Consider the following 112,436-nt stretch of genomic DNA (forward strand, 5'->3'; position numbering starts at 1 on the left):
GGTCCTCCAGGTCGGTGAGGTCGCTCAGCCGCTCGACACCGATGACGAGCACGTACTCCGCCGAGCCCTCGATGATCATGCCCTTGGCGAGCGTCAGGCCGTAGCCGAAGCCCGCGCAGCCGGCGGAGATGTCGAAGGCGGCGGGCCTGCCCGCGCCGATCTTGTGGGCGATCTCGGTCGCGACGGCCGGGGTCTGCTTGAAGTGCGAGACGGTGGAGACGATCACTCCGCCGATCTGCTCGGGAGTGATCCCGGCGTCGGCGATCGCCTTGCCCGCCGCCTCGACGGACATCGCGGACACGGTCTCCTCGTCGGAGGCCCAGTGGCGGGTGGCGATGCCGGAGCGCGAACGAATCCACTCGTCGGACGAGTCGATCGTCTCGAGGATCACCTCGTTGGGCACGACACGGGTGGGGCGGTAGCCGCCGACACCCATGATGCGTGCGTACGGGGCGCCCTTGCTGGGCTTGATCTTCGACATGCTCTCGGGCTCCTTAGGCGCCTGCGTGCTCAAGCATGAGCGCGCGGGCCGCGTCGAGGTCGTCGGGGGTCTTGAGCGCCAGGGTCGCCACGCCGGGCAGCGCACGCTTGGCGAGACCGGTGAGGGTTCCGCCGGGGCAGACCTCGATCAGTGCCGTGACACCGAGCTGCTGGAACGTTTCCATGCACAGGTCCCAGCGGACCGGGTTGGCGACCTGGCCGACCAGCCGCCTGATGACCTCGGTGCCGGTGGCGACGGTCTTGCCGTCGGCGTTCGACACGTACGTCACGGTGGGGTCGGCGACGGTCAGGTCCACGGCGGCCGCCCGCAGCTTCTCCACGGCCGGAGCCATGTGGTGCGTGTGGAACGCGCCGGCCACCTTGAGCGGCACGACCCGCCGTACGCCTTCGGGCTTGTCCTCGGCCAGCGCGGCGATCTGCGCGGCGGTGCCCGCGGCGACGATCTGGCCGCCACCGTTGACGTTGGCCGGGGTCAGCCCCAGCTTCTCCAGGTGCGGGACCGTTACGGCAGGGTCGCCGCCCAGGAGCGCGGCCATGCCCGTCTCGGTCACCGCGGCGGCCTCGGCCATGCCGAGCCCGCGGGTGCGTACGAAACGGAGCGCGGCCTCGTCGCCGATGACACCGGCGAGGGCGGCGGCGGTGATCTCACCGACGCTGTGACCGGCGACGACACCGGGCGAGGCGTCGAGTGCCGCGGCCGACAGGAGACCCGCGGCGACCAGCAGCGGCTGAGCCACCGCCGTGTCACGGATCTCGTCCGCGTCGGCCTTCGTGCCGTAGTGGGCAAGGTCGAGCCCGATGGCGTCGGACCAGGCCGCGATGCGGTCGGTGGCACCGGGGAGGTCGAGCCAGGGAGTCAGGAAGCCGGGCGTCTGAGCGCCTTGGCCGGGAGCGACGAGTACGAGCACCCTCACACTCTCTCTTGTGGACGGTCCCGGGCGCCCGTGGGGACAGGGACGAAGAACCGTCGGGGGAATTGTTGAAGTCCGACAAAAGTCTAGGACTGGAGATCTCCGGCGGCCAAGCGCCCCAGGATCAGGGCGATCCGCAGCGTGAACGCCGACCGCACGTCGGACGGTGACCAGCCGGTGACGTCGGTCACACGTCGCAGCCGGTAGCGCACGGTGTTGGGGTGCACGAACAGCATCCGGGCGGCGCCTTCGAGGCTGCTCGCCTGTTCCAGATACACACTCAGCGTCTCCAGGAGGGCCGAACCCGCTTCTTCGAGCGGTCTGTAGATCTCCTCCACCAGCTGGTCCCGCGCGGCAGGGTCTCCCGCCATGGCGCGTTCCGGAAGAAGATCGTCCGAGAGTACGGGACGCGGCGCGTCCTGCCAGGCTGAACACGCCTTGAGTCCCGCTGCCGCCGCCTGGGCGGACCTGGTGGCTGCCAGCAGGTCCGGCACCACGGGCCCGGCGACGACGGGACCGGCCGCGTAGGGGCCGATCAGCGCCTTGGCGACGTGCAGCGGGTTGTCGCTGCCGCCCGCGATGACGACCAGGCGGTTGCCGAGCACCCCGGTGAGGACCTGGAGCTTCGCGTGCCGGGCGGCCCGGCGGATCGCCTCGACCGTCAGCTCGCTGTCCCCGTCGGGCGCGGTGCCCAGCACCACGCAGACGTGTTCGGGGGAACTCCAGCCCAGCGCGGCGGCCCGGGACACGGCGCCCTCGTCGGCCTCGCCGGACAGCACCGCGTTGACCACCAGCGATTCCAGCCGGGCGTCCCACGCGCCCCGCGCCTCCGCGGCCTGCGCGTACACCTGGGCGGTCGCGAAGGCGATCTCCCGGGCGTAGACGAGCAGGGCCTCGCGCAGGACCGATTCGTCGCCGGGGGCCGCAACCTCCTCGATCGCGGTCTCCATGACCTCGATCGTCGTCCGCACCATCTCGACGGTCTGCCGCAGGGTGATCGCCCTGGTCAGCTCGCGCGGGGCCGTGCCGAACACATCGGTGGAGATGGCCTGCGGGGTCTCCGGGTGCCGGAACCACTCGGTGAAGGCCGCGATACCCGCCTGGGCGACCAGGCCGATCCAGGACCGGTTCTCCGGTGGCATCGCCCGGTACCACGGCAGCGTCTCGTCCATGCGGGCGATCGCGTTCGCGGCCAGCCGGCCGGAGGACTGCTCCAGCCGCTTCAGGGTCGCGGCGTGCAGATGGGCTTTGTTCGCAGCGGGCTGCTCAGGATCGGGTCGGGGCACGGACACAAGACTGCCTTATCAGGGCGGCGGGACGGAGGGGCGGGCTAACGTGAGCACGTGATGGACGTACGCCGCTCCGGCGACCGCTTCCGCGGCGGGGACCCGGCCCCGGGAGTCTCCGCGGGGATCGAGACCCTGCACGCCTTCTCCTTCGGGCGTTTCTACGACCCCGGCAATCTGCGCTTCGGGCCGGTCCTGGCCTGCAACGAGGAGCGCCTCGCGCCCGGTGCGGGCTTCGGCGAGCATCCGCACAGCCACACCGAGATCGTCACCTGGGTGGTGGAGGGCGAGCTGACCCACCGCGACACGGCGGGCCACGCCACCGTCGTCAGGGCCGGTGACCTCCAGCACCTCAGCGCGGCGGCAGGCGTCCGCCACATCGAACGCAACGACTCCGAACACCCGCTGACGTTCATTCAGATGTGGCTGGCGCCCCTGTCCCCGGGCGGTGAACCCTCGTACGCGATCGTCCCCGGCATCGCCGACTCCACTCCCTACGCACTCCCCGCGGCCGGCGCGATGCTCCACGTCCGCAGGCTGGCCGAGGGGGAGCGCACCGCCGTGCCGGACGCGGTGGGGGTGTACGTGCACGTGGTGAAGGGTGATGTACGGATCGGGGGCGAGGAGCTGGGGCCGGGGGACTCCGCGCGGATCACCGGCTCGGAGGGCCTGGACGTGCTCGCCGCCACGCCGGCCCAGCTGCTCCTCTGGGAGCTCAGCGCCGCCTGACGGCCCGGGGCGGCCACCGGGGCGCCCGGCTCACCGCCCCGCGGTCTCCGCGAGCACCGCGTCCGTGAACGCGGGCCACACCTCGGCCGCCCACGGCCCGAAGGCCCGGTCGGTGAGCGCGACGCAGGCCACGCCGGCCACCGGGTCGATCCACAGGAACGTACCGGCCTGCCCGAAGTGCCCGAAGGTCCCCGGGGACGAGGAGGCGCCCGTCCAGTGGGGCGACTTGGAGTCACGGATCTCGAAGCCGAGGCCCCAGTCGTTGGGGTTCTGGTGGCCGTAGCCCGGCAGGACGCCCTTCAGGCCGGGGTGGACGACCGTCTGCGCGGCCAGCACCGTGCGCGGGTCCAGCAGCCGGGGCGCCTGCACCTCCGCGGCGAACCGCACCAGATCCTCGGCGGTCGAGACGCCGTCCCGGGCGGGCGAGCCGTCCAGGGTGGTCGACGTCATGCCCAGCGGCTCCAGGACGGCCTGGCGCACGTACTCCGGGAACGGGATGTCGGTGGCCTTCGCGATGTGGTCCCCGAGCACCTCGAAGCCCGCGTTGGAGTACAGCCGGCGGGTGCCGGGCGCGGCTGTCACCCGGTGCTCGTCGAAGGCGAGGCCGCTGGTGTGCGCGAGCAGGTGCCGCACGGTGGAGCCCTCGGGTCCGGCCGGTTCGTCCAGCTCGACGGCCCCCTCCTCGTACGCCACCAGCGCCGCGTACGCCGCGATCGGCTTGGTGACGGAGGCGAGCGGGAAGCGGTGTGCGACCGGACCGCGCGTACCGAGTACGGTGCCGTCCGCCCGTACGACGGCTGCCGCCGCGGTGGGGACGGGCCAGTTGTCGATCATCTCCAGGCTCTGCATGGTGGTGAGCCTAATCCGAAACTCGTGACCGATTGTGCTTGCTTCGAGTGCACTCCAAGGTTCTAGCGTGGAGGGCATGACGGTGACGATGGAGAGCACTTCCGAACGGACGGCTGTCTGCGCTGCGCCCCCCAAGGCGTATCCGCGACCCGAGGGTCAGGACCGCTACACGATCAGCGAGGTCGCCGCCTTCACCGGCCTCACGGCACACACCCTGAGGTGGTACGAGCGGATCGGGCTGATGTCGCACGTCGACCGCTCGCACACCGGTCAGCGCCGGTTCACCAACCGGGACCTGGACTGGCTGGGCTTCGTCGGCAAGCTCAGGATGACCGGGATGCCGGTCGCCGACATGGTCCGGTACGCGGAACTGCTGCGCGAGGGCGAGCACACGTTCGAGGCCCGGCAGGAGCTGTTGGAGGCGACCCGCCGCGACGTACGGACGCGGATCGCGGAGCTCCAGGACACGCTCGCCGTACTCGACTTCAAGATCGACTTCTATGCGGGCGCCCGCCGGGCGCCGGAAAGGCCCAGTGCCTGATGACGGACAACAAGATCGCCACGGTACGGCTCGGCAGCGACGGCCCGCAGGTCGGCGTGCAGGGACTCGGCTGCATGGGCATGAGCGAGTTCTACGGCGAGACCGACGAGGCCGCCGCCCGCGACACCCTGGAAGCGGCGCTGGAGGCGGGGGTCACCCTCTTCGACACCGCCGACGTCTACGGGCGCGGCGCCAACGAGGAGTTCCTCGCCCCCTTCGTCGGGGCGCACCGGGACGAGATCACGCTGGCCACGAAGTACGCCATCGAGCGGACCGACGACCCGCACTACCGCGGCGTGCGCAACGACCCCGCGTACATCAGGCAGTCCGTCGAGGCCAGCCTGCGCCGGCTGAACACCGAGGTCATCGACCTGTACTACATGCACAGGCGCGACCCGGCCGTGCCGCTGGCCGAGTCGGTCGGCGCCATGGCCGAACTGGTCCGGCAGGGCAAGGTCAAGCAGCTCGGCCTGAGCGAGGTGACCGGCGCCGAGCTCCGCGAGGCACACGCCGTGCACCCGATCGCCGCCCTCCAGTCGGAGTGGTCGCTGTTCAGCCGGGACGTGGAGCGCAGCGCGGTCGGCGCGGCGGTCGAGCTCGGGGTCACGGTCGTGCCGTACTCGCCGCTCGGCCGCGGCTTCCTGACCGGGGCGTTCGCGGACGCGGGCAAGGATCTGGCGGAGGGCGACTTCCGGAAGTTCCAGCCCCGCTTCACCGGTGAGAACGCGAAGACGAACGCGGCGCTCCTGGAACCGGTGCACAAGATCGCGGCGGCGCACGGGGCGACGGCCGCGCAGGTCGCCCTCGCGTGGGTGCAGCAGCGGGCGCAGGTGCACGGGCTGACCGTGGTGCCGATCCCGGGGACCCGTAAGCGGAGCCGGCTGCTGGAGAACGCCGGGGCGACGCGGCTGACGCTGACGGGGGAGGAACTGGCTCTGCTGGAGCCGATCGCGGAGCAGGTGGCGGGGCATCGCTACCTGGACATGAGCAGCACGTCCGCGGCGCGCGAGTAGGGACTGCGGCTCGCTCGTCCTCGATCGCCGGAGATCAAGCCCGTCCGGCGATCGAGGACCGGGGTCCGGGGCGGAGTCCCAGGGATGCCGGGGATGCCCCGGTCTCCCGGTCACGCCAGTCGTAGCGCGAACACCGCGAACCCCGCCGCCAGCGCCCCCGCGGCCACCCGCCGTGCACCCGCGGCGCCCGTGCCCGTCTCCCACGGCGCCTCGAACCGCCGCGCGTACCGCGCGATCAGCACCAGCAGCCCCGCGAACACCGGCATCCAGGCCAGCCGGGCCAGAATCCAGCCGACCGTGTCCGGACCGGTCGTCAGCCCCGGCAGCGCACCGGCGAACGAGGCCGGCACGGCCGCGGCCAGCATCGCCGTCTGGTGCCAGCACAGGATCGTCATCGCGGAGAGGTTGATGACGACCACCGGCGCCCACGCCAGCGGCTTGCGCAGGAACCGCGCGATCCGGTCCCGCAGCAGGATCGCCGCCCCGCTCTGCGCCGCCGCCAGGGCGAGGACCAGCAGGGACGGCGGATGCGAGTTGGTGCGCGCCTCGCCCGGTACGCCGACCATCGAGGCCGGGTAGTGGAAGGCGAACAGCAGCACGGCGAACAGGACGCTTCCGCCGACGAGCAGCAGCCGGCCGCCCCGCTTACCGATCCGTCCCTCGCCCCAGGACACCCCCAGCTGATAGGCGAAGAGCCAGCCCGGCAGGATGTTCAGCAGGCTCAGCCAGGACGGCACGGCGTCCGCGTACGGCCCGTACCGCAGGAAGTCCACGACGGCGACGGAGGCGAGCAGCGGCGCCGCCGCCCAGCCGCCGAGTCTCTTCGCCACGCGTACGCAGTACGGGGTGAGGGCCGTGACCACGGTGTACACCCCGACGAACCAGAGCGGCTGGATCACCAGCGTCGACGCCGTGTGCAGGGTGTCGCCGGGCACCCCGAGCCCGTACAGAACGGGGATCATCGCCGCCCAGACGGCGGTCACCCCGAGCACCGGCCGGCCGAGCCGGGCCAGCCGCCCGCGCAGCCAGTCACCGGTGGTGGACTTCCGGCGGCGGTACGAGAGCACGGAGGCGTACCCGCCGACCAGGAAGAAGATGCCGAGCATCTGGAGCACCCAGCTGAGCGGGGCGAAGAAGCCGAACGTGGCGAGCGGGCTCGCGTTGTGCAGGGCGCCCCCGCTGTCGAGCGTGAGGCCGCCGAGCAGCCAGTGCCCGGCGGGGACGGCGAGCAGGGCCAGGGCGCGCAGACCGTCGATCGCGCGGTCGCGGTGGGAGGGGGTGCGGGCGTCGATCCGCGCCGCGAGCTGCTCGACGCTCATCGGGTCACCCCTTCGGCGATGGCGGCGAAGGAGCTGAGCGAGTCCGTCCCCGGGGCGAAGTAGCCGGTGTGCCCCTCGGCGTCCTTCGTGGGTACGGGCCGGGCGCCGAACTCGGGAGCGGCGGGATCGGTGCCGTGCCCCAGACCGGCGATCTCGACGTTCGGTACGTCGTCGATCCAGTCGGTGGCGTCCTTGGCCGCCCAGACCCGGGCATCGGTGTGCAGCTCGGCGACGCTGTCGGCGCGCATTCCGGGGGACCCGACGGCGACCAGGTCGCTGGCCCGCAGCCGCGGCGCGGCCAGGCCGCACACCACGGAGCCGTAGCTGTGGCAGAACACGGCCGGCGCGGGCACGGAGTCGGCCGCGAGCCCGTCGGCGAACCGGGTCAGCCGCCCGGCCCCGGCCTCGGCGAGCCTGCCGCTCGCGGCGTCGACGCCCACACCGACGGGGGTCGTGTAGCCGGCCCAGGCGATCACCGCACTGCCCGGCCCGGTCTCGGCGTACAGCGACTTCGCCATGCCCGACGGAGTGCCGTACACATCATGCGTACGGTCGAAGGTCCCCGCGTCGATGTCCGAACCCGGCACCACCACGGACACCCGCCGCGCCGACCTCAAGTCCCCGAACACCTCGGCGACTTGACCGCGGCCCCGGGGATCGAAGGCGAGGATCTGCCGGCCTTCGCCCTGGAGATGCGTGTACCGCGGGTCGTGACCGGCCTTCAGCGCGAGGGAGTTGGCCCGGTAGCGCAGCTCCACCGGAGCGCCGTCCAGGTTGCCGACCACCAGCGGATGCCGGTTCACCAGCTGCTGCTGCTCCGCTCCGGTCAACCCCCGGAAGAACCGCCCGACTTCGGCCGGCGTCGCCCGCGCCGGATCGGGCAGCTCCCGCCCCAGAACGCCGTCCGCACTCCAGGCCGCGCTTCCCGGCGGCGGCCCGGTCAGGGCGTGCTGGGCGTCCCCCGACACCCAGCCCGCGCTTCCGGCGACCACGGTGGTCGCCAGTGCGACCGCGACCAGGGTCCTCGCGTAACGGCGCATCTCGCCCTCCCTCTCCGGCTGTCGCACGCCGCTCGGCGTGCCGGAGAGGAAGGTAGGAAGAGAGTGGGTGCGGTGGCGTCACACCACGGAGCCATGTGCGAAGTGATACCGGGGTAGGGGGTGTACGGGTCCCTACGCCCCCGGAGCCACCAGCCCCGATTCGTACGCGAAGATCACGGCCTGGGCCCGGTCCCGCAGGTCCAGCTTGGCCAGCACCCGCCCGATGTGCGTCTTCACCGTCTGCTCGGCCAGCACCAGCCGTTCCGCGATCTCCTGGTTGGAGAGGCCCCGGGCGATCAGCTCCAGTACCTCGGTCTCACGCGGCGTCAGCCCGTTCAGCCGGAGCGCGGGGCCGCTGCGGGTGGTACCGGACGGCCGCTGGAGCGCGAAGTCGGCGATCAGCCGCCGGGTCACGGACGGGGCGAGCAGCGCGTCCCCCGCCGCCACCACCCGTACCGCCGCGATCAGGTCGGCGGGCGGCGCGTCCTTCAGCAGGAAGCCGGACGCGCCGGCGCGCAGCGCCTCGTACACGTAGTCGTCCACGTCGAAGGTGGTGAGCATCAGCACCTTCGGACGGTGGATCACGCCCACGGGCGGGTTCAGCAGCTCCCGGGCCGCCGCCAGCCCGTCCATCTCGGGCATCCGGACATCCATGAGCACCACGTCAGGATGCTGGTTCCGGCTGACCTCGACGCCCTGGCGCCCGTCCGCCGCCTCACCCACCACGTCGATGTCGCTCTGTGCCGCGAGCAGCGCCGCGAAGCCCGCGCGCACCATGGCCTGGTCGTCGACGATGATCACGCGGATGGTCACGAGTCCTCCGAGGTCAGGGGCGCGTCCAGGGGGAGCCGTGCGGCCACCCGGAACCCGCCGTCCGGCAGCGGACCGGTGTCCAGCGTGCCGCCGGTCAACCGTACGCGCTCGCGCATACCGACCAGCCCGTGTCCCGTCCCGCCCGTCTCCAGGGGCGAACCTGGCTGCTCCGCACGGTCGTTGACGACCACCACCGTCAGATGACCGTCCCCCGATGTGATCGACACCCGGGCCCGCGCCCCCGGCGCGTGGCGCACCACGTTCGCCAGCGCCTCCTGCACGATGCGGTACGCCGAAAGCTCCACCGCCTGCGGTACGTCCCCGCGCCCCGCCGCCTCCACCACCTCGGTGGCCAGCGACAGTTCGGCGGGCAGCCCCGCCCGTACCGTCGCCTCCACCAGCGCCTGCACCCGGCCGAGCCCGGGCTGCGGCGCCCGCTCGCCCTGCGTACCGTCGCTGCGCAGCACCGACAGCAGCCGCCGCATCTCGGTCAGCGACTCCCGGGCGCTCGCCGCGATGGAGCCGAACTCCTCGCGCGCCTCCTCGGAGAGCCCGCTGATCCGGTACGGGGCGGAGTCCGCCTGGACCGTGATCACCGACATGTGGTGCGCGACCACGTCGTGCAGCTCACGCGCGATCCGGGTCCGCTCCTCCAGGAGCGTGCGCTGAGCCCGCTCGGCCTCGCTGATGGTCTCCTGCTCGACGAGCCGCCGCTGGGCCTCGCTCCGTTCCCGTACGGCCGTCCCGATCACCAGCACCACCGCGCCGAGGGTGAACAGGAGCAGCGCGCTGCCGTCGCTGCGCCCCGGGTCGACCGTGTGCAGGGCCAGCCCGGCGGCGCCCGTCGCCAGCCACACGCAGAACACGGTCCCGCGGGTCTCGCGCAGGCCCAGCGCCAGCAGGACGAAGAGGTAGCCGATGATGACCGGCGGCGTCCATGGCCAGACGTCGTACTTCTCGACCGGATGGGCCAGCAGGACGCAGGCGCCCACGATGTCGGCGGGGAAGATGATCCACCAGGCCTGCAGGGGCCGGTGCGCCAGCATCAGCAGCGGCGCGGCCTGTGCGACGGCGAGCGCACCCGCCACACCGCCGCCCACCCCGTACTGCGTGGTCAGGACGTTGATGGTGACGGGGACGAAGGTGGCGGCCAGGGCGATGACGACACCGTACGGAAGCAGCCGTTGCCACAGTCTCGGGGCGTCGGCGAGGAGCGGGGTGGGCGGATGGGACGCGTGGGACAGCCCGTGGGCGAGCTCGCGCAGATTGCGGCGGGCGGCGCTCAGCAGGCCGTCGGCGGGCGGCGGCGGCCCGGCGGGTGCAGTGGACATGGCCTGCCCACCCTAGGCAGCCAACCCGTCCGGCCACGTCATACCGGAGTGCCGATCCGCTGCCGCGCGGGTCGTACCGGGGTACGGGGTGCCGCATCCGGCACCTCCGTACCGCTACAGCTCCGCGAGCAGCTGCGCCTTCTTCGCGCCGTACTCGTCATCGGTGACCAGGCCGGCCTGGTGCAGTTCTCCCAGGTGCCTGATCCGCTCGGCGATGTCCGCCGGATCGCGCCGCCCCGCGCCGACCAGGGCGACGGGCGCCGTCGCGGGCGACGCCTGACGGCGGCGTACGGACTCCAGTACGGCGGCGGCGAACGGCAGCGACTCGTGCACCGGGCCGTAGCCGAGACCGAAGACGACCGCCGCCGGGTCCTGGTCCGCCTGCGTGGGACGGACGGCAGACCGGAGACCCTGCGCACCGCCCGCCCCGCCGTACGCCGCACCGGGCGCGTCCACCGCTACGGAGTCCGCCGCCGTGCGCGGCACGAGCCGCAGGTAGCCGTCGAAGGCCTCGGGCGAGCGCCACTCGACGCCGCTCAGCTCCCCGACCGGAAAGGTCTGATCGCCCGCCTTCCACTTGGCGCTGGACGCACCGGTCCAGAACCACCGGAAGGAGATCCGGTCACCGTCGAAGCTCGCGCGGCCGTCGTACGCCTTGAAGTTCATGGGGGCCTCGGGCGCCGCGACCATGAACCGGTCGGCGGGCCGTGCCGCGTCCGGCCCCAGCAGGGCGCGCAGCTCGTCCGCGTAGTACTCGGCGAGCACCTCGCGTTCGGCGGGAAGCACCAGCCGGTACGGATCGCAGCCGTCCTTCAGCTGTCCGGCCGCGGCCTCCAGCAGTGGATCGGCACCGGGCCTCGGCACCGCGCGCAGAACCACCGTGCCCCGCTTGCCGGGGTTCAGCGTCACCGAAGACAACGCCGCGTGCGGTACGCGACGTTCACGCAGGCTCTGGAAGAGCTTCGGCGTGCGGATACCCCGTTCGAAGCGGATGAGCACGGAGTCGGTGTCGAACTCCCAGGTGGCATGAATTCCGGCCAGCACATCACCCATGTGCCTCATCGTATGCGGCACCGGCTCCCACGTCCCCCCTCGATGCGAGCCGCAATGCGGCCGAGGTACCGCGCTCTACGCGCGTCAGGTGTTCGTCTCGCCGGAAATCCCGCTGTGGCAGGCGCCGTCGCCGCTCGCGCAGCTGACCGAGTCGTAGGCGCCCACGCCGATCGCCGCGAAGTTGCTGAGGCTCTCCGTGCCCGGCGTGAAATAGCCGCTGTGCCCGATCGCGCCCCGCGCCGACATGATCCGCGCACCGAACTCCGGATCGACCGGATCGGCGCCGTGACCGATGCCGCCCACCGCCAGATACGGCACGTCCTGAATCCAGTCGTCGCGGTCCCGCGTCGCCCACACCCTGGCCCCGGTGTCCAGCTGCTCCGCACGCTCCACCCGCATGCCGGGACTGCCCGCGACCGCGATGTCCGTCACCCGTGACGGCAGTTCGTCCGCGGCGACCCCGCACAGCACGGAGCCGTAACTGTGGCAGAACAACGAGACGCGCGAGGTGCCCGGCAACACGTCGACGAGGGCGTTCAGCCGCACCGCCCCGGCCTTCGCCAGCCTGCCCAGCGCCGCGTCCACACCGATCCCGGCGGGGGAGGTGTAGTCGGCCCACGCGATGACCGCGGTACGGGTGCCGGGGTCGGCGGCGCGCTCGGCCGCGTAGAGCGACTGCGCCATGCCGACGGGGGCCGCGTACTTCCGGCCCGAACGCTCCAGGGTCAGCAGATTCGTGTCGACGCCGGGGACCACGACCGAGACGCGGCTCGCCCGCTCGAGATCACCGAAGACCTCCGCGGCGTGCCCCTTGCCCGACGGATCGAACGCCAGGATGTGACGGTCCTTCGCGAGCATCGAACGGAAGCGGTCCATCCGGCGCCGCGCCTCGTGCCGGCCGCCGGAGGAGAGTCTCGCGTCGTGCATCCGCCGCTGCTCCACCGCTCTCGCCTGCTTCAGAGCCACCCGGTTGGCGTGGTAGCGCAGAGTGACGGGAGCGCCGTTCAGATTTCCCACGACGAACGGGTGCGTGTTGGCGAGCGCGGTCTGCTGCCGGTCGGTCAGCGTGGCGAAGAAATGGGCCAGCCGGTACGGCGGCGAACCGATGTCCGGCAGCGCGTGACCGGCTATCCGCCCGTGGGCCCAGGAGGTCAGCGCGACCTCGCGTGGCTCGTCGGAGCGTTGCTGACGCACGGCGGTCCACCCGGTGGTCGCCAGCATCACGAACACGACCGCGACGGCGAGCAGCGCGCGCCATGCGGTGAGCGTGGGAGAGGAGTCGAAGGAAGTCACTGCGCCTCACCCTAGGAGACGTGCGCCCGAGCTCGTGAAGGGGGTGACGCACATCACCCGAGGGCGAGGAATTCGGCCGCCGTTCCTCACGCTGCGTGTGCGCCGAGCGTACGCTCCGGTGCGCCTGACGCCCTGTCCGGGCGGGATGCGGGACCCCTGGCCGGCCGGGTGTGAGGTCGGCCATGCGCAGGCCCTGAGATGTGCGGCACACCCCCTCGGACCTACGGCGCGGTGGCCCCGGTCCGCCAGTTCCCGGCGAGCGCGGGACCGAGGTGATCCAGGTACTCCTCGGTCTGGGCCCGCAGCGATTCCACACTGATGTCCTGTCCGTGCCCCCACTGCTGACCGGCCACCCGCATCACCCCGGAGAACGCGGCGACGGCGATCCGCGGGCGCGGGTCGGTCTCCCCGTCGAGCCCCTCGCGCCGGGCGATCAGCCGGGCGATCTCGTCCTCCAGGGCGACCCCGCGGCGCATATGGGCGGCGAGCAGCGAGGGGGTCGACTCGATCATCCGGTACGTCCGCATATGGAGCTCGATCGGGATGAGCGCCTCGATGGCCTCACCGATGCTGTTCCAGGCACACAGGACGGCCTGGCGCATCGCCTCGAAAGGGGCTTCGGCCGCGGGGCGCCGACGCAGCTCCGCGAGGAAGCGGGACTCGACCATCGTCTGCACGGCGAAGGCGGCCTCCTCCTTGTTCGCGAAGTAGCGGAAGAACGTCCGCTGGGAGACCTCGACCGCCTCGGCGATCTCGTCGACGGTCGTCCGTTCGTACCCCTGGGTGGTGAAGAGCTCCAGGGCGACGTGCAGCAGGGCGTCACGGGTGCGCTGTTTCCTGCGTTCGCGCAGTCCGGCCGGAGGTTCGGATTGCTGCCCTTCTGGCACCTTGTGGCTCTCTTTCTGCTGCTTCGACCGGCTCGTGTCACCTGTGAGCTACGTGACAGTTACCGAGTTGTGAATTGGTTTGTCAACTGTCAGTCGCTGACACTAATCTCCAGCGCATGACTAGTCAGACCACCGTTGAGAAGGCGGCGCGGGAACCGGGCAAGACCGTTCCCCCAGCCCCGGCCAAGGGGCTTCGCGGCCACCCCTGGCTGACGCTGTTCGCCGTCGCCATCGGCGTGATGATGGTCGCGCTCGACGGCACGATCGTCGCGATCGCCAATCCCGCCATCCAGAAGGATCTCGGTGCCTCGCTGGCCGACGTCCAGTGGATCACCAATGGCTACATGCTCGCACTCGCGGTGTCGCTGATCACCGCGGGCAAGCTCGGTGACCGCTTCGGTCACCGCCAGACCTTCCTGATAGGCGTCGTCGGCTTCGCCGCCGCGTCCGCCGCCATCGGCCTCTCCGACGGCGTCGCCCTGGTGATCGCGTTCCGCGTGCTCCAGGGCCTCTTCGGTGCCCTCCTGATGCCTGCCGCGCTCGGCCTGCTGCGCGCCACCTTCCCGGCCGAGAAGCTGAACATGGCGATCGGCATCTGGGGCATGGTGATCGGCGCGTCGACCGCTGGTGGCCCGATCCTGGGCGGCGTGCTCGTGGAGCACGTCAGCTGGCAGTCCGTCTTCTTCATCAACGTGCCCGTCGGTGTGATCGCGCTCGTCCTCGGCCTGGTGATCCTCAAGGACCACCGCGCCGAGAACGCCCCGCGCTCCTTCGACATCGGCGGCATCGTGCTGCTGTCCCAGGCGATGTTCTGCCTCATCTGGGCCCTCATCAAGGGCGCGGAGTGGGGCTGGGGCGACTACAAGACGCTCGGCTTCCTGGGCGCGGCGCTGGTCCTGTTCGTCGTCTTCGCGCTCTCCCAGAAGAACGTGCGCGAGCCGCTGATCCCGCTGGCGATGTTCAAGTCCCTGCCGCTGTCGGCGGGCGTTGTCCTGATGGTGCTGATGGCCTTCGCTTTCATGGGCGGGCTGTTCTTCGTCACCTTCTACCTGCAGAACGTGCACGGCATGAGCCCCGTCGACAGCGGCCTGCACCTGCTGCCGCTGACCGGAATGATGATCGTCGCCTCGCCCGTCGCGGGCGGCCTCATCACCAAGTTCGGGCCCCGCGTGCCGCTCGTCGGCGGCATGGTGTGCACCGCTGTCGCCTGCTTCGGCATGTCCCAGCTGACCATCGGTACGGGCACGCTGACCATGTCGATCTGGTTCGGTCTGCTCGGCCTCGGTCTCGCACCGGTCATGGTCGGCGCCACCGAGGTCATCGTGGGCAACGCGCCGATGGAGCTCTCCGGCGTCGCGGGCGGCCTCCAGCAGGCCGCGATGCAGGTCGGTGGCAGCCTCGGCACCGCGATCCTCGGCGCGATCATGGCCTCCCAGGTCGACGCGAAGCTCGCCGGCAACTGGGCCGACGCGGAGCTTCCGCCGGTCTCCCCGGAGCAGCTGGAGAAGGCGTCGTCGGCCGTCGAGGTCGGCATGCCGCCGATCGCCCCCGGCACGCCCCCGGAGATCGCCGCGAAGATCGCGGGCGTCGCGCACGACACGTTCGTGTCGGGCATGAGCACCGCGTTCATGGTCGCAGGCGCCGTCGCCGTGGGCGCGGCCCTGGTCGCCACCCTCACCAAGCGCGGTGACAACGCCGAGGCGGGCGCGGGAGCCGGACACATCTAGCGTGGACCGGCCTCCGGGCCGGCTGGTGTCCTCGATCGCCGGACGGGCTTGACGGCCTGTCCGGCGATTTCCTTGCGCCCGGCCTCAGAAACCCCTATCAGGGTGGCGCCGCCCGAGACCCCTTCCCCCGGCGCTGCCCCGCAGGTCAGGGTGCGGACAACTGATCCGCACGACCACGGGGGACGATCCACCATGCGCACCACCGTTCTTGCGGCCGCTCTGGCCGCCACCGCACTGATCCCGCCGACCGGCGTCCAGGCCGCACCCGTCCGGCTCGGCACCTGTGACGCCGGGCAGCTGTGCCTCTGGAAGAAACCGGACTTCACCGGCGCCCGCCGGGTCCACGAGCTGTCCACGGTCGACGTCGACAGCTGCGTCCCGCTCCCCGCGGGCACCAAGGCCCAGGCGCTCGCCAACCGCACCGGGCGGCCCGTCACCACCTACCAGTCGGCGGAGTGCGCCGAGACCGGGGAGTTCGAGACCTACCCGGGCGGCGGCACCTGGGTGCCCAGGTCCTCGTACCAGGTCAGGGCCTTCAAGATCTGGGAGAGCTGACCCCGGACACAGCGAAGGGGCGGCGCGGCCTTCCGGCCCCGCCGCCCCTTCTCCGTCTGCCTACGCGTCGCCGCCGGCCGGACCCGGATCGGCCGCGGCCACATCCAGGAGCTCGTAACGGTCGACCGCCGTCTTCAGGGCGGACCGGTCGATCCTGCCCTCCTTCGCGAGCTCGGTGAGCACCGCGAGGACGATCGACTGCGCGTCGATGTGGAAGAAGCGGCGGGCCGCGCCACGGGTGTCGGCGAAGCCGAAGCCGTCCGCGCCCAGCGACTGGTACGCGCCGGGAACCCACCGGGAGATCTGGTCCGGTACGGAACGCATCCAGTCCGAGACCGCGACGAACGGGCCCTCGGAGCCGGAGAGCTTCGAGGTGACGTACGGGACGCGCTGCTCCTCCTCGGGGTGGAGCAGGTTGTACCGCTCCACGTCCACGGCCTCGCGGCGCAGCTCGTTCCAGGAGGTCGCCGACCAGACGTCCGCCTTGACGTTCCACTCGTCGGCGAGGATCTGCTGCGCCTCGACCGCCCACGGGACCGCCACGCCGGAGGCCATGATCTGGGCCGGGATCTGGCCCTTGTCGCCGCTCTTGTAGCGGTACACGCCCTTGAGGATGCCCTCGACGTCCACGTCCGCGGGCTCGGCCGGGTGCTGGATCGGCTCGTTGTAGACGGTGAGGTAGTAGAAGACGTCCTCGTTCTCCTCGGGCGTCCCCCCGTACATCCGGCGCAGACCGTCCTTGACGATGTGCGCGATCTCGTAACCGAAGGCCGGGTCGTACGCGACACAGCCCGGGTTCGTCGAGGCGAGGAGCTGCGAGTGGCCGTCCGCGTGCTGGAGACCCTCACCGGTCAGCGTCGTACGGCCGGCGGTCGCGCCCAGCACGAAGCCGCGCGCGAGCTGGTCGGCCATCTGCCAGAACTGGTCACCGGTGCGCTGGAAGCCGAACATCGAGTAGAAGACGTAGACCGGGATCAGCGGCTCGCCGTGCGTGGCGTACGCCGATCCGGCGGCGATCAGCGACGCCGTGCAGCCGGCCTCGGAGATGCCGTCGTGCAGCATCTGCCCGGTCGGGGACTCCTTGTAGGCGAGGAGCAGCTCGCGGTCCACGGCCTCGTACTGCTGACCGAGCGGGTTGTAGATCTTCGCACTCGGGAAGAACGCGTCCATGCCGAAGGTGCGGTACTCGTCGGGCGCGATCAGCACGAAACGCTTGCCGATCTCCTTGTCCCGCATGAGGTCCTTCAGGATGCGGACGAACGCCATGGTCGTGGCGATCGACTGCGTGCCCGAACCCTTCTTCGCGGTCGCGTACGTCTTCTCGTCGGGCAGGGCCAGCGGCTTCGCCCGCACCACGCGCGTCGGGACGTAACCGCCCAGACCCTGGCGGCGGTCGTGCATGTACTGGATCTCTTCCGAGTCGCGGCCCGGGTGGTAGTACGGCGGGTAGCCCTCGTCCAGCTGCTTGTCCGTGATCGGGATGTGCAGCCGGTCGCGGAAGCGCTTCAGGTCCTCGACCGTGAGCTTCTTCATCTGGTGGGTCGCGTTGCGGCCCTCGAAGTTCGGTCCCAGGGTCCAGCCCTTGACCGTCTGCGCCAGGATCACCGTCGGCTGGCCCTTGTGGGCCTTGGCCGCCGCGTACGCCGCGTAGACCTTGCGGTGGTCGTGGCCGCCACGCCCCAGGTGCAGGATCTGCTGGTCGGACATGTCCTTGACCATGTCGCGCAGCCGCGGGTCGTCGCCGAAGAAGTGATCACGGATGTACGCACCCGTCTCGGTGGCGTACGTCTGGAACTGCCCGTCCGGCGTGGTGTTCAGCTTGTTGACCAGGATGCCCGTGCGGTCCTGCGCGAGCAGCGGGTCCCAGGAGCGGTCCCAGACCAGCTTGATGACGTTCCAGCCGGCACCGCGGAACTGCGACTCCAGCTCCTGGATGATCTTGCCGTTGCCGCGGACCGGGCCGTCGAGGCGCTGGAGGTTGCAGTTCACCACGAAGGTGAGGTTGTCCAGGCCCTCACGGGCGGCGATGGACAGCTGGCCCAGCGACTCGGGCTCGTCCATCTCGCCGTCGCCCAGGTAGGCCCACACGTGCGACTTGGAGGTGTCGGCGATGCCGCGCGCCTCCATGTAGCGGTTCATCCGGGCCTGGTAGATCGCGCCGAGGGGGCCGAGGCCCATCGAGACGGTCGGGAACTCCCAGAAGTCCGGCATCAGCCGCGGGTGCGGGTAGCTGGACAGACCGTTCGGCGCCTTCGACTTCTCCTGGCGGAACGCGTCGAGCTGCGCCTCGCTCAGCCGGTCGAGCAGGAACGCGCGTGCGTAGATCCCGGGGGAGGCGTGCCCCTGGAAGAAGATCTGGTCGCCGCCGTCGCCCTCGTCCTTGCCGCGGAAGAAGTGGTTGAAACCGACGTCGTACAGCGACGCGGAGGAGGCGAACGTGGCGATGTGGCCACCGACGCCGATCCCGGGACGCTGGGCGCGCGACACCATCACGGCCGCGTTCCAGCGGGTCGCGTTGAGGACCTTGCGCTCGATCTCCTCGTCGCCGGGGAAGAACGGCTCGTCCTTCGTGGCGATCGTGTTGACGTAGTCCGTACTGCGCATCTCCGGCACGGCGACGCGCTTCTCGCGCGCGCGCTCGATGAGGCGGAGCATCAGGTAGCGGGCACGCTCACGGCCCCGCTCGTCGACGGCGGCGTCGAGGGAGTCGAGCCATTCCTGGGTCTCTTCGGGATCGAAGTCCGGGACCTGGCTCGGAAGGCCGCCAATGATGATCGGGTTGCGATCGGATCCGGAAGCCACGCTGTTCCTTCGCTGTTCGGTGGTGCTCTACGGGGCCTTGTTACGGGGAACGGACCCCCGGGACATCTGCTGTGCGCCGCCTCCATCGTGTACCGCGAGGGCGCAAACGTCATCTCTACCGTGGGGTAACCGCGAGGTTCTGCAGCCTCGCTCCCGGGGCACGAGTATGGGCGTCGGAGGATGGGCCGGGCCAAACCGCAACCATACGCCCAACCCGTCCAAGCGTTCCCAAAGGCTGTTCGACTCCGATTGGCGGATCGAAACGGCATAAGCTGAGGAAGGACGTAAACGGACTGGGCGATGGTGGAGGCCCCGCAGGAGACCGGCCGGAGGTTGCGGCGACGTGGCAGGGAACGTCACCGTTTAGGCGGTCTCATACGCTGGGTACTTGCGCGATTCGCCGAGCCCGTGTGGACTACGGCCAACGCCCCGCGCACGCGCGTGGGTGAAGCATTTTCCGAAACATGATCAGGAGGCAACCCGTGAGCGCGACCGCGGACCACGCGGAGGAGCGAACCAACCCGGCAGCACGCCTGGGGTTCGAGCCCGGACAAGTGGTCCAGGAGATCGGCTACGACGACGACGTCGAGCTGGAGCTCCGTGAGGGCATTGAGGCCACTACCGGCCAGGAACTCGTCGATGAGGAGTACGACGACGTCGCAGACGTTGTCCTGCTCTGGTTCCGCGACGAGGACGGCGACCTTACGGACGCGCTGGTGGATGCCATTGGTCTGCTCGAGGACGGCGGTACGGTCTGGCTGATGACGCCCAAGACCGGCCGTGACGGATACGTCGAGCCGAGCGACATCAACGAGGCTGCCCAGACAGCCGGTCTCGCCCAGACCAAGAGCATCAGTGCGGGTAAGGACTGGACGGGCAGCCGTCTGGTCACCCCCAAGGGGGCCAAGGCCAAGCGCTGAACCCCCTCTCCCACCACCCGGGGCCCCCGACGGCATCATGCCGCCGGGGGCCTTCGTACAGGTGCGCACGGGCTCACTGCATAGGGTGGGGCTCCCGGACGGACCGGTCCGGGCATGCGGTGAAGTACGGAAGGGACGCGTTTCATGGCGATCGAGGTCGGCACCCAGGCACCGGAATTCGAGCTGAAGGACAACCACGGGCGGACCGTGAAGCTCTCCGACTACCGCGGCGAGAAGAACGTCGTACTCCTCTTCTACCCGTTCGCCTTCACCGGCGTCTGCACGGGCGAGCTCTGCGCTCTGCGTGACGAGCTGCCCCGGTTCGAGAACGACGACACCCAGCTGCTCGCGGTCTCCAACGACTCCATCCACACCCTGCGCGTCTTCGCCGAGCAGGAGGGGCTCGAGTACCCGCTGCTCTCGGACTTCTGGCCGCACGGCGAGACCTCGCGGGCGTACGGCGTCTTCGACGAGGAGAAGGGCTGCGCGGTGCGCGGCACCTTCGTCATCGACAAGGACGGCACGGTCCGCTGGAGCGTCGTCAACGGCCTGCCGGACGCGCGGGACCTCAAGGACTACATCAAGGCCCTCGACTCGATCTGATCCCCGCCCGCTCCCCGGTCGGCCCCGATCCGGGAGATCTCCGGGCGGCTCCCTGCCAAAAGCCTGTTTTGGCAGGGAACCGGTCACTAGGATCCAGTCGTTGATCCGATGCCAACGCACGATGGGGACGCTGGTTCTGCCGGCCCCTGAAAACTATGGGAGGACTCGTGGGAGTCAGCCTCAGCAAGGGCGGCAACGTCTCGCTGACCAAGGCCGCGCCCAACCTGACGGCGGTCATCGTCGGTCTGGGCTGGGATGCCCGTACGACCACCGGCGGTGACTTCGACCTCGACGCCAGCGCGCTGTTGACGGGGGTCGACGGCAAGGTGGGCAACGACGGCAATTTCGTCTTCTTCAACAACCTCAAGAGCCCGGACGGCTCCGTCGAGCACACCGGTGACAACCTCACCGGTGAGGGCGAGGGTGACGACGAGGTCGTCAAGGTGAACCTGGCCGGTGTCCCGGCCGACGTGGACAAGATCGTCTTCCCGGTCTCGATCTACGAGGCCGAGAGCCGCCAGCAGAGCTTCGGCCAGGTCCGCAACGCGTACATCCGCGTGGTGAACCAGGCCGACAACACCGAGCTCGCGCGCTACGACCTGAGCGAGGACGCCTCGACGGAGACCGCCATGGTCTTCGGCGAGCTGTACCGCAACGGCGCGGAGTGGAAGTTCCGCGCCATCGGCCAGGGTTACGCCTCGGGGCTGCGCGGTATCGCGCAGGACTTCGGTGTGAACGTCTGAGCCACGCCAGCTTTTCCCGTCCGGCGCCGCACGATGTGCGGCGCCGGACGTTCTCATCCAACGACACGGGGAGGACACACATGGGCGTCACGCTCGCCAAGGGAGGCAATGTCTCCCTCTCCAAGGCCGCACCCAACCTCACCCAGGTGCTGGTCGGGCTCGGTTGGGACGCACGATCCACCACGGGGGCCGACTTCGACCTCGACGCCAGCGCGCTGCTGTGCCAGTCGGGCCGGGTGATCGGTGACGAATGGTTCGTCTTCTACAACAACCTCACGAGCCCGGACGGCTCCGTGGAACACACGGGCGACAACCTCACGGGGGAGGGCGACGGCGACGACGAGTCGGTCATCGTGCACCTCGACCAGGTGCCCGCGCACTGCGACAAGATCCTCTTCCCGGTGTCCATCCATGAGGCGGACAACCGCGGGCAGACGTTCGGGCAGGTCAGCAACGCCTTCATCCGCGTCGTGAACCAGGCGGACGGCCAGGAGCTCGCACGGTACGACCTCAGCGAGGACGCCTCGACCGAGACCGCGATGATCTTCGGCGAGCTCTACCGGTACGGCGGGGAGTGGAAATTCCGTGCAGTCGGGCAGGGGTACGCGTCGGGGCTGCGGGGCATCGCTCTAGACTTCGGGGTCAACGTTTCGTAAAGCCGCGTACACGCGGGGGAGCCCCTCAGTCACCGGGGGAGGTCCGTCCACACACGATGGGGTGCCAGTGATTCTGAAAACCTTCGGCTGGTCGTTCGCGATTACCGCGCTCGGCCTGGTCGCAGCGGTGTTCTACGGGGGGTGGCAGGCGTTCGGCATCGTCGCGATCCTGTCGATCCTGGAGATCTCGCTGTCCTTCGACAACGCGGTGATCAACGCCGGAATCCTGAAGAAGATGAATGCCTTCTGGCAGAAGATCTTCCTCACGATCGGTGTGCTCATCGCGGTCTTCGGTATGCGACTGGTCTTCCCCGTCGTGATCGTCGCCATCAGCGCGAAGCTCGGGCCGATCGAGGCCATCGACCTGTCGTTCAACGACCCCGACAGGTACAAGGAACTGGTCACGGACGCGCATCCGTCGATCGCCGCGTTCGGTGGCATGTTCCTGCTCATGATCTTCCTCGACTTCATTTTCGAGGACCGTGACATCCAGTGGCTGCGCTGGATCGAGCGCCCGCTCGCCAAGCTCGGCAAGGTCGACATGCTGTCGGTCTGTGTCGCGCTGATCATCCTGATGATCTCCGCCATGACCTTCGCGACCCACGCCCACCAGCACGGTGGCGCTCACGCGGACAAGGCGGAGACGGTCATGCTGTCCGGCATCGCCGGCCTCATCACCTACCTCGTCGTCGGCGGGCTCTCCGGATTCTTCGAGAACAAGCTCGAAGAGGAGGAGGAGCGCGAGCACGAGGCCGAGGAAGAGGCCAAGAAGGCCGGCAAGCCGGCCTCCGCGGTCGCTCTCGCGGGCAAGGCCGCGTTCTTCATGTTCCTCTACCTCGAGGTCCTCGACGCGTCCTTCTCCTTCGACGGTGTCATCGGCGCCTTCGCCGTCACCAACGAGATCGTGCTGATGGCCCTCGGCCTCGGTATCGGTGCCATGTACGTCCGTTCGCTCACCGTCTACCTTGTCCGCCAGGGCACGCTGGACGACTACGTCTACCTGGAGCACGGCGCGCACTACGCGATCGGCGCGCTCTCCGTGATCCTGCTCGTCACCATCCAGTACGAGATCAACGAGCTCATCACCGGCCTCGTCGGTGTCGTGCTGATCGGCTGGTCCTTCTGGTCCTCGGTGCGCCGCAACAAGGCGATCGCCGCGGCGGGCGGCGACGGGGGCGACAGCTCCGGTTCCAAGGCGGAAGTCTCCTCCGGGGTGTGACCCGGTAGGGAATGAGGAACGCTCTCTGCGGGGCGGCCCACACGGCGGCGGTTCTCCGGAACCGGCCCGGGGCCGCCCCGCAGTGACGTACGGGGGCACTGACGACGCCCGGGACGCCTGGGGCCCAGACCGTGGCTCCACCCGGGCACTACCGGAGAATGTGGGGGGTTGGGATGGCCTTCTGGGACAGCCTGTGGCCGGGGCGGGATTCGGTGTTCGAGGCGGGCAACTCCGCGACGAACTCCATCGTGCTCTCCAAGCGGCACGCCACGGTCTCACTGAACAAACAGGGCGCCCTGTCCGGAAATCTCCGCGTCAACCTCTCCTGGCGGATGCGCAGCTCGGACATCGAGGGCAGGTCACGGCAGAGCGGACGCCTGCTGCGTCCCATGAAGCTCTTCCAGCCCGATGTCGTCCAGGCGCACACCCAGGGCGTGGTCAACGTCGACCTGGACCTGGGCTGCATGTACGAACTGAAGGACGGCACCAGGGGCGTGGTGCAGCCCCTGGGCAACCTGATCGGTGATCTGAACGGGCCGCCGTACATCCGGCTCAGCGGCGACGACCGTTTCGGGGCGCCGTCGGGGGAGACCGTGTACGTCAACCTCGACCAGCGCGACCAGATCAAGCGGCTGCTGTTCTTCGTCTACATCTACGACCAGACGCCGGCCTTCGACCGTACGCACGCCAAGGTGACGCTCTACCCCGGAAACGGACCCCGGATCGAGATCGAGCTCGACGAGAGGGCCCCGCAGGCCCGGTCCTGCGCCGTCTTCACCGTCGAGAACATCAAGGACGAGCTGATCGTGCGGCGCGAGGTGAAGTTCGTATACGGATTCCAGTCGGAGCTGGACCGGCTGTACGGCTTCGGCATGCAGTGGGGGCGCGGCTACAAGACCCGGGCGTGACGGTGTCCGCAGACGCCCCGCGCGGCTCAGGACCTCACGAACTGGGGGCCCTGCGGGGGCAGTACGAAATTCGGGTCCGGAGCGTGCGCCGCCGCTGCGGCGGGCTGGGGATAGCCGTACGCGGGCGGGGCGGCGGCCGGCTGCGGATAGCCGTACGCGGGCTGGTGCGGGGCGGTGTGCTGCCCGCCGGGCTGCGGGTATCCGTACGCGGGCTGCTGGTGCTGCACGGTGGCCTGGGCATCGGGAGCGTGCTCGGGCGCGGGCGGGAACGGGGGCGCGGGCACGGCCTGGGCGGCCGCGGCCTGAGCGGGTGCGGATGCCTGGCCGGGCTCGGGCGCCGGCTCCGTGGCCGTCTCGTCGACCGAGATGCCGAACGCCGTCGCGAGCCCCACGAGGCCCGTCGGATAGCCCTGCCCGACCGCCCGGAACTTCCAGCCCTCACCGCGCCGGTAGAGCTCGCCGCAGATGACGGCGGTCTCCTCGCCGGTCTCCGCCCTGACGTCGAAGACGGCCAGCGGATCGCCGTCCGCCGACGCCGCGTCGTACAGCAGGATGCGCAGGTCCCTGACCTGTTCGAACGCAGCCCCGTCGGAGGACGCGGCGATCACCACCTGGTCCACCGAGGGGTCGAGTGCGGAGAGGTCCGCCTCGATCGTGTCGGTGAGCCCCTCGGGGACGCTGCGCTTGGGCAGGCGTCGTACCAGGCCGGAGGGGTGCCGGGGCTGGTTGTAGAAGACGAAGTCCTCGTCGGAACGCACCCGGCCGGAGGCGCCGAGCAACAGGGCGGAGGCATCCACATCGGGGACACCGGCGCCCGGGGTCCAGCGCAGCACGGCCCGTACGGCCGTGGCATCGAGGGGGACGTTCGAGCCCTTCAGCATCGCGTGCGTCATGCCCGTCATCCTGCCTGCTGGCGGGCCCAACGGACAACGCGGGGGCCCGACGGGTTTCGGTGGCGGCTCCGGCGGCGGCGTTACGGGTGGAGTGGCGCTACCTCGCGACGAGTGCGTGTAATGGACGGGTTACCCGAAATTCATGCCTCTGGGGAACTGGCGACACCCGTCCGTACGTACTATTACCGGCCATACGTTGTCCGGGCCAATCAGGCAGTACGGGGGATCACATGCGTCATTTCGGGCATATCTCGCCCGCTGTCCGGGAAAGCCTGTTCTTCCAGGAGCCGTGCGCGTTCGACGCCGACTCTCCCGCCCGTATGCTCTCGGCGGCCCTCGGAGCCACGCTCTACAGCCCCGCGACGCGGCCGCGGCTGGCCGACGACGTGATGAAGCAGGCCGGTCGCGGAGTCGTCTCGATGGTGCTCTGCCTGGAGGATTCGATCGACGACGCCGAGGTGGCGGACGGCGAGGCGAACCTGGTCAGACAGTTCGCCGACCTCGCGGCGAGGGGCACGGAGACGCCCCTGCTCTTCATCCGGGTCCGCGCGCCCGAGCAGATCACCGACCTGGTGAGCCGGCTCGGCGGCTCGGTCCGACTGCTGTCCGGATTCGTACTGCCGAAATTCACGGAGGAGCGCGGCGTCCTCTTCCTGGAGGCACTCGCGAGCGCCGAGGCGGCGGCCGGCCGGCGGCTCTTCGCGATGCCGGTCCTGGAGTCGCCGGAGCTGCTGCACCTGGAGACCCGGGCGGACGTCCTCCAGGGGATCGCCCGCACCGTGAACAAGTACCGCGAGCGGGTGCTCGCGCTGCGGCTCGGCGTCACCGACTTCTGCTCGGCGTACGGTCTGCGCCGGGCCTCCGACATGACGGCGTACGACGTCCAGATCGTCGGTGCCGTCATCGGCGACGTCGTGAACGTGCTCGGCCGGGCGGACGGCACGGGCTTCACGATCACCGGGCCGGTGTGGGAGTACTTCCGGCTCCAGGAGCGCATGTTCAAGCCGCAGCTGCGCCGCAGCCCCTTCGCCGGGCGCGCCGAGGAACTGCGTACCGCCCTGATCCAGCACGACCTGGACGGACTGCTGCGCGAGATCGAGCTGGACCGCGCCAACGGGCTGCTCGGCAAGACCTGCATCCACCCGTCCCACGTGGTGCCCGTGCACGCGCTGTTCGTGGTCAGCCACGAGGAGTTCAGCGACGCGCAGGACATCCTGCGGCCGGAGCGCGGAGGCGGCGGAGTGCTCCGGTCGGCGTATACGAACAAGATGAACGAAGTGAAGCCGCACCGCGCGTGGGCCGAGCGCACCGTGCAGCGGGCCGAGGTCTTCGGTGTGGCGAAGGAAGACGTCGGGTTCGTGGAGCTCCTGGCCGCGGGTCTGGCGGACTGAGCGCGTATCGATGAGCGAGCGCGCAACGAGGGAAGAGACATAGACGTGGTGTGGACGGGCAGCTGGGTTGCCGAGCGGCTGGGAGTCGAGCTCGTCGGCGACGGGGAGCTCAGGGATCTGCTGGGTCTCGCCCTGCGCCGCAACCCGAAGCGGGCACACCTGCTCGTATCGAACGTGCTGGGCAAGCACGTGCCGCAGAAGCCTTCCGTGGTCTACGGGGCCGGTTTCGAGCTGGGGGAGCGGGTGCGCGACCTCCTCGGTGAGGCGGAGGCCCGCCGTGCCGTCGTCCTCGGGTACGCGGAAACCGCGACCGGCCTCGGCCACGCGGTGGCGGACGGGCTCGGCGTGGCGCCGTACCTCCACTCGACGCGCCGCCCCGTCGAGTGCGTGGCCCGCGCGGGCGGATTCGAGGAGTCCCACTCGCACGCCACCTCGCACCTGCTGCTGCCCGAGGACCCGGACCTGCTGGCGCCCGCCCCCTCCGGTGCGCCGCTGGTGCTGGTGGACGACGAGTTCTCCACGGGCAACACCGTGCTCAACACGATCCGCGCCCTGCACGAGCTGTACCCCCGTGAGCGGTACGTCATCGTGGCGCTGGCGGACATGCGCTCGGCGGCGGACCGGGGCCGACTGGCCGGGTTCGCCGACGAGATCGGCGCCCGCGTCGACCTGGTGGCCAGGAGTGCCGGGACGGTGCTCCTGCCGGAGGGTGTGCTGGAGCGGGGGCAGAGCCTGGTGGCGGCCCAGGAGGCGAAGGCTCCTGAAGTGCCGCCCGAGGCGCCCGCGAGATCCACCCCCGCCCGGATCGAGCTGGCGTGGCCCGCCGGTGTCCCCGACGGCGGACGGCACGGCTTCACCCCGGCACACCGCGCCGCCCTGGAGGCGGCCCTGCCGGGCATGGCGGCCCGGCTGGACGAGGCACTGGGCGGCGCCCGGCGCGTACTCGTCCTCGGCTTCGAGGAGCTGATGTACGCCCCGCTCCGCCTCGGCACGGCCCTGGAGACGGTCTCCGCCGCCGAGGTGCGCTATTCGACCACCACCCGCTCCCCGGTCCTCGCCCTGGACGACCCCGGGTACGCGATACGCAGCCGGCTGGTCTTCCCGGCCCACGACGATCCCGCCGACGGCCCGGGGGAGCGGTACGCGTACAACGTCGCGGGTGCCGGCTTCGACGCCGTCGTGGCCGTCGTGGACTCCGTGGCGGACACCCCCGCACTGCACGCCCCCGACGGACTGCTGGCCCGGCTCGCCGCCCACACCGACCACGTACTGCTGGCCGTGGTCCCCTCGTACGTACCTTCCCCCGCTGTTCCCTTGCCCGCCGCCCCTTCCCCCACCGCCCTTTCCTCCGCGGCCCCTCTCTCCACCGCACCTTCCCCCACCGCCCTTTCCCGGGCCGCCGAACGGCAGGAGCCCCGCATGCTGCCCGAGCCCCTCCGAGGCCCCGCCTTCTCCTCCTACGCGGCGGACGACGTCGGCTGGCTGCTCCAGGACCTCTCGGACACCGAGCTGGAAGCGCCCACCGAGGAGCGCGAGGAAGCGATACAGAGCGGTGGCGCGCACTACGCCGAGTCGCTTCCCGTCGAATACCAGCCCACACCGCAGTACCAGGACCTCTTCAAGGCCGCGCTCGACACCTCTGCCGCCCGGGTGGCCCGGGCCGTCGGCACCGTCACCGAGACCGTCCTCGCCGAACGGTCCCCCCGCCCCGTACTGGTCTCCCTGGCGCGGGCCGGGACTCCCGTGGGCGTGCTGATGCGCCGCTGGGCCCAGTACCGCTACGGGCTCGACCTGCCCCACTACGCCGTCTCCATCGTGCGCGGCCGGGGCATCGACGCCAACGCCCTGCGCTGGCTGGCGGACCACCACGACCCGGCCGACGTCGTCTTCGTCGACGGCTGGACGGGCAAGGGTGCCATCACCAGGGAACTGGCCGCCGCCCTCGCGGAGTTCGAGGGCTTCGACCCCGAGATCGTGGTCCTGGCCGACCCCGGCGGCTGCGTCCGGACCTACGGCACCCGCGAGGACTTCCTCATCCCCTCCGCCTGCCTCAACTCCACGGTCTCCGGCCTCATCTCCCGTACGGTCCTGCGCGCCGACCTGGTCGGCCCGGACGACTTCCACGGGGCGAAGTTCTACCGGGAGCTCGCCGGCACCGATGTGTCCGGCCACTTCATCGACACGGTCGCCGACCGCTTCGGCGAGGTCGTGGACGCGGTGGACGCCGACGTCAAGGAACTGCTCGCGGCCGACCGCGCCCCGACCTGGGAGGGCTGGGCCGCCGTCGAGAGGATCAGCGAGGAGTACGGCATCCACGACGTCAACCTCGTCAAGCCGGGTGTCGGTGAGACGACACGCGTGCTCCTGCGCCGCGTCCCGTGGAAGATCCTCGCCAAGCGCGGTGCGGGCGCCGACCTCGACCACGTACGACTGCTCGCCGAACAGCGCGGCGTACCGGTCGAGGAGGTCGCCGAACTCCCGTACACCTGCGTGGGGTTGATCCACCCACAGTTCACCCGGGGTGCCACGGGCGCCGACGGCAGGGCGGTGGCGGGCAAGTGAGCGCACAGGTGACACTGGTCGCGAGCGACCTCGACCGCACCCTCATCTACTCGGCCGCGGCTCTCCACCTGCCGATGCCGGACGCGGAGGCCCCGCGGCTGCTCTGTGTCGAGATCTACGGGCACAAGCCGCTGTCGTACGTCACCGAGACGGCGGGGGCGCTGCTCGAAGCCCTGGGCGGCAGCACGGTCTTCGTCCCCACCACCACCCGTACCCGCGAGCAGTACCAGCGCATCCACCTCCCCGGCCCCGCCGCGCGGTACGCCATCTGCGCCAACGGCGGACACATCCTGGTCGACGGGGTGTCCGACCGGGACTGGCAGCGGCAGGTCGCGGCCCGCCTCGCCGACGAATGCGCCTCCCTCGCCGAGGTCCGGGCCCACCTCGTCGCCGCCGCGGACCCCGCCTGGCTCCTCAAGGAGCGGATCGCCGAGGACCTCTTCGCGTACCTCGTCGTCGAGCGCTCGCTGCTGCCCGAAGGCTGGGTGAAGGAGCTGGCGGACTGGGCGGACGGCCGGGGCTGGACGGTCTCGCTCCAGGGCCGCAAGATCTACGCCGTACCCAGGCCGCTCACCAAGAGCGCAGCGATGAACGAGGTCGCGCGCCGCAGCGGCGCCTCACTGACCCTCGCCGCCGGTGATTCGCTCCTCGACGCGGATCTGCTGCTCGCCGCGGACCACTCCTGGCGTCCCGGCCACGGCGAACTCGCGGAGAGCGGCTGGACCGCTCCGAACGTCGAGGTACTGGACGAGACGGGGGTGGCGGCGGGGGAGGAGATCCTTCGCCGGTTCATCGGGGCCGCGGGTGCGGAGCGGCGCCGATAGCCCGCGCCGACAGCTGGGACTGTGGACATATCAAAATGTCCCGTCACGGAGGAACGCGCTATGAGCAAGGGCAACGAAACCAGGATCACGGACGAGCTGTACGCGTACATGCTGGCGCACAACCCACCGCTGGACGCGGTGCAGCGTGAGCTCGTCGAGACGACGTACGCCCGTTTCCCCGAACAGGCGGGCATGCAGTCCTCGCAGGAGCAGGGCCCGCTCCTCGCCTTCCTCGTGCGCCTGACGGGGGCCGCGCACATCGTGGAGGTCGGCACCTTCACCGGTTTCTCCGCGCTGTCGATGGCCCAGGCGCTGCCGCCGGACGGGCTGCTGATCGCCTGCGACATCTCCGAGGAGTGGACGGCCATCGGCCGGGCGGCCTGGGAGAAGGCCGGCGTCGCGGACCGCATCGACCTGCGGATCGCACCCGCGCTCGACACCCTGCGCGCGATGCCGTCCGCACCGCACATCGATCTCGCCTACCTGGACGCGGACAAGGGCAACTACATCCCGTACTGGGAGGAGCTGGTCCCCCGGATGCGTCCGGGCGGGCTCATCGCGACGGACAACGTGCTGTTCCACGGAGGCGTGACCGACCCGCACGCGACCGGGGCGGCGGCCGCGATCAAGGAGTTCAACGAGCACGTGGCGGCCGACACCCGTATGGACAGCGTGCTGCTCACGGTGGCGGACGGGCTGACGCTCTCGCGCAAGCGGTAGCCCCAGCCCGGAGGCCGGTCAGCCGCAGCAGCCGCCCCCGCAGCAACCGCCGCCGCCCCCGTCACCGGCCGGCGCGGGCGCGGACTGGGCGCCGGCTCCGCCCACGGCGACGGTGGAGAGCAGCTTCACGGTGTCCTCGTGCCCGGCGGGGCAGGGGGTGGGGGCGTCGGACTCCGCCATCGGACGGCTGACTTCGAACGTGTCTCCGCAGGGGCGGCAGCGGTACTCATAGCGAGGCATGACCCCAGGGTAGAGCCCAGGCGCGCCGCCCACGCCGCTACCGCCGAACTTCCGGGATTCTGGGGGCCCGCCGCCGACGCGCTTCGCGCGCGGCCTGCTCGGGGTGGCGGGCCTGCCAGTACGGGTTGTCGTGCGGAAGGCGGCCGGTGACCCTGCCGTACATGCCGAAGAACATCAGCATCAGGCCTACCACGAAGCTGAACAGGACGTTCTGCATGCGGAAGGCGAGGAAGTTGAAATCGGAGTCCAGCAGAGCGAGGTTGACGAACCCGCTCAGGATGAACGCGACCCCCAGGACCATGTTCAGCGTGGAGGCGACATTGCCGCCGATCACCATTCCGCCGAAGAGCAGCAGCCCGACGCAGATGGACAGGACACTGAGCGTGCCGTTGGTGTTGAGGCCCGCCACGGTGTCACCACCGGTGTCGAAGAACCCGACCTGGTCGACGAGCCCCAGAATGCCGAAGACGAGCAGCACGAGCCCGGTGAGCCCGGCGCCGACCCGGTAGACCTGGCTGAGCCGGTGATCGACGGGCAGATGCTCATCGAGCCGTACGGTCCGGGGGCGCCGGCCCGGCGTGTGCGGTAGACGAGGGGCGTGGACGGCCATACGAGCGCCTCCTTCGACCGGGCGGGACGTGTGGGGCGTGCACCCACCTGCGTGGCGTCGAACCGCCTACTTGCTGCGTGGCGTCGAACCACCTACTTAAAGGATCGACCCATGGGCGGCCGGGGACAAACGAGCCGCCGCGGGCGATGAGGCCCACCCGCCCCGGACCCGCACCACGACTACCGGCGCCACGACGCGACCCGGTCACACGCCCAGGGCTCCCTACCTACTCCAGCACGCAGCTCAGGCGGCCCGGGGCAGACGTCCTGCGTCAGGCGCGGCCCGGGCAGGCGGCCTGCGTCAGGCGGCGCCGCCCCCGCGCTCCTCGCGGATGCCGGAGACGACGCGGGCCACCGACTGCCGTACGGCTTCGGCCTCGGTCAGGAAGTGCCAGTAGTCTGGGTGGCGCCCCTCCAGTCCCGCGACGGCCCGGTCCAGCCGGGACACGGCACCGTCCAGCGGCCGGGCATGGCGCGGATCGGGGGTGTTGCGCCCGGCCATGGCCAGCCGCTGGGCGTCCCGGATCGCGAAACGGGTCCGCTGGATCTCCTGCTGCGGGTCCTTGGCCACCGCGTCCAGTCGATGCAAACGGTCAGCGGCGGCGGAGACCGCCTCGTCGGTCGAGTTCAGCAGGGCGCGGACCGTGCTCAGCTGCGCCGTCGCATCGGCCCACCGCTGCTCGTCGCGGGCCTTCGTGGCCTCGGCGAGCTTCTCCTCGGCCTGCCGGATGTTCACCGTGGCCTGCTCGGGAACGGGCTGGAGGTCCTGCCAGCACGCGGCCGAGAACCGGCGCCGCAGCTCGCTCAGGACCGGCTCGACCGACCCGGCACGCGTCGTCAGCGCCTGGGCGCGGGTACGGAGCGACACCAGACGCCGGTCGATCTCCGCGGCCCGCTCCGGAAGCCGCTCCGCCTCCGCCCGTATGGCCTCGGCGTCCCGCAGCACCTGGTCGGCCCGCTGCAAGGTATCCGGGACGCCGTGCCGGCCGGCGCCCTGGTTGAGCCGGGTCAGCTCCGGCGCGAGGGCCGCCAGCCGCGCCGCGAGGTCGTCGGCGCGGAGCCCGGAGGCGCGTACGGCATCGAGGGCGTTGCTCGCACCGAGCAGTGCCTGCCGTGCGCGCTCCACGGCGGGCGCGAGCCGGGCGAGCTGCGTCTCGGCGCTGCCGAGCAGCGGCCCGAGACCTTGCGTGAACCGGTCGAGCTCACCCTTGACCCGTACGAGCTCGTCCTTCGCCTTCGTCAGCTCGGTCAGGGCGTGGGCGGCGACCGACGGCTCCAGATCGTGCCGGTCGAGGTCGTGCGCGTCGACGGCGGTGATGTACCCGTGGCTCACCTCGTCGATCCGCCGGCCCAGCGCGGCGAAGTCGTCGACGGCCTGACGGGCCCGGGGCGAACTGTCCACGGCGGTGATCGTCTCGATCGAGATCAGCAGATCGCGCTGAGCGGTGTCGAGCTCGTAGAAGGCGGCTGCGGCGGCGTCCTTGGCCGCCTGGGCGTCGGCCCGCTGGTTCTCACCACCACGCCCACCGAACCAACGGCGCGTCCCTCCGCCCGCGAAGGCGGCCGGCAGCGCGGCGACCAGCAGCGGGACCGGCAACAGCATCAGTGCCAGGACATCCCGGACGACGGAATCCCCACCCGCTTTCGCCTGCGGCCGCGCGTGTGTCGCCGTCACATGCCTCTCCCGTGCCGTTTCGCCCTGCCCGGTTCATTCTCCCACCAGGTAAGGACGAACACACGGGTCGGTTAGTTCGCGCTTCGGACGGTGACTTCGCCGTTGTCGCTGCGCGCCTTGACCACGTGCGGGCTGTCGTCGTGGCGCGGCACCTTCACGGATACGTCCCCGTTGTCGGCCTCGGCGGTCACGGCGTACGCGGCCTCGCCCCGGGGCAGCTCGATGGTGATCCCCCCGTTGTCGCTGACGGTCTCCACCAGCGTCGGCACCCTGCTGAACATCAGCCGCACGGAACCGTTGTCCGAGTGGGCGTTCACGGAGGAAGCGGAGATCCGTTCCGCCACGACCTCGCCGTTGTCGCTCTCCAGCTTCAGTGGCCCACTGGACTCCCGGACCACCACCCCACCGTTGTCGGACCTGAGGTCGAGCCGCGTATCGAACCCGGACGCGGTGACCCGCCCGTTGTTCCCCTTCACGGTCACGGCCACCCCGCGGGGCACCTTCACCTGGTGGATCGCGTCGCAGTTGCTGATCATCGCCTCGCACTTGACCTCAAGGCGAAGTACTCCGTTGTCCATCTCCCAGACGGCCTCGGGCCCGTTCCCCAGCACGACCCACCCGTCGAACCGCCGCGTCACCTCGACCTGCCGCACATCGGCCGGCACGAGCTCCACACTGGAGTCCTCGGAATCAATGGTCAGCGCCTCCCCACCGAGCGCGAACGACTTCCGCTCGACCGGAGCCTCCTCGACATCGGTACTCCCGCACCCACTGAGAGCAGCAACCAGAACGAGAACCCCGCCGGTGACGCCGAGCGCGCCGGTGAGTGTGCGCGTACGCAAGGTCATGATGATCGGTCCCCCAGTAGTCCCGCCGGTGTGCCCCAACCGTATGTACTCCCGCCACCCCGGAGGCATCCGGACGGCTACCGTCTCGGTGGTGGGGATATCCCCCGCACGGCTTCGGCACGCAGCGAGGAGACGGGCACCGGGGAACCGGTTTGCGATGAGGGGCCGTGAGCCATGTAATCTGTTGCCTCATCCACGGGTGCGTAGCTCAGGGGTAGAGCGCTGCTCTTACAAAGCAGATGTCGGCGGTTCGAAACCGTCCGCGCCCACCAGGTATCAATGCAGGTGAGAGCCTGATCAGGCCCTCCGGTCGTGCCCGACCGGGGGGTCTTTCCATGATCGAATCCACATAGAGTCCACGTCACCCCGGAGCGACCCGGCCCACCGGCAATTCCAGGCGGTCTGTACACGACAGGCAGGCGTGGACGAGATCGCCCTCGACGATGGGGTCTCCGCGCCACAACATCGTCACCCCGTCCTCTTCGCAGTAGGCGCCGGTCTCGTCCTCGACCGGGAACTCGTGTGGGCCCTTGATGCACTGGGTCATCGACGGGCCTCCCGCCAGGCGCGGCCGAGCCTGGCGGCCGTTGGACACGCGGACCCGGAACGACACGTGGCGCAGACCAGGGTGTGGTCGACGAGCGCCCGGTACGCAGCCTCTCCGCTCTGCCCTGTCCTTGCGGCCGGGTTGCCCGTCACTGGGGCGCCACCGTATCCGGAAGCAGCCGGTAGAGCACCGGCATGCCACGCTCCCGCGCGCACGCTACGTGGGCGTAGACGGGAATCGGGAACCCGCTCGACGTGACCTGCATGCGTACGCACACGGCGGGACCCGGTTTCGGGCAATAGGCGCACTCTCTTTTGGTCATCAGCCACCCCGATGTGATCTCTGGTCAGGTCACACCAGGGTCAGCCCACATGGCGGGAATCAGGGGCGCACTTCGCGCCCCCATGCTCAGGCGGCCAGCATTCCCAGCTTCACCGCGAGCGCTGAGGCGCGACGGCGGCGCTCCGGCGACCGCGCCGCTGTCTCCTCCAGCACGATGCGCTTCGCGTACCCGTTGTACTGAATCGTCTCCGGTGCGGCCTCGTGCGCCTGCGCCAGCGTGGCCAGGGCGATGTCGGGCTGCCCGTCGAGGTGGTAGCCGCGCGCTTCCTCGATACGGTGGCGGGCCCGCCGGGGCCGGGACGGAATCGTGGTGGCGTCGGCCGCGATCGCTTGCCGTACGGATTCCCCACCCGCATGGAGTTCGACGGCGATGGTGACCGCGTGCGCGCCCATGATGGCCCTGCTGAAGCTGGTGACCGGATGGAAGTAGTCGGCGGGCAGACGGCTGGAGATGGCCCGTGCCTCGTCCCAGTAACGCCAGGCGGTGCCCGTCTCGCCTCGTCGTGCCGCCGTGTACCCGGACTCGAAGGTCAGCGCCCCGGTGATGGCGAGGATGTCGGGCGCGGCGTCCGGCAGCCAGGGCGTGAGGTACCGCAGGGCCTCGGTAGTGACTGCGTCGGCTGCGTCGAAGTGCGCCATGCCGGCGTCGCGGTGCGCCTGCGCCGCGAGCCACGCAGCGACCCCGACCGCATGAGGGTCCTCGGATTCCTGCGCGGCGACCATGCCCCGATCGGCAACCCGCCACAGCAGAGCGGCATCCGGCTGGTAGGCCACGAAGAACTGCGTCAGGGAGTACACCTCCGACAGAACGGCCTGCCCCCCGCCGATCCGCTCGCGCCGTGGCAGACGGCGGCGCAAGCCTGGCAAGCTCCACGCCGACAAGGGCTACGACTACAACCACCTGCGACGATGGTTACGCGGGCGAGGCATTACCCACCGCATCTCCCTCCCGCAAGGGAGTTGAGTCCTCACAACGCCTGGGCCGCCACCGCTGGACCGTGGAACGCACGATGGCATGGCTCGCTGGATGCCGCCGCCTCCACCGCCGCTACGAGCGCAAAGCCGACCACTTCCTGGCCTTCACCAGCATCGCCTGCACCCTCATCTGGTACCGCAGACTCGCCAAATGAGATGGTCTCTAAGCGCTTGCTCAGCCTATGTCAGTCGAAGTTACTCATCGGTCACCCGGTCTGTCCAGAGTCCGAGTCTGTGATCCAGTGCCCTTCGGCGGAGTCGTGCACGTACGCCGGCCTCCCCCTGGTCCCGCTCGTGCGGAACGGCTTCCCGCCGTCCGTGATCCGCACCGTCCCCGTACGGCCCCCGGCGCTCCACTCCAGCTCCATGTACCAGCGGCAGTCGCAGCCCGCCGTCCGCGCGGAGACCAGCAGCTCCTCGGGGTCGGAGGAGGTGACCTTGTACGGGAGGGAGACGGCCGGGATCTTCCGGACCTCGGCGCCGGAGGCGTCAAGGCCGTCGACGGGCCTCGCGAACGGGCGCGGCCGGTCGAGGTCCACGGCGAAGTGGCGCGGGGTGACGGCGCCGCCACAGTCGTTGTCCATCCGGTACGCGTTCCACGGCAGCGGCGCGGCGCGGTCGACCACGCGCACGTGCAGGGCATGGAGGACGACGGCGTCGGACGGCGACCGGCCCTGGACCGTGATCCGCACCAGCGCCTCCCCGCCGTGCACGGCACCGTGCGTCCCGGCCCACGTCCCGGAGTCGGCCGCGACCGGCGGCGGGGCGACCGCGCGGGGGGCCCGGTCCACGAGGTAGGTGTGCCCGCAGCCGCCCTCCCAGAGCTGGGAACCGATGCTCCAGGTGAAGGGGAGGGGGGCCGCGGTCCGCCCCGGAGCGGTGGAAGCGGGAGCGGGGGCGGAAGCCGTACGGGTGGGGTGGCCGAGCAGGGCGGCGGCGAGGGCGAGCACGACGAGGGCGACGGCGGCGGCGACGAGGAGGGGAGCGGGGGCGCCACGACGGGGGCGGGCGCGGGGCGCCTCCGGCGCGGACGGATGCGCGGCGGACGGGTCCGGGGCGGGGCCGGGGCCCGGTTCCGGCGCGGAAGGTTCCGGGTTCGATTCCGGCGCGGCCGACACGGCCGGCACAGGCGTGGGCGCGGGCGAGGCCGCTCGGCGGCGGGCGCGGTCCGCCTCCGTCCAGGCCGCCTCCAGGGCCCGCCGTTCCTCCTCGTCCGCCCCGCACAGCAGGGCGAGGCGGTCGACCACGGCGAACTCCTCCGGGACGGTCGCGCCCGAGCAGTAGCGGTGGAGGGTGGACGCGCTGACGCTCAGCCGCCGGCCCAGCGCGTCGTAACTCCTCCCGTCCCGCGCCTTCAGCGCGCGCACGAGCCCCGCGAACTCCTCGACGGCGGCGTCCTTCGGCATTCCATCCCCCTCGACCCTGCGTCCCATCCTTCACGTCCTTGCACGTCAGCGGGGGTGGAATGGTTCCGGGACGGCTGGTGGGCGCGTGATCGTTGCAGCCGGCGGGCGCCGGCCCCACGCTGGTTGAGCACTGACCGAACGAACGACCCGACGGGGGATCCACCACCATGAACAAGCTCCGCACCGCACTCGCCACCGCAGCCGCTGCCGCACTGGGCCTCGCGGCCCTCGCCACAGCCCCGGCGCAGGCCGCTGCCCAGCCCGCCTTCCTCGCCGCCTCCCAGATGCCGCCGTCGTCGACGCCGTGGACCGCCACCCAGGTCTTCACCGGCGTCCCGGAGAACGGCGGCGTCCTCTGCGCCCCGTACAAGATCCCGGCGCAGAACACCCGCTACCGCGAGTTCAGCACCGAGCTCGACACCAACGGCGTCCAGGTCACCACCGTCGCCCGTACCGAGGCCGACGCCGTGAAGCTGGTCGACACCCTCCGCGGGGCCCTCGCCGGCTGCGGCCCCCTGCTGGAGCAGCAGAACCCGGGCCTGCAGGCCGTCAGCGCCTCCCACGGCAAGCTCGCCGTCGAGGAGGGCGCCTGGGTCTACAGCCTGGACACCGCCGACCCGCAGATCGGCATCTCCGACATCCACCTGTTCTCCGTCGGCCGCGACGGCCGCACCGTCACCCTCGTCCGCTGGGGCCAGATGGGCGACCTCGAGGACGCCCCGCTGACCGCCTTCCGCACCACGACGAAGACCGCCGTCAACAAGCTCCACTGACCCGGGGGCTCCCCCGAGGGCTGACCACAGCTCGACAGCGGCGCGGCCGGAACCCGGGCGCGCCGCTGTCGTGCCCACCTGCTCCGCCGGCGGCGACCACTTCCTGGCCTTCACCAGCATCGCCTGCACCCTCATCTGCTACCGCAGACTCGCCAAATGAGATGGTTCTAAGGCACCACGCAAGCGTGGCGCGCGCCGCAGCCCCCGGCGGGGGCTGCCTCTGTCTCCGCCCCGGCTGCCCCCGCCGGGCGGCGGCCCAGCCCAAGAGAATCGGCCGGCGCGAGGTCGCGGCCCAAGGCGTCAAGGTCGTTCGTACAGTGGCGCGCTCCAACTTGACGCCCTGAACCACGCCCCCTTCACGGTGTGTAGGTCGAAAGCGGACGGGGTGGGAGCTGAAGTGCTTGGTGGGTTAAGGCGAGCGGTCACTTGCCTGTCACTGCGGGAACAATCACTGCTCCCATAGCCGATAGCAGGCCGCCGACAGCCAAAACAGCGTTGAACTTCTCTTTCGCCGTTGGGAAGACAGCACGACTCACGTTTCCTACCTTGCTTCGCAGAACAATCAGCTTGAGTTTCTGCCACCGATGCTGCCGATTCCGGCACCCCATCAGAACCCCGTAGGCGTTGTTGCGGCAGTACGTGCGTCCATCCCGGTTGACCGCGCCACACCAAACCGGCACCTGAAATGAGGCGTACACGGAGACTGCAACTGACAGGGCGACAACGATAGGAAGTGACCACTTCTGGCTCCACGCGACGATGAGAGCCGCAACAGCTATATATCCCCAATACGCACGCATCGCTTTTCCCATGGACACGCACGGTAGCGAAGCGTGCGCCGCCTGCGATAGAGGGCTCGGCTACGAGCAGGGCATCAAGGCCAGCACCACCGCCGACGACGAGTTCGGCACCCAGGGCTATGTCTGGGCCCCGCTCGAACTGAAGCTCTGCAGCACCAAGGGAACATCCGGCGCGAACCGGTGCCCATGGGCGCTCGTCTACACCGACGGCTCGCGCATTGAGCCGTCCGGCGTCACTTACGGCGACCTTCCCAGGCCTGAGTACCCCCCCGAGGCGACCGACGGCGGCACCGTCTGGGAGCGCGAGATCGCACTCCTCGTCCGCGACAACGTCATGGCCCGCAACATGGCCGAGCGCATTCATCGAACGCCGCAGCGACGGCATGTGTTTGAGGAGCGCGGGCTTCCTGCGGCCCAATGGCTTCGACGTCGACGACGAACTGTGGGCTGTCGACGGCGCGAACTGCTCGCCGTGCGACAGCAAGGTCCCCGGCAGCCACTGACCAGCCTTCAGGCTGCCCCTGTCTTTCTCCCCCGAGGAGGGGAGGGGCTTCGCCTGTTCCCGTCCACGAAGAGGGTGCCGTGCCCGCACGACACGACATCGCAGCCGAGACCGAACTTTGGGACACCTACGCAGGCAGCGCCTTCAAGGAGGACATGCAGCAGGTGTTCAACTGGAGATCGGTTGTGGCACCGGCCGCGCACTGGCGTACCTCGCGCAGCGTGGCGTCAAGGCCACCGGAGTCGACCTCTCGTCCGTCATGGTGAAGAAGACGACGGAGCGTTGGGGCCCCATCGGCGTGGACTTCATCCGCGCGGAGGTGCTTGATCACCTCCGCGACAACGCCCAGAGCTACGACGCCATCTACTCCATCTTCGGGGCCGTGTGGTTCACCGACCCGGCCAAGCTCTTTCCGCTCCTCGCGTTCTCCCATCCGCTGGCCATCCCCGGCGCCTACGGCCCGCAGGGCATGTACAAGGGCGGCTTAGCCGGGAAGGCGATGTTCACCTACCGCTACAGCTACACGCCCCGTCGCTGGACTGGCCTGCTGGAGCGGAGCGGCTTCCGAGACGTTGAGGCGCGTGTCCTCGATGCACCCGAGCCAGGGCACATCGGCACTCTGCTGGTCCGGGCCCGCACCTGACGTGGTCGCCATCAAGAGCAGAGGTCGGTGGTTCGAAGCCGCCCGGGCCCACCAGGTGGGATGAGACGGAACGCCCCGGACCGTGGCAAGCCTCAGTGCGGGGCTCCGGTGGGCGGGTCAGTTGCGTTGGCCCCAGTCCAGGCGGTCGGTCAGGTTCGCGGCCGTGAAGGCGGCTGTCAGTTCGGTGCGGCCCTCGGTGAAGTGGGCCCAGCTGTCGTAGTGGACGGGTACCACGCGACGGGCGTCGAGGAGTTGGGCGGCCTCGGCGGCCTGGGTGCTGTCCAGGACGATCAGTGCGCCGTCGAAGAGTATGGGGAAGCGGGGGGCTCCGGCGAAGAGGAGGGCGGTGTCGATCGTGGGGAAGCGCTCGGCGATCTCCTTGACCGCGTCGAGTGAGGCGTTGTCGCCGCTGACGTAGACGGTGGGCAGGCCGTCCCCGGTCAGGACGAAGCCGACGACCTGGCCGGAGATCGGTTCGATCTCCTCGTGGGTGCCGGGGCCGTGGATCGCTGGTACGCCGGTGACGGTGATCGTGCCGCCTTCGGGGCGGTTCAGTTCGACGGACTCCCAGTCGGCCAGGCCCGTGGCCTTGTCCCCGAGGCGCTGAGCGCCGCCGGGGGTGGTGAGGGTGAGCGGGATGTCGGCGAGCAGGGCGCGGCCGGAGTGGTCGAGGTTGTCGGAGTGCTCGTCGTGCGAGAGCAGGACGACGTCGATGGGGCCGAGGTCTGCCGGGTCGGCGATGGACGGCTCGGTCTTGGTCAGGGTCGGGCCGGCCGAGGGGTAGTCGCCGGGGCCGTCGAACGTCGGGTCGGTCAGGATGCGCAGGCCGCCGTACTCGAACAGGGCGGTCGGGCCGCCGAAGACGCGGACCGGGAACTGTTCGGTCGTTGCGGGGAGAGAAGACACGACGTATGCACCTCACGGATAGCTTGCCGATGAACCGTGAGATGACTGTAGCCATTTCTCATGGCTGCACGCAAGACGTACCATGAGAAACATGAAGGAGTCCGTGAGGGAAGAACCCGCAGTGCCGCCCGTGCAGGGCGAGGAGGAGCACCCCTCCCTCGCCCTCGCCAACAGCTCCGTCACGCTGCCCGGCGGGCACACGGTGGACCTCCTGGGGACCCCTGAGCAGGCGAATCACTGGCTGACGCAACGCGGCCTCGCCCCGGCCGAGGCCGGCATGCGGGACATGTGCGCGTCGCAGCTGCGCTCGATGCGCGAACAGGTCAGGTCACTGCTCGCCTCCCGTGCCGCAGGGCTGCCCGCCCTCCCCGCCGCTGTCGACGCCATCAATGACGCGATGACCCGTGTCTCGACAGCGCCGCTCCTGCAGTGGGACGCGAAAAGCGGTCCGTGCCGTGTGACCCCTCACCCCACCACCGCGATCGTCGATCACGCCCTGGCGGCCCTCGCCTCCGACGCGGCCGACCTCCTCACCGGCCCCGACGCGGAACGCCTCACCGCCTGCGGCTCCGCTCCCTGCAACCGCTACCTGCTCCGCCACGGCCGCCGCCACTGGTGCTCCACCCGGTGCGGCGACCGCGCCCGCGCGGCCCGTGCCTACGCCCGCCGCACCCGGCCCGGGACGGACTGACGCCCGAGAGGGGCGAGGGCCAACCCGGGGTGGTCTCACCGCGCTTGCGCGGGCGTGGAGCGAGCGAGGGCCTTCTTCGGCCGTGAGGCGTGTGCGAAGAGGAAGAGGAGGGCTCCGCAGGCGGCTACCAGAACCCAGCCCGGGCGGGAGGCGTGGGCGAGGTCTGCCGGGGTGGTCGAAGTGACCAGGGCGCCCGCGAGGGCGATGCCGAGCGCGGCGCCGAACTGGCGGGCCGTGGAGGTGATTCCGCCGGCCACGCCGGCTCGGGCGGGAGGCAGGGCGCTGACCGCCGTGTTGGTGATCGGGGCGTTCGCGAAACCGAACCCGATGCCGATCAGCAGGTAGGACAGGAGGAGCAGCGGCACGCTCGTGTCCTTTTCGAGCCCGACCAGGGTGAGTCCGCCGGCCGTGATGAAGCCGCCGGCCAGGGCGAGCGGCAGCCGTGGCCCGACGCGGCCGACCAGACGGCCGGACAAGGGGGCGCAGACGGTTGCTCCGAGCGCCATGGGCAGGGTCGCCGTCCCGGCGGCCAACGGCGTCCAGCCTCGGGAGAGTTGCAGGTAGAGGGTGTTGAGCAGCAGCGTGACGTTCAGGGCCACGAAGACCGCCACGGCGGCCAGGACCGCGCTGGTGAAGGCCGGGTTCCGGAAGAGGCGGGGGTCCATCAGCGGTTCGTGCCGGCGGGACTCGACCCGTACGAAGGCGGCCGTCGCCACGGCGGTGGACGCGTACAGGGCCAGTGCTGCCGGAGAGGTCCAGCCGATGCGCGGGCCTTCGATGAGGGTGCCGACCGCGAGCGCGATGGTGAGGGACAGCAGGGCCTGGCCCGGGAGGTCCAGCCGCTGCGCACGCGGTGCCCGGGACTCCGGTACGTACACCGCGGTGAGTACGAGGGCGGCCACGACGACCGGCGCGTTGATCCAGAACATGGACCGCCAGCCCAGCGCCTCGATGAGGAAGCCGCCGGTCACAGGGCCGGCGGCCATGCTCAGCCCGAAGACCGATGCCCAGATGCCGATCGCCTGTGCTCGTTCCCTCGGGTCCGGCATCGCGTTCACCACGATCGCGAGGGCCACGGGGCTGAGCATCGAGGCGCCGACTCCCTGGACGGCGCGGGCCGCGACAAGGGCGCCCACGGAAGGGGCGAGTGCGCAGGCCAGCGAGGCCGCGCCGAATACGAGCAGGCCGATCCGGAACACCCGTCGCCGTCCGAAGCGGTCCGCGAGGGCGCCGGAGGAGATCAGCAGGCCGGCCAGGACGAGGGTGTAGGCGTCCACGGTCCATTCGAGGCCACGCGTCCCGATGCCCAGACCGTGCCCGATCGCGGGCAGGCCCACGTTGACGATGGTGGTGTCCAGGCCCACCAGAAACATGCTCAGGCAGCAGACGGCCAGCACCGTCCAGCGTCTGCGCGCGCTCATAGGGGGTGGAGCAGGATGGGTCGTCGTCGTGGTCACGGTCTGCCTCTCACGTCCGGGAGTGGTTGCCCGGCAAGACTCCGGCCGTACGACGGCCGGGGCCCAGCACTTTTGCGAAGGCCGCAAAATGGAGGACGTGGACACGGAACTGGAAGAGATCCTTGGCGGCATCGGGCCCCGGCTGCGGGTGCTGCGGCTCGGCCGTGGACTCACGCTGGAGGCCCTGGCGGCCACCTCCGGGATCTCGGTGAGCACGCTGTCCCGTCTGGAATCAGGCAAACGGCGTCCGACCCTGGACCTGCTCATCCCCCTCGCGCGCGTGCACCGCATCGCACTCGACCAGCTGGTGGCCGCGCCGGCGAGCGGTGACCCCCGGGTCCACCTCGAACCCCTGCGCAAGGCGCACGGCAGCACCCTCGTACCTCTGACGCGGTACCCCGGGCGGGTGCAGGTGTTCAAGCAGGTGCTCGCTCCCCGCGAGCCGAAGCTGGTGACCCACGACGGCTACGAGTGGCTCTACGTCCTCGCGGGCGAGCTGCGGCTCCTGCTCGGCGACGACGAGTTCGTACTGCGCCCGGGAGAGCTGGCCGAGTTCGACACCGGGCAACCGCACTGGTTCGGGCCGGCGAACGCGAGCGCCGTGGAGATCCTGCACCTGTTCGGACCACGGGGCGACCAGGCCGTCGTCCGCGCACGGCCCCCCACGGACGCCCCGCCGGCACGGTGAGGTGACCTGCGCCGGGACCCTCCTGGGCGGCCGGTGCGGGGCCGCGCGGGCCGGGGTGGCGGCTCGGTGGCTCCGGGGCGGCCGGGACAGGAGCACACTGAACACATGGCCCTACCCAGAACGCATCATTGCTCGGTCTGTTCAGACGGTGCACCCGGCTCGGTCCTTCACGAGGATCTGGTCGTCGGGGCGCCGCTCTCCATGGAAGAGCTCACCGACTCGGAGCGCCTCGACCGGTTCGCACTCAAGTACGCCCACGACGGCTGCCAGGTCAGAGAGGTCCGGCGGGTTCCGCACGACAGTCTGAGCGGCTACGCCTGGTCCGTGACCTTCACCGAGGGTTCTTGATCACTCGATCACCGGGCGGTTCGGGGAAGGCGACCGGACCGCCCGCCTTCGACCGGACCGCCTGCCTTCGCCCTGACCGACCTCACTCGCCCGCGTAAACCCCGCCGGCCGCAGGAAAGCGTGCCCGGGATGCGTCCCGACCCGGCCGGGCGCACCGTGGATACATGTCCGGTCACCCGCCCGTCATCGTGTATCCGCCCTCGACCACCGGAGGGCGGCGAGTGACCGTGCACGGTCAGATCGTGGGGCTGGCGCACGGGCGCGGGGACGTGGCTTCCCTGCTGCGCCGGGCCGGGCTGGCCGCCGGGGCCGAAGAGATCGATCTCGATCAGCCGGAGTTGATCGAGTGGCGCGGCGGGGATCTCGATACCTGGGGGTGAGTCCGTGATGCGTCGCCGTCGTGGGCCCAAGGGCCTGATGTCAGTCGAGCCACCGCCCGGGTATTACGAGGGCGACGGCGCGCCGCTTGATGCCCTGCGGCGCGGTCTGATCCTCGACTGGGTGGTGAACCAGCGCATCGCCGACGGGTGGCGGGTGGAGTCGCGGTCCGCGACTCAGGCCGTTCTCGTGCGCGGGCAGCCGGTGAACCACGTGCTGCACGCCATTCTGACCGTCTTCTCGTGCCTGCTGTGGGGTGCCGTGTGGGCGGTGGTGGCTCTGACGAACCGGGTCGAGCGGGTCGCGCTCACCGTCGACGTCCAGGGGCACGTCGTGACCGTCACCGCGCCGTGAGGATTCACCCGTTCGGGTGCCGTCGAGTGGTCGGGCGGGTGGGGGGCGCGCAGGGTCGGTTCTGAATCCGCAGGACGTGAACGCAGGCCAGAACCGCAGGCCGACGAGTCTGCGCGGCGAACCAGAACCGCAGGCCGACGAGCCTGCACGGCGAAGGAGTCCCCATGTCACAGTCAGCACCCGCGTCCGGAAACGCACCGCGGGCGAACCGCGACGGCGGCGGCAGCGCGTGGGCCACCGGCGGAACGGTGTTCGCCGGTGTCCTGCTGTTCGTGGACGGTGTTCTCGCGGTCATCAAGGGCATCGCGGGCATCGCGACCGACGACGTGTACGCCCGTATCAACAACTACGTCTTCGAGTTCAACGTGACCACCTGGGGCTGGATCCACCTGATCCTCGGCGTGATCCTGCTGTTCGTCGGCTGGGGCATCCTGAAGGGCGCCGGCTGGGCCCGCGGTGTGGGTGTCGGGCTCGCCTCGCTCAGCATCATCGCCAACTTCATCTGGCTGCCGTACCAGCCGGTCTGGGCCATCGTCTCGATCGCCATCGACGTCTTCGTGATCTGGGCCCTGTGCACCGACCGCTCGAAGCAGGCCCTCTGACGTGGCAGCGGACCACGCGGCGGGACCCATGACGGCCGAGGAGGCGCGCGGTACAGCCGCCTCGGCCTGGGTCTGGGGATACCCGCTCCTGGAGAACTACCGCACGATGTACCCCCAGGCCATCGACCCGGACGATCCTCGTTCCGTCGGTGGCTTCGGCCGTTTCCGGCACTACTCCCAGCCGTTCACCCCGGCCGACACCGACGTGGTGACGCCGAACAACGACACCCCGTACTCCTGGGCCTGGCTCGACCTGCGGGCCGAGCCGTGGGTGGTGTCCGTGCCCGCCGTCGACCGGTACTACGTACTGCCGTTCCACGACCTCGACACCTCGTACGTCGGGTTCGTCGGCGCCCGCACCACCGGGCGGGAAGCCGGGGACTACCTGGTCGCCGGGCCCGGCTGGCGCGGTGACGTGCCGGACAAGGTCGCCGGGGTGCTGCGCGCGGACACCTTCGTGGTGGGCGTTCTCGGGCGTACGTATCTGGCGGGACCCGGCGACGTGACCGCGCTGCGGGCCGTCCAGGAGCAGTACCGGCTGCGGCCGTTGTCGGAGTTCCTCGACTCGGCGGCGCCCCACCCGGTCGAGGAACCCGTGTGGCCGGTGTGGCGTGAAGAGGACCTGGACACCGCGGAGTTCTTCACGCTCCTCGACTTCCTGCTCCAGTTCTTCCCGGTCCTGGAGAGCGAACGGGAGCTGCGCGAGCGACTCGCCGCGCTGGGTGTCGACGGCCGCGGGGAGTTCGAGCCCTCCGCGCTGAAGCCGGACATCCTGGCCGCGGTGGAACAGGGCATCGCCGACGCGCGGGCCGTGCTGGAGGCGGCGAAGAACGACGCCTCCGACTCCACCGGCTGGTTCGGTACGCGGGCCGAGCACGGCGACGACTATCTGACGCGCGCCGTCGGAGTCGACAAGGGGCTGTACGGGCTCCCGGCCGCGGAGGCCTGGTACGCGGGCTGGCTCCAGGACGACCGGGGCAACCGCCCGCCGGACGCGTCCGCGCGCGACTACGTCGTCCGGTTTCCCCCGGGACAGTTGCCGCCGGCCCGGTTCTTCTGGTCGGCCACCATGTACCGGCTGCCCGAACGGCTGCTCGTCGACAACCCCGTCGACCGCTATTCGATCGGGGACCGTACCCCCGGGCTGGTCCATGACGCGGACGGCGGGCTGACGCTGTACGTACAGAAGAACATGCCGCAGGACCCGGAGCAGGCGGCGAACTGGCTGCCCGCGCCCGACGGTCCTTTCACGGTCGCCGTTCGCGTCTACGGTCCGGAGCCCGCCGTACTGGACGGCAGCTGGTCCATGCCGACGCTCGCCGTGCGTGACTGAGACGAGAGGAACACCCGTGGTGGAGACGCCCGAAGAGCTCGTCGAGCTGGCCGCCGAGGCCTATGTCTACGGCTATCCGCTGGTCTTCGATCTGTCGATGGTCGAGACCTTCCTGCGCAAGGGCTTCGGCGCACTGCCTCCCGCCCCCTTCAACGTGTTCGCCCACTCCGGCGAACTCGCCGCGCCCGACGCGCGCTTCGTGTCCGTGAACAACGACACCGTGTACTCGATCGCCCAACTCGACCTGTCCGGCGGGCCGATCACGCTCCATGTTCCCGACACCGACGGCGCGTACTACGTGCTCCAGTTCGTGGACGTGTGGAGCAACAACTTCGCCTACGTCGGACGCCGTGCCACCGGTACGGGCGAGGGCGACTGGCTGATCGTGCCGCCCGGCTGGTCGGGCACCGTGCCCGACGGCATGAGCGGGGTGATCGACGCGCCGACCTCCCTCGTGACGGTGGTGGGCCGCAACGCCTGCGACGGGCCCGAGGACCTGCCCCGGGTCCAGGCGCTCCAGCGGCAGTTCACGCTCAGCCACCTCGACTCGGCGCCGCACCGCACCGGGCTGCCCCGACCCGACGCCGGCGTACCGGAAGAGCTGCGGTTCTTCGAGCAGCTCCGGGTCTGGATGGCCGACTTCCCGCCGTCCGCCGAGGACCGGGCCTACCAGGACCGGTTCCAGCCGCTGGGGCTTCTGGAGGAGGGGCCCTCGCCGTACGTTCCCGCCGGCCCCGCCCTCGTACAGGCGCTGACGGAGGGGCTGGCGCGGGGCAAGGCGCGGGTGGAAGCGGCCACCCGGCCGGCGCCGGAAGCGGACCGGGCGGCCCCGGGGGCCTGGGAGACCAATCCGCACCTCTTCGATTACAACCTCGACCACCTCGGCGTCGGAACGATCGACTCCCCGGAGTGGAAGATCGCGGACCGCGAGGCGTCGTACCTGGTCAGAGCGGCGGCGGCGCGGATCGGGCTGTGGGGGAACCACGGCTACGAGGCGGTCTACGCGCACACCTTCCAGGACTCCGGGGGCAGGCCGCTCAACGGGGCCCACTCCTATGTCCTGCGCTTCGAGGAGCCGCCGCCGGTCGAGTCGTTCTGGTCGGTGACCATGTACGACGTCCCCGACTACTACCTCGTCGAGAACCCGGCGGGCCGCTACTCGATCGGCGACCGTACGCCCGGACTCGTGTACGCGGCCGACGGCTCCCTGACGCTGCACCTGGCCAAGGACCGGCCCGCGGACGCGGACGCGGCGGCCAACTGGCTGCCCGCGCCGGACGGGGACTTCCGGCCCATGCTCCGGCTCTACACCCCTGAGCAGGCCGTTCTCGACGGAAGTTACGTCATCCCGGTCATCGAGCGGGTGGAAGCGGACCGTGGGTGAGGGGACGCGCTCAGCGGCCTGGCCGGCTGAGGTGGCCAGGGGCGGGCGGGGCGGCGCTAGGTGGCCGGGGGCGGGGCGGGTGGTTCCCCTGTCCGTTGTCAGTGGTCCGGTACACACTGGATTCATGTGCCGCAGTATCAAGACCCTCCGCCCACCCGCCCTCCCCGAAGAGGCCACCGAGGAGGACATGCGGGCCGCCGCCCTCCAGTACGTGCGCAAGGTGTCCGGCTTCCGCGCGCCCGCCGCGCACAACCGCGAAGCCTTCGACCGCGCCGTCGAGGAGATCACCGAGGCCACCCACCGGCTGCTCGACAGCCTGGAGATACGGGGCGCGGCCAAGGCGGGCTGAGGGACCGCGGGCCGGGTGAGCGGCCGGCCGGTCAGGGACCGGCGGCGACCGCAGGGGCCGGGGACTGCGCCGCTGTCGCGGCTTCCGCTCCCGCCGCGGAGGGGCGGCGTACGACCAAGGCTGCCAGGGCGCCGACGAGAGCCAGAGTCACGACCGAGACCGCCGTGCCCAGCCAGGTGGTGCCCATCCACTGGCCGCCGAAGTAGCCGAGGCCCACGCTGTAGCCCGCCCAGGCGACACCTGCCAGCGCCGACCAGGGCAGGAATTCCTTCACCTTGCGGTGTGCCGCGCCCGCGCCGAGGGAGACCACGGAGCGGCCGGCCGGTGCGAACCGCGCGATGACGACGAGGGCGCCACCGCCCCGGCTGAGCGCCGCGCCGAGACGTTCCTGCGCGGTGGTGAGGCGGCGCGAGCGGGCGATGGCCCGGTCCAGCCGGTCGCCGCCGCGCCAGGCGACGCGGTACGCGACGAGGTCACCGAGCACCGAGGCGGTGGCCGCGCACAGGACCAGCGCGAGCAGCGACGGCACCTGCCGCGTCGCTTCCCCGGCCGAGCCGGCGACCGTGGTCGACCCTGCGGCGGCGGCCGTGGCCGCCATGATCACCAGGACTCCACTGGGGAGTACGGGCAGGAACACGTCGAGGAGTACCGAGAGGCCGACCACTGCGTAGATCCATGGGCTGCCGGTCAGCGCGCCCACACTCTCAAGCACTTTCTACTCCCCGATTCGTGTCAACGCCGCGACGTCGCAGGGGAGCGGCAGGGGCGGCAGGGCCAGCTGTACAGCGTACGCCCGCGGTTTACCTGGACATCACCTCGGGTGGGTGATGTTGTGCAGCTCACGTGCACCTTGGGGAGGGTGCGTAACGGCAGAGGGAGGGGACCGACGACAGCAGGGAGCAGGACGTGGTGGCAGCATGGACGGTCATGCGGGCGGCGGGAGCAGTGGCGGGAGCCACGGCCCTGGTGATGCTCGCCGGTGGTGTCAGTGGCGCCGACGGCGTCGGTGGGGGGTTCTGGATGCGGTCGCACGCTTCCTTCTCGCCGCCGAACGCGTTCGTCCCGCCGAGCGCGATCACGTACGACATGGACCGTGTCCCGGCGGCGGCCACCATCGAGATCACCCAGCGCTCGGACACGTCGGGAACGGCCGTGAAGGCCCGGCTGGGCGGGCTGCTCCCGGACCACGCGTACGGCATGCACGTGCACACCTCGCCCTGCGGCGCCGACCCGGAAGCGGCCGGGCCGCACTACCAGCACCGCGCCGGGGGCCATGGCGACCCGGCCAACGAGGTGTGGCTCGACTTCGCGACCGACGGCGAGGGAAACGGTTCCGCGTCGGCCCGGCACGCGTGGGGCTTCCGGAAGGAGGGCGCCCGCTCGGTGGTGATCCATGACGGGCGGGGCGGCACCGGTGAACGGCTGGCGTGCTTCACCGTGCCGTTCGGGTCGTACGGGAGCGCGTGAGACGCCTCCGGCCCCGTTGGTTGCGCGTGAGACGGCTCCGGCCGCGTTGCGCGTGAGGCGGCTGCGGTCACGTTCCACCCCACGCGAAGCGTCCGGCTCCCCGGGGCGGCGGGGAGCCGGACGCTTTCGTCGAGCGGTCAGACCGTGACGGCGGACGCCTGTTCGCGCGGGCGCCCGGCGTCGTGCGCGGAGTTGCCGCGCGAGGAGAAGAGCTGGTCTGCGGCCAGGGCCCCGGGGCCCGTGAAGACGAGCAGCAGGAAGGCCCAGCAGAACATCGCGGAAGCCTCGCCGCCGTTCTGCAGGGGGAACAGGGCCTCGCCCTGGTGGACCTTGAAGTACGCGTACGCCATGGAGCCGGAGGCGATCAGGGCCGCGATCCGGGTGCCGAGGCCGAGCGCGACCAGGATTCCGCCCACGAGCTGGATCACCGCGGCGTACCAGCCGGGCCAGGTGGCGGACGGGACGCTGGTGCCGCCGAGCACTCCGAAGAGCGACGCGGCGCCGTGGCAGGCGAAGAGGAAGCCGACGACGACGCGGAACGCCGCGAGCGCGTAGGGCTGGGCCTGAGTCAGGCGTATGGACATGGGGGAGGGCTCCTTCGGTCGGGTGGGGGACGTGAACCGATTGCCGACTGGGCGCCTCAGGTTAGGTAGACCTCACTGTTACTTGCAAGTTCAACATTTCACCGTGCGGCTGAAAATCACTCATTCATCGATGGTCAGATTTCGATCGAGAACGGTCTCCAACTGCGCGTCGCGCGACTTCCCCTTGGCCTGAACCAAAGTCAGCGCAGCGTTTCGGCCATGGAGCGTCAGGGTCATCAGCTGATTGCCGAACCACGGTCCGCCCGTCTTCTGCCAGCGCACCGGCGGGGTCCCCATCCGTGCGTGGCGTGCCAGGAGCCCGCCGAGCCACCGTCCCGCCCGGCTCCAGCCGAAACGGAAGCCGGCTCTCATGGGGCGGGGAATCGAGTTGTGGAGGGGTGAGCAGGTCAGCTGCAGGATGCGCGCGGCGGGAGCCTCATCGGGGGTGGCCGCGGGCCACTCGGACTCCGCGATGTACGCATGGTGCACATCGCCCGACAGTACACATACCGTCGCCGGCGCGTCCGGACCGCTCCCCGCCTCCCGCAGCAGCTCCGTCAGTCGACGGAACGAACCGGGAAAAGCTGCCCAGTGCTCCAGGTCGGAAGCGCGGCGCAGCTTCTCCCCGAAGCGCGCCCAGCGCCCGTCGGGCCCGCCGCGCTCGCCGCGGCACAGGGCGGCGTTCCAGCTCTCCGCGTCATGGATGAGAGGCGGCAGGAGCCACGGCAGCGAGGTGCCGATCAGAAGATGGTCATACGATCCGGGGTCGCCGAGCGCCTCTTCGTGTATCCAGCGGGCCTCCTCGGCGCTGAGCATCGAGCGCTGCTGTTCGTCGAGGACCCGGGCGGCCCTGGTGTCCACCATCAGCACCCGGACTCGGCCGAAAACGCGCCGGTAGCTCCAGCGGGTGCGGGAGGGCTCGGCCGCGGTCTCGGCGGCGAACCGGCGCAGGAGTTCGGTGCCGTCCGGTGCGGCGCGCACCGCCGCGTAGAGGGGATCGGCGGCCAGTACGGCGGGGGAGACGTTGCCGAGGTGCTGGTAGACCCAGTACGACATCAGGCCGCTGACGATCCGTTCGTTCCACCAGGGGGTGGCGCGGATCTCCGCGAGCCAGGCCGCGCTGGTGTTCCAGTCGTCGATCACGTCGTGATCGTCGAAGATCATGCAGCTGGGGACCGTGGACAGCAGCCAGCGCACCTCGGGGTCCCCCCAGGACTCGTCGTAGAGGAACGTGTACTCCTCGTAGTCCGCGACCTCCGCCCCGGGGGGCTCGCTCAGCTCCCGGCGCGCGCCGAGTCTGCGCCCGGTGGCCTCCGAGGTCTCGTCCGCGTACACCTGATCGCCGAGGAGGAGCAGCGCGTCGGGCCGTACGGCGTCCGGGTCGGCGGCCAGACGGGCGGCGAGCGTATCCAGGGCGTCGGGGCCGACGGGGTCGTGGCCGTCCGCGGGAGGGGCCGCCCAGCGGCAGGAACCGAAGGCGATCCGGACCGGCTCCGGTGCCTCCTCGGAGGTGAGCGGGGGCGTCGTGATCGTGCTCTCGGGGAAGGGGGAGTCGTCGAGCGGCCACACCCGCCGCCCGCCGAGCAGCACCTCGTACGCCGTCGTCGTGCCCGGCGTCAGTCCCGTCACGACCACCAGGGCGTAGTGATGCCCGGCGACCGCGAAGGTCGGGGACGAGCCGAAGGCTCCGTCCGCGCACCGGACTTCCGCCGTGCACGGCCGGTCGGCCTCGATCCAGACGGTAGCCGACGAAGCCGACTCCCAGTCGACGTACCGCAGCAGTGGTCCCAGTCGCAGCCTGGCCATGCCGCCCCCTCGCGTCGCCGTAACAGATGGCTCGTACCGTACGGAACGACGGAGGGGGGCGGGGCGGTTCGGCGCGGCCTTTTTTCGGGGCCGGGCGGGGTGGCTACTGGTGGGGGAGGGGTCAGCAGGCGTTCAGGACCGACTGGAGGGCGCTCTTCTCGGTGGAGTCGACACTCAGGCCGTAGTAGTGCTTCACGTGCACCCAGGCGCGTGCGTACGTGCAGCGGTAGGAGGTGCGCGAGGGCAGCCACTCGCCCGGGTCCTGGTCGCTCTTGGCCTGGTTGACGTTGTCCGTGACCGCGATCAGCTGCGGGCGCGTCAGGTCGTTGGCGAAGGACTGGCGCTGGGACGTGGACCAGCTGTTGGCTCCGGAGCGCCAGGCCTCGGCGAGCGGGACCATGTGGTCGATGTCGAGGTCGGACGCCACGGTCCAGGTGGCTCCGTCGTACTCCGAGTACCAGCTGCCGCTGACCGCCGCGCAGCTGGAGTCCTGCTGGACGTTGGTGCCGTCCCGCTTGAGGACCACTTCGCGGGTGTTGCAGGCGCCCGACTGGGTGATCCAGTGCGGGAACATCTCACGGCTGTAGCCGGTCGACGAGCCCTCGGTCTTCACCGTGAGCTGGCCGAGATAGGTGCGGGCGGTGGATGCGGAGACCGGGGTGGGCATGGCGGCCTGGGCGGCCGGGGCACTGAGGAGCCCCGTGGTGGCGGCGAGGGCGGCGGACGCGGCGATGACGGCAACGCGACGCGCGTAGATACCTGACATGCGAACTCCCTTGATGTGGGGGGCATTTGGCGGGTCCCTGTGGGGCCCGGCCATCGTGGCGGCGCCAGGTTTCCGGGGGGTGGGCGCCAGGTAACAGGGTGACGACATGCGCACGTCACATCAAGAGATTGGACAGAACCGCCTGATGGTCGGTCTGAAGCCGCGGAGGGGAGGGGTGTTGAGCGCACGGCTCAAGGGGTGGGCGGTCTTAAGGTGGCCGCGTGCTGCTTCCGGTGAATGTGACGCTCGGGATCGTCCTCGCCGTGCTCCTGGCGTTCGCGGCCGCTGTCGCCGCGTGGGCCTCGCTCGGCCGCTCGCGGGAGATCGTCGTCGCCGGGCTGCGGGCGGCGGTCCAACTGGCCGCCGTCTCCGCCCTCATCGGCTGGGTGGTCCACTCCCTGGCGCCCCTGCTCGGCTTCGTGGCGCTGATGTTCGCCGTCGCGGTGTGGACCGCCGGGCGCCGGATCACCGGTAATCACACCTGGCGGTGGGCCGCCCTGCCGATCGGGGCCGCGGTCGTGCCCGTCGTCGTCGCGCTGCTGCTGACCGGCCTCGTCCCGCTCCGGGGCATCGCTTTGATCCCGGTCACGGGCATTCTGATCGGGGGTGCGCTCACCGCGACCGTGCTCGGGGGGCGCCGCGCGCTGGACGAGCTCGCGGTGCGGCACGGTGAGGTCGAGGCGGGGATGGCGCTGGGGCTGCTCGACCGGGACGCCCGGCTGGAGATCGCGCGCCCGGTGGCCGCGGACGCGCTGCTGCCGGGGCTGGACCAGACCCGGACGGTGGGGCTCGTCACCCTGCCGGGGGCCTTCGTGGGCATGCTGCTGGGCGGCGCGTCACCGGTGGAGGCGGGAGCCGTCCAGCTGTTCGTCCTGGTGGCGCTGATGGCGGTGCAGGCGGTGGCCGTCGCGCTGGTACTGGAACTGGTGGCGCGGGGCCTGCTCCGCCGCGACCCGGTGTGACAGGGGGGCGCCGCCTGATGTGCAGGGGGCGGGCCGGGCGGTCGGGCGCCGTACGGTGTCGGGTCCCGTCGGAGCCCGTGCGGTCCCGTCGGGACCGGGCGGTCAGGTGGGGGCCGTGCGCCTCGGCCCCGTCGGAGCCCGTGCGGTCAGGCCCCGACGTGCAGACGGATCGAGCCGTCGGCGGCCGCCTCCACCCGGAGCCGCGTCAGGTCATCGACATGGGCGTCGGGGGAGAGCGCCGCGGCGCGCGGTCCGACGCCCACGACCCGCATGCCCGCTGCCCGGCCGGCCGCGATGCCCGCCTCCGAGTCCTCGAAGACGACGCAGTCCGCCGCGTCGAAGCCCAGCTCGGCCGCGCCCTTGAGGAAGCCCTCCGGGTCCGGCTTGCTGGCGCCCACCTGCTCGGCGGTGACGCGGACCGACGGCATCGGCAGCGCCGCGGCCGTCATCCGGGCCTGGGCGAGTGCCTCGTCGGCCGAGGTCACGAGGGCGTGCGGGAGGCCGGCGATCGACGCCATGAAGGCCGGGGCGCCGCCGATGGGCACCACGCCGTCGACGTCGGCGGTCTCCTCGGCGAGCAGCTCGCGGTTCTCCGCGTAGTTCTGCTCCATGGGGCGCTCCGGGAGCAGGACCGCCATGGTGGCGTACCCCTGCCGCCCGTGGACCACCTTGAGTACGGCGACCGGGTCGAGGCCCTGCCGCAGCGCCCAGCGGGTCCAGCAGCGCTCGACCACCGCATCGGAGTTCACGAGGGTGCCATCCATGTCCAGAAGGAGGGCGCGGGCTGTGAGGACGGTGGCCGACATCGGCAGGCTCCAGAACGCGGGGGGAGTGCGAACCACGCGGTGCGGAACGCGGGCAGAGGGGCAGTACGGGTAAAGGAAACAAGTAGCCCCGCCCGCCGGTCAGGGTGAACGGGCGGAGGCTACTTTGTTCCTCCACGATACAAAAAGCTGCCGCGGAATGCGAATCCGGCCGGCCCGCCGCACGCGGCGCCCCTCAGTTCCGGTCCCGGCCCGTGGTCTCCGCCTCCAGCGCCTGCCGGGTGTTCGGTCCGTACACGCCCTCCGGATCACCCTGGATGGCCTTGTACGACTGGTAGACCGCCACGGCGTCCTCGACCCGTCCCGAGTACGTGCCGTCGACGGGCCCGTGGTAGAGCCAGACCTCCTTCAGACGCCGCTGGAGCTCGGCGACCTCGGCCCCGCTGTCGCCCGGTTGCAGCGTGGAACCGTTCAGAGCCGGCGGAGCCGCCGTCGAGGCGCCGGGCGCCGGCGCGCTCGGGGACGAGGGTGCGGGCGCCGTCGTGGCGGATGCGGTGGGCGAGGCGGTACGGGAAGCCTTCGCACGCTTCGACGGTGAGGCGGAAGCGGACGCGGAAGCCGAAGCGGAGGCCGAGGGTGATTCCGACGCGGAGGGCGACGCGGACGCGGAAGGCGACTCCGACACGACCGCGGCCGGCCCCGTGCTCATGTCCTCGGCGCTCGCCGACGCCGACGGCAGTGCTTCCGTGTGACCGTCGTCCCCGGTGAACAGCCCCCCGGCGAAGGCGGCCGTCCCGACGACCGCGGCCACGGCCGCCCCCGCGGCGATGACCGCGAACGGCCGGCGACGGCGCGGTTGTACGGGGTCCTCGTCCGCCGCGTACCCGCCTGTGGTCCACCGTCCGGTCCCGTCCGGCGCCCCGGTCTCCGGCAGCGGGCGCGCCGCCGGAACGTCGAGGAACAGCGGCATCGTCACGGCCGCGCCCCCCGGGCCGCCGTCCTCCGGCTCGGGGGCGTCGTCGGTGTGGGCATCGCCCAGCGTCACGTACGGACGGATGCGGAGCGGGTCGAAATCCTCGGCCGCGGCGACCTCCGCGGCCGTCTCCGCCGCGCGGGCGGCGCGCTGCTGGTCAACGCTCGGCTGCGCCGTACGGTCTCCGCAGGCGCAGCCGGGTCTTATCCCGGGACCGCCGGCCCCGGCGCCGGGCCCCCCTTCCGCCCCCGCTCCGAACTCCGTTCCCGCCCCCGGCTGCTCCGGGCCTCGCTCCATACCGCACGCCGGGCATACATGTCCCGTCATTGTGGGTCCCCTCCCCTGTGAACTGCCTGCGATTATGCAGCCCGCCACCGTGAAGCCCAACGGGGTCCGGCCGCTCGGCAGGCCATAACGGGGCGCAAAGGCCAGGATGGGGGTGAAGCGGACCCAAGGAGATGCCCATGGCCCAGCAGCTGAGCCCACCGCCCCTGGCCCCCGGCGAGGGGCGGTCCACACGGACCGTCCTCGTCGCCATCGGCGCACTGCTTCTCGGCATGCTGCTCGCGGCACTCGATCAGACCATCGTGGCCACCGCGCTGCCGACGATCGTCAGCGAGCTCGGCGGCATGGACCATCTGTCCTGGGTGGTCACCGCCTACATGCTGGCGGCCACCGCGGCGACCCCGCTCTGGGGCAAGCTCGGTGACCAGTACGGCCGCAAGAAGCTCTTCCAGGCCGCCATCGTCATCTTCCTGATCGGCTCGGCCCTCTGCGGCGTCGCCCAGAACATGCCGCAGCTGATCGGCTTCCGCGCCCTCCAGGGGCTCGGCGGCGGCGGTCTGATGGTGCTGTCGATGGCCATCGTCGGAGACATCGTCCCGCCGCGCGAACGGGGCAAGTACCAGGGCCTCTTCGGTGCGGTCTTCGGTGTCACCAGCGTCCTCGGACCGCTCCTCGGCGGCTTCTTCACCGAACACCTCAGCTGGCGCTGGGTCTTCTACATCAACCTGCCGATCGGTGTCGTGGCACTCCTCGTCATCGCCGCCGTCCTGCACATCCCCGTGCGCAGGACCAGGCACACGATCGACTACCTCGGCACCTTCCTCATCGCCTCCGTCGCCACCTGCCTGGTGCTCGTCGCCTCCCTGGGCGGCACCACCTGGGCCTGGGGGTCGGCGAAGATCATCGGTCTGGCCGTGCTCGCCGTGGTCCTGCTGATCGCGTTCATCGCCGTGGAGCGGCGGGCCGTCGAACCCGTACTGCCGCTCAAGCTGTTCCACATCCGTACCTTCAGCCTCGTCGCCGTGATCAGCTTCATCGTCGGCTTCGCCATGTTCGGCGCCATGACCTATCTGCCGACGTTCCTCCAGGTGGTGCACGGCATCTCGCCGACCATGTCCGGTGTGCACATGCTGCCGATGGTCTTCGGCATGCTCATCACCTCGACCGGGTCCGGCCAGGTGGTCAGCCGCACCGGCCGCTGGAAGGTCTTCCCCATCGTGGGCACGGCCCTGACCGCGGCCGGTCTCCTGCTGCTCCACCGGCTCGACGAGACCAGCTCCACCTGGGAGATGAGCATCTACTTCTTCGTGTTCGGCGCGGGGCTCGGACTGGTGATGCAGGTCCTCGTGCTGGTCGTGCAGAACGCCGTCGGTTACGAGGACCTGGGCGTCGCCACGTCGGGCGCCACCTTCTTCCGCTCGATCGGCGCCTCGTTCGGTGTGGCCATTTTCGGCACCATCTTCACCAACCGGCTCACCGGCAAACTCGAAACGGCCCTGTCCGGCGGGCCCCTGCCCCCTGGAGTCGACGCCGAACGCCTGGCCGCCGACCCGCGCGCCATCGGCGCGCTCCCGCCAGAGCTGCAGCCGTCGATCCTCAACGCCTACTCGACGTCGATCACCGACGTCTTCCTGTACGCGGTTCCCGTCGTCGTCATCGCCTTCGTCTTCGCCTGGTTCCTCAAAGAGGACAAGCTGCGCGGCTCGGTGACCGCCCCCGACACCAGTCAGACCCTCGCGTCTAACCCGGTCGAGCGCTCCTCGTACGACGAATGCGCCCGCGCTCTCTCGGTGCTCGCCACCCGGGAGGGCCGCCGCGACATCTATGTGAAGATCACCGCCAGAGCGGGCTACGACCTGCTGCCCGCGGCCAGTTGGCTGCTGCTGCGCATCAAGCGGCACGGTGCCGTCGAACCCGCCAGGCTCGCCGACGTCGCCCCCGTACCGCTGCGGGTGATCAACGAGGCGGCCCGTCAGATCGAGGAGCGCGGCCTGGTCCGCCGCGAGGGGCTCCAGATGGTGCTGACCGACCGGGGCGCCGAGGCCGTGGTCCGCCTCTCGCAGGCCCGCGAGGACTCGCTCGCGGAACTGCTCGGTGACTGGTGGGGGCCGGAACGGCCGACCGACCTGGTCCATCTGGTCGCGGAGCTGACCGCCGAGGTGAGCGGGTCGACCAAGGACCGGCCGCACATGCCCGAACCGCGGCGCGACCACCAGGCGTAGACGGCCCCGAACCGCGGCGCGACCACCAGGTGTGGACGGCCCCGAACCGCGGCGCGACCACCAGGTGTGGACGGCCCCGAACCGCGGCGCGACCTCAGAGCTCCTTCGCGAACCAGTGCTCCGCGTACTGGTTGCGGTGGTGGAAGGCAGGGACCTCCCGGTAGCCGTGCTTGGCGTAGAGCCCGCGCGCCTCGACCAGGTCGTTGCGGGTGTCGAGCCTGATGCGCCGTATCCCGAGATCCCGCGCCGCGCTCTCGATCGCGGCGAGCAGCAGACCGCCCCCGCCCGTGGACCGGAAGTCCGGGCGCACGAACACCCGGGTCAGCTCCGCGACCCGTGGCTCGGCGTCGACCAGCAGCAGCCCGGCGCAGCTCGCCGGCCTGCCGCCGAACCGGCCCACGACGAACTCCCCGGTGGGCGCGACCAGCCGCTCCGCGCCGTCGTCGGTGAGCCCGTCGTCGATCTCCTGGCCGGTCGCGGGCCGCCCCCAGTAGCGGCTGGCGACCTCGTCGTAATAGTCCCGCCGCAGCAGAGCCGCGTCGGGGGAGTCGAAGCGTTCGGGGGCCACGGTCCACGTCATGTGGTGCATTCTGACTTCCGCGTGATCGGATCGCGAAAGCCTTTACGCAGCTCACGAAGTCTCTCCATGACCGCCGTCGCACGGGCCGAAGGTGTCCAGGAGGTTGATTGTGTCCAGCTCATGAGGCAATGAGAGGCTTCATCCGCACAGCCCCGCGTCGAGGGGACCGTGCACGGAACGGTGGGAGGGTCGGCGCGGGTGGCAAATGTGGAGCAGGGCGTGCGCGGGAACACGACGGGTTCGGAGACGGGGGCCGGGGCGACCCGGGTGGTGCTCTGGCTGGTCGTGGCGGCACTCGCCGTACGGCAGATGGTGGCGCTGCTGCGGCAGCCGCCCGGAGAACGCCTCACGGATCTGGAGACCTGGATCGGCCCGAACGGGGTCCTCCACGTGCCGGGGTCCCTGTACGACACCGGGCGCTTCACCGGCACCCCCTTCGCGGGGCTCGTACTGAAACCCCTGACGGCCTCGGCCGAACAGGCACTCGGCGTCGTGTGGACCTGCGGTTCGCTGCTGCTCGTCGCCGCACTCGGTGTCGTCGCGGCGCGGGCCCTGCCGGCCCCGGTGAGCCGCCGCACGATGTTCCTGGCGGCCCCCGTCGCGATCAGCCTGCTCATGCTGTCGCTGCCCGTCCGCAACGCGCTCCACCTCGGCCAGACCAGCATCCTGCCGGTCCTGCTGGTGCTCCTCGGCTGGTTCGTGGCCCGGGGCGAACGCACCTCGGGCGTGCTCATCGGCATCGCCGCGGCTCTCCAGCCGGCCGTGCTGCTCTTCGCCGCGCTCCTCTGGCTGACAGGCCGCCGCCGGGCAGCGGCGAGTGCGGGCGCCGCCTTCGCCGGCTGCACCGCGCTGGCCTGGGCCGCGATGCCGCACGACTCCTGGACCTACTGGCTGCACCACGTCGCCGGCGCGGGCCTCGGCGACCGGCCGGACAGTCTGGCCAACCAGTCGCTGCACGGCGCACTCCTGCGCCTCGGCCTCGAAGGCCCCGCCGAGATCGTGGTCTTCCTCGCCCTGGCCGCGGCCGTCTGCTTCCTCGGACTGCGGCGCGCCGTGCGGTACGCGCAGGACGGTCAGCTCCTCCTCGCGGTCGCGGTGACCGGATGCGTCGTCGTCGCCGTCTCGCCGACCGCCTGGCAGCACCAGGTGCTCTGGGTTCTCCTCTCCGTGGTCGGCCGCGTCGGCAAGCGGGCCTCCGACCGGCTGGTCTGGCCGGCCGTCGTGGTGCTCGTCCTCACGCTGCCCGGAAAGATGCTCCTGCCGAACATCGGGGCCGTCATCCCCGTACGGGACAACGTGCTGCTGATCGCCGCCCTCGGCGCGGCCTGCGTCGCGCCGTTCCTGCCGCGCGCCTCGCCGTACTGGCAGCAGCCCATTCCCACGGACTACGCGAAGCCGGTCGCGGCGCGCTGGAGACGGGTGCCGCTCCTGCCGTTCTGGCGCAGGGTGCTCAGCCGCCCCAATCTGCTGCTGGAACTCCTGCTCATCCGCGTCGTCTACTCCGCGTACGCCAAGGTCCGGCTGCTGGCGACCGCCGGGCGGCCCACCGCCGAGGAACACGGCCGCCAGATCCACTCCATCGAGCAGTGGCTGCACATCGACATCGAGCACTGGGCCAACCACGCGGTCGTGGAGATCCACTGGCTGCGCGAGTTCTTCGACTACTACTACTCGACCTTCCACTTCATCGTCCCGCTCGCGATCCTCGGCGTGCTGTACGTACGGCGGCCCGCCGACTACCGCTGGGTCCGCAGCGCCATCGGCTTCGCCACGCTCCTCGCGCTCGTCGGCTTCTGGCTCTACCCGCTGGCCCCGCCGCGTCTGATGCCGGGCCTCGGATTCATCGACACCGTCCACGGCGTACAGGACTTCGCGAAGCCGGACTACGGGACGCTGACGTCGATGACCAACCAGTACGCGGCGATGCCTTCGCTGCACTTCGGCTGGTCGCTGTGGTGCGGTGTGGTCATCGTGATGCTCGCCCCGAAGCTGTGGATGAAGGCGCTCGGCCTGCTGCATCCGCTCTTCACGGTCTGCGCGATCGTCGCCACCGGAAACCACTGGGTGCTGGACGCCGTCGGCGGCGCGGTGGTGGTCGGTGTGGGCTTCGGCCTGACGTACGCCCTGTCGGGGCCCCGCGCACTCCGGCCGGAGGAGGACGCCCTGGCGGACGACCTCGGCACGGCACCCGGGCCCGGCCCCCTCGCCGAGAAGGTGGGCGGCAAGCGCTAGACGTCTCGCCGAAGGGGTGCCGGGGCGGTCCTCACCGCCCCGGCACCCCTTCGGCATGGATCGCCGCGCTCACCAGCATCCGCCCCCGCGGTCCACTACGCCACTCGGGGGAATCAGCCCGCCGCCCCCAGGGCCCAGGCGGCGAGCGACAGGGTGGCCATCGAGACCACGGTGGAGACCACCACGGAGTTACGGGCCAGGGCGGTGTCCAGCCCGTACTGACGGGCGTAGAGGAACGCGTTCTGGGCGGTCGGCAGCGCGGAACACAGGACCACGGCGAGCACCTGGTGCTCCGGCAGGCCCAGCAGCAGCGCGACACCGAAGGCGACCAGCGGCTGTACGAGGGTCTTGAGGGCGACCGCCACGGCGAGCTCCCCCCGGCTCCCCGGCGCCTCGGTGGCCTCCGCCCGGTCCCGGCGGCCGTGCAGGGACAGGCCCAGGGTGATCAGAGCGGTGGGCACGGCGGCGGCGCCGAGCAGATCGCAGGAGTGACCGAGTGCGGACGGCACCCGCAGGCCCGTCGCCGAGACGAGCACGCCGAGCATCGAGGCCATGATGACCGGGTTGCGGACCGGCATGGTCAGCATGCGCCGCAGAACCGGCCGCCAGTGGACGCGGCCCCGGTCCGTGCCCGTGTCCAGCAGGGTCAGGATCACCGGGGACACCAGCAGCACCTGGAACAGGATGATCTGCGCGACGAACGCGGCATCGCCCAGCACCTGCACGGCCACCGGTATGCCGAGGTTCGCGGAGTTCACGTAACCGGACGCCATCCCGCTGATCGCGCGGTCGGCGGTCTTGCGGCCGAAGAACCGCCCGGCCGCAAGGAAACCCAGCGCGCAGACGGCCACCGTGCCCGCGCCGAACGCGATCATCGACGGGTTCACGAAGGAGCCCAGCCGCGCGTCGGACACCATCATGAACAGGGCGGCGGGCATGGCCACATGGAAGACGAACCGGCCGAGCACCGCCTCCGCCTGCTCCCCGAGGAGGCCGCTGCGCCCGGCCGCGTAACCGGCGGCGGTGAGCACCCAGATGGGCGTGAAGGCGGAGAGCAGGGCGTGCATGGCCCCCATGATCCCCGGGCGCCCCGGCCCTCTCCGCGGCGGGCCGGGCCCCGGGTGCCGGTCAGCCGGTGACGGTACTGACCTGCAACTGCTTGATGCCGTTGAGCCAGGCCGAGCGCAGCCGCCGTGGTGGGTCCACCAGCCGCAGATCCGGCAGCACGTCCGCGATGGCGTTGAAGATCAGGTTGATCTCCATCACGGCCAGCGACTTGCCGAGGCAGAAGTGCGGGCCGCCGCCGCCGAATCCGAGGTGCGGATTCGGGTCGCGGGAGATGTCGAAGGTCTCCGGGTGGTCGAAGACCTCGGGGTCGTTGTTGGCGGAGGAGTAGAACAGCCCGACCCGGTCACCCTTCCTGATCCGCTGCCCGCCGAGCTCGACGTCCTGGGTGGCGGTGCGCTGGAAGGAGACCACGGGTGTCGCCCAGCGGACGACCTCCTCGGCGGTGGTCGCCGGACGCTCGCGCTTGTACAGCTCCCACTGCTCGGGGTGGGTGAGGAAGGCGTGCATCCCGTGACTGATGGCGTTACGGGTGGTCTCGTTGCCCGCGACGGCCAGCAGGATGACGAAGAAGCCGAACTCGTCGCTGGAGAGGTTCCCTTCGCCCTCGGCCGCGACCAGCTGGGACACGATGTCCTTGGCCGGGCACTCCTTGCGTGCCGCCGCCAGGTTCATCGCGTACGAGACGATCTCCATGGCCGCCTCGGTGCCGACCTCTTCGGTGATGGCGTACTCGGGGTCGTCGTACGCGGCCATCTTGTTGGACCAGTCGAAGATCTTGGACCGGTCCTCCTGGGGCACGCCGATGAGCTCGGCGATGGCCTGGAGGGGGAGCTCGACGGCGATGTTCGTCACGAAGTCGAAGGAGCCGTTCTCGTCGGCTGCGGCCAGGGCGGTCTCGGCGATGGAACGGGCGCGGCTGTGCAGGGCCCGCTCCAGGGACCGGATCGCGCGCGGGGTGAAGCCGCGCTGGACGATCTGGCGGACCCGGGTGTGCTCGGGCGGGTCCATGTTCAGCATGATCAGCTTCTGGACCTCGATCTGGTCGCGGCTGATCGTCTCGTTGAAGCGGATGACCGCCGTGTTGGTGTGCGACGAGAAGAGTTCGGGGTGGGTGGAGACGTACTTGACGTCCGCGTGACGGGTGACGGCCCAGTAGCCCTCGTCGTCGAAGCCGGAGATCCCGGCGGGCTGGGCGCACCACCAGACCGGTGCGGTCTCCCGCATCTCGGCGAACTCCGGGTGGGGTATCCGGGCTTGGAGCAGGTCGGGATCGGTGAAGTCGAACCCTTCGGGCAGATGGGGGCAGCGCATGGGCACCTCTCCACTCCGGGTCTGGCAGCGAACTGTCTGACGACCCATCAGAAGTTGACCGAAAGGTAGTAACGAGTTCTACAAGTCGCAAGAGCCGTGGCCGGATCTGTTGCCTGGGCGGCGCGCCCCGTGCAACGGGGCGCGTGCCGCGTACGCGAGGTGCGTGCACGACCCTTGCGTACCGGGGGTAAGCGTCATAAGACTGCTTGCAGAACTAGAACGTGTACTAGGGGCTGCCCGGCGGATCAGGGTCGGACGGGGCGCGGCGTCCGGCGTGGTGCCGTGCCGGGCGTCGTGACCCCGGCCATGATCCGCCGGGCAGCCCCCTGGTTCCTTCCGCGGGTGCCGGGACGCCCCAGCGGAAGCGCGAGGAGAGGACGAGCTCATGGCCGCGGAACCCGTCATCGTCGAAGCCGTACGCACCCCCATCGGCAAGCGCGGGGGCGCACTCGCCAATCTGCACCCCGCCTATCTGCTGGGCGAGACCTACCGTGAACTCCTGGGCCGTACCGGCATCCACGCCGACTGCGTGGAGCAGATCGTCGGCGGCACGGTCACCCACGCCGGCGAACAGTCCATGAATCCGGCGCGCAACGCCTGGCTGACCGTGGGCCTTCCCTACGAGACCGCCGCCACCACCGTGGACTGCCAGTGCGGCTCCTCGCAACAGGCGTCCCACATGGTCGCCAACATGGTCGCGGCCGGGGTGATCGACGTCGGCATCAGCTGCGGCGTCGAGGCGATGTCGCGCGTACCGCTGGGCAGCGGCTCCAAGCACGGCCCGGGAAAGCCCTGGCCGGACGAGTGGAACGTGGACCTGCCCAACCAGTTCGAGGCCGCCGAGCGCATCGCCCGTAAGCGCGGCCTGACCCGCGCACACGCCGACGCGCTCGGACTGCTCTCGCAGGAGCGGGCGGCCGTGGCCTGGGCCGAGGAACGCTTCAAACGCGAGACGTACGCGGTCCAGGTGCCCACCACCGAGGAGGAGCAGGCGGCCGGGCAGGGCATGTGGCGGCTCGTCGACCGCGACGAAGGACTGCGCGACACCACGATGGAGGGCCTCGGCGGCCTGAAGCCGGTCATGCCCACCGCGATCCACACCGCGGGCAACTCCTCGCAGATATCCGACGGGGCCTGCGCCATCATGTGGGCCTCCAAGCGGATGGCACGCGCCCTCAAGCTCAAGCCCCGCGCCCGCATCGTCGCCCAGGCCCTGGTCGGCTCCGACCCGCACTTCCACCTCGACGGCCCGATCGACGCGACACGCGCGGTGCTCGGCAAGGCGGGCATGTCCCTGAAGGACATCGACCTCGTCGAGATCAACGAGGCCTTCGCCTCCGTGGTGCTGAGCTGGGCGCAGGTATTCGGCCAGGACCTGGAGAAGGTCAACGTCAACGGCGGAGCGATCGCGCTCGGCCACCCGGTCGGCGCCACCGGCGCCCGGCTGATCACCACGGCCCTGCACGAACTGGAGCGCCGCGACAAGGAGTTCGCCCTCATCACGATGTGCGCGGGCGGGGCGCTGGCGACCGGGACGATCATCCAGCGGCTCTGAGGGGACACGTGAAGGCCCCCGGCCGGAGAACTCCGGCCGGGGGCCCGCGTGTTCAGAGGGCTGGGGCTCAGTACCAGCCGTTGGACTGCCAGAAGTCCCAGGCGCCGCACGGGCTGCCGTAACGGTCCTCCATGTAGTCGACGCCCCACTCGATCTGGGTCTTGGCGTTCGTCTGCCAGTCGGAGCCGGCCGAGGCCATCTTCGAGCCGGGCAGGGCCTGGACCAGGCCGTAGGCGCCCGAGGAGGCGTTCGAGGCGTTGACGTCCCAGTCGCTCTCGTGGTCGACGATCTTGTCGAAGCACGTGTACTGGGCGTTGTCGTCGATCATCTTCTTCGCCGTGGCCTGAGCACTCGCGGCGGACGTCGGGGCGGCGGCCGGGGCGGCCATCGCCGGGGTGACGGCCAGGGCCAGACCGGTGGCACCCAGCAGTACGGTCGCGCCGGCGGCGGCGGTCCTGCGGGGCTGGGCGAGGATGCGACGGGCGAACGACACGTAGAGACCTAACGTCGGGAACGGGGGAGTCGCGGCCGGTCCGAGTGGTGCGGGACCGGTACTCGTCGACCGCGGCCCGTCGAGCGGGGCCTGCGGTGTCCGGCGACGTGATCCATGGTGAGCGACGCCGATCGGCCGACGCAACGACGCCCGGTACGGCCTCGCCTGGTAGGGAGGGACCAAAGTCCCGGGCCGGGGGCGGGCGCGGGCGGCAAAGGAGCGGTCCCGGGACTACTAAGGCCGGTCGTGCGGGACCAAGGGCCTGTGGGGTCCTTCACCCCTTCGGGACCTCGAATGTGACCTGGGCCTCGAAGGCCGCGCGGCGGGTGGCCCGGCGCAGTGCCTTGAGCAGGGTGGGGCCCACGGCGAAGGTCAGGGCCACGGTGAGGACGGCCCGGCCCAGGTCCCAGCCGAGCGAGGTCGCCACGCAGTACGCGACGAAGCGGACCAGGTTCTCGTGCACCGGGTCGCCGGGCACGAACGAGATGCCCGAGCCGGAGGGCGGCACGATGGTCCAGCCGTACAGGTTCATCACCGTGCCGTACGCGAACGCCGCCACACACCCGTACGCCGCGAGCATCAGCACTTCCGCGCGGCCCCGCAGCCGGTCCTGGCCCGGCAGCAGGCCCGCGCCCATCGTGAACCAGGCCATCGCGAGCATCTGGAACGGCATCCACGGTCCCACCCCGCCGGTGAGCAGCGCGGAGGCGAACATCGTCACCGAACCGAGTACGAAGCCGAAGCCGGGGCCGAGCACCCGGCCGCTCAGCACCATCAGGAAGAACATCGGCTCCAGGCCCGCCGTGCCCGCTCCGAGCGGGCGCAGCGCGGCGCCGACCGCCGCGAGGACCCCCAGCATCGCCACCGCCTTCGCGTCCATCCCGGAGTCGGAGATGGTCGCCACCACCACCGCGACGAGCAGGGGCAGCAGCGCGGCGAACAGCCAGGGCGCGTCCTTCTCGTGGGCGACGCCGAAGGACGGGTCGGCGAAGAGCGGCCAGCTGAAGGCCGCCACCCCGATGGCACTGATGAGGACCAGCGCGGCGATCGCCCTGGGGCCGAGACGGATGGGGCGGGCCCGGCGGGACAGGTGGGCGGTGGGTTCGCTCATGGCGAGGCCTCCAGCGCGGCGCGTACCTGCGATACGGTCAGCCACTCCTGCGGCGCCAGGATCTTCGAGGTCTGCGGGGCGAACGCGGGGGAGGAGACGACGACCTCGGCGGTCGGGCCGTCCGCCACGATCTCGCCGTCCGCGAGGATCACCACCCGGTGCGCCAGTTCCGCCGCCAGCTCCACGTCGTGCGTAGCCAGGACGATGGCGTGCCCCTGGGCGGCGAGACCGCGCAGGATGCCGACCAGGCGGGCCTTGGCCGCGTAGTCCAGGCCCCGGGTCGGCTCGTCCAGGAGGAGCAGCGGGGGGCGGCCGGTGAGGACGACCGCCAGAGCGAGCGCGAGGCGCTGGCCCTCGGAGAGGTCGCGGGGGTGCGTGCCGTCGTGGATGCCGGGGAGGAGACCGGCCACCAGCGCGCGGCACGTACCGGGGGCCGCGTCCGCGTCGGCGTCCGCCGCCGCGCACTCGGCGGCGACGGTGTCGGCGTACAGCAGGTCGCGCGGTTCCTGCGGGACCAGACCGACCTGGCGGATCAGGTCACGGGGGCGGGTGCTGCGGGGGGTGTGGCCGCCGACCGTGACGCTGCCCGTCGTGGGCTCGATCATGCCGACGAGGGTGGCCAGGAGAGTGGACTTGCCGGCGCCGTTGCGGCCCATGAGGGCGATGGTCTCGCCGGGGGTGACCGAGAGCGTCACCTGGCGCAGTGCTTCAACGCGGCCGCGGCGGACGCCGAGCCCTTCTGCCCGGGTGACGGGGCCGGCGGTCTCGGGGGCGGCGGCCGTCCGGCGGCCCAGCAGCCGGGCGAACGTGCCCCCACCCGGCCCCTTCCCGAACCCGGGGCTCCGCGCCGGGCCCCGCTCCTCACATGCCGGAGGGGCTGGAATGTGCGGCTCCGCACCCGCCAGCCGCGCCCGCAGCGCCCCCGCCCCGCGCCTCGCGTCCCGTACCGACAGGGGAAGCGGGGACCAGCCCGCGAGGCGGCCCAGGGCGACCACCGGGGGGTGGACCGGGGAGATCGCCATCACGTCCTGCGGGGTGCCGGTCACCGGGGCCGCGCCCGGCGACGGCAGCAGGATGACCTGGTCCGCGTACTGCACCACCCGTTCCAGGCGGTGCTCGGCCATCAGGACCGTCGTCCCCAGGTCGTGCACGAGCCGCTGGAGCACGGCCAGGACCTCTTCGGCCGCCGCCGGGTCCAGCGCGGACGTCGGCTCGTCGAGGACCAGCACCTTCGGGTGCGCGGTCAGGACCGAGCCGATCGCGACCCGCTGCTGCTGGCCGCCCGACAGCGTGGCGATGGGCCGGTCGCGCAGGTCGGCCAGACCCAGCAGGTCGAGCGTCTCCTCGACGCGCCGCCGCATCACGTGCGGCGCGAGCCCCAGCGACTCCATGCCGTACGCCAGCTCGTCCTCGACGGTGTCGGTGACGAAGTGCGCGAGCGGGTCCTGCCCCACCGTGCCGACGAGGTCGGCGAGTTCACGCGGTTTGTGGGTACGGGTGTCGCGGCCGTCGACCGTGACCCGCCCGCTCAGCGTGCCCCCGGTGAAGTGCGGTACGAGCCCCGACACGGCGCCCAGCAAGGTCGACTTCCCCACCCCCGAAGGCCCGACGAGGAGGACCAACTCGCCCTCGGGGACGGTCAGATCGATCCCGGAGAGAGTGGGCCGGTCCGTTCCCTCGTACCGTACCGAGACCTGCTCGAACCGGATCATGCCTGCTCCTTGGAACCTGTGGATGAGGGCGGCAGCGGTGCCACGGCCGCGGGCAGCAGACCGATCAGGACCGCGGCCGCGGGCCACAGCGGCAGCACCGGGGCGGTCAGCGGTACGACACCGGGGTGCAGCGCCTGCGGATCGGCGCTGCCCGCCCAGATCATCGCGGCGGCGACCGCCGCGCCCGAGCCCGCCACCAGCCACGCCCTGGCCCCCCACCGGTCGGGCCGGTAGCGGGTACGGACCGAGCGGCGGCCGCCCAGCCGCAGCCCCGCCATCGCCGCGACCAGACCGGCGAGCAGCAGCGGCAGCCCGTACACGGCGCCCTGCGAGGCCAGGAGCCCGTACGTACCCGCGCACACCCCCAGCAGGCCGCCCAGCGTGAGGACGTTCGTGGTGTGCCGGACGGCGGGCGGCACCTGCGCCGTGCGCCCGTATCCGCGCGCGTCCATCGAGGCCGCCACCGCCACCGAGCGCTCCAGGGCACCTTCCAGCACCGGCAGCCCGATCTGGAGGACGGCCCTGATCCCGCCCGTCGGCCGCCCCCGCAGCCGCCGGGCCGTGCGCAGCCGCACCACGTCGGCGACCATGTTCGGCGCGAAGGTCATCGCCACGACGACGGCCACCCCCGCCTCGTACAGCGCGCCCGGCAGCGACTTCAGCAGCCGTGCCGGGTTGGCCAGCGAGTTCGCCGCGCCGATGCAGATCAGCAGGGTGGCCAGTTTCGCCCCGTCGTACAGGGCGAAGACCAGCTGCTCGGCCGTGACCCGGCCGCCGATCCTGACGCCCTGCGCCCAGTCGGGCAACGGCACTTCGGGAAGGGTGAACAGGGTGTGCGTGCCGGGGATCGGCGAGCCGAGAAGGACCGAGAACACCAGCCGCACGCCGACGACGAACAGCCCGAGCTTGATGAACGCCCCGTACGAGCGGGCCCACGGCGCGTCCGTGCGCCGCGCCGCGACCACATAGCCCGCCACCCCGACCAGCAGCCCGAGCAGCAGCGGGTTGGCGGTCCGGGAGGCGGCGGTGGCGAGGCCGAGCGCCCACAGCCACCACGCCCCGGCCGGCAGCGCGTTGCTGCGGGTGGCCTCGGGCGCGCGCAGGGCGCGGTGGAGCCGGGCGGCACGGGTGGAGCGGGTCATCGGCGCCGGCGGGCCTGGAGGACGGCGGCGATACCGAGCAGCAGGACGGCACCGAGCCCGACGAGCACGCCGGCCGACGGGCCACCGCCCTCGCCGTCGCCGGTGGCGGAGGAACTCGCGGCAGGGGTGGACGCGGTGGGCTCGGAGGTGTCGTCACCGTCCCCGGCGACCTGGTCCCCGCAGCCCGACGCCGGATAGCCGGAGATCGCGCACAGCAGCGCGTCGCTGCTGTAGCGCAGCGGCGTCGCCACCGACGCGAGCGCCTCGGCGGCGCTCGCGTCCGGCTCCACCCGCGCGCACGCGGCGCGCGGAGCGGGCGGTGTCTCACCGTCGGGGGCGTCCGCCGCGGTGCCGGGGTCGATGACGACGCCGATCCGCTTCGTGCCGTCCCGCGCGGGAGTGCCCGCGCAGATCTCCTCGAAGTCCGGGGCGTGGCGGGGCTGTGCGGAGTCCTGGGAGTCCTCGCTGACGGAGAAGCGGAAACCCTCCACCGTGCCGTCGTCGGGCCGGGTCAGGGACGGCCCCTGGGTGGCGTACGTCCAGCTCTTGCCGTCGCTCTCCCAGAACGACCAGTAGCGGTATCCGGCCGCCTGCGCGCTCCCCGCGCCCAGCACGGCCAGGAGGCCGCCCATGACCAGCAGCAGGACCGCGGCCCGGGCCCCGCCCCGTGTGATGCCCCCCGCTCGCTTCACAGCTGCTGGGTCTTCCGGCGGCTGCTGAGCAGGAAGCCGATGCCCGCGCCGAAGGCGAGACCGACACCGATGAGCCACCAGACGCCCATGCCGCCGTCGTCGCTGCTCGTGTCCTTCGCGGGCTGCTGCCCGGTCACGGTCGGCGACGGGGCGGCGGTGGCCGCGGGCGCGGGGCCGGTCGCGTTGAGCTGGGCGACGAGGTCGACGCCGCCGAAGTCACGGGCGTCGGTGCCGGTGGCGTGCGCGGCGAGCACCAGCTGCGCGGTGGCCGCGGGGCCGCCCTGCACGGCCCAGTTCTTGGAGTTCTTCTCCAGCCACTTCACGGCGCCGGCCGCCTTGTCCTTGTGGCCGGACGCGGCGAGCGCGACGACCGCGTCCGCGGTGTTGCCGAAGTCGGGCTGCGGCGCGCTGTCCTCGGCGCCCGGCATCGGCGGCAGGTCCAGGTGCGGCTTCTCGGCGAGTACGCCGGCGAGGTAGTGGGCCCCGTTCTGGGCGGTCTGCTCGGGGCTGAGGTCCGTGCCCTTCTGGCAGACGGGCTCCTTCACCGCGTTGGAGTTGCCGGCGGCCAGGCCCTTGCCCATGGCGCCGAGCACCCCGGCCGCCGTGGCGTCACCATTGGCGGCGAGCTTGCCGTCCTTGTCCGGCTGGTACGCGAACGCGCCGCCGCCGGCGCCGCCGCACGGGATGGCGAACGTCTGGAGCGCCGCGTACGGCGTCTTCCCGCCCGGCGTGGTGATGTCGCCCAGCTTCTGGCCCGCCCTGGAGAGGGCGCCGATCACGATCGCGGTGGAGTTGGCGTCACTCGGGCTGCCCGGGTTGTAGCCCCAGCCGCCGTCCTCGTTCTGTACGGACTTCAGCCACCTGACCCCGTTGTCGACGGTCTCGCGGTGGAGGTCGAGCTCGACGAGCGCCTGGACCGCGGCGGCGGTGGCGTTGGTGTCCGCGACCGTCTTCGGGTCGCAGTTCTTCGACGCGTCGCGGTACGAGGGGAACGCGCCGCTCGCGCACTGCTGGCCCGCCAGCCAGTCCACCGCCTTCGTGGACGGCGTCACGTACTCGATCTTCTGGGCGAGCAGGGCGAGCGACTGGCGCCAGACACCGTCGTACGTCGGGTCCGAGGTGCCGTAGAGACCGGGCGGAAGCGCGGTGGTCGGGGACGGCGTCGGGCTCGGGGCGGCGACCGCGGCGGGGGCGGCGGTCGCACAGAGCACGGCGGTGGTCGCGAGCGCGGCTGCGCTGCGGCGTACGGACATGGCTGGCTGGGCCTCTCCTGCGGGGACCGGGCGCAGGCGCACTGAGGCACCGGGCTCCGGCCCCGTATACCTCGACGGTGCCGGCCACCGGGGTTCCGGTGGCACGAGCCGGTCACGACCGCGTACAGGGCACTCCGGCTTCACCGCCGCGGGGCGGTTCGCGGAGTGGGGTATCCCCTGCTCCAGCGGAGCCGGGAGGCGGGGAAGCGGCCGGTGCGGACTTCCACCGGCTGTCCCCTGTACGGGCATGATGACGACCCGCTCACTCTACCGGCCCCCCTCGCGCCCCTCCCGGGCGGACGGCCCTGTCAGACCGCGACGTACGTCACCGGGTCGCTGCCCGTCGCCTCCGCGCGTCCGAGCTTCACCAGGCGCCGCAGATGGGCCTCGGCCTCGGAGACGGCGATGGACCGGGAGCCGTGGGGGATCTGCTCCCAGGGCCGGTTCCAGGCCATCCGCTCGGCCAGCTGCCACGGGGTGAGCGGCGCGGCGAGCAGGGCGAGCAGTCCGGTCAGCCGCTCCTCGTGGTGGTCCAGGAGCTCCCGCACGCGCCCGGCGGCGTCCGTGAACGCGTGCTGGTGCGCGGGGAGTACCTCGGCGGCCCCGAGGCGGCCGACGCGTTCCAGCGAGTCGAGGTAGTCGCCCAGGGGGTCCGTGACCGTCGTGTCGTCCGGGTCCTCGTACAGCCCGATGTGCGGGCTGATCCCGGGCAGCAGGTGGTCCCCGGAGAAGAGCCGGCCGCGGCCCGGCAGCCGCGCCGGGTGGTCCTCCTCCAGGTGGAGGCAGACGTGGCCCGGGGTGTGCCCGGGCGTCCAGATGGCGCGCAGCCGGCGGCCCGCCAGGTCCAGCAGCTCGCCCGGGACGATCTCGCGGTCCGGGATCGCGGCGCGCAGTCCGGGCAGGGTGCGCGTCCGGCCGCTCGCGCGGGCGGCCCTGAGCGGGGCGAGATGGTCCTCGGGGGCGCCGGCCGCGGCGAGTTTCGCCGTGAGGTAGGCGAGCCAGGCCGCCGGTTCGGACGCGCGTGTGCGGCGTACGACCTCGGTGTCCGCCGCGTGCATCGCGATCCAGGCCCCGGAGGCCTCGCGGACCTGGCCGGAGAGGCCGTGGTGGTCGGGGTGGTGGTGCGTGATGACCACGCCGTGGATGTCGTTGACGGCGACGTCGAGCGAGCCCAGGCCCGCGACCAGGACGTCCCACGACGCCGGGTCGTCCCAGCCGGTGTCGACGAGGACCGGGCCGCGGTCGGTGTCGACGAGGTGGACGAGGGTGTGACCGAGCGGGTTGTCCGGAATGGGGACCTCGATGCTGTGGACGCCTCCGCCGTGGTCGGTCACCTGGCTCATGGGTTCCCCGTCTCTGACAAGAACTCGTTCCAGTAGTAGCCCCAGTCAATCACTCTTGCCGCCGTGGATCGATGCCGATGCGTGGACTCCTGCCGGCGGAACTGGTATCAGTTCTGACACACAGTCAGGTACGTGCCGGTCCGCGGGAGGCAGCAGCCATGACCGAGCTTGTGGAACACGGAAAACTGTTCATCGGCGGGGAGTTGACCGATCCGCTCGGCGACGGCGTCATCGAGGTGGTCTCCCCGCACACCGAACAGGTCATCGGCCGCGTCCCGCACGCCTGCGAGGCCGATGTGGACCGGGCCGTCGCCGCGGCCCGCCGCGCGTTCGACGAGGGGCCCTGGCCGCGCGCCACCCTGGACGAGCGGATCGCGGTGATCTCGCGGATCAAGGACGCCTTCGCCGTACGGTACGAGGAGATCGCCCGGGTCATCAGCTCCGAGAACGGCACCCCGTACAGCTCCGGCGTGATGGTGCAGGCGCTCGCCGCGATGATGGTCTGGGACTCGGCGATCACGGTCGCCCGCACCTTCCCCTACGAGGAGCGGCGCGACGGAGTCCTCGGGCCCCTGCTCGTGCGCAGGGAACCGGTCGGGGTCGTCGCGGCCGTCGTGCCGTGGAACGTCCCGCAGTTCACCGCGGCGGCCAAACTGGCCCCCGCGCTCCTCGCGGGCTGCACCGCCGTCCTGAAGGTCTCGCCCGAAACCCCGCTGGACGCCTACATCCTGGCCGAGATCGCCGCCGGGGCCGGGCTCCCGGAGGGGGTCCTCTCGATCCTGCCCGCCGACCGCGAGGTCAGCGAGTACCTGGTCGGACACCCGGGCGTCGACAAGGTGTCGTTCACCGGGTCCGTCGCCGCCGGCCGCCGGGTCATGGAGGTCGCCTCCCGCAACCTCACCCGGGTCACCCTGGAACTGGGCGGAAAATCCGCCGCGGTCATCCTCCCCGACGCCGACCTGGACACGGCCGTCGCGGGCATCGTCCCCTTCGCCTGGATGATCAACGGCCAGGCGTGCGTGGCCCAGACCCGCATCCTCGCCCCCCGCTCCCGCTACGAGGAGATCGCGGAGGCGTTCGCCGCGGCGGCGGGGGCGCTGAAGGTCGGTGACCCGCTCGACCCGGCGACCGAACTCGGACCGCTCGTCGCGCGGCGCCAGCAGCAGCGCTCCCTCGACTACATCAGGATCGGCCAGGAGGAAGGCGCCAAGGTCCTTACCGGCGGCGGCCGTCCGGCCTCGCAGGAACGCGGCTGGTACGTCGAGCCGACCCTCTTCGGCGACGTCGACAACTCCATGCGCATCGCCCGCGAGGAGATCTTCGGCCCGGTCATCTGCCTGCTCCCGTACGGGGACGAGGAGGAGGCCGTGAAGATCGCGAACGACTCCGATTACGGGCTCAGCGGCAGCGTCTGGACCGCCGACACCGAGCGCGGCATCGACATCGCCCGCCGGGTCAGGACGGGCACGTACAGCGTGAACACCTTCAGTCTCGACATGCTCGGCCCCTTCGGCGGCTACAAGAACTCGGGCCTGGGGCGGGAGTTCGGCCCCGAGGGCTACGGCGAGTTCTTCGAGCACAAGATGATCCATCTGCCCGCCGGGCACCAGGGGGCGTGATGGGTGACCGCTGGCAGGTGGAGGTCGACCGGAGCGTCTGCATCGGCTCCGGAATGTGCCTGAACCACGCCCCTGACGGCTTCCGGCTGGACTCCGCCAGGCAGTCCCGTCCGTCCGCTCCGGAGAGCGACGCCGACGAGAGGATTCTCGCGGCGGCCGAGGGATGTCCCGTCGAGGCCATCACCCTCACGCTCCTGTCCTCCGGAGAGCTGGTCTTCCCGCCGGAGGAGTGAGAAAGAAAGGGCTTCCCGGCAGCTCAGAGCCCGTGCGAGACTCCGGCGGAGATCGCACGGGCGCCCGCCCGTGAGAACGACGACCGGGCGGGGAAGCCACCTGTGGGTACGAAGAGAGCGGCAGCAGTTGCCGTAGCGGTGACCGGAATACTGACCGCCGTCGCCGGCTGCGGCCTCGGCGACGGCGGCAGTGCGGACTCGGCGGCGAAGGCATCACCCACGGCCGCCGCGCCGTTCACCAAGGAGACCGTGGCCAACGAGGTGGGCGCGGCCGCGGACGCCTCGGGGCTTCCGCCGGGCGACGACTCGATGGCCGGTACGCCCGAGGGGGAGTGGCGGAACTGCGTGGCCCCGTGGCTGGCGGACGCGCCCGAGGCGTCCGCCGCCGACGGGTTCGCCGCCACGGTCGGGCGGCTGCGGAAGCTGGGCTGGAAGGTCACCACGAGCCGCGAGGACCAGCAGGTCACCTTCCGTACCCTCACCAAGCAGGGCTGGAAGGTGTACGCCCGGCACTACGCGATGGAGGGCTTCGGCGACCGGCAGCCGGTCTCGTTCACCGCCGTGAAGGACGGCTGCGCGCTGCCGGACGAGGTCCAGGGCGACTTCTCCGACGACCCGGCGGACACGCCCTAGCAGCCCGAGTCGGCGAGCACGAAGTACCCCGCTGGTGACTCCTTGAGCGTGTGGGTGACGAAGGTGTTGTACAGCCCCATGTTCTGGTTGGAGCCGTTCGCGTACACATAGCCGCCCGAGGTGTGCGCCCGGCCCGCCGTCACATGCGTGTAGTTGTTCGCGGTGTAACACCGCACGGGGACACCGCCCGTGGTGGTGGCGGTCACCGCCGGTGCGGTGGCGCCGACCGTGCCCCCGGAGTCGACGGCCGCCACCGTGTAGCGGTAGGTGACCCCGGCGGACAGCCCCGTGTCGGTGAAGGACGCCCCGGCGGGCGAGGCGACCTTCGCGCCGTCGCGGTGCACCACGTACGAGGCGGCTCCCGGGACCGGACTCCAGGACAGGGACGCCGAGTCGGCGGTGACACCGGTGACGCGCAGACCCGACGGGGCCGGCAGCCCGTCGCCGCCGCCCGGTGCGCCCCGGTCCAGCCCCCAGAAGACGCCGGTGTAGTACGTCGAGCAGATGACGTTCAGGAAGTACGCGGCCGTCGACCCGCACTGCTCGGCGCCCGTACCGGGGTTCACGGCCAGACCGTGACCCATGCCGGACATGGAGTACGTCTCGACGGCGGGCTGCCCGGACGCGTCGTTGTAGACGGTACGGGTGGTGTTCCCGGGCAGGGTGCTGGTGCCGTCCGGGGTCTGGCCGATGCCCCACACGTCGGTCCACTGGTCGCGCAGCGCGGTGGCGTTGGCCGGGTAGACCGTGTAGTCCGACGTGCCCTGCCAGATTGCCACCCGGGGCCACGGCCCCGCGTAACCCGGGTAGGAGGCGCGGACCTTGTCGCCCCACTGGGCCGGGGTGAGCTTCTGCGGCCCCGTCTGGCAGCCGGAGGCGGCCGCCTGGCTCGTGGCGCACTGGGCGGGCAGCCCGGAGGCCACGGAGCCGCCCGCGAACACGTCCGGGTAGGCGGCGAGCAGATTCGCCGTCATACCGCCGCCCGCGGAGAGCCCGGTGACGTACACCCGGCGGCCGTCGGAGCCGTACGTCCGCTTCGCGTACTCGACCATCTGCACGACCGACGCGGCCTCGCCCCGGCCACGGGTGTCCTCCGCCGGATCGAACCAGCTGAAGCAGGACAGGGAGTTGTTCGCGGACGTGGTCTGCGGGAAGACGACGTCGAAGCCCCAGGTGTCGGCGAACTTCGGCCAGCCGGAGTTGGCGTAGTAGGCGTTCGCGGTCTGGGTGCAGCCGTGCAGGGCGACCACCAGGGGCGCGCCGGCCGGAACGTGCGCCGGGGTGTACGCGTACATCTGGAGGTTCCCGGGGTTGGAGCCGAAACCGGTGACCTGTTGCAGAGTGTCGGCGGCGGCTGCGGCGGGCCGGGCGGCCGCGGTGGTGACGGGCGTCGCCAGCAGGACGCCGAGAACGGCCGTGGACGCGACGCACCGGAACAGGCGTCGCAGGATCGATGGGCGCACGGTGGGGCCTCCCTGATCGGACGTGCGGACTGCTGCCGGAACCTATGAGCGGCGACGGGGACTGCCCATGTGGCGCGCGGCCACCGGCGCCCGCCAGGAGTGTGCGGCACGGCCCTTGCGCAGGTCAGGGCGGTCGCCGGGACACCGCCGCCCCGTGCCGCCGGTCGCCCGGCGACCGCCCCGCACCATGTACGCCGCCACCATGTACGCGTACGAGGGTGTGTGCACCGACCCCGTGTGATGCGGGCGGCGACCTCCTTACCGTGACGGCCATGCAGACTTCCCGGACACCGGACCACGAGCCCGCCCCTTCCCCCGCCGACGGTGTGGCGCCCCTCTCCGCCGACCGGTTCCTGGCCGGGCGCACCGCCCTGGTGACCGGCGCGGCGAGCGGCATCGGCCTGGCCTGCGCACGGACACTCGCCGCCGCGGGCGCCCATGTGTACGTCGTGGACAAGGCGGCCGAAGCCGCCAAGAGCCTGGCCGACGAGCTCGGCTCGACCGCGTGGGTCGTCGACCTCTCGGACCCCGAGGCGGTCGACACCCTGCCCGCCGACGCGGACATCGTGGTCAACAACGCGGGGCTCCAGCACATCGCCCCCGTGCACGCGTTCCCGCCCGAGCGCTTCGCGCTGATCCAGCGGGTCATGGTCGAGGCGCCGTTCCGCATCTTGCGCCGGACCCTGCCCGGCATGTACGAACGCGGCTGGGGGCGTGTCGTCAACATCTCCTCCGTCCACGGACTGCGCGCCAGTCCCTACAAAGCGGCCTATGTCACGGCCAAGCACGCACTGGAAGGACTCAGCAAGGTGGTCGCGCTCGAAGCGGCGGAGCACGGGGTGACGAGCAACTGCGTCAGCCCCGGTTACGTGCGCACGCCCCTGGTCGAGAACCAGATCGCGGCACAGGCCCGTACCCACGGCATCTCGGAGGAGGAGGTGGTGGGGCAGGTCATGCTGGAACGCAGCGCCATCAAGAGCCTGATCGAACCCGATGACGTGGCCGACGCCGTCCTGTGGCTGTGCGGTCCGCGTGCCGGGCACATCACCGGCACCTCGCTCTCCATGGACGGCGGCTGGACCGCCAACTGAACCACCCACCTCACCCGCGCACTCCCGAAGAACGATGGCCGCTCATGTCTGAACCGTCCCCCTCCGCCGTGCCCCACCTGCGACGCCTCCTCGGGCTGCTGGCCGACGACGCCCCCGCCGAGGCGCTCGGCGCCGTCTCCTCGGCGGCGCGAGCGGCCGGAGTGCCCGCAGCGGACCTGGCCGAGGTGGAAGGGGCGGTCGCCACCGCCCTGCGCATCAGAGGTGCCCTGCGCCAGCACCGCCGCCGGGAACTCCAGCTCACCGCCCTCTTCGACACGGCGGGCGACCTGGCCGCCTCCCGCGATCTGGACGACGTGCTGAAGGCCATCGTGCGGCGGGCCAGGATGCTGCTCGGCACCGACACCGCCTACCTCACCCTCCCCGACGAGGAGGCCGGGGACACCTACATGCGGGTGACCGACGGCTCCGTCTCCGTGCTCTTCCAGCGGCTGCGGCTGGAGCTCGGTGAGGGGCTGGGCGGTCTCGTCGCGCAGACCGCCAGCCCGTACGCGACGCCCGACTACCGCACCGACGAACGCTTCCGCCACACCGACAACATCAACGCCGGGGTGCTGGCCGAGGGGCTCGTGGCGATCCTCGGCGTCCCTCTCCTCCTCGGTTCCAGCCGCGGCGGTACGGGGAAGGTCATCGGCGTCCTCTTCGCGGCCGACCGCTCCCCGCGCGTCTTCAGCCCCGACGAGGTCGCCCTGCTCTGCTCCCTCGCCGCGCACGCCGCCATCGCCATCGACACCGCCCGCGCCCTCGCCGACACCGGGGCGGCCCTCGCGGAACTGGCCCAGGCCAACGCCGAACTGGCCGAGGCCAACGCCGCCGTGCGCGAGCACTCCGCCGCGATGCAACGGGCCGAGGAGGCCCACGACCGGCTCACCGACCTGGTGCTGCGCGGGGGCGACGTCACGGACGTCGCCACGTCCGTCGCGGGACTGCTGGACAGCCCGCTGACCATCCACGATCCGGCCGGCCGCCCGCTGGCGGCCGTCCGGCCCGACGGGACGGCCCGCGCCGCCGACAGCACGGACGCGGGGTGGCTGGCCGAGACCGCCGAGGAGTCGCGGGCCGGGGGGCGCGCCGTGCACCGCGACGGGCGGTGGGTCTGCGCCGTGCTCGCCGGACAGGAGCTGCTGGCCAGCCTGGTGCTGCACCAGCGCCGGCGCCTCGACGACTCCGACCGCCGGCTGTTCGAACGCGCCGCCGTGGTCACGGGGCTGCTCCTGCTGCTGCGCAGGACGGTGGCCGAGACGGAGAACCGGATACGCGGCGAGCTGATCAGCGACCTGCTGACCGACGCGGAACGCGATCCGGCCGGCCTGGCCGAGCGCGGCCGCCGGCTGGGCATCGACCTGGACCGGCCCCGCCTGCTCCTGGTCGCGGAGTCCGGGGCCCGGGAACGGCTCGGCGCGGCCGCGCTGCGGTATCTGTTCGGCGGGGACATCCACGGGGTGAGCGCCGAACACGCGGGCACGGTCGTGCTGCTGGTCGACCACGACGACGGCGTCGGTGCCGGTACGGGCGCGGGGGCCGGCTCCGGCAGGTCACCCGGCGAGGTGGCCAGGGCGGCCGCCGCCCAGCTCGGCCACCTCGTCCAGGCCCCCGTCACCGTCGCGGCGGCGGGCCCGGCGGGCGGGCCGCGGGAACTGGCCGCCGCGTACGCGGAGGCCGCCAGGTGCCTCCGGGCGATGCGGGTGCTCGGCCGTGCGGGCGAGGGGGCCTGTGTGGACGAACTCGGCTTCCTGGGCGTGGTGCTGGGCAACGCGCAGGACGTGGACGGCTTCGTCTCGGCCACGCTGGGGCCGCTGCTGCGGTACGACGAGCGGCGCGGCACACATCTGGTGCGCACGTTGAGCGCGTACTTCGGGGCGGGGGGCAGCCTGATCCGGGCCAAGGACGAGCTGCACGTGCATGTGAACACGGTGGTGCAGCGGCTGGACCGGATCCAGGTGCTGCTGGGACGGGACTGGAACGAGCCGGGGCGGGCGCTGGAGCTGCAACTCGCGTTGCGGCTGCACTTGTTGGGTGGCGGCCGGGAGGGGTGACCCGGCGCGGCCGGGTGCCGTCCTGGCCCCGATCGCCTGCCCGGCCGAAGGATGTCCTCGATCGCCGGCCGGGCCGAAGGATGTCCTCAATCGCCGGACGGGCCTGATCCCGCCGGGCTTGATTCCGAAGCGCTCAGCAGGTGGTGGGCGATTTCCTCTGCTCCTCTCTCGCCTGTCAGCACCGTGTAGTGGTTGACGTCCGGTATCCGTACGGCCCGCACCGCCGCCCCCGCGAGGCGGGACTCGTCGTACAGGCCCTGGGGCTCGTCCATCAGGCCCCGTTCGGCCCAGAGCAGCGTTGGCGGGGACGGCAGCCGCCGTACGGCGGACAGCACCTCCTCGGTGAAGAGGCCGGCTCCGTCGGTGCGTACCGCCTCGATCCGGCAGGTGGAGCGCAGCACCGGCTCCTCGCCCGTCAGGTCGCGCTGGATGTACGCGTCCACCTCCGCCGACCAGGCCCCGGCGAACGCGGGATGCGCCTGCCAGAAGGACCGGTACGCGGCCCGGTCGCGGAACGTCATCGACAGCCGGTCCATCGCCGGTCCGATGACGGCGGTCAGGAGCGCGTCCGGGGAGAGATGGGTGGGCGCGGGGAAGCCGACTCCGCCGTCGACGAGCAGCAGCGGCCCGAACCGCCCCGGGTGCCGTACGGCGGCCAGGGCCGCCACGAACCCGCCCATCGAGTGACCGGCCAGCACCACCCGGCCGAGGCCCAGCGCCCCGGCCAGGGCCGCGGCGTCGTCCGCGTGCGCCGCGATGCCGTACGGGCCCGGCAGGCCGGAGCTGGCCGCCCGGCCCCGCAGATCCGGCGCGATCAGCGTGACCCGGCCCGCCAGCGCCCGGGCCACCGGGCCCCAGGACAGGGCGTTGGCGGTGATGCCGTGCAGGGCCACCACGACCGGCGCGCCGGTCTCGCGGGCCGGCCAGCGAAGGGCGGCCAGTTCACCCCCGGCCACCGGGACCCGCAGTTCTTCGTACGGGACAGGGGTCATGAGGTCCGGTTCTCCTTCAGCGGGTCCACGGAGGCGCGGCGGCCCGCGCCCAGGCGCGACGGAAGCCGTGCGAGGCCGCCGGGCAGCAGATGCACCACGGCCACGAACACCACCCCGAGCAGGAACAGCGGCTGGGACAGAGGTACGCGCAGCACCGCCGGCAGATCGGCCACCGCTCCCGATCCGGCGAGGTCGCCGAGCCGGTGATCGGCCCAGGTGTACAGGATGCCGCCGACCATCGGCCCCCACCGGGTGCCGGACCCGCCCAGGACCACCATCACCAGCAGCGACAGCGTGAAGTCCGATGACGTGGTCTGCGGGGTGGACCCGCCGGTGAGCAGGAGGTGGACGAGTCCACCGACCGCGGCGAGCGCTCCCGCCAGCACGAAGGCCGTCAGCTTGAATCCGTACGGCTTCAGGCCCAGCACCTCCACCCGGCGCTCGTTCTCCTTGATGCCCTCCCAGACCCGGCCGGTGGGGGAGCGGACCGCCCGGTGGACGACCCCGAGCGTGAGGACGAGGTAGGCCAGCGCGATCCAGTACAGGTTCGCCGTGTTGTCGATGCCGACGAGGCCGGACGGCAGCAGTTCGGCGGGCGCGGCCCGGCCCTCCTCGCCGCCGGTGAGACCACCGGGGTTGCGGGAGACGAGGATCGAGCCCGCCTGCGCGAAGGCCAGTGTCACCATGGAGAAGCCGATGCCCGTGACCCGCAGGCTCACCGAACCCAGCACCAGGGCCAGGGCGGTCCCGAAGCAGAGACCGAGCACGGCCGCGAGGACGAACGGCAGTCCGGCCTCCAGCAGGAACATGTTCGTGGCGTAGCTGCCCGCCGCGAAGTACAGCGCGTGCCCGAAGGACAGCAGCCCGGTCCGGCCGAGCAACAGGTCGTAGCCGGTCGCCAGGGCGCCGAACAGCAGGCAGGTGGCGAGGAGTTGCAACGAGCCGGGGCTGCCCACCGGGCCGTCCAGCAGGCCCGGGAGCGGCAGCGCGCTGAACGGGGCGACGACCAGGGCGAGCAGGACGGCGCCGGGCCACCAGCGCAGCACCCGGGCCGGTCTCCCGGCCACCGGTCGCGGCGGCCCCGAGGCCGGTGCCCCGTCGGTACGGTCGTGTGTCTCGGTGGCGGTACTCACGCGAGCCTCCCGGTCAGTCCGCGCGGCCGGACGAGCAGCAGCGCGCCGAGCAGGACGACGACGGCCAGGTCGCCGAGGCCCGCTGCGGTGTAGTAGTTGGCGAACTGCTGGACCAGGCCGATGACGACGGCCGCCACGGCGGCCCCGGTCACCGACCCCATGCCGCCGGTGACCACCACCACGAAGGCGAAGATCAGCAGCGAGGTGCCCTGCCGGGGGTCGACCGAGCCGAAGTACAGCCCGCCCAGTGCCCCGCCGAGCGCGGCGACACAGCCGCCGATCGCGAAGACGAGCGTGAACGCCCTGCGGACGTCGATGCCCAGCGCGGTCACCATCGCCCGGTCCTCGACCCCCGCCCGTACGACGAGTCCGTGCCGCGTCCGGCCGAGGAACAGCCGCAGCGCCACGAGGACGAGGACCGCCGCGGCGATCAGGACCAGCCGGTTGACCGGGACGTGTGCGCCCAGCAGCCCGAAGGTGCCCGACAGCGCCTGTGGACCGGGGAACGTCAGGGCGTCCGGCCCCCAGATCCCCGAGAGGAGCGCGGGGACGGCGAGCCCCACCCCGACCGTGGCGAGCACCTGCTCACGCGGCCGGGTGTAGAGCGGGCGGACCACGGCGAGTTCGAGGAGGACGGCGGCGACGGTTCCCACCGCCGTACCGAACAGCACGGCGAGGACGAAGCCCGCACCGCCCGGCCCCGCGCCGGGCAGATTCCCGGACGCCGCCCACCAGGTGCCGTACGCGCCGATGGAGAGCAGCGCCCCGTGCGCGAAGTTCAGTACGTCCATCAGGCCGAAGATCAGGGAGAGGCCGGACGCGATCAGGAAGTAGAGGGCTCCCAGACCGAGGCCGGTCATGGTGAGCAGAACGATGGTGGACATCAGGAATCCGCCTCCGCGGTCGGGGAATGCGCCTCCGCGGTCGGGGAAGAGGCACGGGCGGCTGGGGAAGAGGCGCGGGCGGCCGGGCCGTGCCCGACGCCGAGCAGCCGGCGGGCCGCCTCCGGGTCGCCCAGCAGCGCGTCCGCCGGTCCCCGGTGCGCGGTGCGCCCGTCGGCGAGGACGACGCACTGTCCTGCCAGCCGCCGTACGACGGCGAGGTTCTGCTCCACGAGCAGCACCGGCACCGCCTCGGCGGCCCGTTCCAGCACCTGGGCGACCTCGGTGACGACCCGGGGCGCGAGGCCCTTGGTGGGCTCGTCGGCGATGACGAGCCGGTTGTGGTTGAGCAGGGTGCGTCCGATGGCCACCATCTGCTGCTGTCCGCCGGACAGCGTCCCGGCCAACTGCCGTGCCCGCTGCCTCAGTTCGGGAAAGAGTTCGTGGACGAGCGCGTACGCCGGTTCGCCCGCCCCGCGCCGCTCGGCGAGCCGCAGGTTCTCCGCCACGGTGAGCCCGGCGAAGATCCCGCGGTCCTCGGGGGCGTATCCGATGCCCCGCCCGACCACGGTGTGGGTGGGCAGTGCCACGGTCTCCTCGCCGTCGAGCAGCACACTGCCCGCGCGTGGGACGAGCCCGAGGACGCCGCGTACGGTCGTGGTCTTCCCGGCGCCGTTGCGGCCCAGGAGCGCTGTCACCCCGTGGCGTGCCACGTCCAGGTCCACGCCGTGCAGGATGTGCCGCCCGCCGATCAGGACCCGCAGGTCCCGTACGGCGAGCAGGACGTCCGGGTCCGGTGTCACAGCCCCTCCCCGAGGTAGGCCCGCTGGACCTCCGGGTCCGCGGTCACGGCCTGCGGGGTGTCCAGCGCCAGCAGCTGTCCGTGGTGCATCACGGCGAGCCGGTCGGCGAGGCCCAGCAGGACGTCCATGTGGTGCTCGACCATCAGGACGGTGCGGCCCTCGTCGCGGTGCAGGGTGCGGATCAGTTCGGTGAGCGCGGGGACCTCCTCCGCGCTGACCCCGGCCATCGGCTCGTCGAGCAGCATCAGCCGGGGCTCCCCGACCAGCAGGACCGCCAGTTCGAGCTTGCGCTTCTCCCCGTGGGACAGCTCCGCGGCCGGCACCTCCGCCCGGTGCCCGAGCCCGGTGCGCTCCAGGACGCCGCGCACGTCGGAGGTGTACGGGGAGGCGCGCCGCCACAGGCGGTACGAACCGCCCCGCGCCGCCTGGGCCGCCAGCCGGACGTGGTCGGCGACGCTCATGCCGGGCCAGAGGCTGGACGTCTGGAACGTCCGGCCGATCCCACGGCGTGCGCGGACGTGGGCGGGCTGCGCGGTCATGTCCGTACCGTCCAGCGCCAGGGTGCCGGCCGTGGGTGCGGTCAGCCCGCTGATCAGGTTGAACAGGGAGGTCTTGCCCGCCCCGTTGGGGCCGATGAAGGCCAGGAACTCGCCCTCGCGGACGTTCAGGGTGATGTCCTCGACGATGGTCGCCCCGCCGATGCTCCAGCCGATCCTGTCGAGGCTCAGCACGGGGGCGGAGGTGCGTACGGGAGGGCCGTCACGGTGCGTGGTGGTGTCCGGAGCCGTCATCGCTCAGCCCGCCGAGGGCTTGAGCGGCGGGGCGACCGCGTCCATCGGCTCGGTGCTCACCAGCTCCGGGACGGCACCCGCGCCCTTCCCCTTCAGACGGGCCACGAACATCGGCTGCACCAGGGCGTGGTCCTCGGCGCGGACCTGCTCCTTGCCCTTCACCCCGTCGAAGGTCCAGCCCTCCAGGGCCTTCACCATGGCCGCGGTGTCGGTGGCGCTGCCCTCCTCCACGGCACGGACGATCATCTGGGCGGCCGTGAAACCGTCCGGGGTGAACAGGTCGGGGGTGCCGCCCGCCTTCCCGACCGCGTCCAGCATGGCCTGCTCCACCGCGTTGCCGCCGCCCGCGCCGGGGAAGTAGTGGGCCAGGAACGAGACCTTGGAACCGGCCGCTCCGAAGACCGGGTACGAGGCCGTGCCGGCCAGTCCCGTGACCACCTTCCCGGCATCCAGCACGCCCTGCTGGTCCAGTGCCGTCCACAGGGCCGGGGCGGTGGAACCGGCCCAGGCGACGAAGACCAGATCCGCTCCCGCGGCCTTCACCTGCCGGGCGAACGGTGTCAGGTCCGTCGCGCCGGGCGGCGCCAGCACCGAGCCGACCTCGGCGCCCCCGGAACCGAGGACCGCCTCGACGGCGGCGACGTTGGCCTGGCCGAAGGTGGAGTCCTGGGCGAGCACCGTGACCTTCTTGCCCTTGGCGTCGCCGAGCATCGTGCCCGCGGTGAGGATGTCCTGGTAGGACTGCCTGCCCGAGCGGAAGGTGTACGCGTTGATCCCGGTCACCGCGTCGGTGGCGGCCGGGCCACTGACGTACAGCACCTTGTTCTGGGCGGCGAGGGGGGCCATCTGGAGCGCGACGCCGGAGTCGGTGGTGCCGGCCAGCACCTTGTAGCCCTTGCCGATCAGGTTCTTCGCGGCCGAGACCGCCTTGCCGGGGTCGCCCGCGTCGTCCTGCTCGGTCACCTCGATGCGGTGGCCCGCGACCTTGCCGGTGCCCTTGGTGGCGTGGTCGAGGCCCGCCATGAACCCGTCGCGGTACTGCTTGCCGTAGGCGGCGAGCAGTCCGGTCCGCGAGTAGACCAGTCCCACCTTGACGGGATCGTCCTTGCCGCCGCCGTCGGACGAGCCGGAGCCGCCCGCCTGTCCGGCGGCCGTGCAGCCGGCCAGGAGCAGCGCGGCGGTGCCGAGGGCGGCGGCGGTCAGGGTTCTGTGCTGGACGGTGCCTACGGCTCTGCGACGGCGCATGGTGACCGGCTCCTCGGCGTGGTTCGGATGATGTCGGCCGAACCGTATGAACACCGTGGCGCCGTCGACATGGTGCAGGAACCCCCACCTGGCCGGGTCCTCATGTGGGTGCCCGACATGGGGGCGGGACCGGCCCCGCTCAGCCGTCCGCCGGACCGGCTTCCGCGCTCGTCAGGTCGATCAGCCTGCACACCGTCTCGATGTCTATCTTCACCTGCGCGATCGAGGCCCGCCCCGACAGCCAGGTGATCAGCGCGGAGTGCCAGGTGTGCTCGATGACGCGGACCGCCGACAGCTGCTGCGGCGTCGGGTGCTCCAGCCCCATCGAGTCCAGGACGATCTTCGTCGTGAGCCGCGAGACGGTGTCGACCTCGGGGCTCACACTGCGGTCGGCGAAGGTCAGCGCGCGCACCATGGCGTCGGCCAGATGCGGTTCCCGCTGGAGCGCCCGGAACGCCCGCATCAGCGTCTCGGCGACCCGGTCGGCGGCGCTCTCCCCGGTCGGGGGGCGCTTGCGCAGCGTGCTGTGCATGTGCTGGAGCTGGTCCTGCATCGTGGCGACCAGCAGATGGATCTTGGAGGGGAAATAGCGGTAGAGCGTGCCCAGGGCGACCCCGGCGGCCTCCGCGACCTCGCGCATCTGCACGGCCTCGAAACCGCCCTTGCTGGCCAGCTGGGCGGTGGCGTGAAGGATGCGGCGGCGGCGGGCCTCCTGGCGTTCCGTCAGAGGAGGCGATGCGGGTCTGGCTTCCGCTGTCATGTGTCCCAATCCATGGCTTCTGTCCGCAACCGGTACAAGGGGAGCGAGATTCCGGGCGCGCACAGCATGCCAGGGTGCCTGCCGTGGCGCGAATCACCTGATCCGGCGGTTACTCCGACGCTACCTGCCGGTAGATTCGGTGCTTGTTGAACGATCCGGTCTGAAACTTGTTCTAGATTAGCGTGAGCGGTTACGCTCCGGCGAACACGCAGTGAGAAGGGGGCCGAGTGTGACCGCTGAGGCCATAGAGACGGGCCCCCGGGCGGGCACCGAAGCACCCGCCGCCGCCGGTGACCGGCCGTTGCGCATCGCACTCCTGACGTACAAGGGCAATCCCTTCTGCGGTGGTCAGGGCGTCTACGTACGTCATCTCGGCCGCGAACTGGCCCGCCTCGGCCACACCGTCGAAGTGATCGGCGCCCAGCCCTATCCGGTGCTCGACGAGGGTGTCCCGCTCACCGAGCTGCCGAGCCTGGACCTGTACCGCCAGCCCGACCCGTTCCGCACGCCGGGACGCGGCGAATTCCGTGACTGGATCGACCTCGCCGAGGTCGCCACCATGTGGACCGGCGGCTTCCCCGAACCGCTCACTTTCAGCCTGCGGGCCCGGCGCCATCTCCAGGCCCGCCGGGGCGAGTTCGACGTCATCCACGACAACCAGACCCTCGGCTACGGGCTCCTCGGCGACCTCGGCGCCCCGCTCGTCACCACGATCCACCACCCCATCACCGTCGACCGGCAGCTCGACCTGGACGCCGCGGGCAGCAGGCGCCGCCGCGCCTCCGTACGCCGCTGGTACGCCTTCACCCGCATGCAGAAGCGGGTCGCCCGCCGCCTGCCGTCCGTCCTCACCGTCTCCGGCTCCTCCCAGCAGGAGATCGTCGAGCACCTCGGTGTACGCCAGGACCGGGTCAGCGTGGTGCACATCGGAGCCGACACCGACCTCTGGTCGCCCGATCCGTCCGTCGCGGAGGTGCCCGGCCGGATCGTCACCACGTCCAGCGCCGACGTCCCGCTCAAGGGCCTCGTCCACCTCGTGGAGGCGCTGGCCAAGCTCCGTACCGAGAACCCGCGGGCGCACCTCGTGGTCGTCGGCAAGCGGGCCGAGGACGGACCCGTCGCGCAGGCCATCGAGCGGTACGCGCTCCAGGACGCCGTCCGGTTCGTCAAGGGCATCAGCGACGCCGAGCTGGTCGACCTGGTGCGTGGCGCGCAGATCGCCTGCGTCCCCTCGCTGTACGAGGGCTTCTCCCTCCCCGCGGCCGAGGCGATGGCCACCGGCACCCCGCTCGTCGCGACGACCGGCGGCGCGATCCCCGAGGTCGCGGGACCCGACGGGGAGACCTGCCTCGCCGTGCCGCCCGGCGACGCGGGCGCGCTGGCCGCCGCCCTCGGCCGGCTGCTCGACGACCCGGAACTGCGGGCCCGCCTCGGCGCGGCCGGCCGCGACCGGGTGCTCGCCAACTTCACCTGGGCCAGGGCGGCGCTCGGTACGGCCGAGCTGTACCGTCAGGCGATCGTCTCCCGGGGAGCCCGCAGGTGACTGCCCCCGCCACCCAGGGAATCCGTACCTCCGACCTCGAAGGCAGGCCCTCGTGCTGACCGTCGACTTCACCCGCTTCCCGCTCGCCGCAGGCGACCGAGTGCTCGATCTGGGCTGCGGTGCCGGCCGGCACGCCTTCGAGTGTTACCGGCGCGGCGCCCAGGTCGTGGCGCTGGACCAGAACGCCGAGGAGATCCGCGAAGTCGCCAAGTGGTTCGCCGCGATGAAGGAGGCCGGTGAGGCCCCCGAGGGTGCCACCGCCACCGCGATGGAGGGCGACGCCCTCAACCTGCCCTTCCCCGACGACTCCTTCGACGTCGTGATCATCTCCGAGGTGATGGAGCACATCCCGGACGACAAGGGCGTGCTCGCCGAGATGGTCCGTGTGCTCAGGCCCGGAGGCCGGATCGCGGTCACCGTGCCGCGCTACGGCCCCGAGAAGGTCTGCTGGTCGCTCTCCGACGCGTACCACGAGGTCGAGGGCGGCCACATCCGGATCTACAAGGCCGACGAACTGCTACGCAAGATCCGCGAGGCCGGACTGAAGCCGTACGGCACCCACCACGCGCACGCACTGCACAGCCCGTACTGGTGGCTGAAGTGTGCCTTCGGCGTCGACAACGACAAGGCGCTGCCGGTGCGTGCCTACCACAAGCTGCTGGTCTGGGACATCATGAAGAAGCCCGCCCTCACCCGGGTCGCCGAGCAGCTGCTCAACCCGGTCGTCGGCAAGAGCTTCGTGGCGTACGCGACGAAGCCGCACCTTCCCAAGGCCGAGGCGTGAGCACTCCCGAACGCACCGAACACCTCGTCCTGCCCGGGGTCCTCACCGCCGACCAGGCCGCCGAGACCGTCGCCGCGCTGCGCGCCGTCCAGCGCGAGGACGGGGCACTGCCCTGGTTCCGCGGCCACCACCTGGACCCGTGGGACCACACCGAGGCCGCCATGGCGCTCGACGCCTCCGGCGAGCACGAGGCCGCGGAACGCGCCTACGCGTGGCTGGCCCGCCATCAGAACGAGGACGGCTCCTGGTACGCCGCCTACCACGACGGCGACGCCGGGCAGCCGACCGACCGCAGCCGCGAGACCAACTTCTGCGCCTACATCGCGGTGGGCGTCTGGCACCACTACCTCGCCACCGGCGACGACGCGTTCGTCGACCGGATGTGGCCGACGGTCTACGCGGCCGTCGAGTTCGTCCTGCGCCTCCAGCAGCCCGGTGGGCAGATCGGCTGGAAGCGGGAACCCGACGGCACCCCCGTCACCGACGCCCTGCTGACCGGCTCCTCCTCCATCCACCAGGCCCTGCGCTGCGCGCTCGCCATCGCCGAGGAGCGCGAGGAGCCGCAGCCCGACTGGGAGCTGGCGACCGGAGCGCTCGGGCACGCGATCCGCAACCACCCGGAACGCTTCCTGGACAAGGACCACTACTCGATGGACTGGTACTACCCGGTCCTCGGCGGCGCGGTCACCGGCGCCGCCGCGCAGAAGCGGATCGACGACGGCTGGGACCGGTTCGTGGTCCCGGGACTCGGCGTGCGCTGCGTGCTCCCCAACCCGTGGGTCACCGGCGGCGAAAGCTGCGAACTGGCCCTGGCGCTCTGGGTGATGGGCGAGTCCGACCGTGCCCTGGAGATCCTCCAGTCCATCCAGCACCTGCGCGCCGATGGTGGCCTGTACTGGACGGGGTACGTCTTCGAGGGCAACCGCGCCTTCTGGCCCGAGGAACTCACCACCTGGACGGCGGGTTCCCTGCTGCTCGCGGTGGCCGCACTCGGCGGGGACGAGGCGACCACCGCGGTCTTCAGCGGGGAGCGGCTGCCCAGGGGGCTGGAGCCGGACTGCTGCCGCTGACCGCTCGGAAGCGGGCGTCGTTCAGAAGCGGCGGACGCGGCCGGCCACGGCGTGGCCGATGAAGAGGTAGACGAGGGCTGCGAGGCCGTATCCGGCGACGACCCGTGCCCACTCGGCGTCGAAGGTGAACAGGTCGTGCGACCAGCCCGCCAGCCAGCGGGCGGCGTCCCGGACGAACTCGACCAGGTCGTTGCCCGGGTTGGCGTCGAGCAGGTACATCAGAATCCACAAACCGATGATGAAGGCCATGATGTCGGCCACCACGGCTATGACACGTGCAGCGGTACTGCTTCCTGTGCCTGTTCTGGGAGACATGGACTGCGGATTGCCGTTCTGCGCCGGGTGAAACCCGCACGGCCCGTCCAACTGGTGGCGCCACTCGTCGTTCGGCCGGCACCCCCTACGCGTTGAGCTCCGCCAGCACGCGGAGCGTACGAGGGTCCGGAGCCGTGACCAGGAGGTCGGTCACCGGGCCCTCGCGCCACAACTCCAGCCGCTCGGCGATCCGTTCACGCGGGCCGACCAGTGAGATCTCGTCGGCGAAGGCGTCCGGCACCGCGAGCACCGCCTCCTCCTTGCGGCCCTCCAGGAACAGCCGCTGGACGCGCCGGGCCTCCTCCGCGTAGCCCATCCTGCCCATCAGGTCCGCGTGGAAGTTCCGGGCCGCGTGCCCCATGCCCCCGATGTAGAACCCCAGCATCGCCTTCACCGGCAGCAGCCCCTCGGCCACGTCCTCGCACACCCGCGCCCGCGCCATCGGCGCGACCATGAACCCCTCGGGGAGGTCCGCCGCCGTGACTCCGTACACCTCGGGGCGCTCGGGCGACCAGTACAGCGGCAGCCATCCGTCCGCGATCCTGGCCGTCTGCGCGACGTTCTTCGGCCCCTCCGCGCCCAGCAGCACGGGAAGCCCGGCGCGCAGGGGATGGGTGATCGGCTTCAGCGGCTTGCCCAGGCCCGTGCCGTCCGTACCGCCGTACGGATGGGAGTGGAAGCGCCCCGCGAGCTCGACGGGCCCTTCCCGCGCGAGGACCTGCCGGATCACCTCGACGTACTCACGGGTCGCGGTCAGCGGACTGGCCGGGAACGGCCGCCCGTACCACCCCTCCACCACCTGCGGCCCCGACAGCCCGAGCCCCAGCATCATCCGGCCGCCCGAGAGATGGTCGAGCGTGAGGGCGTGCATCGCCGTCGCCGTGGGCGTACGGGCCGCCATCTGCGCGATGGCCGTACCGAGCCGGATACGAGAGGTGTGGGCGGCGATCCACGTCAACGGCGTGAAGGCGTCCGAACCCCACGCCTCCGCCGTCCACACCGAGTCGTAGCCCAGCTCCTCGGCACTGCGGGCCAGGGAGAGATGGTCCGGATTCGGGCCGCGGCCCCAGTATCCGAGAGCGAGTCCGAGCCGCATACCGGCTCCTCCAGTCTTCCATGACGCGCCGTCAGGTGCCGGACGTGGAGGGACTGTACGACAACGGCCCCCCGCCCGGAAGGGCGAGGGGCCGCGACGTGCGTGCGGTGATCAGCCGCGCTGGATGCCGGTGGTGTCCTGGAGGACCCCACGACGGCCGTCCTGCGTCTGGGCGATGAGGCCCGGACCGCGCTGCTCGACCGCGAGATACCAGGTGCCCGGCGCCAGTTCGGCGATCGGGTTCGGGGAACCGTCCTCGCCGTACAGCGGACGGGCCACCGGCACCGCGAACCAGAACGGCGTGAAGTCGCCGGCCGGCGCTCCACCGTCCTGCGGGGCCTGCTGCGCCTGCTGTGCCTGCGGGGCCTGCATGGCGTGCGCCTGAGCCGGGTCGGCCTGAGCGGGCTGCGGCTGCGCACCGTACGGCTGGGGCTGACCCGGCTGCGCGCCGTAGGGCTGCTGCTGGGCGCCGGGGTAGCCGTAGCCCTGGCCGGGCTGCTGCGCCCCGTACGGCGCCTGCACACCCTGATGCGCCGGACGCGGGGTGCCCATCAGCGGGGCCTTGAGGGCCGGAACCATCGGGGTGGCGATCGCACCGGCCGCCAGCACGATGGTCGCGAGAAGGCCGAGGATCATGCCCGCGCCCGCGTCGCTGGCGTCGATGATCGTCCAGAACGCCGTCCACAGCGAGAAGACGGTGAACGCGACACCGAACTGACCGAGGTCCAGCCCCACGACCTTGCGGCCCGGCATGGAACGGCCCACGATCACCAGCGCCGCGCCGATGACACCGGCCAGGAAGATGCTCATCAGGAGCGAGAGCGAGTCCCAGGCGTTCGGGCTTTCGAAGCTGGAGCAGTTGACCCCTTCAGGGCAGTCGAAGCCGGTGAGGTCGAGGAAAGAGGCGATGAACAGCACCACCGCTGCTCCGATCACCACCCCGTCGCCTCGAGTGAGGGAGCGGATATTCACGTGAAGGTCCTTAGTCGGTCGTCTCGTCGGGGCGGTCGTCGCTGCCGCCTGTACGGCGGGTACGGCGCGAAGCTCGGGGGCGGCTCCCCATCGTACGGATGAATCTATCGTCTGCCCGGCCGGGTTGTGCCCCGCCCCGGACCTTGGACTGTTATCCCCCCAATTCCTACGCGGTTCTACCCCTTGAGGTAGCTGCTGATGCCGTCGGCAATGCCACGGGCCGCTTTCTGGCGCCATTCCGCGTCCGTGAGCAGGGCCGCGTCCTTCGGGTCACGCATATTGCCGCATTCGATGAAGACCTTCGGCACGGTCGACAGATTCAGTCCGCCGAGATCCTCGCGGGTGTCGAGACCGGTGGAGCCGCCGATGTAATTGGAAGGCTCGCTTCCGGTGGCGCGGGGGAACAGCGCCGCGATACGGGTGCCGAGTTCTCGCGAGGGTCCGACGATCTTCGCGGTGTCCGCGGCGCCGCCGCGCACCCGCGCGGGGAGGATCACGTGGAAGCCGCGGTTGCCGGCCGCGGAACCGTCCGCGTGGACGGAGACGACCGCGTCGGCCCCGGCCTTGTTGCCGATCCGGGCCCGCTCGTCGACGCACGGGCCGAAGGGGCGGTCGTTGTCGTGCGTCAGGACCACTTTCGCGCCCTGCGCTTCCAGGAGGGTGCGCAGCCGGTGCGATACGTCGAGGGTGAACTGGGCTTCCGCGTAACCGTCGTTGGTCGCGGTGCCGGTGGCGTCGCACTCCTTGTGGCCCGTGCCGATGTCCACCTGCCGGCTGATCTCGCTGGTGTGTTCGCGGTTGCGGGGGTTGTGGCCGGGGTCGATCACCACGGTCCTGCCCGTCAGCGGCGCCTTCGACAGGGGCTTCGCGGACGTGGAGGGGGAGGCGGCGGAGGGGGGCACGGCGCTGCTGCCGGGGCGGGGATGCGTCTGCGTCGTGACACCGCCGGCGCCGTCCCCTCCGCACCCGGCGACGGTCAGGCAGAGGGTGGCCAGGACGGCGGCGGTGAGCAGGGGCCGGCCGTGGCGGGTGGGGGGAACGCTGTCGTCGTACGGCACGCGGCGAGCCTATCGGGGCGGCTTCAGATCCCCGTCCCCGTACGCCGCAGGACGCGCAGCGAGTCCGTCACCGAGATCTCGGCGAACGCGCCGGAGGCCAGCGCCCGCTGGTGTACGCGGTACGGGGCCTGGCCACCGTCCGCCGGGTCGGGGAACACGTCGTGGATCACCAGGAGCCCGCCCTCGGCGACATGCGGGGCCCAGCCCTCGTAGTCGCCGTTCGCGTGCTCGTCGGTGTGGCCGCCGTCGATGAAGACGAGACCGAGCTTCCCGCCCCAGACGGCGGCGACCTGCGGGGACCTGCCGACCAGTGCCACCACGTGTTCCTCCAGACCGGCCCGGTGCAGGGTGCGGCGGAACGTGGGGAGCGTGTCCATCAGGCCGACCTCGGGGTCCACCACCGTCGGGTCGTGGTACTCCCAGCCCGGCTGCTGCTCCTCGCTGCCCCGGTGGTGGTCGACGGTGAGCGCCGTGACCCCCGCCGAACGGGCGGCGTCGGCGAGCAGGATGGTGGAGCGCCCGCAGTAGGTGCCCACCTCCAGGAGCGGCAACCCGAGCGTGGCCGCGTCGGCGGCCGCCGCGTACAGGGCGAGCCCTTCGCGTACCGGCATGAAGCCCTTGGCGGCCTCGAACGCGGCAAGGATCTCCGGCTTGGGCTCGGCGGCCACGGCGTTCCTCCAGGTGGGTCGGTCGATCGACGGCGCCCCATCGTGCCGTACGCGCCGGCCGTCGAGGACGGCGGGGGTGAGCCGGCCGGCAGGGCCATCGCCCGGACCCGGGGTCCTAGGACCGCGCGGGTGCGGAGGCCGGTTCCGAAGAGGCCGCGGCGAGCGCGTCGTCCGCGCTGCTCGCCAGCAGCACCGGCCGCGTCGGCCGCTGCGAGGGCAGGCACGCCGCCAGCACCAGGCCGGCCAGCACGGCACCCGTGGCGATGACGAACGAGATCCGGAACCCCTCCATGCTGGGCACCTGGACCGGGCCCATGGCCACCGAGGTGTTCGCCAGCACCATGCCGATCACCGCACTCGACACCGAGGTGCCGATCGACCGCATCAGGGTGTTGAGTCCGTTGGCCGCGCCCGTCTCGGACGGATCGACCGCGCCGATGATCAGCGCGGGCAGCGAGGAGTACGCGAGCCCGATCCCGGCCCCGAGCACCACCGCGATCACCACGGTCTGCCAGGCCGCGCCCATCAGGCCGAGCCCGGCGCCGTACCCGATCGCGATGATCAGCAGGCCGAGCATCAGGGTCGCCTTCGGTCCGCGACGGGCCGAGACGCGGGCGTACACGGGGGCGACGAACATCATCGTCAGGCCCAGCGGAGCCACGCACAGCCCGGCCGTCACCATCGACTGGCCCAGCCCGTACCCGGTCGACGTGGGCAGCTGGAGCAGCTGCGGAAGGACCAGCGAGACCGCGTAGAAGGCGACGCCCACCATGATCGAGGCGAGGTTGGTGAGCAGCACCTCGCGCCGGACCGTGGTGCGCAGATCGACCAGCGGCGCGGCGGTGCGCAGCTCGAACAGGCCCCACAGGACGAGGATCAGCAGGGACGCGCCGATCAGTCCGAGGGTGGTGGGGGAGGTCCAGCCCCAGTCGCTGCCCTTCGTGATGGGCAGCAGCAGACAGACCAGGCCGAGTGAGAGACCCAGTGCGCCGACGACGTCGAAGCGCCCGGGGGCGCGCAGCGGCGGCTCGGGCACGACCAGGACGGTGAGCACCATGGCGGCCACGCCGAGCCCGGCCGCCCCGAGGAAGAGCGTGTGCCAGTCGGCGTGCTGTGCGACCAGTGCCGCGGCGGGCAGGGCGAGTCCGCCGCCCACCCCGATCGACGAACTCATCAGGCCCATCGCCGAGCCGAGCCGCTCGCGCGGCAGCTCGTCGCGCATGATGCCGATGCCGAGCGGAATGGCGCCCATGGCGAAGCCCTGGAGGGCACGGCCGACGATCATCACGACGAGGTCGTCGGTGAACGCGCAGACCAGCGAGCCGAACACCATGACGGCGAGGCTGGCGAGCAGCATGCGCCGCTTGCCGTAGAGGTCGCCGAGCCGCCCCATGATGGGGGTGGACACCGCCCCCGCCAGCAGGGTCGCCGTCATCACCCAGGTGGCGTTGGACGGGGTCGTGTCGAGGAGTGCGGGCAGGTCCTTGATCACGGGGACGAGGAGGGTCTGCATCACCGCGACGGTGATACCCGCGAAGGCGAGGACGGGGACGACTCCGCGGCCCGCCCGGCTCTTCCTCGGGCCGGGGAACTCCCCGGCGAGCTGTTCGTTCGTCGTCCGTCGCATACGTGCGGCCTCCGGGCAGCGCTCACCACCCGGGCTCCCCCCAAGTGTGTGCATGCTGAACGCTTCCGTACGCCCGTGGTATTCCGGTGAACGGGACGCGAACCCGGAGCGGATCAGAACGACCGGTCCTCTGACCTTCCGTCAGAATGGAACGTGTTCTACTCTTGCGCCGTTCCAGTGGCCGCGACCGGTGAGGGAACCGCATGGGCATCGGCATCACCGAAGAGCATCGCGCCTTGGCGCAGGCCGTACGCGGCGGGCTGGCCCGCGCCGTCCCGCCCCAGGAGGCACGCGCGCTCCTGGACGCGGAGCACCCCCCCGCGTCCCGCACCCGCCCCTCGCACTGGGACGCGCTCGCCGCGCAGGGGCTCCTGGGCATCCATCTGCCCGAGGAGTACGGCGGCGGGGGCGGCGCGCTCCTCGACCTCGCCGTGGTCCTGGAAGAGGCGGCGTACGCCTCGCTCCCGGGACCGTACGCGGCCTCCGTCCTCACCTCGGCGCTCCTGCACCGGGCGGGGGCCCTGGACCGTGGGGGCCTCGCCGGTCTCGTCAAGGCCCTCGCGACCGGCGACCGCGTCGGAGCGGCCGCCCTCGGCGCGGGCACCCTCACCGCCGTGGAGAGCGAGGGCGGCCACCTCCTCGACGGCACCGCCCCGCCCGTACTCGGCGGCGCCGACGCCGACCTGCTCCTGCTCGCCGCGACCTCGGCCACCGGCACCCTCTGGTTCGCCGTCGACGCCGGTACGGAAGGGCTGACCGTACGCCCGCACCGCGGCGTCGACCCGACACGCCCCACCGCCGAGGTGCACGCCGGAGGCGTCCGCGTCCCCGCGCACCGGACCATCGCCACCGACACCGCATCCGTCCGCGACCTCGCCGCAGTCCTCCTGGCCGCCGACGCCTGCGGCACCGCCGCGCGGTCCCTGCACACGGCCACCGCGCACGCCAAGGTCCGGGAACAGTTCGGCCGCCCCATCGGGCGGTTCCAGGCGGTCAAGCACCTCTGCGCCGACATGCTCGTCCGGCTCGAACAGGCCCGCGCCCTCACCTGGGACGCCGCCCGCGCCGTCGACGAGACCTCCTGCGTACGGGGGCTGAGTGCCGCCCTCGCCGCGGCCACCGCACTCGACGCCGCGTACAGCTGCGCCAAGGACTGCATCCAGATCCTCGGCGGCATCGGCTTCACCTGGGAACACGACGCCCACCTCCAGCTGCGCCGGGCCGTCGTGGCCCGCCAGCTGCTCGGCGCCGGCGACGCCCACCGGCTGCGCGCCGTCCGGCTCGCCGAGAGCGGCGCCCGCCGCGAACTCACCCTGGAACTCCCCGCCGAGGCGGCCGCACACCGCGCCGAGGCCCGGCGGGCCGTCGCCGCCGCCCGCGGCCTCGACCCCCGGGCCGCCCGCCGCGCCCTGGCCCCGGCCGGCTACGCGGCCCCGCACCTCCCCGCCCCGTACGGACTCGGCGCCGGCCCGGTCCACCAGCTGGCCGTACAACAGGAACTCACGGCACAGGGCATCAAGGTGAGCGACCTCGGGATCGGCACCTGGGTGGTGCCCTCCCTCCTCGCGTACGGGACCCAGGCGCAGCAGAACCGCTTCCTGATGCCCACCCTGCGGGGCGAACTCCTCTGGTGCCAGCTCTTCTCCGAGCCCGGCGCCGGGTCCGACCTCGCCTCGCTGCGCACCAGGGCCGTACGGACCGACGAGGGCTGGCGCGTCACCGGCCAGAAGGTCTGGACGAGCGCCGCCCGGTCCGCCGACTACGGCATCCTGCTCGCCAGAACCGACCCGGACGCCCCCAAGCACCGGGGCCTGACCTACTTCCTGGTGGACATGAGGACCGCCCGTGGCATCGACATCCGGCCGCTGAAGGAGATCACCGGGGACGCGCTCTTCAACGAGGTGTACTTCGACGACGTCCTCCTGCCGGCCGACGCGGTCGTGGGCGAGGTCGACGACGGCTGGCGGGTGGCCCGCAACACGCTGGGCAACGAACGCGTGCACATGGCCGACCAGATGACGTTCGACACCGGACTCGAAGCGCTGATCGCCCGCTCCGGCGAGCTCGACGGAGCGGCCCGCGCCCGCGTCGGCGCACTCGCCGCCGAGGCGCACGCCCTGGCGTGCATCGGACTGCGGACCACGCTCCAGCAGGTCTCGGGCCTGGAACCGGGCGCCGGAGCCTCCGTGCGCAAGCTCGTGCAGACCACTCACCAGCAGAAGGTCGCCGAGCTCACGCTCGAACTCCTCGGGCCCGAGGGCGCGACCACGGAAGGTGCGGCCGAACGGGCCGTGCACGGCTTCCTGATGTCGCGCTGCCTGACCATCGCGGGCGGCACCACACAGGTCCAGCTCAATGTCGTCGCCGAGCGGATCCTCGGCCTCCCGCGTGACTGAAGGGGCGTATCCATGACCACGAAGGCGTACATCGTCGGCGTCGGGATGACGAAGTTCGAGAAGCCCGAGACCCGCGACTGGCAGTACTGGGACATGGCCGAGGAGGCCGGTACGAAGGCGCTCGACGACGCGGGCATCCGGTACGAACAGGTCGAGCAGGTCCCCGTCGGCTACTGCTTCCAGCCCTCCACCGCGGGGCAGCGTGCCGTGTACGAACTGGGCCTGACCGGAGTGCCCGTCTACAACGTCAACAACAACTGCGCCACCGGCGCCACCGCGCTCATGATGGCCCGCCAGTTCGTCGAGGGCGGCATCGCCGACTGCGTACTCGCCCTCGGCTTCGAGAAGATGACCCGCGGCTCGCTCGGCGGCGGGGGAGCCGACGGTGGCGCCGCGGACTTCCGGGCCTCGCCCGTCGCCCGGCACTACGGAATCATGGCCGCCGCCCACGGTTTCGAGACGTCCCCGCCGACCGCCCAGATCTTCGGCAACGCGGCCCGCGAACACATGGAGCGGTACGGGACGACGGAGGCGCAGCTCGCGGCGGTCGGGGCCAAGAACCACCGGCACTCGGTGAACAATCCCCACGCCCAGTTCCAGGACCCGTACACCGTCGGTGAGGTCCTGGCGGCCAGGACCGTCCACCGGCCCCTGACCAGACTCCAGTGCTCACCCACGTCGGACGGCTCGGCCGCCGCCGTCGTCGTATCGGAACGCTTCGTCGAGCGGCACGGGCTGTGGCACAAGGCCGTCGAGATCGCCGCCCAGGCCATGACCACCGACACCGGCGAATCCTTCGCCTCCGGCACCTGTCTCGACGCCGTCGGAGTGCCCATGTCCCGGGCAGCGGCCCAGCAGGTCTACGCGGCCTCCGGGCTCGCGGCCGAGGACCTCGACGTCATCGAACTGCACGACTGCTTCTCCATCAACGAACTCCTCACCTACGAGGCGCTCGGCCTGTGCGGTGAGGGCGAGTCCGGCAAGCTCGTCGAGTCCGGGGCCACCACGTACGGCGGCCGATGGGTCGTCAACCCCTCCGGCGGCCTGATCTCCAAGGGGCACCCCCTGGGCGCCACCGGCATCGCCCAGGTCGCCGAACTGACCTGGCAGCTCCGGGGGGAGGCGGGCGCCCGCCAGGTACCCGGCGCGCGCACCGGGCTCGCCCACAACATCGGACTGGGCGGCGCCGCCGTGGTGACGGTCCTACGCCGCTAGACCGAGGCCCGGCCGGGCCCGCAAACCGATGTACGGACCACGGGGCGCCTGGGACCATGACACCCATGGCTGACGTCTCGACACCCACGCGCATACCCTCCCGAAGCACGACCAGCACGTGGGCGGTGGTGCTCGCAGCCTGCACCGGCCAGTTCCTCGTCGTCCTCGACATGTCCGTCGTCAACGTCGCCCTGCCGTCCATGCGCACCGACCTGGCGCTGAGCGCCGCCGCGCTCCAGTGGGTCATCAACGCCTACGCGATCGCGTTCGCCGGATTCCTGCTCCTCGGCGGACGGGCGGCCGACATATACGGCCGCAAGCGGATGTTCCTCGTCGGGCTCGGCATGTTCACCGCCGCCTCGCTGGCCGGCGGACTCGCCCAGGAGGGCTGGCAGTTGCTCGCCGCCCGTGCGGCACAGGGACTCGGCGCCGCCGTGCTGTCCCCGGCCACCCTCACCATCCTCACCGCCGCCGTCCCCGACGGCCCCGCCAGGACCAGGGCCATCGGCACCTGGATGGCGGTCGGCGCAGGCGGCGGCGCGGCCGGCGGGCTGATCGGCGGGACGCTCACGGAAGCCCTCTCCTGGCGCTGGGTGCTGCTGATCAACGTGCCCATCGGCGCCCTCGTCCTCATCGGCGCCGCGCTCCGGCTCGCCGAGGGCCGGGCGGGCGTCCGGCGGCGCGTCGACCTGCCCGGCGCCGTCCTCGTCACGGCGGGGCTCGCCACGGTCGCGTACGGCATCGCGCAGACCGAAGCGGAGGGCTGGACCGCCGCCGCCACCCTCGTCCCCCTGCTGTCCGGGCTCGCGCTGCTCGCCCTGTTCGTCCTGGTCGAGGCCCGGACAGAGGCCCCGCTGATGCCTCTGCGGGTGCTGGGCGTACGGGCGGTGTCGTCGGCGAACGTGGCCATGTTCATGATGGGATCCGCGACGCTCTGCATGTGGTATTTCGTCACGATATACGCGCAGAACGTGCTCGGGTACAGCCCGCTCCAGGCCGGCCTGGCCCTGATGCCCACGTCCGCCGCCGTCATCCTCGGCTCCACACTCGCCCCACGCCTCATGACGCGCACGGGAGCCAAGAGCCTGGCCGTGATCGGGGTGCTGATCACCGCCGCGGGCTTCGGCTGGCAGTCGACGATGAGCGTCGACGGCTCGTACCTCACCGCGATCTGCCTTCCCGGCCTCCTGATGATGGGCGGAGCGGGCCTCGCCTCCACCCCACTGGCCACCCTCGCCACATCGGGCGCCGACCCCGGGGACGCCGGACTCGTCTCGGGGCTGGTCAACACCTCACGCACGATGGGCGGCGCGCTGGGGCTGGCCGTCCTCTCCACCGTCGCGGCGGCCCGCACAGGCGGCTCCGGGGCGGCGGCCGAGATCACGGCCGGCTACGCCCTGGCCTTCCGGTCCGCCTGCGCGGTGCTGCTGGCAGGCGTGGTGCTGATGCTGCTCTGGCTGCCGGCGCACCGGCCCGCGCGCCAGAAGAGCTGACCCGCCGCAGGGCCCTACAGCCAGCCCTGCTGCCGAGCCGCCCGCATCGCCTCCATGCGGTTACGGGTGCCGGTCTTCCCGATGGCGGACGACAGGTAGTTACGGACGGTCGACTCGGACAGCCGCAGCCTCACCGCGATGTCCGAGACCGTCGCCCCGTCCACGGACGCGTTCAGCGCGTCGCGCTCACGCGCCGTCAGCGGACTGGGCCCCGCTCCGAGGGCCGCCGCGGCGAGCGCCGGATCGATCACGGTCTCGCCGCGCAGCACCTTCCGGATCGCCTGCGCGAGTTCCTCGACCGGCCCGTCCTTGACCAGAAAGCCCGCGGCACCGGCCTCCATGGCACGCCGCAGATAACCGGGCCGCCCGAAGGTCGTGAGGATCAGCACCCGGCACTCCGGCACCTCCTCCCGCAACAGCGCGGCGGCGTCCAGCCCGCTCATCCCCGGCATCTCGATATCGAGCAACGCCACATCGGGCCGCGCCAGCAGAGCCGCCGCCACGACCTCGTCCCCGGCCCCCACCTGTGCGACGACCTCGATGTCCTCCTCCATCCCCAGCAACAGCGCGAGGGCACCCCGCATCATGCCCTGGTCCTCGGCGAGGAGGACTCGTACAGACCGTGCGGGGCGGTGGTCCTGCGGCATCTCGTTCACGGGAGCAGGTTATGGCCGGAGAGCGGTCAGGGGCTGACGACGCCGACAGCCCGCTCCCCGGACTCCGCCGCCTCCGGCACCGGCAGTTCGGCCGTCACCCGGAACCCGCCGCGCTCCGCCGGCCCCGCCTCCAGTGAGCCGCCCGCTGCCGCGAGCCGTTCCGTCAGGCCCGTGAGGCCGGTGCCCGTGCGGTCTTCCGGCTCGGCGGGTATGCCGTGGCCGTCGTCGGTGATCCGCAGGCGGACGCGTTCCGCCGAGCCCGCCACATCGATCTCGCAGCGGGACGCGCCGCTGTGCCGTACGGCGTTGGTGACCGATTCCCGTACCACCCAGCCCAGCAGCGCCTCGCTCTCCGCGGTGAGGGGTGGCCCCGACCGGCGTACGACGGGCTCGATCCCGGCGGCGGAGAGTGCCGAGCGGGCCCGGTCCAGTTCGGTGGCCAGGCTGCCCTCGCGGTAGCCGGTGACCGCCTCGCGGATCTCGGTGAGGGCCTGGCGGCCGACCGATTCGATGTCGGAGACCTGTTCCAGCGCCGCGTCCAGGTCGCGCGGGGCGAGCCGGCGGGCCGCCTCCGACTTCACGACGATCACCGAGAGGGTGTGGCCGAGGAGATCGTGCAGATCGCGGGAGAAGCGCAGGCGCTCCCTTTCCACCGCTGTGCGGGCCAGCTCCTCCCGGGTCTCACGGAGTTCCTTGACCGCCTCGGAGAGCGCGAGGATCGCGGCCGTCACCATCGCGGAGATGAACGTCCCGTACGCGACATTGATCGCGCCCCAGCCGTCCCGGAGTCCCGCGACCACTCCGGCCAGTGCGCTCAGCCCGAGGACCACCGGGCCGAGGTACCTGCCGCGCATGATCGAGCCGGTGGCGAGGCCGAGCAGCATGAAGAAGAGCAGCCAGCTGCCGCCGTACGTCACGGCGAGCGCACAGGTCACCGCGCCCAGGGCGACCAGCGCCCAACGGGTGCGGGGAGCCTCCCGTGCCCGCTTGTCGAAGGCCCTGAACACCACATAGATGTAGGGCGAGTTGAAGGTGATGATGCCGATCCCGCCGACCCAGGGGTTGGGGGTCTTGCCCTGGAGCAGGTTGGAGAAGGCGCCCATCCCCATCAGCAGCCACGGCAGGAGGGCGAAGCCGTTCGGCGGCCCCATGTGTTCGGGCCCCCTGGCGGTCCTCTTCGCCACCGTCCGGTCCGCCCTCGCCCTCTTCGTCAGGAAGGCGGCCTTCCACGCGGCGTACTGCTTGCTCATCACCGGCATCGTCACTCCTGTCACGCGGTCCGCGCGGCCCTGCGGTAGGAGGCCACAGCGTACGAGCCGAAGACCACGAGCCAGCCGGTGAGGACGGCGACCGTGGCCGGGTCCGGCGCCGAGCCCTCCGTCACCGCCCAGCCGAGCTCCGCGAAGCGGTTGGCGGGGGTGTACACGGCGACGGAGGCGAGCCACCCGGGGAACAGTTCCAGGGGGAACCAGAGACCGCCGATGACCGAAAGTCCCATCAGGCCGACGGTGTTGGCCACGCCCATCGTCTGGGCGCTCAGCCGGTAGCCGTTGCCGAGCCCGAGCAGGGTGAACGGGAGCGCCCCCGCCCACAGCAGGAGGGTCAGCGCCGCCCACTGCCAGGCCTCCAGCCGTACGCCGTTGACCAGCGCTCCGGCGGCGAGCACCGCGATGATGCCGGGCAGTACGGTCACCGAGCCGCTGACGGCCCGTCCCGTCACCACCCGCGAGGGTGCGAGCGGGGTGACGCGCAGTTGCCGCAGCCAGCCGGTCGACCTGTCGGTGGAGACCCCGATCCCGGCGCTCATGGCGGAACCGAGCGCACCGTACGCCGCCATGCCGACCATGGCGGTGACCTTCCACGGCTCGGAGTCCTCGCCGCCGCCCCCGATGTTCGTGAAGAGCAGATACATCACCACCGGCATACCGATGCCGAAGACCACGAACATCGTGTCGCGCAGCGTGCGCCGCATTTCGAGCTTGATGTACTCCAGCATCAGACCGTCTCGCTCTCGTGTGCGGTGAGCGAGAGGAAGGCGTCCTCCAGGCTCGCGGGGGAGACCTCCAGCCGCCGGATCGCGCCGCGCGCGACCAGGGCCGTGACCGTGGCGTCCGGGTCGTCGGTGCGGAGCCGGGCACGGTCCCCGCGGATCTCGACGGACGTGACGCCGGGCAGCCGGGCGAGTCCCTCCGTACCGTCTCCCGCGAGATCGAAGGCGACCAGACTGCTGCCGCCCGACTGCCTGATGTGCTCACCGCTGCCGTCCGCGACGATCCGGCCCTGGTCGAGCACGACGATGCGGTCGGCGTTCTCGTCGGCCTCCGTCAGGTAGTGCGTCGAGAAGAGCACGGTGTTGCCCCGGGCGGCGTACGAACGCATCGACCCCCAGAACGCCCGGCGGGCCTCGACGTCGAGGGCGGCGGTCGGCTCGTCGAGGACCAGCAGCTCGGGGTTGCCCGCCAGCGCCACGGCGAAGCGCACCCGCTGGGTCTGGCCGCCCGAGAGCTTGTCGACGCGTCGCCCGGCGAACGCGGTCAGCCCGGCCAGCGCCAGCGCCTCGGCGACCGGCATCGGCCGCGGAAAGGTGGAGGCGACGAACGCGATCAGCTCCCGCACGGTGACCCGGGCCACCCCCGACCCGTCCTGGAGCATCGCCCCGACCCGCCCGGCCCGTACCGCCCGCCCGGGGGTGTCACCGAAGAGCCGCACGTGTCCGGCGTCGGGCTCGTTCAGGCCGAGGAGGAGGCCGATGGTGGAGGACTTGCCGGCGCCGTTGCGGCCGAGCAGGGCGACGGTCTCGCCGCGCCGTACGGCGAGGTCGATGCCGTCCACGGCCCGTACGGCGCCGTGGTTCTTGACCGCCCCGTCGAAGCTCACCGCGGGTGCGAAGTCCGGTGTCTGCGTCATGCCGACGACGTTACGGAGGAGGCGACAGCCCCCGGCAGATGCGGATGTACGGACTCGGCGGTGACAAATGTACTGGTCCGACAGCAGCCTGATCTGACGTGACGTCAGCGGTATTCACAACTGCTGGGGCTTGCGTTATACATAGGGCCATCGGCCCTAGAACACGTTCTAGAAGAAGACCGGGCCGGTCCGCACGCGACCTCGGTGCGGCCGACGGTGCGGACGGCCGTGCCGGGGTCTCTCCGCCGGCCAGACCAACCAGCAGGCCAACCAGCAGGACCGACCATCAAGGAGCAGAATTCCCATGCCCATTGATGCCGTGAAGGCGGTCGCCGCCGAACCCCGGACCGCCGAGATCCGCTGGGACCACAAGGACGTCCAGCTCTACCACCTCGGCCTCGGCGCGGGCACCCCCGCCACCGACCCCGACGAACTGCGCTACACCCTGGAGTCCCGGCTCCACGTGCTGCCCACCTTCGCCACCGTCGCGGGCGCGGGAAAGGGCGTGACCGGCGTGGTCTCCCTGCCGGGCATCGACATCGAGCTCGCCGCCCTCCTGCACGGCGCCCAGTCCGTACGCGTGCACCGGCCGATCCCGGTCCGGGGCCGCGCCGTACAGAGCGCCAGGGTCGCGGCCGTGTACGACAAGGGCACCGCGGCCGTCATCGTGCTGCGGACCGAGGCGGCGGACGACGACGGCCCCCTGTGGACCAACGAGGCCCAGATCTTCGTACGCGGCGAAGGCGGCTTCGGCGGCGAACGCGGCCCCTCCACGAAGTCCGCCCTGCCGGCCGTGGCCCCGGACCACACGGTGGAGCGGCACGTCCGCGAGGACCAGGCGCTGCTGTACCGGCTCTGCGGGGACTGGAACCCGCTCCACGCCGACCCGGCCTTCGCCGCGCGGGCCGGCTTCGACCGGCCGATCCTGCACGGGCTGTGCACCTACGGCATGACGCTCAAGGCCGTCACCGACACCGTGCTCGGCGGAGACGTCTCCAGGATTCGCGCCTGCGGCACCCGTTTCGCCGGAGTCGCGTTCCCCGGCGAAACCCTCCGTATCGACATGTGGACCGGAGACGAGGGCGCCCGGGTGGTGGTGAGCGCCGTCGAACGCGGCGGCGCACCGGTCCTCGACAGCACGCTCGTCGAATACTCCTGAACCCACTCCATGAGGGGAGCCGCACCATGCGCGCAGCCGTACTGCACGAGATAGGCCAGGACAAGCTGGAAGTCCTCGACGACGTCGAGGCGGTGGGCTTCGGCCCCGGCACGGTCAGGCTCCGCATCCGGGCCACCGGACTCTGCCACTCCGACGTCTCCGCGATGAGCGGAGTGCTGCCGCAGCCCGCCCCCTTCATCCCCGGACACGAGGGCGCGGGCGAGGTCATCGACGTCGGCGACGGGGTGACCGGACTCGCCCAGGGGGACCGCGTCCTGGTCTGCTGGCTGCCCGCCTGCGGTGCCTGTCCGTCGTGCAGGCGCGGACAGACCCACCTCTGCCTCGCCGGCTTCATGAACGCGGGCACCCCCAACTTCAAGCGCCCCGGCGGTGACGTCTTCGGCTTCGCTGGGACCGGCACCTTCACCGAGGAGGTCGTCGTCGGCGCGGGCTGCGCGGTGCCGATCCCCGACGACGTGCCCTTCGATATCGCCGCGCTGATCGGCTGCGGGGTCACCACCGGGCTCGGCGCCGCCATCAACACCGCGCAGGTGTCGGCCGGTTCGTCGGTCGCCGTGCTCGGCTGCGGAGGCGTCGGCATCTCCACGATCCAGGGCGCTCGGGTCCAGGGCGCCGCCCAGATCGTCGCCGTCGACCCGGTCGCCTCACGGCGTGAGGCGGCGCTGCGGTTCGGTGCGACCGAGGCCGTGTCACCGGACGAACTCGCCGACGCCAGACAGCGGATCACCGGCGGCGAGGGCTTCGACTACGTCTTCGAGGTGGTCGGAAAGTCGGTGACGGCCCGCACGGCGTACGAGAACACCCGGCGGGGCGGCACGCTCTGCGTCGTCGGCGCGGGCGCCATGGACGACACCTTCCAGGTCAACATGTTCGAGCTGTTCTTCGATGAGAAGCGGATTCTGCCCTCCATGTACGGCGGAGGGGACGTGCTCAGGTCCTACGAACGGGCCATCGCCCTGTGGCGTGCGGGCCGCATCGACCTCGAATCGATGATCACCCACCGGGTGCGGCTCGACGGCATCAACGACGCCCTGGACCAGATGAGGACCGGCGAGTCACTGCGTACGTGCATCGAGCTTTGACCTCCCTGACCGATCTGCGAGACCGACCGATCTGCGAGACCGACCGATCTACCGAGAAGGACGCTGAGGACTGCGATGTCACATTCCCTTCCGCTGGAGGGCCTGGCCGCGATCGTCACCGGCGCCGGCCGCGGCCTCGGACGCGCCGAGGCGCTGGAGCTGGCGCGGCTCGGCGCGGCCGTCGTCGTCAACGACTACGGGCAGCCGGGCCGTGACGGCTCCGGCGAGGCGTCGGCCGCGCCCGCCGAGGAGGTCGCCGCGGAGATCCGGGCGGCGGGCGGCCGGGCGGTCGCGCACCTCGGCGACGTCTCCGACCACGAACAGGCCCGCGCACTGGTCGAACTGGCCGTGACCACCTACGGAAAGCTGGACATCCTCGTCAACAACGCGGGCATCCTCCGCGATCGGATGATCTTCTCGATGACCGAGGACGAATGGGACTCCGTCATCCGGGTCCACCTCAAGGGCCACTTCAACACCACACACTTCGCCGCATCCCACTGGCGTGCCCGCTCCAAGGAGGCGGGCTGCCCCGTCCACGGGCGGATCGTCAACACCTCGTCCGAGGCGTTCCTCGCGGGATCGGCCGGTCAGCCGAACTACGCGGCGGCCAAGGGCGGCATCGTCGGCCTCACCACCTCCACGGCCCAGGCGCTGGCCAGATACGGCGTCACCGCCAACGCCATCTGCCCGCGCGCCCGCACCCGGATGACGGAGGACGTCTTCGCCGGCTTCCAGGAACCGGCCGACGGCACGCTCGACGCACTGGCCCCCGAGCACGTCTCCCCACTCGTCGGCTACTTGGCGTCCCCGGCGGCGGACAAGGTCAACGGCCAGCTGTTCGTCGTCCACGGCGGCATGGTCGCCATCGTGGAACGCCCCAGGGTGGCGGCCAGGTTCGACTCGTCGAAGGAGACGTTCACCTTCGGGGAACTGGACGGGCTGATCACTCCGTACTACGAGGGCAGGCCGTCGGGCGAGACCTTCGCGGCGGTGGAAGTCCTCGGGCTGAAGAGGGAGTAGAGCGGAACGGGGGAGGGCCGCCACAGCCGTTGCGCTGTGGCGGCCCTCCCTTGTTTCCTGCCGGATTTTCCGTTGTGCAGCGCGGACTCAGACCGCTCTGCCACCCCCTTCGGAGGGGCGGCGGTGGCGGCCGTGCGGTTGCGCGGCCGTGCTCTCCATCGACGCACCCCCTCGGTGCCTTCCGGAGCCGCCGGCTTCGGCCCGTTGCGCTTCCGCCCTCGGCGGACGCGTCTGGGTCGTGTCGGTTCGGGCTTCAGACATGTGGGAAGTTCACCCCGTTGTGATCGCTTACTTGTGTGTCACAAGCCCTGCATCCGCCATCCGACGCGGTCACCGTCGGTGTCCGCGCGGTCATACAGCTGCGTGGCCCAGCCAGAATTTAACCAGGCGCCATGCGCCCCAGAAGAGGCGCCTGCCCCAGCGGAACCGGCTTACACACTCCAGGAAGCGCGGGGGCCGCGGACGGTTCCGCTCCACTTCCGGCCGGGTGCGCGGGTGCGGCCCGGCCGCACTCCTCCTCGTCCGCCGGAGCCTCCACCAGCGCCACCGCGCACGGGGTCGCTCCGTTCGCGTACGGGAGGTGCAGGACGCCGTCCCTGCTCCAGAAACCGGAACCGGCCTGCCACCCCTCGGGCGCCGCGAGCTGATGCAGCCGACGGCCCGCCGGACGCCACACCCCCACCCAACTGCCCGCGGCGCCGTCGATCCGCAGCGCGACCGCGCAGCTCTCGGGCATCAGCATCTGCCCGGGCTGTACGGCGAAGGGCGTCACCGCGACATCGGCGGGGCGCAGGCACTCCGGGAACCGGACCGGCAGCGAACTGCCGAGCACCCCCCAGCCGAGCCGGTCGTGGCCCGGCGCGTCGGAGCGGATGAGCAGCAGCCCGCTGTCCGCGTCGGCCAGCAGCAGCCGGTCGTTGCTCCCCGGCGCGATCTGGAGCAGCGGTGTCACCTCGCCGTTCCGTTCCAGATCGACGGCGACGGCCTTCACCGGACCGCCGCCCGGCAGCCGCCGGTCCAGCGCCAGCAGCCGCCCCGCACGGTCCAGCCACACCCCGCCGGAACAGTGCCCCGGGATCTCGGTGACGTGCTCGGGCCCGAAGGCGCCGCCCGCCACCAGCCAGAGGGCGGTGGAGCGTTCCCCGGCGACCAGGGCGAAGACGCTGCCGCCGTCCGGCGAGGGCGGAAGCAGCGTCAGGCCGGTGCATTCGACGGCGCCCAGCGGGAGTTCACCCGTGCCGGGGCCGGTCGGGTAGAGCAGCGAGAAGGCGTGGCGGCCGGCGACCAGCCGCCGGATGAGGACCCGCCCGTCGGCGAGCGGCACCACGTCGGAGTCCGGCTCCTCGGGCTGGTCCAGCGGGAGGGGTACCGCGTACGGCTCGGGCCCGTCCAGGGTCCACCGCTCCGGATACCAGGCCCGCTCCTCCCCGGGCGCTGCCGCGGCGGCCGTGAGCCGGGCCGCGTACGAGCCGTCCGCGGTGATCGTGAACGGCGGCGCCGCGGCGAGGCGGGCCGGTACGGGCGGATGGGCCGGTACGGGCGGCACGGCCACGCCGGGCCCGGTCGCGTCACCCGTGACGGCGGCTTCTGGCTCTCCGGCCTCGTCGGCGTCCTCGGGCGGGGGCTCCACCGTGGCGGCGGCCCCGGCGGTCTCACCCTCGATGGCACAGGCAGTCATGCACTCATCACCTCCGGCAACCGAAGCTAGTTTTCGCACTTCCTGCCGAACAACGCCACAACGCGCGCTTCACACATAAGGGTGGCGATGTCCGTATTCGCCTGAGCGTCAGGGGGTGGCTGTGCTGGGGGCGAGAGGCGCGGCTAAGGTAAGGCATTCCTAAGCAATGCCTGTGTGACCCACAACTGGAGCAAGTGATGTCCCTTCGACGCCGCGGCACCGCCGCAGTCGGTCTGGCAGTGGCTGCCGCCCTTTCCCTCTCCGCCTGCGGGAGCGGCGACGGCACGTCCGGCGACTCGGCCGGGACCGAGGCGGGCGGCGACAAGAAGGCCGCAGTAGCGGTGGGCGGCGAGGACTTCGGGGACGCGGCGAAGAAGACGGCGGAGTACGGCACCGACGCGAAGGCCGGGACGTTCCCCCGTACCGTCACCCACGCCATGGGCACCACGGAACTCAAGTCCGCTCCCAAGCGGGTCGTCGTCCTGGACGTCGGCGAGTTCGACAACGTGGTGTCGCTGGGTGTGAAGCCCGTCGGCTTCGCGCCCTCCGAAGGCGACGCGGCCATTCCCTCGTACCTGAAGAAGGACGCGGGCGACCCCAAGAACGTCGGCACGATCAACAACCTCAACCTGGAGGCCATCGCGGGCCTCAAGCCGGACCTGATCCTCGGCAGCCAGCTGCGCGCCGCGGACAAGTACGACGAGCTCTCCAAGATCGCGCCGACCGTGTTCTCCATCCGCCCGGGCTTCACCTGGAAGGAGAACTACCTCCTCAACGCCGCGGCGCTGGACAGGACCGCCAAGGCGAAGTCCGAGCTGGCCGCCTACGAGGCGAAGGCGAAGAAGCTGGGCGAGGACATTGGCCCGGACAAGCCGACGATCTCCATGGTCCGCTACCTGCCGGACAAGATCCGCCTCTACGCCAAGGCGTCCTTCATCGGCACGATCCTTGAGGACACCGGTCTCCCCCGGCCCAAGAACCAGCAGATCAACGACCTCGCCGCCGAGATCAGCCCCGAGAGGATCGACGAGGCCGACGCCGACTGGATCTTCACCGGCGTCTACGGCGACGTGAAGGCCACCAAGCGCGACACCGCCCAGGCCAACCCGCTGTGGAAGAACCTGAAGGCGGTCAAGGAAGGCCGGGCCAAGGACGTCTCCGACGAGACCTGGTACCTCGGCCTCGGGGTCACCTCCGCCGACCTGGTCCTCGACGACCTGCGCGCCGACCTCGTGAAGTAACGATTCGTGACTGGCTGTCCGTCCGCCTTCGCGGGTACGAGCAGCCATGGCCGACGGGGCACGGACGGAAGGTAGCCTTTCCTCCGTGCCCCGTCTGTCTGAAGTCATCGCCGAGCTCGACGCCCTCTGGCCCCCCGAGCGGGCCGAAGGATGGGACGCGGTCGGCACCGTCTGCGGCGACCCGGACGCCCACGTCGACCGGGTCCTGTTCGCGGTGGACCCCGTCGAGGCCATCGCCGACGAGGCCCTGACCCTCGGTGCCCAGCTGATCGTCACCCACCACCCGCTCTATCTGCGCGGTACGACGACGGTCGCGGCCACCACCTTCAAGGGCCGGGTCGTCCACCGCCTCATCAGCCACGGCGTCGCGCTGCACGTCGCGCACACCAACGCCGACACCGCCGACCCCGGTGTCTCCGACGCCCTCGCCGGCGCACTCGGTCTGCGCGTCACCGGACCCCTCGTACCGGACCCGGCCGACCCCAAGGGGCACCGCGGGCTCGGCCGGATCTGCGAGCTGGACCACCCCGAGACCCTCCGCGAGTTCGCCGCACGGGCCGCCGCCCGGCTGCCCGCCACCGCGCAGGGCATCCGGCTCGCGGGTGACCCGGACGCCCTCGTCCGCACCGTCGCCGTGAGCGGCGGATCCGGCGACAGCCTCTTCGACGCCGTACGCGCCGCAGGCGTCGACGCGTTCCTCACCGCGGACCTGCGCCACCACCCGGCCTCCGAGGCCGTCCAGCACTCGCCGCTCGGCCTGGTCGACGCCGCACACTGGGCCACCGAATGGCCCTGGTGCGAGCAGGCCGCCGCACAGCTCGACGCGATTTCCGACCGCCACGGATGGGACCTGCGGGTCCATGTCTCGAAGCAGGTCACCGACCCCTGGACCACCCACCACTCTTCTGGAGCCCCCAACTGAACGCCGCGCCCGCCGACCAGATCCGACTCCTCGAAGTCCAGGCCCTCGACGTACGCCTGTCGCAGGCGTCCCACAAGGCCAGGTCGCTGCCCGAGCACGCCGAGATCGACGCGCTCAACCACGACCTCGCCCAGCTGCGCGACCTGCTGGTCGCCTCCCAGACCGAGGAGAGCGACACCACCCGCGAGCAGACCAAGGCGGAGCAGGACGTCGACCAGGTGCGCCAGCGCGCCGTCCGCGACCAGCAGCGGCTCGACTCCGGTGCCGTCACCTCGCCCAAGGACCTGGAGAGCCTCCAGCGCGAGCTGGTGTCGCTGGCCAAGCGCCAGGGCGACCTGGAGGACGTCGTCCTCGAGATCATGGAGCGGCGCGAAGGCGCGCAGGAGCGGGTCACCGAGCTGACCGCACGGGTCGCCTCCCTGCAGGCCAAGCTCGACGACGCCCTCACCCGCCGCGACGCGGCGATCGCCGAGCTGGACGCCGAGGCCGCGACCCTCACCAAGGACCGCGAGGTCGTCGCCGGCGCCGTACCCGCCGACCTCCTCAAGCTGTACGACAAGCTGCGCGCCCAGCAGGGCGGCGTCGGCGCGGCGCGCCTGTACCAGCGGCGCTGCGAGGGCTGCCGTCTGGAGCTGAACATCACCGAGGTCAACGATGTGAAGGCGGCGTCCCCGGACACCGTGCTGCGCTGCGAGAACTGCCACCGCATCCTCGTCCGCACCTCGGAGTCGGGCCTGTAATGCCCGCTTCCCACCAGCTGGTCGTCGAGGCCGACGGCGGCTCCCGGGGAAACCCGGGGCCCGCCGGTTACGGCGCCGTCGTCATCGATCCGGAGACGGGCGAGCCGCTCGCCGAGGCGGCGGAGTACATCGGCGTCGCGACGAACAACGTGGCCGAGTACAAGGGCCTCATCGCCGGCCTCAAGGCCGCGAAGGCGCTGTTCCCCTCCGACGCGTCCCTGCGGGTACACGTCCGGATGGACTCCAAGCTGGTGGTCGAGCAGATGTCGGGCCGCTGGAAGATCAAGCACCCCGACATGAAGCCGCTGGCGGCGGAGGCCGCCCGGATCCTTCCCGCCGCCGCCGTCACCTACGAGTGGATTCCGCGCGCCGAGAACAAGCACGCGGACCGGCTCGCCAACGAGGCGATGGACGCGGGCAAGCGGGGCAAGCAGTGGGAGCCCTCGTCCTCGACGGCCGCCCTGGACGCGTCGCCCCGCGCGGTCCCGCCGGCCCTCCCGCCCGTCACCGGCCCGCCCGGCGACGCCGCGGCCGGCGCGGCGCGGGCCCGTGCGGCCATGGCCTCCCGTACGACGGCCGCCCCCTCCACCGCTCCGCAGACCGGCTGGGGGGCCGCGCCCGACCTGGGCGCGCCCACCACGTTCGTCCTGCTGCGGCACGGGGAAACCGTCCTCACCCCCGAGAAGCGGTTCTCCGGCAGCGGCGGCACCGACCCGGAACTCTCGGCCGTCGGCCGGGGCCAGGCGGACCACGCCGCACGGGCCTTCGCCGACCGGGGCACCATCCAGGACGTCGTCAGCTCACCGCTGCGC

At 71.6% G+C, this 112,436-nt stretch carries 105 protein-coding genes, 1 tRNA gene and 3 pseudogenes (2 of these 109 only partly in view); 51 read left to right on the forward strand and 58 right to left on the reverse strand.

The annotated features are described in order from the left end of the window. From AC07FA_RS02695 to AC07FA_RS02705, 3 genes are all read right to left on the reverse strand, one after another. Window positions 1–481, reverse strand: the start of a protein-coding gene (locus AC07FA_RS02695; protein ID WP_479072852.1) for a beta-ketoacyl-ACP synthase 3. Its footprint begins 521 nt before the window's first position; the window shows 481 of its 1,002 coding nt (coding positions 1–481); its start codon is at window positions 479–481; its stop codon lies beyond the left edge, outside the window. A gap of 13 nt (window positions 482–494) precedes the next feature. Then, window positions 495–1,409 (reverse strand): ACP S-malonyltransferase, encoded by a 915-nt coding sequence (locus tag AC07FA_RS02700; protein WP_479072853.1) that lies wholly within the window; start codon window positions 1,407–1,409, stop codon window positions 495–497. Window positions 1,410–1,498: 89 nt separating this feature from the next. Next, window positions 1,499–2,698, reverse strand: a complete 1,200-nt coding sequence (locus AC07FA_RS02705) for a PucR family transcriptional regulator (RefSeq protein WP_479072854.1) — start codon at window positions 2,696–2,698, stop codon at window positions 1,499–1,501. 57 nt (window positions 2,699–2,755) lie between these two features. Between AC07FA_RS02705 and AC07FA_RS02710 the strand changes: the two genes are divergently transcribed. Continuing rightward, window positions 2,756–3,427, forward strand: a complete 672-nt coding sequence (locus AC07FA_RS02710; protein ID WP_479072855.1) for a pirin family protein — start codon at window positions 2,756–2,758, stop codon at window positions 3,425–3,427. 30 nt (window positions 3,428–3,457) lie between these two features. Here AC07FA_RS02710 and AC07FA_RS02715 read toward each other — a convergent pair whose 3' ends face one another. After that, window positions 3,458–4,276, reverse strand: coding sequence for a serine hydrolase domain-containing protein (locus tag AC07FA_RS02715; RefSeq protein WP_479072856.1), 819 nt, complete (start codon window positions 4,274–4,276; stop codon window positions 3,458–3,460). Window positions 4,277–4,352: 76 nt separating this feature from the next. On the opposite strand from AC07FA_RS02715, the gene AC07FA_RS02720 reads away from it, so the two are divergent. Next, the gene (locus tag AC07FA_RS02720; protein ID WP_479072857.1) at window positions 4,353–4,817 is read left to right on the forward strand and encodes a MerR family transcriptional regulator; all 465 of its coding nucleotides are present in this window, start codon (window positions 4,353–4,355) and stop codon (window positions 4,815–4,817) included. Then, a complete protein-coding gene (locus AC07FA_RS02725) occupies window positions 4,817–5,830 on the forward strand; it encodes an aldo/keto reductase (RefSeq protein WP_479072858.1) in 1,014 nt (337 codons plus the stop codon). Before AC07FA_RS02720 ends, AC07FA_RS02725 begins: the two co-directional genes overlap by 1 nt. Before the next feature lie 110 nt (window positions 5,831–5,940). Here AC07FA_RS02725 and AC07FA_RS02730 read toward each other — a convergent pair whose 3' ends face one another. The 7 genes from AC07FA_RS02730 to AC07FA_RS02760 form a co-directional block, all read right to left on the reverse strand. Beyond that, window positions 5,941–7,149 carry an acyltransferase family protein gene (locus AC07FA_RS02730; RefSeq protein ID WP_479072859.1) on the reverse strand — a complete coding sequence of 403 codons (1,209 nt, stop codon included), beginning with the start codon at window positions 7,147–7,149 and terminating at the stop codon, window positions 5,941–5,943. Next, window positions 7,146–8,189 carry an alpha/beta hydrolase gene (locus tag AC07FA_RS02735; RefSeq protein ID WP_479072860.1) on the reverse strand — a complete coding sequence of 348 codons (1,044 nt, stop codon included), beginning with the start codon at window positions 8,187–8,189 and terminating at the stop codon, window positions 7,146–7,148. Before AC07FA_RS02735 ends, AC07FA_RS02730 begins: the two co-directional genes overlap by 4 nt. Before the next feature lie 132 nt (window positions 8,190–8,321). Next, entirely contained in the window at window positions 8,322–9,002 is a 681-nt protein-coding gene (locus AC07FA_RS02740; RefSeq protein WP_479072861.1) for a response regulator, read from the reverse strand. Continuing rightward, complete coding sequence (locus AC07FA_RS02745) at window positions 8,999–10,333, reverse strand: sensor histidine kinase (protein WP_479072862.1); 1,335 nt, start codon at window positions 10,331–10,333, stop codon at window positions 8,999–9,001. The genes AC07FA_RS02740 and AC07FA_RS02745 overlap by 4 nt, the downstream gene beginning before the upstream one ends. A gap of 114 nt (window positions 10,334–10,447) precedes the next feature. Then, window positions 10,448–11,386 (reverse strand): DUF4429 domain-containing protein, encoded by a 939-nt coding sequence (locus tag AC07FA_RS02750; protein WP_479072863.1) that lies wholly within the window; start codon window positions 11,384–11,386, stop codon window positions 10,448–10,450. An 84-nt stretch (window positions 11,387–11,470) separates the two neighbouring features. Next, window positions 11,471–12,679, reverse strand: coding sequence for an alpha/beta hydrolase (locus tag AC07FA_RS02755; protein ID WP_479072864.1), 1,209 nt, complete (start codon window positions 12,677–12,679; stop codon window positions 11,471–11,473). 221 nt (window positions 12,680–12,900) lie between these two features. Further along, the gene (locus AC07FA_RS02760; RefSeq protein WP_479072865.1) at window positions 12,901–13,566 is read right to left on the reverse strand and encodes a TetR family transcriptional regulator; all 666 of its coding nucleotides are present in this window, start codon (window positions 13,564–13,566) and stop codon (window positions 12,901–12,903) included. A gap of 116 nt (window positions 13,567–13,682) precedes the next feature. Between AC07FA_RS02760 and AC07FA_RS02765 the strand changes: the two genes are divergently transcribed. Next, entirely contained in the window at window positions 13,683–15,293 is a 1,611-nt protein-coding gene (locus AC07FA_RS02765; RefSeq protein WP_479072866.1) for an MFS transporter, read from the forward strand. Between the two features lie 192 nt (window positions 15,294–15,485). Continuing rightward, window positions 15,486–15,848 carry a peptidase inhibitor family I36 protein gene (locus tag AC07FA_RS02770; protein ID WP_479072867.1) on the forward strand — a complete coding sequence of 121 codons (363 nt, stop codon included), beginning with the start codon at window positions 15,486–15,488 and terminating at the stop codon, window positions 15,846–15,848. A 60-nt stretch (window positions 15,849–15,908) separates the two neighbouring features. Here AC07FA_RS02770 and aceE read toward each other — a convergent pair whose 3' ends face one another. Further along, on the reverse strand, window positions 15,909–18,650 hold the full coding sequence (gene aceE / locus AC07FA_RS02775) for a pyruvate dehydrogenase (acetyl-transferring), homodimeric type (protein WP_479072868.1): 2,742 nt from the start codon (window positions 18,648–18,650) through the stop codon (window positions 15,909–15,911). A 482-nt stretch (window positions 18,651–19,132) separates the two neighbouring features. On the opposite strand from aceE, the gene AC07FA_RS02780 reads away from it, so the two are divergent. The 6 genes from AC07FA_RS02780 (at window position 19,133) to AC07FA_RS02805 (ending at window position 23,699) form a co-directional block, all read left to right on the forward strand. After that, entirely contained in the window at window positions 19,133–19,570 is a 438-nt protein-coding gene (locus AC07FA_RS02780; protein ID WP_030564649.1) for a DUF3052 domain-containing protein, read from the forward strand. Between the two features lie 144 nt (window positions 19,571–19,714). Continuing rightward, window positions 19,715–20,173 (forward strand): peroxiredoxin, encoded by a 459-nt coding sequence (locus tag AC07FA_RS02785; protein ID WP_382737122.1) that lies wholly within the window; start codon window positions 19,715–19,717, stop codon window positions 20,171–20,173. A gap of 167 nt (window positions 20,174–20,340) precedes the next feature. Then, on the forward strand, window positions 20,341–20,916 hold the full coding sequence (locus AC07FA_RS02790; protein WP_185302899.1) for a TerD family protein: 576 nt from the start codon (window positions 20,341–20,343) through the stop codon (window positions 20,914–20,916). 80 nt (window positions 20,917–20,996) lie between these two features. Then, window positions 20,997–21,572 carry a TerD family protein gene (locus tag AC07FA_RS02795; RefSeq protein ID WP_479072869.1) on the forward strand — a complete coding sequence of 192 codons (576 nt, stop codon included), beginning with the start codon at window positions 20,997–20,999 and terminating at the stop codon, window positions 21,570–21,572. Between the two features lie 67 nt (window positions 21,573–21,639). Next, entirely contained in the window at window positions 21,640–22,791 is a 1,152-nt protein-coding gene (locus AC07FA_RS02800; RefSeq protein WP_479072870.1) for a DUF475 domain-containing protein, read from the forward strand. A 173-nt stretch (window positions 22,792–22,964) separates the two neighbouring features. Then, a complete protein-coding gene (locus tag AC07FA_RS02805) occupies window positions 22,965–23,699 on the forward strand; it encodes a TerD family protein (protein WP_479072871.1) in 735 nt (244 codons plus the stop codon). A gap of 26 nt (window positions 23,700–23,725) precedes the next feature. On the opposite strand, the gene AC07FA_RS02810 is transcribed toward AC07FA_RS02805, so the two are convergent. Beyond that, a complete protein-coding gene (locus tag AC07FA_RS02810; protein WP_479072872.1) occupies window positions 23,726–24,601 on the reverse strand; it encodes a TerD family protein in 876 nt (291 codons plus the stop codon). Window positions 24,602–24,822: 221 nt separating this feature from the next. Between AC07FA_RS02810 and AC07FA_RS02815 the strand changes: the two genes are divergently transcribed. The 4 genes from AC07FA_RS02815 to AC07FA_RS02830 are packed head-to-tail and all read left to right on the forward strand — an operon-like array spanning window position 24,823 to window position 30,089. Continuing rightward, entirely contained in the window at window positions 24,823–25,983 is a 1,161-nt protein-coding gene (locus AC07FA_RS02815; protein WP_479072873.1) for an HpcH/HpaI aldolase/citrate lyase family protein, read from the forward strand. 39 nt (window positions 25,984–26,022) lie between these two features. Continuing rightward, on the forward strand, window positions 26,023–28,545 hold the full coding sequence (locus AC07FA_RS02820) for a phosphoribosyltransferase (protein ID WP_479073425.1): 2,523 nt from the start codon (window positions 26,023–26,025) through the stop codon (window positions 28,543–28,545). Then, window positions 28,542–29,369 (forward strand): HAD family hydrolase, encoded by an 828-nt coding sequence (locus AC07FA_RS02825; protein WP_479072874.1) that lies wholly within the window; start codon window positions 28,542–28,544, stop codon window positions 29,367–29,369. Before AC07FA_RS02820 ends, AC07FA_RS02825 begins: the two co-directional genes overlap by 4 nt. Before the next feature lie 60 nt (window positions 29,370–29,429). Next, window positions 29,430–30,089 (forward strand): O-methyltransferase, encoded by a 660-nt coding sequence (locus AC07FA_RS02830; RefSeq protein ID WP_479072875.1) that lies wholly within the window; start codon window positions 29,430–29,432, stop codon window positions 30,087–30,089. An 18-nt stretch (window positions 30,090–30,107) separates the two neighbouring features. Here the strand turns inward: AC07FA_RS02830 and AC07FA_RS02835 are convergent, their stop codons facing one another. The 4 genes from AC07FA_RS02835 to AC07FA_RS02850 all read right to left on the reverse strand — a co-directional run bounded on the left by AC07FA_RS02835 (window position 30,108) and on the right by AC07FA_RS02850 (window position 33,461). Further along, a complete protein-coding gene (locus tag AC07FA_RS02835) occupies window positions 30,108–30,329 on the reverse strand; it encodes an FmdB family zinc ribbon protein (RefSeq protein ID WP_479072876.1) in 222 nt (73 codons plus the stop codon). Between the two features lie 37 nt (window positions 30,330–30,366). Next, window positions 30,367–30,939 (reverse strand): DUF4383 domain-containing protein, encoded by a 573-nt coding sequence (locus AC07FA_RS02840; RefSeq protein ID WP_479072877.1) that lies wholly within the window; start codon window positions 30,937–30,939, stop codon window positions 30,367–30,369. A gap of 300 nt (window positions 30,940–31,239) precedes the next feature. Continuing rightward, on the reverse strand, window positions 31,240–32,613 hold the full coding sequence (locus AC07FA_RS02845; RefSeq protein WP_479072878.1) for a hypothetical protein: 1,374 nt from the start codon (window positions 32,611–32,613) through the stop codon (window positions 31,240–31,242). A 71-nt stretch (window positions 32,614–32,684) separates the two neighbouring features. Beyond that, window positions 32,685–33,461, reverse strand: a complete 777-nt coding sequence (locus tag AC07FA_RS02850; protein WP_479072879.1) for a DUF4097 family beta strand repeat-containing protein — start codon at window positions 33,459–33,461, stop codon at window positions 32,685–32,687. A 197-nt stretch (window positions 33,462–33,658) separates the two neighbouring features. Here AC07FA_RS02850 and AC07FA_RS02855 point away from each other — a divergent pair. Further along, window positions 33,659–33,733 (forward strand) — tRNA-Val (locus AC07FA_RS02855). A gap of 89 nt (window positions 33,734–33,822) precedes the next feature. On the opposite strand, the gene AC07FA_RS02860 is transcribed toward AC07FA_RS02855, so the two are convergent. After that, window positions 33,823–34,008, reverse strand: a complete 186-nt coding sequence (locus tag AC07FA_RS02860) for a hypothetical protein (RefSeq protein WP_479072880.1) — start codon at window positions 34,006–34,008, stop codon at window positions 33,823–33,825. Window positions 34,009–34,416: 408 nt separating this feature from the next. Then, window positions 34,417–35,166: pseudogene (locus AC07FA_RS02865) on the reverse strand (hypothetical protein); the annotation flags it as partial. A gap of 4 nt (window positions 35,167–35,170) precedes the next feature. Here AC07FA_RS02865 and AC07FA_RS02870 point away from each other — a divergent pair. After that, window positions 35,171–35,480 (forward strand): annotated as a pseudogene (locus AC07FA_RS02870) (transposase); the annotation flags it as partial. A 51-nt stretch (window positions 35,481–35,531) separates the two neighbouring features. On the opposite strand, the gene AC07FA_RS02875 reads toward AC07FA_RS02870, so the two are convergent. Next, on the reverse strand, window positions 35,532–36,731 hold the full coding sequence (locus AC07FA_RS02875) for a helix-turn-helix domain-containing protein (protein ID WP_479073426.1): 1,200 nt from the start codon (window positions 36,729–36,731) through the stop codon (window positions 35,532–35,534). 167 nt (window positions 36,732–36,898) lie between these two features. Here AC07FA_RS02875 and AC07FA_RS02880 point away from each other — a divergent pair, with 167 nt between their 5' ends. Then, entirely contained in the window at window positions 36,899–37,504 is a 606-nt protein-coding gene (locus AC07FA_RS02880; RefSeq protein WP_056789649.1) for a hypothetical protein, read from the forward strand. A gap of 422 nt (window positions 37,505–37,926) precedes the next feature. On the opposite strand, the gene AC07FA_RS02885 is transcribed toward AC07FA_RS02880, so the two are convergent. Next, the gene (locus AC07FA_RS02885) at window positions 37,927–38,316 is read right to left on the reverse strand and encodes a hypothetical protein (protein ID WP_479072881.1); all 390 of its coding nucleotides are present in this window, start codon (window positions 38,314–38,316) and stop codon (window positions 37,927–37,929) included. 570 nt (window positions 38,317–38,886) lie between these two features. Here AC07FA_RS02885 and AC07FA_RS02890 point away from each other — a divergent pair. Beyond that, window positions 38,887–39,449, forward strand: a pseudogene (locus tag AC07FA_RS02890) (class I SAM-dependent methyltransferase). A 117-nt stretch (window positions 39,450–39,566) separates the two neighbouring features. Here the strand turns inward: AC07FA_RS02890 and AC07FA_RS02895 are convergent. Then, window positions 39,567–40,355 carry an MBL fold metallo-hydrolase gene (locus tag AC07FA_RS02895; protein WP_479072882.1) on the reverse strand — a complete coding sequence of 263 codons (789 nt, stop codon included), beginning with the start codon at window positions 40,353–40,355 and terminating at the stop codon, window positions 39,567–39,569. A 91-nt stretch (window positions 40,356–40,446) separates the two neighbouring features. Here AC07FA_RS02895 and AC07FA_RS02900 point away from each other — a divergent pair, with 91 nt between their 5' ends. Beyond that, a complete protein-coding gene (locus AC07FA_RS02900) occupies window positions 40,447–41,046 on the forward strand; it encodes an ABATE domain-containing protein (protein ID WP_479072883.1) in 600 nt (199 codons plus the stop codon). Window positions 41,047–41,081: 35 nt separating this feature from the next. Here the strand turns inward: AC07FA_RS02900 and AC07FA_RS02905 are convergent, their stop codons facing one another. Continuing rightward, complete coding sequence (locus AC07FA_RS02905; protein WP_479072884.1) at window positions 41,082–42,467, reverse strand: MFS transporter; 1,386 nt, start codon at window positions 42,465–42,467, stop codon at window positions 41,082–41,084. Between the two features lie 124 nt (window positions 42,468–42,591). Between AC07FA_RS02905 and AC07FA_RS02910 the strand changes: the two genes are divergently transcribed. The 8 genes from AC07FA_RS02910 (at window position 42,592) to AC07FA_RS02945 (ending at window position 47,939) form a co-directional block, all read left to right on the forward strand. Continuing rightward, a complete protein-coding gene (locus AC07FA_RS02910; RefSeq protein ID WP_479072885.1) occupies window positions 42,592–43,191 on the forward strand; it encodes a helix-turn-helix domain-containing protein in 600 nt (199 codons plus the stop codon). A gap of 105 nt (window positions 43,192–43,296) precedes the next feature. Next, complete coding sequence (locus AC07FA_RS02915) at window positions 43,297–43,539, forward strand: hypothetical protein (protein ID WP_479072886.1); 243 nt, start codon at window positions 43,297–43,299, stop codon at window positions 43,537–43,539. Between the two features lie 164 nt (window positions 43,540–43,703). Then, the gene (locus AC07FA_RS02920; protein WP_479072887.1) at window positions 43,704–43,919 is read left to right on the forward strand and encodes a hypothetical protein; all 216 of its coding nucleotides are present in this window, start codon (window positions 43,704–43,706) and stop codon (window positions 43,917–43,919) included. 37 nt (window positions 43,920–43,956) lie between these two features. Beyond that, complete coding sequence (locus tag AC07FA_RS02925) at window positions 43,957–44,271, forward strand: hypothetical protein (protein ID WP_479072888.1); 315 nt, start codon at window positions 43,957–43,959, stop codon at window positions 44,269–44,271. A gap of 164 nt (window positions 44,272–44,435) precedes the next feature. After that, window positions 44,436–44,873, forward strand: a complete 438-nt coding sequence (locus tag AC07FA_RS02930) for a DUF7144 family membrane protein (protein WP_479072889.1) — start codon at window positions 44,436–44,438, stop codon at window positions 44,871–44,873. A gap of 1 nt (window position 44,874) precedes the next feature. After that, the gene (locus AC07FA_RS02935) at window positions 44,875–46,206 is read left to right on the forward strand and encodes a DUF1254 domain-containing protein (protein ID WP_479072890.1); all 1,332 of its coding nucleotides are present in this window, start codon (window positions 44,875–44,877) and stop codon (window positions 46,204–46,206) included. Next, window positions 46,199–47,590 (forward strand): DUF1254 domain-containing protein, encoded by a 1,392-nt coding sequence (locus tag AC07FA_RS02940; protein WP_479072891.1) that lies wholly within the window; start codon window positions 46,199–46,201, stop codon window positions 47,588–47,590. The genes AC07FA_RS02935 and AC07FA_RS02940 overlap by 8 nt, the downstream gene beginning before the upstream one ends. A gap of 124 nt (window positions 47,591–47,714) precedes the next feature. Next, complete coding sequence (locus tag AC07FA_RS02945) at window positions 47,715–47,939, forward strand: DUF2277 domain-containing protein (RefSeq protein WP_382737189.1); 225 nt, start codon at window positions 47,715–47,717, stop codon at window positions 47,937–47,939. 31 nt (window positions 47,940–47,970) lie between these two features. Here the strand turns inward: AC07FA_RS02945 and AC07FA_RS02950 are convergent, their stop codons facing one another. After that, window positions 47,971–48,651, reverse strand: coding sequence for a DedA family protein (locus AC07FA_RS02950; protein ID WP_479072892.1), 681 nt, complete (start codon window positions 48,649–48,651; stop codon window positions 47,971–47,973). A gap of 194 nt (window positions 48,652–48,845) precedes the next feature. Here AC07FA_RS02950 and AC07FA_RS02955 point away from each other — a divergent pair, with 194 nt between their 5' ends. Beyond that, complete coding sequence (locus tag AC07FA_RS02955; protein ID WP_479072893.1) at window positions 48,846–49,406, forward strand: superoxide dismutase family protein; 561 nt, start codon at window positions 48,846–48,848, stop codon at window positions 49,404–49,406. A 137-nt stretch (window positions 49,407–49,543) separates the two neighbouring features. Here the strand turns inward: AC07FA_RS02955 and AC07FA_RS02960 are convergent, their stop codons facing one another. From AC07FA_RS02960 to AC07FA_RS02970, 3 genes are all read right to left on the reverse strand, one after another. Then, the gene (locus tag AC07FA_RS02960; protein ID WP_479072894.1) at window positions 49,544–49,990 is read right to left on the reverse strand and encodes a DoxX family protein; all 447 of its coding nucleotides are present in this window, start codon (window positions 49,988–49,990) and stop codon (window positions 49,544–49,546) included. 120 nt (window positions 49,991–50,110) lie between these two features. After that, window positions 50,111–51,796, reverse strand: a complete 1,686-nt coding sequence (locus AC07FA_RS02965) for an alkaline phosphatase D family protein (RefSeq protein ID WP_479072895.1) — start codon at window positions 51,794–51,796, stop codon at window positions 50,111–50,113. 121 nt (window positions 51,797–51,917) lie between these two features. Further along, the gene (locus AC07FA_RS02970) at window positions 51,918–52,562 is read right to left on the reverse strand and encodes an HNH endonuclease family protein (RefSeq protein WP_479072896.1); all 645 of its coding nucleotides are present in this window, start codon (window positions 52,560–52,562) and stop codon (window positions 51,918–51,920) included. Between the two features lie 221 nt (window positions 52,563–52,783). Between AC07FA_RS02970 and AC07FA_RS02975 the strand changes: the two genes are divergently transcribed. Continuing rightward, complete coding sequence (locus AC07FA_RS02975) at window positions 52,784–53,524, forward strand: ABC transporter permease (protein ID WP_479072897.1); 741 nt, start codon at window positions 52,784–52,786, stop codon at window positions 53,522–53,524. A gap of 146 nt (window positions 53,525–53,670) precedes the next feature. On the opposite strand, the gene AC07FA_RS02980 is transcribed toward AC07FA_RS02975, so the two are convergent. Beyond that, window positions 53,671–54,330, reverse strand: coding sequence for an HAD-IA family hydrolase (locus AC07FA_RS02980; protein ID WP_479072898.1), 660 nt, complete (start codon window positions 54,328–54,330; stop codon window positions 53,671–53,673). A 193-nt stretch (window positions 54,331–54,523) separates the two neighbouring features. Beyond that, window positions 54,524–55,588, reverse strand: a complete 1,065-nt coding sequence (locus tag AC07FA_RS02985) for a peptidoglycan-binding domain-containing protein (RefSeq protein ID WP_479072899.1) — start codon at window positions 55,586–55,588, stop codon at window positions 54,524–54,526. Window positions 55,589–55,725: 137 nt separating this feature from the next. Here AC07FA_RS02985 and AC07FA_RS02990 point away from each other — a divergent pair, with 137 nt between their 5' ends. Beyond that, window positions 55,726–57,768, forward strand: a complete 2,043-nt coding sequence (locus AC07FA_RS02990; RefSeq protein ID WP_479072900.1) for a DHA2 family efflux MFS transporter permease subunit — start codon at window positions 55,726–55,728, stop codon at window positions 57,766–57,768. A gap of 94 nt (window positions 57,769–57,862) precedes the next feature. Here the strand turns inward: AC07FA_RS02990 and AC07FA_RS02995 are convergent, their stop codons facing one another. Beyond that, window positions 57,863–58,348 carry a GNAT family N-acetyltransferase gene (locus tag AC07FA_RS02995; RefSeq protein ID WP_479072901.1) on the reverse strand — a complete coding sequence of 162 codons (486 nt, stop codon included), beginning with the start codon at window positions 58,346–58,348 and terminating at the stop codon, window positions 57,863–57,865. 309 nt (window positions 58,349–58,657) lie between these two features. Between AC07FA_RS02995 and AC07FA_RS03000 the strand changes: the two genes are divergently transcribed. Beyond that, entirely contained in the window at window positions 58,658–60,580 is a 1,923-nt protein-coding gene (locus tag AC07FA_RS03000) for a bifunctional glycosyltransferase 87/phosphatase PAP2 family protein (RefSeq protein WP_479073427.1), read from the forward strand. Window positions 60,581–60,693: 113 nt separating this feature from the next. Here AC07FA_RS03000 and AC07FA_RS03005 read toward each other — a convergent pair whose 3' ends face one another. Then, entirely contained in the window at window positions 60,694–61,647 is a 954-nt protein-coding gene (locus AC07FA_RS03005) for an AEC family transporter (protein ID WP_479072902.1), read from the reverse strand. A 61-nt stretch (window positions 61,648–61,708) separates the two neighbouring features. Further along, window positions 61,709–62,959: a cytochrome P450 gene (locus AC07FA_RS03010; RefSeq protein ID WP_479072903.1), complete on the reverse strand. Its 1,251-nt coding sequence runs from the start codon at window positions 62,957–62,959 to the stop codon at window positions 61,709–61,711. Window positions 62,960–63,344: 385 nt separating this feature from the next. Here AC07FA_RS03010 and AC07FA_RS03015 point away from each other — a divergent pair, with 385 nt between their 5' ends. Next, window positions 63,345–64,514, forward strand: a complete 1,170-nt coding sequence (locus AC07FA_RS03015; RefSeq protein WP_479072904.1) for a steroid 3-ketoacyl-CoA thiolase — start codon at window positions 63,345–63,347, stop codon at window positions 64,512–64,514. Between the two features lie 67 nt (window positions 64,515–64,581). On the opposite strand, the gene AC07FA_RS03020 is transcribed toward AC07FA_RS03015, so the two are convergent. The 7 genes from AC07FA_RS03020 to AC07FA_RS03050 form a co-directional block, all read right to left on the reverse strand. Beyond that, window positions 64,582–65,007, reverse strand: a complete 426-nt coding sequence (locus AC07FA_RS03020) for an aggregation-promoting factor C-terminal-like domain-containing protein (RefSeq protein ID WP_479072905.1) — start codon at window positions 65,005–65,007, stop codon at window positions 64,582–64,584. 274 nt (window positions 65,008–65,281) lie between these two features. After that, entirely contained in the window at window positions 65,282–66,118 is an 837-nt protein-coding gene (locus AC07FA_RS03025; protein WP_479072906.1) for an ECF transporter S component, read from the reverse strand. Next, window positions 66,115–67,830 carry an ABC transporter ATP-binding protein gene (locus AC07FA_RS03030; RefSeq protein ID WP_479072907.1) on the reverse strand — a complete coding sequence of 572 codons (1,716 nt, stop codon included), beginning with the start codon at window positions 67,828–67,830 and terminating at the stop codon, window positions 66,115–66,117. The genes AC07FA_RS03025 and AC07FA_RS03030 overlap by 4 nt, the downstream gene beginning before the upstream one ends. Next, on the reverse strand, window positions 67,827–68,972 hold the full coding sequence (locus AC07FA_RS03035) for an energy-coupling factor transporter transmembrane component T (protein WP_479072908.1): 1,146 nt from the start codon (window positions 68,970–68,972) through the stop codon (window positions 67,827–67,829). The genes AC07FA_RS03030 and AC07FA_RS03035 overlap by 4 nt, the downstream gene beginning before the upstream one ends. Further along, window positions 68,969–69,604: an SCO2322 family protein gene (locus tag AC07FA_RS03040; protein WP_479073428.1), complete on the reverse strand. Its 636-nt coding sequence runs from the start codon at window positions 69,602–69,604 to the stop codon at window positions 68,969–68,971. The genes AC07FA_RS03035 and AC07FA_RS03040 overlap by 4 nt, the downstream gene beginning before the upstream one ends. A 56-nt stretch (window positions 69,605–69,660) precedes the next feature. Then, window positions 69,661–70,917 carry a prenyltransferase/squalene oxidase repeat-containing protein gene (locus tag AC07FA_RS03045; RefSeq protein WP_479072909.1) on the reverse strand — a complete coding sequence of 419 codons (1,257 nt, stop codon included), beginning with the start codon at window positions 70,915–70,917 and terminating at the stop codon, window positions 69,661–69,663. A 308-nt stretch (window positions 70,918–71,225) separates the two neighbouring features. After that, window positions 71,226–72,260 carry an MBL fold metallo-hydrolase gene (locus tag AC07FA_RS03050; RefSeq protein ID WP_479072910.1) on the reverse strand — a complete coding sequence of 345 codons (1,035 nt, stop codon included), beginning with the start codon at window positions 72,258–72,260 and terminating at the stop codon, window positions 71,226–71,228. A 158-nt stretch (window positions 72,261–72,418) separates the two neighbouring features. Here AC07FA_RS03050 and AC07FA_RS03055 point away from each other — a divergent pair, with 158 nt between their 5' ends. The 3 genes from AC07FA_RS03055 (at window position 72,419) to AC07FA_RS03065 (ending at window position 74,745) form a co-directional block, all read left to right on the forward strand. Continuing rightward, entirely contained in the window at window positions 72,419–73,879 is a 1,461-nt protein-coding gene (locus tag AC07FA_RS03055) for an aldehyde dehydrogenase (RefSeq protein WP_479072911.1), read from the forward strand. Beyond that, the gene (locus AC07FA_RS03060; protein ID WP_479072912.1) at window positions 73,879–74,112 is read left to right on the forward strand and encodes a ferredoxin; all 234 of its coding nucleotides are present in this window, start codon (window positions 73,879–73,881) and stop codon (window positions 74,110–74,112) included. The genes AC07FA_RS03055 and AC07FA_RS03060 overlap by 1 nt, the downstream gene beginning before the upstream one ends. A gap of 102 nt (window positions 74,113–74,214) precedes the next feature. Continuing rightward, window positions 74,215–74,745 (forward strand): hypothetical protein, encoded by a 531-nt coding sequence (locus AC07FA_RS03065; RefSeq protein WP_479072913.1) that lies wholly within the window; start codon window positions 74,215–74,217, stop codon window positions 74,743–74,745. On the opposite strand, the gene AC07FA_RS03070 is transcribed toward AC07FA_RS03065, so the two are convergent. Beyond that, window positions 74,742–76,208 (reverse strand): extracellular catalytic domain type 1 short-chain-length polyhydroxyalkanoate depolymerase, encoded by a 1,467-nt coding sequence (locus tag AC07FA_RS03070; protein ID WP_479072914.1) that lies wholly within the window; start codon window positions 76,206–76,208, stop codon window positions 74,742–74,744. The genes AC07FA_RS03065 and AC07FA_RS03070 overlap by 4 nt on opposite strands. A gap of 272 nt (window positions 76,209–76,480) precedes the next feature. On the opposite strand from AC07FA_RS03070, the gene AC07FA_RS03075 reads away from it, so the two are divergent. Both AC07FA_RS03075 and AC07FA_RS03080 read left to right on the forward strand, forming a co-directional pair. Beyond that, the gene (locus tag AC07FA_RS03075) at window positions 76,481–77,299 is read left to right on the forward strand and encodes a 3-hydroxybutyrate dehydrogenase (protein ID WP_479072915.1); all 819 of its coding nucleotides are present in this window, start codon (window positions 76,481–76,483) and stop codon (window positions 77,297–77,299) included. 44 nt (window positions 77,300–77,343) lie between these two features. Then, window positions 77,344–79,353, forward strand: coding sequence for a helix-turn-helix domain-containing protein (locus AC07FA_RS03080; protein ID WP_479072916.1), 2,010 nt, complete (start codon window positions 77,344–77,346; stop codon window positions 79,351–79,353). An 86-nt stretch (window positions 79,354–79,439) separates the two neighbouring features. Here AC07FA_RS03080 and AC07FA_RS03085 read toward each other — a convergent pair whose 3' ends face one another. From AC07FA_RS03085 to AC07FA_RS03115, 7 genes are all read right to left on the reverse strand, one after another. Continuing rightward, on the reverse strand, window positions 79,440–80,345 hold the full coding sequence (locus AC07FA_RS03085; RefSeq protein WP_479072917.1) for an alpha/beta hydrolase: 906 nt from the start codon (window positions 80,343–80,345) through the stop codon (window positions 79,440–79,442). After that, entirely contained in the window at window positions 80,342–81,478 is a 1,137-nt protein-coding gene (locus tag AC07FA_RS03090) for a branched-chain amino acid ABC transporter permease (RefSeq protein ID WP_479072918.1), read from the reverse strand. Before AC07FA_RS03090 ends, AC07FA_RS03085 begins: the two co-directional genes overlap by 4 nt. Next, a complete protein-coding gene (locus tag AC07FA_RS03095) occupies window positions 81,475–82,362 on the reverse strand; it encodes a branched-chain amino acid ABC transporter permease (protein ID WP_479072919.1) in 888 nt (295 codons plus the stop codon). The genes AC07FA_RS03090 and AC07FA_RS03095 overlap by 4 nt, the downstream gene beginning before the upstream one ends. Beyond that, window positions 82,362–83,162, reverse strand: a complete 801-nt coding sequence (locus AC07FA_RS03100) for an ABC transporter ATP-binding protein (RefSeq protein WP_479072920.1) — start codon at window positions 83,160–83,162, stop codon at window positions 82,362–82,364. The genes AC07FA_RS03095 and AC07FA_RS03100 overlap by 1 nt, the downstream gene beginning before the upstream one ends. Continuing rightward, complete coding sequence (locus AC07FA_RS03105) at window positions 83,159–83,953, reverse strand: ABC transporter ATP-binding protein (RefSeq protein WP_479072921.1); 795 nt, start codon at window positions 83,951–83,953, stop codon at window positions 83,159–83,161. The genes AC07FA_RS03100 and AC07FA_RS03105 overlap by 4 nt, the downstream gene beginning before the upstream one ends. Window positions 83,954–83,956: 3 nt before the next feature. Continuing rightward, window positions 83,957–85,198 (reverse strand): substrate-binding domain-containing protein, encoded by a 1,242-nt coding sequence (locus AC07FA_RS03110; protein ID WP_479072922.1) that lies wholly within the window; start codon window positions 85,196–85,198, stop codon window positions 83,957–83,959. A gap of 139 nt (window positions 85,199–85,337) precedes the next feature. Then, window positions 85,338–85,958, reverse strand: a complete 621-nt coding sequence (locus AC07FA_RS03115) for a TetR family transcriptional regulator (RefSeq protein ID WP_479072923.1) — start codon at window positions 85,956–85,958, stop codon at window positions 85,338–85,340. 229 nt (window positions 85,959–86,187) lie between these two features. Here AC07FA_RS03115 and AC07FA_RS03120 point away from each other — a divergent pair, with 229 nt between their 5' ends. From AC07FA_RS03120 to AC07FA_RS03130, 3 genes are read left to right on the forward strand one after another with little or no spacing between them, the layout of a single operon-like run. Continuing rightward, entirely contained in the window at window positions 86,188–87,501 is a 1,314-nt protein-coding gene (locus AC07FA_RS03120) for a glycosyltransferase family 4 protein (protein ID WP_479072924.1), read from the forward strand. Window positions 87,502–87,553: 52 nt separating this feature from the next. Beyond that, window positions 87,554–88,285, forward strand: coding sequence for a class I SAM-dependent methyltransferase (locus AC07FA_RS03125; RefSeq protein ID WP_479072925.1), 732 nt, complete (start codon window positions 87,554–87,556; stop codon window positions 88,283–88,285). Next, on the forward strand, window positions 88,282–89,355 hold the full coding sequence (locus tag AC07FA_RS03130; RefSeq protein WP_479072926.1) for a prenyltransferase/squalene oxidase repeat-containing protein: 1,074 nt from the start codon (window positions 88,282–88,284) through the stop codon (window positions 89,353–89,355). Before AC07FA_RS03125 ends, AC07FA_RS03130 begins: the two co-directional genes overlap by 4 nt. A gap of 21 nt (window positions 89,356–89,376) precedes the next feature. On the opposite strand, the gene AC07FA_RS03135 is transcribed toward AC07FA_RS03130, so the two are convergent. From AC07FA_RS03135 to AC07FA_RS03160, 6 genes are all read right to left on the reverse strand, one after another. Then, entirely contained in the window at window positions 89,377–89,670 is a 294-nt protein-coding gene (locus AC07FA_RS03135; RefSeq protein ID WP_479072927.1) for a hypothetical protein, read from the reverse strand. A gap of 85 nt (window positions 89,671–89,755) precedes the next feature. Beyond that, window positions 89,756–90,766, reverse strand: a complete 1,011-nt coding sequence (locus AC07FA_RS03140; RefSeq protein ID WP_479072928.1) for an LLM class F420-dependent oxidoreductase — start codon at window positions 90,764–90,766, stop codon at window positions 89,756–89,758. A 111-nt stretch (window positions 90,767–90,877) separates the two neighbouring features. Beyond that, entirely contained in the window at window positions 90,878–91,738 is an 861-nt protein-coding gene (locus AC07FA_RS03145) for a hypothetical protein (protein ID WP_479072929.1), read from the reverse strand. A 176-nt stretch (window positions 91,739–91,914) separates the two neighbouring features. Next, window positions 91,915–92,796, reverse strand: a complete 882-nt coding sequence (locus AC07FA_RS03150) for an N-acetylmuramoyl-L-alanine amidase (RefSeq protein WP_479072930.1) — start codon at window positions 92,794–92,796, stop codon at window positions 91,915–91,917. Window positions 92,797–92,819: 23 nt separating this feature from the next. After that, a complete protein-coding gene (locus AC07FA_RS03155; RefSeq protein WP_479073429.1) occupies window positions 92,820–93,407 on the reverse strand; it encodes a class I SAM-dependent methyltransferase in 588 nt (195 codons plus the stop codon). A 172-nt stretch (window positions 93,408–93,579) separates the two neighbouring features. Next, window positions 93,580–95,091: an MFS transporter gene (locus tag AC07FA_RS03160; RefSeq protein ID WP_479072931.1), complete on the reverse strand. Its 1,512-nt coding sequence runs from the start codon at window positions 95,089–95,091 to the stop codon at window positions 93,580–93,582. 203 nt (window positions 95,092–95,294) lie between these two features. Between AC07FA_RS03160 and AC07FA_RS03165 the strand changes: the two genes are divergently transcribed. Genes AC07FA_RS03165 through AC07FA_RS03175 form a run of 3 tightly spaced genes read left to right on the forward strand, consistent with a single transcriptional unit; the run spans window position 95,295 to window position 100,195 of the window. Further along, the gene (locus tag AC07FA_RS03165; protein WP_479072932.1) at window positions 95,295–97,487 is read left to right on the forward strand and encodes an acyl-CoA dehydrogenase; all 2,193 of its coding nucleotides are present in this window, start codon (window positions 95,295–95,297) and stop codon (window positions 97,485–97,487) included. 12 nt (window positions 97,488–97,499) lie between these two features. Beyond that, window positions 97,500–98,702 carry a lipid-transfer protein gene (locus tag AC07FA_RS03170; RefSeq protein ID WP_479072933.1) on the forward strand — a complete coding sequence of 401 codons (1,203 nt, stop codon included), beginning with the start codon at window positions 97,500–97,502 and terminating at the stop codon, window positions 98,700–98,702. Window positions 98,703–98,758: 56 nt separating this feature from the next. Beyond that, window positions 98,759–100,195: an MFS transporter gene (locus AC07FA_RS03175; RefSeq protein WP_479072934.1), complete on the forward strand. Its 1,437-nt coding sequence runs from the start codon at window positions 98,759–98,761 to the stop codon at window positions 100,193–100,195. 14 nt (window positions 100,196–100,209) lie between these two features. Here AC07FA_RS03175 and AC07FA_RS03180 read toward each other — a convergent pair whose 3' ends face one another. The 4 genes from AC07FA_RS03180 to AC07FA_RS03195 are packed head-to-tail and all read right to left on the reverse strand — an operon-like array spanning window position 100,210 to window position 103,758. Continuing rightward, window positions 100,210–100,842, reverse strand: coding sequence for a response regulator (locus AC07FA_RS03180; RefSeq protein ID WP_479073430.1), 633 nt, complete (start codon window positions 100,840–100,842; stop codon window positions 100,210–100,212). Between the two features lie 35 nt (window positions 100,843–100,877). Then, the gene (locus AC07FA_RS03185; protein ID WP_479072935.1) at window positions 100,878–102,101 is read right to left on the reverse strand and encodes a sensor histidine kinase; all 1,224 of its coding nucleotides are present in this window, start codon (window positions 102,099–102,101) and stop codon (window positions 100,878–100,880) included. A gap of 20 nt (window positions 102,102–102,121) precedes the next feature. After that, complete coding sequence (locus AC07FA_RS03190) at window positions 102,122–102,847, reverse strand: ABC transporter permease (RefSeq protein ID WP_479072936.1); 726 nt, start codon at window positions 102,845–102,847, stop codon at window positions 102,122–102,124. Continuing rightward, a complete protein-coding gene (locus AC07FA_RS03195; RefSeq protein ID WP_479072937.1) occupies window positions 102,847–103,758 on the reverse strand; it encodes an ABC transporter ATP-binding protein in 912 nt (303 codons plus the stop codon). Before AC07FA_RS03195 ends, AC07FA_RS03190 begins: the two co-directional genes overlap by 1 nt. Window positions 103,759–104,062: 304 nt before the next feature. Here AC07FA_RS03195 and AC07FA_RS03200 point away from each other — a divergent pair, with 304 nt between their 5' ends. From AC07FA_RS03200 to AC07FA_RS03210, 3 genes are all read left to right on the forward strand, one after another. After that, window positions 104,063–104,917, forward strand: a complete 855-nt coding sequence (locus AC07FA_RS03200; RefSeq protein WP_479072938.1) for a MaoC/PaaZ C-terminal domain-containing protein — start codon at window positions 104,063–104,065, stop codon at window positions 104,915–104,917. A 26-nt stretch (window positions 104,918–104,943) separates the two neighbouring features. Next, entirely contained in the window at window positions 104,944–106,020 is a 1,077-nt protein-coding gene (locus AC07FA_RS03205) for a Zn-dependent alcohol dehydrogenase (protein ID WP_479072939.1), read from the forward strand. A gap of 75 nt (window positions 106,021–106,095) precedes the next feature. Further along, window positions 106,096–107,043: a 3-oxoacyl-ACP reductase gene (locus AC07FA_RS03210; RefSeq protein ID WP_479072940.1), complete on the forward strand. Its 948-nt coding sequence runs from the start codon at window positions 106,096–106,098 to the stop codon at window positions 107,041–107,043. A 379-nt stretch (window positions 107,044–107,422) separates the two neighbouring features. Here the strand turns inward: AC07FA_RS03210 and AC07FA_RS03215 are convergent, their stop codons facing one another. After that, on the reverse strand, window positions 107,423–108,721 hold the full coding sequence (locus AC07FA_RS03215) for a hypothetical protein (protein WP_479072941.1): 1,299 nt from the start codon (window positions 108,719–108,721) through the stop codon (window positions 107,423–107,425). Window positions 108,722–108,918: 197 nt separating this feature from the next. On the opposite strand from AC07FA_RS03215, the gene AC07FA_RS03220 reads away from it, so the two are divergent. The 4 genes from AC07FA_RS03220 to AC07FA_RS03235 form a co-directional block, all read left to right on the forward strand. Then, window positions 108,919–109,962, forward strand: coding sequence for an ABC transporter substrate-binding protein (locus AC07FA_RS03220; protein WP_479072942.1), 1,044 nt, complete (start codon window positions 108,919–108,921; stop codon window positions 109,960–109,962). An 85-nt stretch (window positions 109,963–110,047) separates the two neighbouring features. Further along, window positions 110,048–110,884: a Nif3-like dinuclear metal center hexameric protein gene (locus tag AC07FA_RS03225; protein ID WP_479072943.1), complete on the forward strand. Its 837-nt coding sequence runs from the start codon at window positions 110,048–110,050 to the stop codon at window positions 110,882–110,884. Next, window positions 110,881–111,624, forward strand: a complete 744-nt coding sequence (locus AC07FA_RS03230) for a zinc ribbon domain-containing protein (RefSeq protein WP_479073431.1) — start codon at window positions 110,881–110,883, stop codon at window positions 111,622–111,624. Before AC07FA_RS03225 ends, AC07FA_RS03230 begins: the two co-directional genes overlap by 4 nt. Then, window positions 111,624–112,436: the 5' portion of a bifunctional RNase H/acid phosphatase gene (locus AC07FA_RS03235; RefSeq protein WP_479072944.1), read on the forward strand. It continues 438 nt past the right edge of the window; only the first 813 of its 1,251 coding nucleotides appear in the window; the start codon lies at window positions 111,624–111,626; the stop codon falls past the right edge of the window. Before AC07FA_RS03230 ends, AC07FA_RS03235 begins: the two co-directional genes overlap by 1 nt.

It is taken from the genome of Streptomyces sp. NPDC045968 (assembly GCF_056430475.1).

Bases quoted from the DNA above. Each gene is read 5' to 3' on its own strand.
- AC07FA_RS02715 (WP_479072856.1), bottom strand. From the start codon at position 4,276: ATGCAGAGCCTGGAGATGATCGACAACTGGCCCGTCCCCACCGCGGCG.
- AC07FA_RS02720 (WP_479072857.1), top strand. From the start codon at position 4,353: ATGACGGTGACGATGGAGAGCACTTCCGAACGGACGGCTGTCTGCGCT.
- AC07FA_RS02725 (WP_479072858.1), top strand. From the start codon at position 4,817: ATGACGGACAACAAGATCGCCACGGTACGGCTCGGCAGCGACGGCCCG.
- AC07FA_RS02730 (WP_479072859.1), bottom strand. From the start codon at position 7,149: ATGAGCGTCGAGCAGCTCGCGGCGCGGATCGACGCCCGCACCCCCTCC.
- AC07FA_RS02735 (WP_479072860.1), bottom strand. From the start codon at position 8,189: ATGCGCCGTTACGCGAGGACCCTGGTCGCGGTCGCACTGGCGACCACC.
- AC07FA_RS02745 (WP_479072862.1), bottom strand. From the start codon at position 10,333: ATGTCCACTGCACCCGCCGGGCCGCCGCCGCCCGCCGACGGCCTGCTG.
- AC07FA_RS02750 (WP_479072863.1), bottom strand. From the start codon at position 11,386: ATGGGTGATGTGCTGGCCGGAATTCATGCCACCTGGGAGTTCGACACC.
- AC07FA_RS02765 (WP_479072866.1), top strand. From the start codon at position 13,683: ATGACTAGTCAGACCACCGTTGAGAAGGCGGCGCGGGAACCGGGCAAG.
- AC07FA_RS02770 (WP_479072867.1), top strand. From the start codon at position 15,486: ATGCGCACCACCGTTCTTGCGGCCGCTCTGGCCGCCACCGCACTGATC.
- AC07FA_RS02785 (WP_382737122.1), top strand. From the start codon at position 19,715: ATGGCGATCGAGGTCGGCACCCAGGCACCGGAATTCGAGCTGAAGGAC.
- AC07FA_RS02795 (WP_479072869.1), top strand. From the start codon at position 20,997: ATGGGCGTCACGCTCGCCAAGGGAGGCAATGTCTCCCTCTCCAAGGCC.
- AC07FA_RS02805 (WP_479072871.1), top strand. From the start codon at position 22,965: ATGGCCTTCTGGGACAGCCTGTGGCCGGGGCGGGATTCGGTGTTCGAG.
- AC07FA_RS02810 (WP_479072872.1), bottom strand. From the start codon at position 24,601: ATGACGGGCATGACGCACGCGATGCTGAAGGGCTCGAACGTCCCCCTC.
- AC07FA_RS02815 (WP_479072873.1), top strand. From the start codon at position 24,823: ATGCGTCATTTCGGGCATATCTCGCCCGCTGTCCGGGAAAGCCTGTTC.
- AC07FA_RS02830 (WP_479072875.1), top strand. From the start codon at position 29,430: ATGAGCAAGGGCAACGAAACCAGGATCACGGACGAGCTGTACGCGTAC.
- AC07FA_RS02835 (WP_479072876.1), bottom strand. From the start codon at position 30,329: ATGCCTCGCTATGAGTACCGCTGCCGCCCCTGCGGAGACACGTTCGAA.
- AC07FA_RS02840 (WP_479072877.1), bottom strand. From the start codon at position 30,939: ATGGCCGTCCACGCCCCTCGTCTACCGCACACGCCGGGCCGGCGCCCC.
- AC07FA_RS02850 (WP_479072879.1), bottom strand. From the start codon at position 33,461: ATGACCTTGCGTACGCGCACACTCACCGGCGCGCTCGGCGTCACCGGC.
- AC07FA_RS02860 (WP_479072880.1), bottom strand. From the start codon at position 34,008: ATGACCCAGTGCATCAAGGGCCCACACGAGTTCCCGGTCGAGGACGAG.
- AC07FA_RS02875 (WP_479073426.1), bottom strand. From the start codon at position 36,731: ATGCCGAAGGACGCCGCCGTCGAGGAGTTCGCGGGGCTCGTGCGCGCG.
- AC07FA_RS02880 (WP_056789649.1), top strand. From the start codon at position 36,899: ATGAACAAGCTCCGCACCGCACTCGCCACCGCAGCCGCTGCCGCACTG.
- AC07FA_RS02885 (WP_479072881.1), bottom strand. From the start codon at position 38,316: ATGGGAAAAGCGATGCGTGCGTATTGGGGATATATAGCTGTTGCGGCT.
- AC07FA_RS02900 (WP_479072883.1), top strand. From the start codon at position 40,447: ATGAAGGAGTCCGTGAGGGAAGAACCCGCAGTGCCGCCCGTGCAGGGC.
- AC07FA_RS02905 (WP_479072884.1), bottom strand. From the start codon at position 42,467: ATGAGCGCGCGCAGACGCTGGACGGTGCTGGCCGTCTGCTGCCTGAGC.
- AC07FA_RS02910 (WP_479072885.1), top strand. From the start codon at position 42,592: ATGGAGGACGTGGACACGGAACTGGAAGAGATCCTTGGCGGCATCGGG.
- AC07FA_RS02915 (WP_479072886.1), top strand. From the start codon at position 43,297: ATGGCCCTACCCAGAACGCATCATTGCTCGGTCTGTTCAGACGGTGCA.
- AC07FA_RS02920 (WP_479072887.1), top strand. From the start codon at position 43,704: ATGTCCGGTCACCCGCCCGTCATCGTGTATCCGCCCTCGACCACCGGA.
- AC07FA_RS02925 (WP_479072888.1), top strand. From the start codon at position 43,957: ATGTCAGTCGAGCCACCGCCCGGGTATTACGAGGGCGACGGCGCGCCG.
- AC07FA_RS02930 (WP_479072889.1), top strand. From the start codon at position 44,436: ATGTCACAGTCAGCACCCGCGTCCGGAAACGCACCGCGGGCGAACCGC.
- AC07FA_RS02945 (WP_382737189.1), top strand. From the start codon at position 47,715: ATGTGCCGCAGTATCAAGACCCTCCGCCCACCCGCCCTCCCCGAAGAG.
- AC07FA_RS02960 (WP_479072894.1), bottom strand. From the start codon at position 49,990: ATGTCCATACGCCTGACTCAGGCCCAGCCCTACGCGCTCGCGGCGTTC.
- AC07FA_RS02965 (WP_479072895.1), bottom strand. From the start codon at position 51,796: ATGGCCAGGCTGCGACTGGGACCACTGCTGCGGTACGTCGACTGGGAG.
- AC07FA_RS02970 (WP_479072896.1), bottom strand. From the start codon at position 52,562: ATGTCAGGTATCTACGCGCGTCGCGTTGCCGTCATCGCCGCGTCCGCC.
- AC07FA_RS02980 (WP_479072898.1), bottom strand. From the start codon at position 54,330: ATGTCGGCCACCGTCCTCACAGCCCGCGCCCTCCTTCTGGACATGGAT.
- AC07FA_RS02985 (WP_479072899.1), bottom strand. From the start codon at position 55,588: ATGACGGGACATGTATGCCCGGCGTGCGGTATGGAGCGAGGCCCGGAG.
- AC07FA_RS02990 (WP_479072900.1), top strand. From the start codon at position 55,726: ATGGCCCAGCAGCTGAGCCCACCGCCCCTGGCCCCCGGCGAGGGGCGG.
- AC07FA_RS02995 (WP_479072901.1), bottom strand. From the start codon at position 58,348: ATGACGTGGACCGTGGCCCCCGAACGCTTCGACTCCCCCGACGCGGCT.
- AC07FA_RS03000 (WP_479073427.1), top strand. From the start codon at position 58,658: ATGGTGGCGCTGCTGCGGCAGCCGCCCGGAGAACGCCTCACGGATCTG.
- AC07FA_RS03005 (WP_479072902.1), bottom strand. From the start codon at position 61,647: ATGCACGCCCTGCTCTCCGCCTTCACGCCCATCTGGGTGCTCACCGCC.
- AC07FA_RS03010 (WP_479072903.1), bottom strand. From the start codon at position 62,959: ATGCGCTGCCCCCATCTGCCCGAAGGGTTCGACTTCACCGATCCCGAC.
- AC07FA_RS03015 (WP_479072904.1), top strand. From the start codon at position 63,345: ATGGCCGCGGAACCCGTCATCGTCGAAGCCGTACGCACCCCCATCGGC.
- AC07FA_RS03025 (WP_479072906.1), bottom strand. From the start codon at position 66,118: ATGAGCGAACCCACCGCCCACCTGTCCCGCCGGGCCCGCCCCATCCGT.
- AC07FA_RS03030 (WP_479072907.1), bottom strand. From the start codon at position 67,830: ATGATCCGGTTCGAGCAGGTCTCGGTACGGTACGAGGGAACGGACCGG.
- AC07FA_RS03035 (WP_479072908.1), bottom strand. From the start codon at position 68,972: ATGACCCGCTCCACCCGTGCCGCCCGGCTCCACCGCGCCCTGCGCGCG.
- AC07FA_RS03040 (WP_479073428.1), bottom strand. From the start codon at position 69,604: ATGGGCGGCCTCCTGGCCGTGCTGGGCGCGGGGAGCGCGCAGGCGGCC.
- AC07FA_RS03045 (WP_479072909.1), bottom strand. From the start codon at position 70,917: ATGTCCGTACGCCGCAGCGCAGCCGCGCTCGCGACCACCGCCGTGCTC.
- AC07FA_RS03050 (WP_479072910.1), bottom strand. From the start codon at position 72,260: ATGAGCCAGGTGACCGACCACGGCGGAGGCGTCCACAGCATCGAGGTC.
- AC07FA_RS03055 (WP_479072911.1), top strand. From the start codon at position 72,419: ATGACCGAGCTTGTGGAACACGGAAAACTGTTCATCGGCGGGGAGTTG.
- AC07FA_RS03060 (WP_479072912.1), top strand. From the start codon at position 73,879: ATGGGTGACCGCTGGCAGGTGGAGGTCGACCGGAGCGTCTGCATCGGC.
- AC07FA_RS03075 (WP_479072915.1), top strand. From the start codon at position 76,481: ATGCAGACTTCCCGGACACCGGACCACGAGCCCGCCCCTTCCCCCGCC.
- AC07FA_RS03080 (WP_479072916.1), top strand. From the start codon at position 77,344: ATGTCTGAACCGTCCCCCTCCGCCGTGCCCCACCTGCGACGCCTCCTC.
- AC07FA_RS03085 (WP_479072917.1), bottom strand. From the start codon at position 80,345: ATGACCCCTGTCCCGTACGAAGAACTGCGGGTCCCGGTGGCCGGGGGT.
- AC07FA_RS03095 (WP_479072919.1), bottom strand. From the start codon at position 82,362: ATGTCCACCATCGTTCTGCTCACCATGACCGGCCTCGGTCTGGGAGCC.
- AC07FA_RS03105 (WP_479072921.1), bottom strand. From the start codon at position 83,953: ATGACGGCTCCGGACACCACCACGCACCGTGACGGCCCTCCCGTACGC.
- AC07FA_RS03110 (WP_479072922.1), bottom strand. From the start codon at position 85,198: ATGCGCCGTCGCAGAGCCGTAGGCACCGTCCAGCACAGAACCCTGACC.
- AC07FA_RS03115 (WP_479072923.1), bottom strand. From the start codon at position 85,958: ATGACAGCGGAAGCCAGACCCGCATCGCCTCCTCTGACGGAACGCCAG.
- AC07FA_RS03135 (WP_479072927.1), bottom strand. From the start codon at position 89,670: ATGTCTCCCAGAACAGGCACAGGAAGCAGTACCGCTGCACGTGTCATA.
- AC07FA_RS03140 (WP_479072928.1), bottom strand. From the start codon at position 90,766: ATGCGGCTCGGACTCGCTCTCGGATACTGGGGCCGCGGCCCGAATCCG.
- AC07FA_RS03155 (WP_479073429.1), bottom strand. From the start codon at position 93,407: ATGCCGGTACGCGAAGGGCTCGCCCTGTACGCGGCGGCCGCCGACGCG.
- AC07FA_RS03160 (WP_479072931.1), bottom strand. From the start codon at position 95,091: ATGCGACGGACGACGAACGAACAGCTCGCCGGGGAGTTCCCCGGCCCG.
- AC07FA_RS03165 (WP_479072932.1), top strand. From the start codon at position 95,295: ATGGGCATCGGCATCACCGAAGAGCATCGCGCCTTGGCGCAGGCCGTA.
- AC07FA_RS03170 (WP_479072933.1), top strand. From the start codon at position 97,500: ATGACCACGAAGGCGTACATCGTCGGCGTCGGGATGACGAAGTTCGAG.
- AC07FA_RS03175 (WP_479072934.1), top strand. From the start codon at position 98,759: ATGACACCCATGGCTGACGTCTCGACACCCACGCGCATACCCTCCCGA.
- AC07FA_RS03180 (WP_479073430.1), bottom strand. From the start codon at position 100,842: ATGCCGCAGGACCACCGCCCCGCACGGTCTGTACGAGTCCTCCTCGCC.
- AC07FA_RS03185 (WP_479072935.1), bottom strand. From the start codon at position 102,101: ATGAGCAAGCAGTACGCCGCGTGGAAGGCCGCCTTCCTGACGAAGAGG.
- AC07FA_RS03190 (WP_479072936.1), bottom strand. From the start codon at position 102,847: ATGCTGGAGTACATCAAGCTCGAAATGCGGCGCACGCTGCGCGACACG.
- AC07FA_RS03195 (WP_479072937.1), bottom strand. From the start codon at position 103,758: ATGACGCAGACACCGGACTTCGCACCCGCGGTGAGCTTCGACGGGGCG.
- AC07FA_RS03200 (WP_479072938.1), top strand. From the start codon at position 104,063: ATGCCCATTGATGCCGTGAAGGCGGTCGCCGCCGAACCCCGGACCGCC.
- AC07FA_RS03205 (WP_479072939.1), top strand. From the start codon at position 104,944: ATGCGCGCAGCCGTACTGCACGAGATAGGCCAGGACAAGCTGGAAGTC.
- AC07FA_RS03210 (WP_479072940.1), top strand. From the start codon at position 106,096: ATGTCACATTCCCTTCCGCTGGAGGGCCTGGCCGCGATCGTCACCGGC.
- AC07FA_RS03215 (WP_479072941.1), bottom strand. From the start codon at position 108,721: ATGACTGCCTGTGCCATCGAGGGTGAGACCGCCGGGGCCGCCGCCACG.
- AC07FA_RS03220 (WP_479072942.1), top strand. From the start codon at position 108,919: ATGTCCCTTCGACGCCGCGGCACCGCCGCAGTCGGTCTGGCAGTGGCT.